Source organism: Beggiatoa alba B18LD (assembly GCF_000245015.1).
Taxonomy (GTDB): domain Bacteria; phylum Pseudomonadota; class Gammaproteobacteria; order Beggiatoales; family Beggiatoaceae; genus Beggiatoa; species Beggiatoa alba.
In genome coordinates this window covers 2,803,750-2,899,410 of record NZ_JH600070.1, presented here as the reverse complement: position 1 = coordinate 2,899,410, position 95,661 = coordinate 2,803,750, and the positions used below count along the sequence as shown (strand labels likewise).

The 95,661-nt window shown below is 40.7% G+C and carries 77 protein-coding genes (1 of these 77 only partly in view); 44 read left to right on the top strand and 33 right to left on the bottom strand.

Going from position 1 to position 95,661, the window contains the following annotated elements; translation table 11 throughout:
* Positions 1-65: 65 nt before the first annotated feature.
* Positions 66-209, bottom strand: coding sequence for a glutathionylspermidine synthase family protein (locus BEGALDRAFT_RS18940; protein WP_081484176.1), 144 nt, complete (start codon positions 207-209; stop codon positions 66-68).
* A gap of 149 nt (positions 210-358) precedes the next feature.
* On the opposite strand from BEGALDRAFT_RS18940, the gene thiM reads away from it, so the two are divergent.
* From thiM to BEGALDRAFT_RS11740, 8 genes are all read left to right on the top strand, one after another.
* Positions 359-1,165 carry a hydroxyethylthiazole kinase gene (gene thiM, locus BEGALDRAFT_RS11775; RefSeq protein WP_002690246.1) on the top strand — a complete coding sequence of 269 codons (807 nt, stop codon included), beginning with the start codon at positions 359-361 and terminating at the stop codon, positions 1,163-1,165.
* A complete protein-coding gene (thiD, locus tag BEGALDRAFT_RS11770; protein WP_002690244.1) occupies positions 1,159-1,986 on the top strand; it encodes a bifunctional hydroxymethylpyrimidine kinase/phosphomethylpyrimidine kinase in 828 nt (275 codons plus the stop codon). Before thiM ends, thiD begins: the two co-directional genes overlap by 7 nt.
* Before the next feature lie 18 nt (positions 1,987-2,004).
* Entirely contained in the window at positions 2,005-3,192 is a 1,188-nt protein-coding gene (locus tag BEGALDRAFT_RS11765) for an amino acid ABC transporter permease (RefSeq protein WP_002690243.1), read from the top strand.
* Positions 3,193-3,225: 33 nt separating this feature from the next.
* Positions 3,226-4,311 carry an amino acid ABC transporter permease gene (locus BEGALDRAFT_RS11760; RefSeq protein WP_002690242.1) on the top strand — a complete coding sequence of 362 codons (1,086 nt, stop codon included), beginning with the start codon at positions 3,226-3,228 and terminating at the stop codon, positions 4,309-4,311.
* Positions 4,312-4,388: 77 nt separating this feature from the next.
* Positions 4,389-5,393 carry a hydrogenase expression/formation protein HypE gene (gene hypE, locus BEGALDRAFT_RS11755; protein ID WP_002690239.1) on the top strand — a complete coding sequence of 335 codons (1,005 nt, stop codon included), beginning with the start codon at positions 4,389-4,391 and terminating at the stop codon, positions 5,391-5,393.
* 57 nt (positions 5,394-5,450) lie between these two features.
* On the top strand, positions 5,451-6,314 hold the full coding sequence (panC, locus tag BEGALDRAFT_RS11750) for a pantoate--beta-alanine ligase (protein WP_002690237.1): 864 nt from the start codon (positions 5,451-5,453) through the stop codon (positions 6,312-6,314).
* A gap of 219 nt (positions 6,315-6,533) precedes the next feature.
* Positions 6,534-7,376 carry a symmetrical bis(5'-nucleosyl)-tetraphosphatase gene (locus BEGALDRAFT_RS11745; RefSeq protein ID WP_002690236.1) on the top strand — a complete coding sequence of 281 codons (843 nt, stop codon included), beginning with the start codon at positions 6,534-6,536 and terminating at the stop codon, positions 7,374-7,376.
* A gap of 98 nt (positions 7,377-7,474) precedes the next feature.
* A complete protein-coding gene (locus tag BEGALDRAFT_RS11740; protein WP_002690235.1) occupies positions 7,475-7,687 on the top strand; it encodes a hypothetical protein in 213 nt (70 codons plus the stop codon).
* A 363-nt stretch (positions 7,688-8,050) separates the two neighbouring features.
* Here the strand turns inward: BEGALDRAFT_RS11740 and BEGALDRAFT_RS11735 are convergent, their stop codons facing one another.
* Positions 8,051-8,785 (bottom strand): tetratricopeptide repeat protein, encoded by a 735-nt coding sequence (locus BEGALDRAFT_RS11735; protein ID WP_002690234.1) that lies wholly within the window; start codon positions 8,783-8,785, stop codon positions 8,051-8,053.
* Between the two features lie 544 nt (positions 8,786-9,329).
* On the opposite strand from BEGALDRAFT_RS11735, the gene BEGALDRAFT_RS18325 reads away from it, so the two are divergent.
* Positions 9,330-9,668 (top strand): hypothetical protein, encoded by a 339-nt coding sequence (locus tag BEGALDRAFT_RS18325; RefSeq protein WP_002690233.1) that lies wholly within the window; start codon positions 9,330-9,332, stop codon positions 9,666-9,668.
* Positions 9,661-10,122: a PIN domain-containing protein gene (locus BEGALDRAFT_RS11725; protein WP_002690232.1), complete on the top strand. Its 462-nt coding sequence runs from the start codon at positions 9,661-9,663 to the stop codon at positions 10,120-10,122. The genes BEGALDRAFT_RS18325 and BEGALDRAFT_RS11725 overlap by 8 nt, the downstream gene beginning before the upstream one ends.
* Before the next feature lie 78 nt (positions 10,123-10,200).
* Here BEGALDRAFT_RS11725 and BEGALDRAFT_RS11720 read toward each other — a convergent pair whose 3' ends face one another.
* Positions 10,201-12,189 (bottom strand): vWA domain-containing protein, encoded by a 1,989-nt coding sequence (locus tag BEGALDRAFT_RS11720; RefSeq protein ID WP_002690231.1) that lies wholly within the window; start codon positions 12,187-12,189, stop codon positions 10,201-10,203.
* Between the two features lie 211 nt (positions 12,190-12,400).
* Here BEGALDRAFT_RS11720 and BEGALDRAFT_RS11715 point away from each other — a divergent pair, with 211 nt between their 5' ends.
* Positions 12,401-13,537, top strand: a complete 1,137-nt coding sequence (locus BEGALDRAFT_RS11715) for a sensor histidine kinase (protein WP_002690230.1) — start codon at positions 12,401-12,403, stop codon at positions 13,535-13,537.
* A 170-nt stretch (positions 13,538-13,707) separates the two neighbouring features.
* Here the strand turns inward: BEGALDRAFT_RS11715 and BEGALDRAFT_RS11710 are convergent, their stop codons facing one another.
* Positions 13,708-14,199 (bottom strand): GIY-YIG nuclease family protein, encoded by a 492-nt coding sequence (locus BEGALDRAFT_RS11710; RefSeq protein WP_002690223.1) that lies wholly within the window; start codon positions 14,197-14,199, stop codon positions 13,708-13,710.
* Between the two features lie 145 nt (positions 14,200-14,344).
* On the opposite strand from BEGALDRAFT_RS11710, the gene bfr reads away from it, so the two are divergent.
* Positions 14,345-14,827, top strand: a complete 483-nt coding sequence (gene bfr, locus BEGALDRAFT_RS11705; protein WP_002690222.1) for a bacterioferritin — start codon at positions 14,345-14,347, stop codon at positions 14,825-14,827.
* A 337-nt stretch (positions 14,828-15,164) separates the two neighbouring features.
* On the opposite strand, the gene BEGALDRAFT_RS11700 is transcribed toward bfr, so the two are convergent.
* The 8 genes from BEGALDRAFT_RS11700 to BEGALDRAFT_RS11665 form a co-directional block, all read right to left on the bottom strand.
* Positions 15,165-15,815 (bottom strand): NapC/NirT family cytochrome c, encoded by a 651-nt coding sequence (locus BEGALDRAFT_RS11700; protein WP_002690215.1) that lies wholly within the window; start codon positions 15,813-15,815, stop codon positions 15,165-15,167.
* A gap of 23 nt (positions 15,816-15,838) precedes the next feature.
* A complete protein-coding gene (locus tag BEGALDRAFT_RS11695) occupies positions 15,839-16,279 on the bottom strand; it encodes a nitrate reductase cytochrome c-type subunit (RefSeq protein ID WP_002690214.1) in 441 nt (146 codons plus the stop codon).
* Positions 16,280-16,291: 12 nt separating this feature from the next.
* Positions 16,292-17,200 carry a quinol dehydrogenase ferredoxin subunit NapH gene (gene napH, locus BEGALDRAFT_RS11690; protein WP_002690213.1) on the bottom strand — a complete coding sequence of 303 codons (909 nt, stop codon included), beginning with the start codon at positions 17,198-17,200 and terminating at the stop codon, positions 16,292-16,294.
* The gene (gene napG / locus BEGALDRAFT_RS11685; protein WP_002690212.1) at positions 17,197-17,940 is read right to left on the bottom strand and encodes a ferredoxin-type protein NapG; all 744 of its coding nucleotides are present in this window, start codon (positions 17,938-17,940) and stop codon (positions 17,197-17,199) included. Before napG ends, napH begins: the two co-directional genes overlap by 4 nt.
* 25 nt (positions 17,941-17,965) lie before the next feature.
* Entirely contained in the window at positions 17,966-20,470 is a 2,505-nt protein-coding gene (gene napA / locus BEGALDRAFT_RS11680) for a nitrate reductase catalytic subunit NapA (protein ID WP_002690211.1), read from the bottom strand.
* Positions 20,467-20,721 (bottom strand): chaperone NapD, encoded by a 255-nt coding sequence (locus BEGALDRAFT_RS11675; RefSeq protein WP_002690210.1) that lies wholly within the window; start codon positions 20,719-20,721, stop codon positions 20,467-20,469. Before BEGALDRAFT_RS11675 ends, napA begins: the two co-directional genes overlap by 4 nt.
* A 24-nt stretch (positions 20,722-20,745) precedes the next feature.
* Positions 20,746-21,240 (bottom strand): ferredoxin-type protein NapF, encoded by a 495-nt coding sequence (gene napF, locus BEGALDRAFT_RS11670; protein WP_002690208.1) that lies wholly within the window; start codon positions 21,238-21,240, stop codon positions 20,746-20,748.
* 516 nt (positions 21,241-21,756) lie between these two features.
* Positions 21,757-23,508 carry a ShlB/FhaC/HecB family hemolysin secretion/activation protein gene (locus BEGALDRAFT_RS11665; protein ID WP_002690206.1) on the bottom strand — a complete coding sequence of 584 codons (1,752 nt, stop codon included), beginning with the start codon at positions 23,506-23,508 and terminating at the stop codon, positions 21,757-21,759.
* Positions 23,509-23,870: 362 nt separating this feature from the next.
* Between BEGALDRAFT_RS11665 and BEGALDRAFT_RS11655 the strand changes: the two genes are divergently transcribed.
* From BEGALDRAFT_RS11655 to BEGALDRAFT_RS11645, 3 genes are read left to right on the top strand one after another with little or no spacing between them, the layout of a single operon-like run.
* Positions 23,871-24,896: a lysozyme inhibitor LprI family protein gene (locus BEGALDRAFT_RS11655; protein WP_002690204.1), complete on the top strand. Its 1,026-nt coding sequence runs from the start codon at positions 23,871-23,873 to the stop codon at positions 24,894-24,896.
* A complete protein-coding gene (locus tag BEGALDRAFT_RS11650) occupies positions 24,893-25,543 on the top strand; it encodes an L-threonylcarbamoyladenylate synthase (RefSeq protein ID WP_002690202.1) in 651 nt (216 codons plus the stop codon). The genes BEGALDRAFT_RS11655 and BEGALDRAFT_RS11650 overlap by 4 nt, the downstream gene beginning before the upstream one ends.
* Positions 25,544-25,548: 5 nt before the next feature.
* Positions 25,549-26,244, top strand: coding sequence for a site-2 protease family protein (locus BEGALDRAFT_RS11645; RefSeq protein ID WP_002690200.1), 696 nt, complete (start codon positions 25,549-25,551; stop codon positions 26,242-26,244).
* Positions 26,245-26,317: 73 nt separating this feature from the next.
* Here the strand turns inward: BEGALDRAFT_RS11645 and BEGALDRAFT_RS11640 are convergent, their stop codons facing one another.
* From BEGALDRAFT_RS11640 to aroQ, 4 genes are all read right to left on the bottom strand, one after another.
* Positions 26,318-27,805 carry a DNA-methyltransferase gene (locus BEGALDRAFT_RS11640; protein WP_002690198.1) on the bottom strand — a complete coding sequence of 496 codons (1,488 nt, stop codon included), beginning with the start codon at positions 27,803-27,805 and terminating at the stop codon, positions 26,318-26,320.
* 132 nt (positions 27,806-27,937) lie between these two features.
* Positions 27,938-29,281: an acetyl-CoA carboxylase biotin carboxylase subunit gene (accC, locus tag BEGALDRAFT_RS11635; RefSeq protein WP_002690197.1), complete on the bottom strand. Its 1,344-nt coding sequence runs from the start codon at positions 29,279-29,281 to the stop codon at positions 27,938-27,940.
* Between the two features lie 20 nt (positions 29,282-29,301).
* Entirely contained in the window at positions 29,302-29,775 is a 474-nt protein-coding gene (gene accB / locus BEGALDRAFT_RS11630; RefSeq protein WP_040295568.1) for an acetyl-CoA carboxylase biotin carboxyl carrier protein, read from the bottom strand.
* 98 nt (positions 29,776-29,873) lie between these two features.
* Positions 29,874-30,329 (bottom strand): type II 3-dehydroquinate dehydratase, encoded by a 456-nt coding sequence (gene aroQ, locus BEGALDRAFT_RS11625; protein ID WP_002690194.1) that lies wholly within the window; start codon positions 30,327-30,329, stop codon positions 29,874-29,876.
* Between the two features lie 387 nt (positions 30,330-30,716).
* On the opposite strand from aroQ, the gene BEGALDRAFT_RS18320 reads away from it, so the two are divergent.
* Positions 30,717-33,212, top strand: a complete 2,496-nt coding sequence (locus tag BEGALDRAFT_RS18320) for a serine/threonine-protein kinase (RefSeq protein WP_002690192.1) — start codon at positions 30,717-30,719, stop codon at positions 33,210-33,212.
* Between the two features lie 815 nt (positions 33,213-34,027).
* Here BEGALDRAFT_RS18320 and BEGALDRAFT_RS11615 read toward each other — a convergent pair.
* On the bottom strand, positions 34,028-34,723 hold the full coding sequence (locus tag BEGALDRAFT_RS11615; RefSeq protein WP_002690190.1) for a hypothetical protein: 696 nt from the start codon (positions 34,721-34,723) through the stop codon (positions 34,028-34,030).
* Positions 34,720-35,400, bottom strand: a complete 681-nt coding sequence (locus BEGALDRAFT_RS11610; protein WP_002690188.1) for a hypothetical protein — start codon at positions 35,398-35,400, stop codon at positions 34,720-34,722. The genes BEGALDRAFT_RS11615 and BEGALDRAFT_RS11610 overlap by 4 nt, the downstream gene beginning before the upstream one ends.
* A 745-nt stretch (positions 35,401-36,145) precedes the next feature.
* Here BEGALDRAFT_RS11610 and BEGALDRAFT_RS11605 point away from each other — a divergent pair.
* From BEGALDRAFT_RS11605 to BEGALDRAFT_RS11565, 9 genes are all read left to right on the top strand, one after another.
* Positions 36,146-37,219 (top strand): efflux RND transporter periplasmic adaptor subunit, encoded by a 1,074-nt coding sequence (locus BEGALDRAFT_RS11605; protein WP_002690187.1) that lies wholly within the window; start codon positions 36,146-36,148, stop codon positions 37,217-37,219.
* 27 nt (positions 37,220-37,246) lie between these two features.
* The gene (locus BEGALDRAFT_RS11600; RefSeq protein WP_002690184.1) at positions 37,247-40,378 is read left to right on the top strand and encodes an efflux RND transporter permease subunit; all 3,132 of its coding nucleotides are present in this window, start codon (positions 37,247-37,249) and stop codon (positions 40,376-40,378) included.
* 135 nt (positions 40,379-40,513) lie between these two features.
* Positions 40,514-41,416, top strand: coding sequence for a hypothetical protein (locus BEGALDRAFT_RS11595; protein WP_002690182.1), 903 nt, complete (start codon positions 40,514-40,516; stop codon positions 41,414-41,416).
* Complete coding sequence (locus BEGALDRAFT_RS11590; protein ID WP_002690180.1) at positions 41,413-42,096, top strand: hypothetical protein; 684 nt, start codon at positions 41,413-41,415, stop codon at positions 42,094-42,096. The genes BEGALDRAFT_RS11595 and BEGALDRAFT_RS11590 overlap by 4 nt, the downstream gene beginning before the upstream one ends.
* A gap of 610 nt (positions 42,097-42,706) precedes the next feature.
* Complete coding sequence (locus tag BEGALDRAFT_RS18315; protein ID WP_002690178.1) at positions 42,707-47,008, top strand: response regulator; 4,302 nt, start codon at positions 42,707-42,709, stop codon at positions 47,006-47,008.
* A 22-nt stretch (positions 47,009-47,030) separates the two neighbouring features.
* Positions 47,031-48,362 carry an AAA family ATPase gene (locus BEGALDRAFT_RS11580; protein ID WP_002690176.1) on the top strand — a complete coding sequence of 444 codons (1,332 nt, stop codon included), beginning with the start codon at positions 47,031-47,033 and terminating at the stop codon, positions 48,360-48,362.
* Complete coding sequence (locus BEGALDRAFT_RS11575; protein WP_002690175.1) at positions 48,359-49,039, top strand: retron system putative HNH endonuclease; 681 nt, start codon at positions 48,359-48,361, stop codon at positions 49,037-49,039. Before BEGALDRAFT_RS11580 ends, BEGALDRAFT_RS11575 begins: the two co-directional genes overlap by 4 nt.
* 408 nt (positions 49,040-49,447) lie before the next feature.
* A complete protein-coding gene (locus BEGALDRAFT_RS11570; RefSeq protein WP_040294949.1) occupies positions 49,448-50,743 on the top strand; it encodes a CHRD domain-containing protein in 1,296 nt (431 codons plus the stop codon).
* 158 nt (positions 50,744-50,901) lie between these two features.
* On the top strand, positions 50,902-53,862 hold the full coding sequence (locus BEGALDRAFT_RS11565; protein WP_002690171.1) for an NACHT domain-containing protein: 2,961 nt from the start codon (positions 50,902-50,904) through the stop codon (positions 53,860-53,862).
* A 114-nt stretch (positions 53,863-53,976) separates the two neighbouring features.
* On the opposite strand, the gene BEGALDRAFT_RS11560 is transcribed toward BEGALDRAFT_RS11565, so the two are convergent.
* Entirely contained in the window at positions 53,977-54,978 is a 1,002-nt protein-coding gene (locus tag BEGALDRAFT_RS11560) for a hypothetical protein (RefSeq protein WP_002690169.1), read from the bottom strand.
* A gap of 115 nt (positions 54,979-55,093) precedes the next feature.
* Positions 55,094-56,263 carry an ABC transporter substrate-binding protein gene (locus BEGALDRAFT_RS11555; RefSeq protein ID WP_002690167.1) on the bottom strand — a complete coding sequence of 390 codons (1,170 nt, stop codon included), beginning with the start codon at positions 56,261-56,263 and terminating at the stop codon, positions 55,094-55,096.
* Positions 56,264-56,431: 168 nt separating this feature from the next.
* On the opposite strand from BEGALDRAFT_RS11555, the gene BEGALDRAFT_RS11550 reads away from it, so the two are divergent.
* Together BEGALDRAFT_RS11550 and BEGALDRAFT_RS11545 are read left to right on the top strand one after the other, a co-directional pair.
* Positions 56,432-56,632 carry a hypothetical protein gene (locus BEGALDRAFT_RS11550; RefSeq protein WP_002690165.1) on the top strand — a complete coding sequence of 67 codons (201 nt, stop codon included), beginning with the start codon at positions 56,432-56,434 and terminating at the stop codon, positions 56,630-56,632.
* Positions 56,632-59,358, top strand: coding sequence for a sensor histidine kinase (locus BEGALDRAFT_RS11545; protein ID WP_002690163.1), 2,727 nt, complete (start codon positions 56,632-56,634; stop codon positions 59,356-59,358). The genes BEGALDRAFT_RS11550 and BEGALDRAFT_RS11545 overlap by 1 nt, the downstream gene beginning before the upstream one ends.
* Before the next feature lie 394 nt (positions 59,359-59,752).
* Here BEGALDRAFT_RS11545 and BEGALDRAFT_RS11540 read toward each other — a convergent pair whose 3' ends face one another.
* Positions 59,753-60,340 (bottom strand): thermonuclease family protein, encoded by a 588-nt coding sequence (locus tag BEGALDRAFT_RS11540; RefSeq protein ID WP_002690162.1) that lies wholly within the window; start codon positions 60,338-60,340, stop codon positions 59,753-59,755.
* A 132-nt stretch (positions 60,341-60,472) separates the two neighbouring features.
* On the opposite strand from BEGALDRAFT_RS11540, the gene BEGALDRAFT_RS18310 reads away from it, so the two are divergent.
* The 5 genes from BEGALDRAFT_RS18310 to BEGALDRAFT_RS11515 all read left to right on the top strand — a co-directional run bounded on the left by BEGALDRAFT_RS18310 (position 60,473) and on the right by BEGALDRAFT_RS11515 (position 67,054).
* Positions 60,473-62,560 (top strand): glycosyltransferase, encoded by a 2,088-nt coding sequence (locus BEGALDRAFT_RS18310; protein ID WP_002690160.1) that lies wholly within the window; start codon positions 60,473-60,475, stop codon positions 62,558-62,560.
* A gap of 649 nt (positions 62,561-63,209) precedes the next feature.
* Positions 63,210-64,724 (top strand): hypothetical protein, encoded by a 1,515-nt coding sequence (locus BEGALDRAFT_RS11530; RefSeq protein WP_157237582.1) that lies wholly within the window; start codon positions 63,210-63,212, stop codon positions 64,722-64,724.
* 125 nt (positions 64,725-64,849) lie between these two features.
* Positions 64,850-65,548: a bifunctional 2-polyprenyl-6-hydroxyphenol methylase/3-demethylubiquinol 3-O-methyltransferase UbiG gene (gene ubiG, locus BEGALDRAFT_RS11525; protein WP_002690156.1), complete on the top strand. Its 699-nt coding sequence runs from the start codon at positions 64,850-64,852 to the stop codon at positions 65,546-65,548.
* Entirely contained in the window at positions 65,529-66,233 is a 705-nt protein-coding gene (gph, locus tag BEGALDRAFT_RS11520; RefSeq protein WP_002690154.1) for a phosphoglycolate phosphatase, read from the top strand. The genes ubiG and gph overlap by 20 nt, the downstream gene beginning before the upstream one ends.
* The gene (locus tag BEGALDRAFT_RS11515) at positions 66,230-67,054 is read left to right on the top strand and encodes a phytoene/squalene synthase family protein (protein WP_002690153.1); all 825 of its coding nucleotides are present in this window, start codon (positions 66,230-66,232) and stop codon (positions 67,052-67,054) included. The genes gph and BEGALDRAFT_RS11515 overlap by 4 nt, the downstream gene beginning before the upstream one ends.
* Before the next feature lie 10 nt (positions 67,055-67,064).
* On the opposite strand, the gene BEGALDRAFT_RS11510 is transcribed toward BEGALDRAFT_RS11515, so the two are convergent.
* The gene (locus tag BEGALDRAFT_RS11510) at positions 67,065-68,498 is read right to left on the bottom strand and encodes a cryptochrome/photolyase family protein (protein WP_002690152.1); all 1,434 of its coding nucleotides are present in this window, start codon (positions 68,496-68,498) and stop codon (positions 67,065-67,067) included.
* A 274-nt stretch (positions 68,499-68,772) separates the two neighbouring features.
* Between BEGALDRAFT_RS11510 and gyrB the strand changes: the two genes are divergently transcribed.
* The 3 genes from gyrB (at position 68,773) to BEGALDRAFT_RS11495 (ending at position 72,824) form a co-directional block, all read left to right on the top strand.
* Positions 68,773-71,190, top strand: coding sequence for a DNA topoisomerase (ATP-hydrolyzing) subunit B (gene gyrB / locus BEGALDRAFT_RS11505; RefSeq protein WP_002690151.1), 2,418 nt, complete (start codon positions 68,773-68,775; stop codon positions 71,188-71,190).
* Between the two features lie 108 nt (positions 71,191-71,298).
* Positions 71,299-72,258 (top strand): DNA-methyltransferase, encoded by a 960-nt coding sequence (locus BEGALDRAFT_RS11500; RefSeq protein ID WP_002690150.1) that lies wholly within the window; start codon positions 71,299-71,301, stop codon positions 72,256-72,258.
* On the top strand, positions 72,255-72,824 hold the full coding sequence (locus tag BEGALDRAFT_RS11495) for a BglII/BstYI family type II restriction endonuclease (protein WP_002690143.1): 570 nt from the start codon (positions 72,255-72,257) through the stop codon (positions 72,822-72,824). The genes BEGALDRAFT_RS11500 and BEGALDRAFT_RS11495 overlap by 4 nt, the downstream gene beginning before the upstream one ends.
* A 134-nt stretch (positions 72,825-72,958) precedes the next feature.
* Here the strand turns inward: BEGALDRAFT_RS11495 and mnmA are convergent, their stop codons facing one another.
* From mnmA to BEGALDRAFT_RS11455, 8 genes are all read right to left on the bottom strand, one after another.
* Positions 72,959-74,038 carry a tRNA 2-thiouridine(34) synthase MnmA gene (gene mnmA / locus BEGALDRAFT_RS11490; RefSeq protein WP_198284696.1) on the bottom strand — a complete coding sequence of 360 codons (1,080 nt, stop codon included), beginning with the start codon at positions 74,036-74,038 and terminating at the stop codon, positions 72,959-72,961.
* Positions 74,035-74,964, bottom strand: a complete 930-nt coding sequence (ribF, locus tag BEGALDRAFT_RS11485; RefSeq protein ID WP_002690140.1) for a bifunctional riboflavin kinase/FAD synthetase — start codon at positions 74,962-74,964, stop codon at positions 74,035-74,037. Before ribF ends, mnmA begins: the two co-directional genes overlap by 4 nt.
* Before the next feature lie 15 nt (positions 74,965-74,979).
* Complete coding sequence (gene murJ, locus BEGALDRAFT_RS11480) at positions 74,980-76,509, bottom strand: murein biosynthesis integral membrane protein MurJ (protein ID WP_269719565.1); 1,530 nt, start codon at positions 76,507-76,509, stop codon at positions 74,980-74,982.
* A gap of 28 nt (positions 76,510-76,537) precedes the next feature.
* The gene (locus BEGALDRAFT_RS11475; protein WP_002690138.1) at positions 76,538-77,167 is read right to left on the bottom strand and encodes a hypothetical protein; all 630 of its coding nucleotides are present in this window, start codon (positions 77,165-77,167) and stop codon (positions 76,538-76,540) included.
* Positions 77,168-77,273: 106 nt separating this feature from the next.
* On the bottom strand, positions 77,274-77,630 hold the full coding sequence (erpA, locus tag BEGALDRAFT_RS11470; protein WP_002690137.1) for an iron-sulfur cluster insertion protein ErpA: 357 nt from the start codon (positions 77,628-77,630) through the stop codon (positions 77,274-77,276).
* 205 nt (positions 77,631-77,835) lie between these two features.
* The gene (locus BEGALDRAFT_RS11465; protein ID WP_002690136.1) at positions 77,836-79,269 is read right to left on the bottom strand and encodes a hypothetical protein; all 1,434 of its coding nucleotides are present in this window, start codon (positions 79,267-79,269) and stop codon (positions 77,836-77,838) included.
* Positions 79,270-79,323: 54 nt separating this feature from the next.
* A complete protein-coding gene (locus BEGALDRAFT_RS11460; protein WP_002690135.1) occupies positions 79,324-80,733 on the bottom strand; it encodes a hypothetical protein in 1,410 nt (469 codons plus the stop codon).
* Between the two features lie 592 nt (positions 80,734-81,325).
* Positions 81,326-83,368, bottom strand: a complete 2,043-nt coding sequence (locus BEGALDRAFT_RS11455; protein ID WP_002690133.1) for a motility associated factor glycosyltransferase family protein — start codon at positions 83,366-83,368, stop codon at positions 81,326-81,328.
* 223 nt (positions 83,369-83,591) lie between these two features.
* On the opposite strand from BEGALDRAFT_RS11455, the gene BEGALDRAFT_RS11450 reads away from it, so the two are divergent.
* The 9 genes from BEGALDRAFT_RS11450 (at position 83,592) to BEGALDRAFT_RS11410 (ending at position 93,717) form a co-directional block, all read left to right on the top strand.
* Positions 83,592-84,818, top strand: coding sequence for a DUF3419 family protein (locus BEGALDRAFT_RS11450; protein ID WP_002690128.1), 1,227 nt, complete (start codon positions 83,592-83,594; stop codon positions 84,816-84,818).
* Positions 84,819-84,878: 60 nt separating this feature from the next.
* Positions 84,879-85,523 (top strand): class I SAM-dependent methyltransferase, encoded by a 645-nt coding sequence (locus BEGALDRAFT_RS11445; RefSeq protein ID WP_002690127.1) that lies wholly within the window; start codon positions 84,879-84,881, stop codon positions 85,521-85,523.
* A 167-nt stretch (positions 85,524-85,690) separates the two neighbouring features.
* Entirely contained in the window at positions 85,691-86,716 is a 1,026-nt protein-coding gene (locus BEGALDRAFT_RS11440) for a DUF2157 domain-containing protein (RefSeq protein ID WP_002690126.1), read from the top strand.
* 3 nt (positions 86,717-86,719) lie between these two features.
* On the top strand, positions 86,720-87,535 hold the full coding sequence (gene mutM, locus BEGALDRAFT_RS11435) for a bifunctional DNA-formamidopyrimidine glycosylase/DNA-(apurinic or apyrimidinic site) lyase (RefSeq protein ID WP_002690125.1): 816 nt from the start codon (positions 86,720-86,722) through the stop codon (positions 87,533-87,535).
* A 40-nt stretch (positions 87,536-87,575) separates the two neighbouring features.
* Complete coding sequence (gene phoB / locus BEGALDRAFT_RS11430; RefSeq protein WP_002690124.1) at positions 87,576-88,271, top strand: phosphate regulon transcriptional regulator PhoB; 696 nt, start codon at positions 87,576-87,578, stop codon at positions 88,269-88,271.
* 171 nt (positions 88,272-88,442) lie between these two features.
* Positions 88,443-91,115: a calcium-translocating P-type ATPase, PMCA-type gene (locus tag BEGALDRAFT_RS11425; RefSeq protein ID WP_002690123.1), complete on the top strand. Its 2,673-nt coding sequence runs from the start codon at positions 88,443-88,445 to the stop codon at positions 91,113-91,115.
* Positions 91,116-91,185: 70 nt separating this feature from the next.
* Entirely contained in the window at positions 91,186-91,860 is a 675-nt protein-coding gene (locus BEGALDRAFT_RS11420) for a ComF family protein (RefSeq protein WP_002690122.1), read from the top strand.
* A gap of 177 nt (positions 91,861-92,037) precedes the next feature.
* Positions 92,038-92,787: an electron transfer flavoprotein subunit beta/FixA family protein gene (locus BEGALDRAFT_RS11415; protein WP_002690121.1), complete on the top strand. Its 750-nt coding sequence runs from the start codon at positions 92,038-92,040 to the stop codon at positions 92,785-92,787.
* Positions 92,788-93,717 (top strand): electron transfer flavoprotein subunit alpha/FixB family protein, encoded by a 930-nt coding sequence (locus BEGALDRAFT_RS11410; RefSeq protein WP_002690120.1) that lies wholly within the window; start codon positions 92,788-92,790, stop codon positions 93,715-93,717.
* A 95-nt stretch (positions 93,718-93,812) separates the two neighbouring features.
* On the opposite strand, the gene soxZ is transcribed toward BEGALDRAFT_RS11410, so the two are convergent.
* From soxZ to BEGALDRAFT_RS11395, 3 genes are all read right to left on the bottom strand, one after another.
* Complete coding sequence (gene soxZ / locus BEGALDRAFT_RS11405) at positions 93,813-94,127, bottom strand: thiosulfate oxidation carrier complex protein SoxZ (RefSeq protein WP_002690119.1); 315 nt, start codon at positions 94,125-94,127, stop codon at positions 93,813-93,815.
* 23 nt (positions 94,128-94,150) lie between these two features.
* Positions 94,151-94,618: a thiosulfate oxidation carrier protein SoxY gene (soxY, locus tag BEGALDRAFT_RS11400; RefSeq protein ID WP_002690118.1), complete on the bottom strand. Its 468-nt coding sequence runs from the start codon at positions 94,616-94,618 to the stop codon at positions 94,151-94,153.
* A 218-nt stretch (positions 94,619-94,836) separates the two neighbouring features.
* Positions 94,837-95,661, bottom strand: partial view of a cytochrome c peroxidase gene (locus tag BEGALDRAFT_RS11395; protein ID WP_002690117.1) — the 3' end only. 969 nt of this gene lie beyond the right edge of the window; 825 of the gene's 1,794 nt are visible here — the last part of the coding sequence; its start codon lies off the right edge, out of view — the gene reads right to left on this strand; the stop codon is at positions 94,837-94,839.

Genomic DNA, 95,661 nt, shown 5'->3' with positions numbered 1-95,661 from the left:
CCTTATACCAACCCTCTAAGTTTTCTTAGAGGGTTTTTTTTGGGTTGCGTTCCCAGTGTTGAAGTTTATTTAAACAGGTGTGGGACAAAACGCGAGGAGTTCTTCGTTATCGGACTCACGTCCTCGCGAACGCCTAAACCACTTGCAATATCTCCTACTATCCATGTCCCTAGTACTGGGTAGTTACCTTCGTAGTTTTTGGTAATCATCAATTTTTTCTCATATCCTCTTCAAGGACATAATGAACAATTCTTATTGTGTCTGCCTTGCATAATCTTCAATTGCAATCCCCATCAACTTTGCGTATAAAAGCAGTTTTTCTTGCCACATAAATCTAAACTTGAATAAGGTACAGATAATGCGGGTTACGCCACAGTCTATTTGGGTTGATATTGTTAAAATTCGTGAACAATTTCCATTAGTTCATAATATTACTAACTATGTTGTGATGAACAACACTGCTAATGCATTGTTAGCATTAGGAGCCTCTCCTGCAATGGCACATGCAGAAGATGAAATGGTTGAAATGGTTAGTATTTCAAATGCCTTAGTTATTAACATTGGTACGTTAAGTCCGCATTGGGTCAAAGGCATGGAAAAGGCTGTTATTCAAGCAAAACAATTAAATAAGCCAATTGTCATTGATCCTGTTGCTTGTGGAGCAACGGCTTTACGTTCTACGACAATGCAAACACTTTTACAATTAGCAAATCCTAGTGTTATTCGGGGAAATGCTTCCGAAATTAAAGCGTTAGTTTCTGCTAATATAAAAACACGTGGTGCAGATAGTAGCGAAAGCTCCGGTATGGCTGTAGCGGAAGCCTTGGAATTAGCAAAAACCTATCAGTGTACGGTCGTTGTCAGTGGTGCGACTGATTATATTGTTGATGATAAAGCAGTTATCAAAATTCGCAATGGTCATCCAATGATGACAAAAGTCACAGGGTTAGGATGTACTGCAACGGCGTTAGTCGGTGCATTTGTTGCCGTCAACGCAGATTTTCATCAAGCGGCTTGTCATGCTATGGCAGTGATGGGGATTGCAGGGGAAATTGCGATACAAAAAACGGCAGGACCAGGCACGTTGCAATTACACTTTTTAGATGCTTTATATCAATTAAATGAGCAACAGTTAATTAACTATCTGCATGTTGAATCATGTTAAAAACTAATACAACAAAACAATATAAACGACTTTTAACAATTGCTGGTTCAGACAGTGGTGGCGGAGCAGGTATTCAGGCTGATTTAAAAACGTTTTCAGCATTAGGATGCTATGGGATGTCTGTAATCACTGCCTTAACTGCACAAAATACCCAAGTTGTCTCTGCTGTGTATCCTGTGCCTGCCTCATTTATTCGCCAACAAATGCTTGCTGTGTTTAGTGATATTGGTGTGGATAGCGTTAAAATTGGTATGTTACACTCAGCGGAAGTCATTGAAATAGTAGCAAATACATTAAAAGAGTTTGCTATAAAGCATGTTGTGCTAGACCCTGTTATGGTTGCAAAAAGTGGCGATCGTTTAATGCAAGAAGAAGCTATTGATGCATTAAAAACTTGTTTAATTCCTTTAGCAACGATGATCACGCCAAATTTACCTGAAGCGGCTGTTTTATTAGGTGAACCGATTAATTCTATCCCTCAAATGCTGACGAGTGCTAAAAAGCTTAGTCAATTAGGAAGTCAGAGCGTTTTATTAAAGGGTGGGCACTTACAAAGTCAGCAGAGTATCGATATCCTCTATGAACATCAATATGATACCTTTACAGAGCTATCACACACTCGCATTCAAACACATAACAGTCATGGGACTGGTTGCACTTTATCATCTGCCATTGCAGCTTATTTAGCGAAAGGTTGTAGTATAAAAGAAGCTGTTTCAGCGGCTAAAACTTATTTAACCTTTGCTTTACAAGCTGGAGCGAGTTATACAATAGGGCAAGGACATGGTCCTGTGCATCACTTTTACCAAGTCTGGGACTGAAACTCTTAGGGGGATTGTATGACACCTAGTCCACAAAAATCATCCGTTCATACAATGCGTTGGTGGCACAATCCCCAAACTAGAGCCAGAATTTTTGAATGGTTGATTTTAAGTATCTTAATTCTTTTTTTTATTTATATTGCTCAGAACACATTACATAATTTAGAGAAACGAGGTATTAGTACAGGTTTTGGGTTTTTATCAAACCCTGCGGGATTTGGCATTTTACAAACCCTTATCCCTTATGATGAAACAGATACGTTCGGGCGCACCTTCATTGTTGGCTTGCTCAATACCTTATTAGTGTCTGCATTAGGATTATGTTTTGCAACAACATTAGGTTTTATTATTGGTATTTCTCGCCTCTCTTCTAATTGGTTAGTTGCCAAACTTTCACTGGTTTATATTGAAACCTTTCGCAATATCCCCTTGCTATTACAACTCTTCTTTTGGTACTTCGCTGTATTACGTGCCTTACCAACACCACGACAAAGTTTAGAATTTGCTGAAACTGCCTATTTAAATGTTCGTGGCTTATATATTCCTAAACCACTACCAGATGAAGACTTTATCTGGGTTTTGCTAGTATTCTTTCTAACATTGATGGGAATGTTCTTTTTTAAACGTTGGGCTTGTCAATATCAAGCAAGGACAGGCACGAATTTACCTGTTTTTTGGACAAATCTTGGATTTTTTCTCATCATTCCCAGCACTGCATTTTTTATACTGGGTTCTCCATTAACGTGGAGTTTTCCAGAATTACAAGGGTTTAATTTTCGCGGTGGGTTGGTGATTATTCCCGAACTCATTGCCCTTGTCGTTGCACTGAGTATTTACACTTCTGCTTTTATTGCAGAAATAATTCGGGCAGGCATTCAAGCTGTCAATCATGGACAAACCGAAGCGGCTTATTCTTTAGGCTTACAACCTCGACAAACACTGCGCCTTGTCATTATTCCCCAAGCCTTACGTGTCATTATCCCACCGTTAACCAGTCAATATTTAAACTTGATTAAAAACTCACCGTTAGCAACGGCTATTGGTTATCCCGATTTAGTTGCTGTTTTTGCAGGAACAACTTTGAATCAAACAGGGCAAGCCGTAGAAATTATCATGATGACCATGGCGGTTTACTTGTTCATTAGCCTTGTTATCTCCGCATTGATGAATTTTTATAATCATCGGATTGCGTTGAAAGAAAGATAAAAATGGGTAAATGCCTGTGCAGGAGTTTTTAAAATGATGCAACAAACAGCCAATGCACCTCATCTTTTTACCCATGTTTTGAAATGGCTACGCGATAATTTATTTTCTTCATGGTTCAACAGCTTTTTAACCCTTGCCTGTTTGTACTTACTCTATGCAACCTTGCCCCCTCTGATTCAATGGGCAATTATTGACGCGGATTGGGTTGGGACAAGTCGAGAAGACTGTGACAGCGGCGGGGCTTGTTGGGTATTTATTTCGGTGCGAGCCTCACAGTTTTTTTACGGATTTTATCCAGATGCAGAAATTTGGCGAGTTAACCTTGTTTTATTTATTTTTATTGGATTAGCCTTGCCCTTATTTTTTAAAAATACACTGCATAAACTTTGGTTAGCAGGATTTTTATTATTTATTTATCCCTTAATTGCTTTTGAAATCCTTTATGGCGAACGCTTTGGCTTACCTGTTGTAGAAACTGCCTTATGGGGCGGTTTAATGTTAACGCTAACACTGGCATTTATTGGGATGGTTGTCTCTTTGCCTTTAGGTATTTTGCTGGCGTTGGGACGACGCTCATCGATGCCAATAGTGCGCACGCTTTGCGTGATATTTATTGAATTTTGGCGAGGAGTACCTTTAATTACTGTTTTATTTATGTCTTCGGTGATGTTGCCCTTGTTTCTACCAGAAGGCATGAACTTCGACAAACTATTTCGGGCAGCAGTTGGCATTGTCCTATTTGAATCGGCTTATATGGCGGAGGTTGTGCGGGGGGGACTGCAAGCAATTCCAAAAGGACAGTATGAAGCAGCCGCATCATTAGGCTTAGGCTATTGGCGCACAATGTTTTTTGTCATATTACCGCAAGCGTTAAAACTCGTTATACCCGGTATTGTAAATACATTGATTGCATTACTAAAAGATACCAGTTTAATTTTAATTATTGGTTTATTTGACTTATTAGGCATGATTAAAGCCGCTTTAAACGACCCTTATTGGCTGGGTTACTCCGTGGAAGGCTTTTTATTTGGTGGTTTTATTTATTGGTTATTATGTTTTAGTATGTCTCGCTACAGTCAACATTTAGAACGCAAGTTGCAAACAAGTCATAAACGTTAAGTTTATAAAGTCTCTGTCTGAAAAGATGCACATTGCATTTTTTCAGTTTCTCGCACACTTCCCGATAACACACTTTTATGCAAGATACTCATATCAGTCTCGCTCATGGTAATGGTGGGCGTTTGATGCGTGAATTGATAACACAATTATTTGCAAAACATTTACAGCATCCAACCTTAAACACCCAATTAGACGCAACGACATTGCCATGGTCTGCCTCTCATCTTGTTATTACAACAGATGGCTTTATTGTTAAACCGTTAGAGTTCGCAGGGGGAAATATTGGCTCATTAGCCGTACATGGAACAGTCAATGATTTAGCCGTTGCGGGTGCAAAACCGCTTTACCTAACTTTAAACGTCTTCATCGAGGAAGGCTTAGAAATCGCTACTTTAGAGCGAGTTATTATCAGCATGGCACAAGCCGCCCAACAAGCAGGCGTTTCAATCGTGGCGGGTGATACAAAAGTGGTACAACGTGGAGAAGGTGGCGGTTTATATCTCGCTACGACAGGCGTTGGGGTTAAAATTGCACCGCAAACACTGGATTTTTCCAGTATTCAAGCAGGCGATATTATTCTTGTCAGTGGTGCAGTGGGTAATCATGGTATTGCCGTCATGCTTGCCCGTGAACAATTTGGACTCCGAGGGGATTTACAATCAGACTCCGCCAACGTGTTCCCACTAACACACGCCTTATTGCCATTAACAGGCTTACGCTTTATGCGTGACCCAACCCGTGGCGGACTCGCAACTGTTGCGCATGAAATCAGCCAAGCTACTGGAAAAACAGTCATACTAGAACAAGGTAATATTCCTATTCATGACGCAGTGCAAGTTGTCTGCGATATGTTGGGCTATGACCCTTTATATTTAGCCTGTGAAGGACGTGTTGTGGCTGTCGTTGCGAAAGAACAAGCAGAACAAGCTCTTGCCAGTTGGCGAGCTTTAGCCCAAGGCGAACAAGCTGCTATCATCGGACAGGTTGCAACAGGTGATGCTCGCGTTATTCTACGCACACCGTTAGGCGGTGAACGTTTATTAGAAGAATTAGAAGACGACCCTTTGCCCCGTATTTGTTAATTGATTTTATCGTCACTGCTATTATTATCTGCCCTCATTTCACCTTATTAAAAATCCATGACACTCAAAAAAGTTACCACTATTACTGAACTTCGTACCCAAGTCGCCCAATGGCATGAAGCCAAACAACGTGTTGCACTCGTTCCAACCATGGGCAACTTACACGCGGGACATTTACAACTGGTTAAAGAAGGGCTAAAAGTCGCTGACCACGTTGTTGTTAGTATTTTTGTCAACCCGACCCAATTCGCCCCAAATGAAGACTACCAAAGTTATCCCCGTACACTGGAACAAGATTGTGAGGCGTTAGAAAAAGTCGGCGCAGAACTGGTTTTTGCCCCCAACGTGGCAGAAATGTATGGACAACAAGATTTAAGCACCGTGACTACGGTCGAAGTTCCTATTTTAAGCCAATTACTCTGCGGTAAATTTCGCCCGATACACTTTGCAGGCGTGACAACCGTCGTCAATCGCCTCTTTAATATCAGTCAAGCCGATGTCGCTCTCTTTGGACAAAAAGACTACCAACAACTGACTATTATCAAGCGTATGGTCAATGACTTATACATGCCTATCACCATTATTGGCGTGCCCACCATCCGCGAAACCAGTGGACTTGCCATGAGCTCCCGCAACGGCTACTTAACCGCAGAAGAAAAACAAATAGCCCCACGTTTATACCAAATTCTCACCCACCTTAAAGAACAACTGCAAGCGGGCGAAAAAGCCTTCACTGCCTTAGAAGCAAATGCCGTTCAACAACTCCAACAAGCAGGTTTTAAACCCGATTACGTGGCTATCCGTGACGCAAATACTTTACAAGACGCTCAAGTACAAACCCGCGAACTGGTTATTTTAGCTGCAGCATGGTTAGGAAAAGCCCGCCTTATCGATAATATCTGCTTAATCCTTAACGAGTAACCCGCTTAACATTGTTAAAAAACCGCCCAGCACTGAAAACCTAAAAGGCACTTTACTTGCACTGAATCGCATAGCCCGCTATAACAAGTTAATGTACTGAGCGGTTTAATCCAACACACTCCCGACCCCAACCAAGCGATAAAAACGACTACTCAAGCCCATTAGCTCTGTGGTAATCTGCTTTTGTTTACAGATTCACTAAGGAATACAGCGTTTAAAATGTCAACTTATGCAATCGGCGATATTCAAGGGTGTTATCAACAATTACAAGCCTTATTAGCCCTCATTCAATTCAACCCCGAGCACGATAAACTTTGGTTTACAGGCGATTTAGTCAATCGTGGTCCCCAATCATTAGAAGTATTACGCTTTGTAAAAGGACTCGGAGATAAGGCGGTTACTGTTTTAGGTAATCACGACATGCACCTACTATTTATCGCTAATGGACACCCTGACCGACTAAAAGCGGAAGACACTTTAGAACCCATTCTACAAGCCCCTGACCGTGACGAACTCCTAGACTGGTTACGCCACTCTCCTATCATGTACCATGATGAAAAACTAGGCTTTTCTCTCGTTCATGCAGGATTAGTCCCACAATGGGACTTAACCCAAGCCCGTGCCTGTGCGCAAGAAGTTGAAGAAATCCTACGTAGTCCCCACTATGGCGAATACTTACATCACATACACGGCAATAAACCTAATCAATGGTCAGATAAATTAAAAGGTTATGACCGTTTACGCTTTATTCTAAGCTGTTTTACCCGTTTGCGTTACTGCAACAAAGACGGCGTATTAAACATGAAAAAGAAAAATGCCCCAGAAACCAACGACCCACACGACCCCGACCAACCATGGTTTTTAATCCCTAACCGTGCTAGCCAAGACATGCGCATCATTTTTGGACACTGGGCAACCCTAGGCTTATACATTAGCGACAATATTTTTGCCCTAGATACAGGCTGTTTATGGGGCGGTTGCTTAACCGCGATGCGTTTAGAAGACAAACAACTGTTTAAATTAAATTGTCCGCAAACTCGTGCTATTACCCCCTTAAGTTAATCTCACTTTTTTGATTTGCATTGACAACAGATTTTCTTTTACACTGAAACGCTTAAAAACAAAGTTGTTCCCCTGAAAAAATCCAAGGAGTCTAACCGATGCAATTCATTAAATACATACTGATTGCCTGCTTTCCTTTTATCATCATGGCTTGTGACGGCAAACCCAGCAACATGTTAAAAGATAGCGATTCTAATCGCCAAGTTGCGCCCATGAGCACCCAATCAGCTCCAAAAGACCCTGATTTAAAACTCGCATTCTGCAAAGACAACCCGCTACATGCTGACTGCCAAACCACGACAAAATACTAAAATTTTTCCATAAAAAAAGCATGATAGAGCGACATTCCTATCATGCTTTTTTACATTTCCCCCGCAATAAATAACGAAGGATTATAAGCTTACTTTAACGCTAGTTCGGCGAGTTTTATAAAACAAAACAGAGACCTGCTAGGTTTTGAAAACCTAGCAGGTCTGTCGGAACGCGCAAAAAGGATTCACCAGACAAGATTAAAACATTGTCTGAATCAGGATTTTCAGGATTAGCAGGATTTAAACCCTCAAACCAAAAAATTAATGCGAATCATGCTTTTTAATTCTGCTAATTCTGAAAATCCTGTGAATTCTGATTCAGACAAGCTGTTGTCTTTTTAAAAGAAACTCGCCGAACTCAGGTTACTTTACATATTCCTTTGCAATATCAATCCACTCTCTTTGTAACTTATACTGCCCTTTCGACAAATTATTCGCTTGTGTCAAAATCTCGGTAAAAATCGCCCGTGATTGCTCAGTACGACCTAAACGACTTAGCAATAAGGCATAACGACATTTAGCCTCATAACCTGAATAATAACTGGCTAACACCTTATATTCCGCAATCGCTGGCTCTGTTTCGCCTAACTGCTCCAAGGTTCGCGCATATAACAAATGTCCATCCTGCGATTTAAAATCAGGATTTGCCGCAATTAATCGGTCTAATTGCTGCTTAGTCTGCGCAAACTCACCCAGAAAAAATAAAACTTGCGCTAATGATAATAAAATCTTTGGGTCATCCTTATAAATGCCAGATAAACAGCTTTGATACAAATCTTTAGCTTCTGCATATGCTTGTTGTACAACGCATTCATCCGCTAAATTTAATTTATTCTGCACATTATCAGAAATAGCCAATTCACGCGCCCGCTGTTTTAAGGTCATGGCTGGGTCTATGGTTTTTAAAATATCTTTCACCACTTTGCGCCCCGTCCGACTATTTCGTAATTCGGGCAACATTTCTAAAAAGAAATAAAAGCCACAGCCAATTAAGGAAAAAACCAAAATAATCCAAATCCAGTCACGTCTTCCAGTGCGATGGGCGTGAATCACACAAACAACTTGGCAAAGAAAAGATAAGGAAAGCAATACAGGCATGTTAACGCTACCTTAATAAGAGAAAAGGGAAAAAACTCACTGTAGAATGAGTAAACATCATCAAGATAACATCCAGTATATTGGAACAATGAGAGAAATTTAATGTGTTTTATTCCTTATCTGCTACTTTAACCTGAGTTCGGCGAGATTTATAAAATAAAACAGAGACCTGCTAGGTTTTGAAAACCTAGCAGGTCTTTTTTTGTCTGAATCAGAATTTTCAGAATTAGCAGAATTAAAAACAATTAAAAACATAATTTTTTTATTCTTTTAATTTTCTTGTCTTTTTAATTCTGTTAATTCTGAAAATTCTGATTCAGACAAACTGTTGTCTTTTTAAAAGAAACTCGCCGAACTCAGGTTACTTTACAACATGGAATTACTTCTATAATTGAAAAATATAGTTGCTGATTTTACTTAAACTTAACAGAATACTTTAACAAAAACATATTGTTATTATCTTGTTTAAGATAGAGTTTTAAAGTATTATCCATAAAGATTGAGTTTAATATCATCACTTATCACCATAGTAGGACGAATTAATATGGAAAACATGCCCTTGCAATCCACAGAAACAGAGGTAAAACCAATTGCCACGACTACACAGCAAATAGATGTGAAGCAAGCTATTGCTATTGCTCGGCAACAAGCAAAAATGATGTTTCCACCTGAATCTATTCACAATCTTGCTTTAGAAGAGGTTGAGTTTAATGAGGATAATCATGAGTGGTTTATTACTTTAGGTTATGACTCACCACATAAAATTATTAAAAAAGACACTTTTGTATATTCTGTGATAGAGGAAACTGTTAAAAGAGAATATAAAATTTTTCGTATTTCATCTGATGGCAAATTTCTTTCTATGCGGATTCGAAATGTCTAAGGGAGTACTTCTCGATACAAATTTATTAATGGTTTATTTAATTAGCGAATTAGGACAAGGAGAGGTTGAGCAATTCAAACGAACACGAGAATTTACCTCAGACGATGCAGATATTCTCAAGCAATTATTAAAGGACTTCAAACATCGCTACACAATTCCTCAGGTACTTGCAGAAGTCTCTAATTTGTTAGATTGGATGCAGAATGAAGATAAACAAATACGCTTAAAAAAATTGCTTGCCGAATATATAGATTTATCAAATGAACTTGTAATAGCCTCTAAACAGCTCATAACCCTTCCAATTTATTTTAAATTAGGTATTACAGATGCTGCATTGTTCTCTCTGGCAAAACAATATGAATTAACACTGATTACTGTTGATTTTGGTTTATATGGTTATGCACAAAAATATAAAATACAAACAATTAACTTTAATCATCTGAGAAAACTATAGTAATTCACTGTTTTACACTAAAAAATCTCAAACCTGCCAGATTTTCAAAACCTAGCAGATTCTTAATCCTACGCTGTCTTACCACTCTTTCCCCGTTCCCATGTCAAAATTTTGTTGTTGACTGTATTGATAACGGAATTTACGTCGTAACAATCCGCTAGGGTCATCGGGAATTCTTCTTAACCACTGTTCTTGTGCGGTTTGTTCCTCGCTCATGGGTTTAGTAGTTTCACTGCTCACGGCATTTGCCGTTTTATCCGTTTCGGGTTTTTCCTCGCTTTGCGCATCTGTTGCGCTTGCCTGCTGTTGCGCTTTGGCTTGTTGTTCTTTTTCTTTATCAGCTAGTGTTTTTTGTTCTGAAGCATTGGCTTGCTTATCTGATTGGGTATTTTGCCCATCCGTTGCCGATTGTTGACTTTCCGAATCGTTGGAGGGTTCATCTTGCTTTTTCTCGCCATTTTCTGCTTGGCTTTGATTTTGTTGTCCTGCATCTTTTGGTGAATTTTGAGCGTTATCCCCTTCTTTATTTCCTTGTTGTTCTGCGTTTTGCTGACCTTGTGACGAATTATCTGGGTCTTTCTTATCGTTATTCTTATCCTGTTTATCGGACGCTTGATTTTTGTCTTGTTTATTTTGTTCGGCTTGTTTCTTCTGCTCTTCTAAGAACTTTTTAACTTGTTCTTTGTTATAACGTGCATCTTCAAGGCTTGGGTCTTGTGCTAAGGCTTGTTCATAAGCGTTGTGTGCTTCCTCATACTTTCCTAGTTTAGTCAAAGTATTACCTTTGTTATAAAGACTAGTTGGTGTATTGAGGGTTTCTAAGTTCTGTAACGCTTGCTCATATTCGCCCGCTTTATAATGCGCGGCAGCTTTCCATTCAGGATTATCGAATAAAGTTGCGGCGGTTTTGGCATCGCCTGTTTGTAGGGCTTGGCTGGCTTGTTGGTCTGGTGTTGCCCAAAGGTTTTGCCATATTGAGGATTTGGCTTGCGCTTCTTCTGCGTAAACGGGGGGGGATAGATGCAGTGAGAGTATGCCAATTGTTAGGGGGATGATGACAAAATAGCCCCGTCTAAAGGCAAACGCGGAGAAGGGCAAGGCAAGCAGAAGTAGATAAGTGCCTAATTCGTACCAACGTTCTACGTGTAATTGTGCTTCTTGCGTCGTAGCGTTTGATTTTTGATGTAAGCCTTGGTCTATCAGGGCAAACAATGCGTTTGTGTCGCTATCGTCAATTGCTAGACGTTGGTAGATGCCGTTGCCTTGTGTTGTGAGCTGCATCAGGTGGGCTTCATCTAGCGTAGGTATTACGATATTACCTTGATTATCTTTTAAAAAACCTTCTTTGGTAATGGGGATAGGTGCGCCTTCAGGTGTACCAACACCAAAAATAGATAATTGGTAACCCAAGTTTGTTAATTTTTGAATTTCGTTAAGCGTGTGGTTGCTTTCGGCTTCGTCGGTTATTAGTAAAACTTGCCCTGTTTTTACGCTGGCTTGTTGTAGTAACTCAACGGCTTTTGTGAGGGCTAAATCTGTGCGTCCGCCTTGGATTGGCATGATATTGGGGGTGAGTGCGGATAGTTGCGACAGAATTGTCTCTTTATCGTCTGTCAGTGGGGTAACGACAAAGGCTGAACCTGCAAAAACGAGTAGTGCAGTTTGTCCTGTTTGGCGACGATTGACGATGTCGGCGATTTTATAACGCGCTCGTTCTAAACGGCTGGGTTTTACATCTGTTGCCAGCATAGAGCGGGATAAATCAAGGGTGATGATTAACGCTGATTGTTCTCTAAATACGGGCTGTGGTAAGCGTTCCATCGTAGGACCTGCCAGTGCGAAAATGGCAAGACTACCCGTGAGTACAATTAATAGTGTGGTGTAATGGGTATTCGCTGAACGGGTTTCAGGCAGGATTAAGTAGGGCAATAGTTGTGGGTCGCACACGCTCGCCCATTGTCCGCTTTGTTGACGACGCTTGAACCAAAAATACAGCAGGATGATAAAGGGTAGAAAGGTAAGGAGCGCGTAAGGACGCAAAAAATGGAAGTCTGTCCAATTCATCATAATGTATTATGCAGTCTATATTTTTAAGAGTTAAAAGAAACTTAATAAACCAAATTATCCAGATAAAATGGGGATAGGAAAGGATTTTGCTAAGTCTTTTTTAAGAAGACAATGTCATTAAAACAGTTGTGAATTAAGATACAACGATTAACTGCAATAGATGATTATATTTTTGTAAGATTAGATTTCATTGTAATGGATCATAAATGCCATGATAGGTCATGAATATAAGGGGACATTATTAATTGTTGATGATGTGCCTGCAAATGTTGCCATGTTATTCGATTTTTTAACGGATGCAGGTTTTAAAGTATTAGTTGCGCAAGAAGGATTGCGTGCTATTCAAAAAGCAGAATATGCAAAACCCGATTTGATTTTATTAGATGTCATGATGCCTGACATGAATGGCTTTGAAGTGTGTCGAATTATTAAAATGCAAGAGTCAACGCGCGATATTCCTATTATATTTATGACCGCATTGACAGAAACCGTCAATAAAGTGAAAGGCTTTGAAGTGGGGGCGGCTGATTACATTACAAAACCCATTCAACAAGAGGAAGTGCTTGCACGGATTAACACGCATTTAAAATTGCACCGTTTGCAAAAACAATTACAGACTTATACCAATGAGTTAGAAAAACGTAATCAAGAGCTTGAAGCATTCGCCCGCACAGTTGCCCATGATTTAAAAAATCCGTTAAGTGGGGTGATACATCTCAGTGAGCGATTAGTCCGCGATTATGATACTGCGCCCGATTTTAAAATAGTGACGGAAAAATCTTTAGGTTATTTAAAGCTCATCAATAATGCGGGTGAGCAAATGTCCGACATTATCGATGCATTATTACTACTTGCAGGGGTTTCAACACGGCAACAAGTTGAAATTAAACCGTTAGATATGCAAATGATTTTGCAGGAAGTGACAGAAAAGCATTTAGCTAATTTAATTGACTGTTATAAAGGCGAGCTATCTTTCCCTAATGTTCCTTATCCAACAGTTATTGGTTACGCACCATGGATAGAACAAGTCTGGGCAAATTATTTAAGTAATGGGCTGAAATATGGTGGAACACCGCCTGAATTAACAATTGGTTTTGAAGAACAAGCAAATAGTGTTTCGTTTTGGGTGCAAGATAATGGAGTCGGTTTGTCGATAGAGGCACAAGAAAAACTATTTACCCCATTTACTCGCTTGCATGAGAATCGCATTGATGGGCATGGGTTAGGCTTATCAATTGTTAGACAAATTATGGATAAATTACAAGGTCATGCAGGGGTTCACAGTGCTTTAGGACAAGGTTCACGTTTTTACTTTACCCTCCCTAAAGCGGTAGCGAGGGTAACTTGAGTTTGGCGAGTTTCTTTTAAAAAGACAACAGCTTGTCTGAATCAGGATTTTCAAAATTAACAGGATTTAAACCTCTTAAACCAAGAAATTAATGCAAATCACGTTTTTTAATTCTGCTAATTCTGTGAATTCTGATTCAGACAAAAAAAGACCTGCTAGATTTTGAAAACCTAGCAGGTCTCTGTTTCTGACTCTATCGATTGCCAAATGGGTGCATGTGTTGGATAAACTTGCATAACGGCTTGTTGAAATGTGCTGAAACTTGGCAGCGTTTCAGAAAAAAATAAATGACTGCAACAGGTACAATCAGAAGCCCCAAAATGTGGCAACCCAATATGCATCGTTTTTGAACCAGACAAAATACTTGCCCATTGATGTTCGCGCCGTTGAGTATCATGGCTATACCAAATTGCGATTAAAGGGAGTTGCAAACGTAAATAATCAATATGCCAATGCGGTCGTGCACTCAAACGGCGATGATGGGAAATCCGTGCGAAAACGCCGCCTTTACCAAAGGCACTACCAACATATAAATAATATCCCTGCGCAATGGCGCATTGCCCCAATTTTCCAACATGACATTGACATGCGCTTGTTGCTTGTAACACTAAAATATAAGTACCAATTTGCGTTTGTATGACGGCTGGATTATTTTCCTTCACTTGTTTTTAAACCTAATTTATAGAAAACTTAAGAAAACTGACAAAACACCGTTTTTTTTCAAGATAATATTAATATAATAAAATGGTCGATTGACAAATGAATCGACAGGATCACGATTGACCTAATAATTCAGGAGAGAAGGGTATGAAAGGCGATAAGAAAATCATTGAACACCTCAATAAAATCCTCAAGAACGAACTGACCGCAATTAATCAATATTTTCTCCATGCCCGCATGTATGAAAATTTTGGGTTGAACGGCTTAGGCAAGTACACCTTTAAAGAGTCCATCGATGAGATGGAACACGCGGATAAACTCATCAAACGTATTCTGTTTTTAGAAGGTCTGCCCAATCTGCAAGACTTGGGTAAACTCATGATTGGGGAAAATCCCAAAGAGATGCTTGAGTGCGACCTCAAACTGGAGCAAAAAGCTCACCCTGATTTAGTCGAAGCAATTGCCTGTTGTGAAGAAAAACAGGATTATGTCACACGCGAATTATTCGAGGACATTCTCGAAAGCGAAGAAGAACATATTGATTGGTTAGAAACCCAACTCGGTTTAATCGAACAAGTGGGTATTCAAAACTACTTGCAAGAGCAGATGGGCGAAGGTAGTTCTTCATAACGTACATTTAGCATGAGCAGATGTAAAAAAGGCGGGTTTTGAACCGCCTTTTTTTACGTCTATGATGAGAACCTTGTATAACGCGAGTTCGGCGAGATTCTTTTAAAAAGACAACAGCTTGTCTGAATCAGGATTTTCAGAATTAAAAAGACAAGAAAATTAAAAGAATAAAAAATTATGTTTTTAATTCTGCTAATTCTGAAAATTCTGTGAATTCTGATTCAGACAAAAAAAGACCTGCTAGGGTTTTAAAACCTAGCAGGTCTCTGTTTTATTTTATAAAAATCGCCAAACTTGGTTTTTTTATTTAAGCCCTTTTTTGCCGTGCTGGGGTTGTTTACTGTCCCGTTCCCGTTGATGGGGTTGTTGTGACTACAGGCGCATTATGTTTTGTCCCCGTTCCTAACACCGCACTGTTATCAATATCTTTTAAGTTAGGTAATGAGTGTGCAATGCCTTTATGACAGGTAATGCAGGTTTTCCCCTCTGTTAACCCCGTCGAGTGTGCGGTCATTGCCCGCTGTTGTTGGCGAGTAAAATCCATAAATTCAAATTTATGGCAATTACGGCATTCACGCGAATCTGTTGCTTCCATCACAGACCAAACATGTTGCGCTAATTGGGCGCGTTTGGCTTCAAATTTCTCAGGCGTATCTACACTACCGAGAATTTTATGATAAACCTCATTACTGGCTTGAATTTTACGAATCATTTTGTGTGTCCAATCTTTAGGTACGTGACAATCTGGGCAGGTCGCACGGACACCGCTACGATTAGAATAATGAATTGTTTGCTGATACTCCTTATAAACGTTATCTTTCATCTCGTGACAAGAAATACAAAATTGTTCGTTATTGGTTGCTTCCATTGCCCAGTTAAATCCACCCCAGAAAATAATCCCGCTGAAAAAACCAAGCACCAGCATGGGGGTCAGTAACCAAGTTAATAGGCGTTTAAACCTACTTTTAGAGGGCGTTGTCGTTGTCATGCGCTAGACTCCCAAGCAATTAATTATTGTAAGGCTTCAACAGGCTTAAACACATTCTCTACTAATGGTTTTGCATCTGTTTGTGGGACATGGCATTGCGTACAAAAGTAACGACGTGGCGCAACATTATCCAACTCTACCCCGTCACGGTCACGAAAATGGGTAATACTAATTTTTGTCGCGCCAGACTGTTTAGAATTTTGAAAACTATGACAGGTCAAACACTTATTAAACTTAAGTGTAATTTGATAACTCTCAATTTGGTGAGGAATTAAAGGCGGTTGTTGTACATAATCCCTTGGTAATGGCGAACTATCAGGTGCCCATTTATAAAGTTGTGGTTGGCTCACACTTTCCTCGATGTTCTGTATCCCTCCCAAATCGTTCAGTGAGAGTGAGGTCGTTGTTTCTACGGCATAAGAATTAATACTCAATAACCAGAGAGTTAATAGAAATACCCTCATGCTCTTTCTCCTTTATGGATTATGTTGTTTTAATTTGTTTTTAAAGGGGGAAAATATGACTTGCTTTGGTTTTAATAACTTAAATTCGAACACTTGTTCATTACACACATCGATACAACGTCCACAGTTACAACATTGACTACTCTGAATCACAGGACTGATATTTTTAGCAGCTCCCCGCAATGCGGGCGTAATCACTTGCGGTTCTGGGCAAACCGTAAAACATTGCAAGCAATTGTTACAATGCTCGCGTTGGTTGGCACTAACACGAACAGGGCTGATATGTCCTAACAGGCTATAGAACGCACCGACAGGGCATAAATGCCCACACCAGCCACGTTTAATTAAGAACGTATCTAACAGGAAAATCGCTAAAATAACGCCCCATCCTGCCCCCATGCCGAAGATTAATCCGCGATGTAATAGCGAAACAGGATTAATCACTTCCCACGCTAACGCCCCCGTTAATGCACTGAGAATAAAGGTCATTCCCAATAACCAAAACCGTAGGGATCGAGAAAGCGTTAACGTGTTTTTAATCTCCAAACGGTTGCGTAACCATGCGGCAACATCGGTGACTATATTCATAGGACAAACCCATGCACAATAAACCCGCCCACCAACAAGGAGATAAGCCAGTAACACCAGTAATGCACCTATCATGGCGGTAATACCGACCATGTGTCCTGTTGCGAAAATTTGTAAAACAAGATATGGGTCAGTTAAAGGCAATAAATTCAGTGTCAAACTACTGCTTAAATTCCCTTTGACGAGCCAAAATCCTGTCCATGTGCCACAAAAAAATAAAGCAAGAATACTGAGCTGGCTCAATCGTCGCAGGAATAGCCAACGCTGACGCGCCCACCATGTCCGTGGCAAATGCTTGAGGGGTTCAGGCGGTGATGTCGGTATCGTGTTCATGGTTTAAACGTGGGTAAACGGTCAGGTAAATCCAACACCTCGGGCAATAGACTGTGTCCCGCTTTTTCCTTCTCTTCCCAACCTAAACGGTAATGATGTCCTAATTCTCCTTTTGCCAATTTGATGGGTAAGACTTTAATCGCGGCTTCTTCTAATACACAGGATTTCTCACACTTACCGCAACCTGTACACGCATCAGAATGTACAACGGGTAAAAACATCGCGTGTTTATCACTGCGTTGATTGTGTAAGGTTTCTAAACGAATGGCTTTATCAATCAATGGACAAACCCGATAGCACACATCACAGCGTAACCCAAGAAAATTTAAACAATTCTCTTGGTCAATCAGAACAGCTAACCCCATACGGGCTTGTTCAATTTTCTCCAATGCAGGATTTAATGCCCCTGTCGGACAGGCTTTGACACAGGGGATATCGGGACACATTTCACAAGGGACTTGTCGCGCGACAAAATAAGGCGTGCCTATTGCGACAGCTTCGCCTAAGGTCGCCAGTTGCAAGGTATTAAATGGACAATCTCGTACACATAAACCGCAACGAATACAAGAGCCTAAAAAATCCGCTTCGGCTAATGCAGCCGGCGGACGTAATGCCGTTGCAGGTAATGCGCTGGATTTTTGGCTATATAACCCAATTCCCAGCCCAATAACGCTGACACTGGCACAAGTCTTTGCGGTATTAAGTAAAAATTGACGGCGACTTTCTCGTTGCGCGTTCATGGTGTGAATACCACTACAAAATGAATTAAGCCTTGAGAATTTTAATAGCACACTTCTTATAGTCTGTTTCTTTCGAAATCGGACACGTTGCATCTAAGGTTAATTTATTGATTAAACGAGACTCATCAAACCATGGCACAAAGACCAAGCCACGCGGTGGTTGATTACGTCCTTTAGTTTCCACCTGTGCCAACATTTCGCCCCGCCGACTCTGTAATTTGGCCGTCATACCCCGCCGTAAACCGCGTGCAGTGGCATCTTCAGGGTGCATAAAAACGAAGGCTTGAGGAACTGCACGATGCAATTCAGGCACACGGCGAGTCATAGAACCTGAATGCCAATGCTCTAATACCCGCCCCGTTACCAGCCATAAATCAAATTCTTGGTCTGGTGTCTCAGGGGGAGCTTCATACGGCAAGGCATAAATCCGCGCTTTCTTATCAGGATTTCCATAAAACTGTAGCTCTGTCCCTTTTTCTACATGCGGATCATAACCTTCACGATATCGCCACAAGGTTTCTTTATTATCTACCACCGGCCAACGCAAGCCACGAGCTTGATGATATTGCTCAAACTCCGCTAACTCATGACCTTTTTTAGGCCCTTGTAATCCAAAGAGGCGATATTCTTCAAATAAGCCTTTTTGCAAATAAAATCCGAAATGCGCCATTTCACTATTCGGATAAACATTTCCCGCGCTATCAGTAACATCTTGCTTAGTAAACTGATTGACTTGCCCATTAGCAAATAAAACATCGAACAGTGTTTTGCCACGATATTCAGGCATCGCGTTCAATAATTCCTCAGTCCAAACCTCTTCCATTTTGAAGCGTTTAGAGAACTCGACTAACTGCCATAAATCTGATTTTGCCTCAGCGGGCGCATTCACCTGTTGCCGCCAGAATTGCGTGCGTCGCTCGGCATTACCATAAGCCCCTTCTTTTTCCGTCCACATAGCAGTAGGAAGAATTAAGTCAGCGGATAATGCCGTGACTGTTGGATAAGGGTCAGAAACCACAATGAAATTAGCAGGATTACGATAACCTGGATAAGTTTCCTCATTCAGATTAGCAGCGGCTTGCATATTGTTATTACACATCACCCAATACGCATTTAATTTGCCGTCTTTTAACATCCGATTTTGTAAAACCGCGTGATAACCGGGTTTTTCAGGAATCGTCCCTGCGGGTAATTTCCAAATTTTTTCGGCAAAAGCGCGATGTTCAGGTTTCGTAACGACTAAGTCGACAGGTAAACGATGTGAGAATGTGCCCACTTCGCGGGCAGTGCCACAGGCTGAAGGTTGTCCTGTTAAGGAAAAAGGACCATTACCAGGTTCAGAAATTTTGCCCGTTAACAAATGGACGTTGTAACATAACTGATTCGCCCACGTACCACGGGTGTGTTGGTTAAATCCCATCGTCCAAAATGAAACAACTTTGATTTTAGGGTCAGCGTATAACTTAGCCAAAGCCACTAATTTATCGACAGAAACACCAGAAATTTTACTCACTTTTTCCGCTGTATATTCACTGACAAAAGCCTTAAATGCTTCAAAGTCAATATCTTCTGCGCCTTCAACCTCTTTCGCATTTTTCGCGGCGACTTCTAAAGGATGTTCAGGACGTAACCCATAACCAATATCAGCATTGCCTTTTTTAAAGGTTGTATGCTTCTTAACAAAATCCTCATTAACAAAGCCATTTTGAATAATGTAATTGGCAATGTAATTTAAAATGGCTAAATCAGTTTGTGGATTAAAGACGATACCAAGATCAGCAAGCTCAAAGCTCCGATGCTCAAAAGTTGATAAAACCGCCACTTGTACATGGGGTTGTGACAAACGACGATCAGTAAGACGCGACCATAAAATAGGGTGCATTTCCGCCATGTTAGACCCCCACAGCACAAATGCATCAGCTTTTTCTAAATCGTCATAACAGCCCATCGGTTCATCTGCACCGAAGGTGCGCATAAACCCAGCAACCGCAGAAGCCATACAATGACGGGCATTCGGATCTATATTGTTAGAACGAAAACCCGCTTTAAACAATTTAGATGCGGCATACCCTTCCCAAATCGTCCATTGTCCCGAGCCAAACATTCCAACCGCACTAGGGCCTTTATCTTTTAACGCGGCTTTCCACTTTTCCGCCATGATATCGAAAGCCTGATCCCATGAAACAGGGGTAAATTCACCGTCTTTATCAAATTTACCGTTTTTCATCCGTAACATCGGCTGTTTTAAACGGTCTTTGCCATACATGATTTTTGATAAAAAATAACCTTTTACACAGTTTAAACCGCGATTAACAGGGGCATCGGGGTCGCCTTGCGTTGCAACGACACGCCCTTCTTGCGTTCCAACTAACACACTGCACCCTGTCCCACAAAAACGACAAGGGGCTTTATCCCAACGAATTTTTTCAGTTGTCGCACTACTCGCTACATTTGGTAGGCTAATCCCTGCAACTGCGGCGGTTGCAACAATTGCATTATTTTTAATAAAGTCGCGTCGTGATAATGTCATTTTTCGTTCTCCACTTCCTCATCTGGCTCACTGTGTTGATAAACCATTGCGGCAGACAACACCCCATCTAATTTATGTAAATTCATTATCGTATCAGCCACAATTGCTTGTTCTTCTTCCTCAATCGTGACAATAAACCGTCCGTCAGGTGTTTCAAAATGTACTTCTACCCCTTGCAGAGTCTGTAAACTTTCACGAACCTGCGTTTTATAACGGGGACTTGCATGAACAATTACGCCAGCAATATTCATTAAATCTTCATCCTTATACGTTTATTATGGTAGGGATACTGTTGATAAGGGTCTAATTTCTATTGCATTTATAGGACAAGGCGCATAGCACGCACCACAGCCCGTACATAAATCGAGATTTAATTGTGGTTGTGCAACGCCTCCTACTCGTAAACGAAAGACAATCGCACGACTATCACAAAATTCTCCACAGCTTCGACATTCCACCCCATGAAAGGCTAAACAGTGTTGATGAATCAGGGCGCGATAAGTCCATGCGGATATTTTTTCTTGTAAAATTAGTGCATTATCAGGACATGCTTGCACACAGGCTTGGCAAAAGGTACAAGCACCTTGTTGAAAATTTACTTGCGGAAAATTGAAGTCGCCCGTCTGTAAAATGTGTTCTGGGCAAGCGGTTATACAACGACTACAACGACTACAACGCTCAAGGAAGTTCGCGACTGCCCAAGGAGGACGCAATATCACTGTTTTAGCAGGATTACCGCGTAAAAAAGCTCGACGAGAAGGAGAATGCATATTTATTTGTACTAAAAGTGTGCATTAAAATTAAAAATAACCTACATAAACTAGGTTTTTTCACCTTGCTATTAATTTTAAATCTAAGATTTAAATTGATATAGCATATCTTTGCACTATTAAATAAAGCACTACGCACAATTATAGTGCTAAATCTCTTTTAATCACAAATTTTTTAAAAAGCGGTTGAGAAGGATTTATAGTAAACGCACTATAAAACGATGCGAAGGACTGCCAGTCCTAGATTTAAATCACTTTATGGTACGTTTACTATAGTGAGGTTTAAGCAATCTGTAGTTTTGCGAGGTTTTTAAGCACGTTTTTATAAAAAAGACAATGGCTTGTCTGAATCAGAATTCACAGAATTTTCAGAATTAGCAGAATTAAAAAGCATGATTCACCTTAAATTTTTGGTTTAAGGGTTTTAAATTCTGCTAATTCTGTGAATTCTGAAAATCCTGATTCAGACAATGTTTTAATCTTGTCTGTCTGGTGAATCCTGAAAAATAAGGGGGGTTAATAATGCATACTCAATTCAAAATGTACGCCATCATCTTGTAAATCATACTCGTCCCCGCCGTCTATATTGCGTAACGCATGACCCCAATACACTTCTGCCCGCACTTTTTGACTGGGTGCCCAACGTAAGCCTAAACCAATACTAGAAATATCTTTCGGTTCAGGCGTAGCAGTACTGCCAGAATTCCAAGAACGACCATAATCAAAGAAAGGCGCAAGTTGGATTAAGCCATCATCAGGTTCTCGACTAATTTTAGGAATTCGTAAACTCGTCAACGGTAAACGCCATTCTATGGAGGCAATAAAGCCATTATCACGGGTTAATTGATTTTCACGATAACCACGCACGGTTGACGCACCACCAATCGAGAATTTTTCTAAAGGCAGTAGTTCTTGATGTGCATATTGCAAATCACTACGGAATAAAATTTGACTGTCTTTTAACATCGTTGTATCAAAGAAATCTAAACGGCGCACATATTGAAATTGACCCAACCACGTAAAAAATTTGCCATCGGGTGAACCGTCCTCATTAATCGTCGCATCGAGTGCATCAATCCCCACATTAAAGCTAGAGCGTGCGGCAATGACGTGGACGCGACTACGGTCTAACCAATCTTGAGAAAAGCGCACAACAGTAATTTTACTCTCGCCATCGTGTACACCCGGTGAGAAGGAAAATCTTTGGTCCAGCAGATAGGTTTGACTACTGCGTTTTTCTAAGCGTAAGCCTAAAGTAAATTCTTGATTAGCAACACGGTAAAAAGGATGGCTTAAGGTGAGGCTGTAAGTATCTGCTTCGCTTTTAACATTTAGCTGTGAAAAAGGCTCTTCAATAACTTGGGAATCACTGCGTTCAATATTGACGCTTAAGCTCGTATCATAACGATTTAAAGGGATTTTATAACTCATTGCCCAGTCGTCTAAGCCTTCAGTTAAGCCATAACGGGCATAAAACTGGTCTCCACGTCCTGTTAAATTAATATGTTGTGCTTCTAACTCCCCCCGATATGAGCCTATGCTTGGGGAACGGTGGTTATTAAAAATCAATCCAAAAGTATAAGGACGGTTTTCCTCAACATTGACGGTTAACACGCCTTCGCCTAAACGCACACCAGGCCCTAATTCGGCATTAACCCGCTTAATTAATGGATTTTGTTGTAATAACTGTAATTTTTTTTGTAATTCATTAATATTCAACACATCGCCGACTTGGTTTTCTAGCCGTTGGCGTAGGTAATTTTCATTTGTGTAGTCGTTTCCATTAATTACTACTTGGCTTAATTGTCCTTCAATCACTTGTAAGGTGATAATTCCCTCTTTAACGGGTTGGTCGGGAATGATAGCTCCAGAGTTGATATAACCCTTTTCGATATAGTATCGAGTCACCTCATTTTTTGCTTCTTGCAACTCTTCCGCGCTGATTTTGCGATTCTGATAGGCTTCGACCACTTTGGATAAGGTTTCTTCACTAAAAACAGTATTGCCCACAAACACAAATTTTTTCACAAACACTTGGGGAACAGCAGACAAGGGCGCGTCGTCAGTAATCGGTGGTAAAGCGGGTAAAGGCGGTAAAACGGGTTTTATTGGTTCATTACTGATTTCAGGGGCAGAAAATTCGGGAAGCTCACGCCGTTCTGGCGCATTTAACGCGCTTTCGGGCTGAATTGCATATACAGGCAGACAGACCCCAACAAGATTTAGGGTTGTAGTAAGTAACCAACATGACCGAAAAAAGGCATTCATGACATTTCTCATGGCTTAAAATGGCGGTACGGTGACAATGAAAACGGTTAAAAATCAGTTTCAATCAACAGTCAGGTGATTTCTTAATTGTTTCTCGTTTTATTGTTATTCAGTGAATGGAAACAAGTAAAAAAACAGGGTTTAAAAGCGAACGACTTTATTTTACAAGTGATAGCAGCAACAACCCAGATTTTTATAAAACTAAGCAATACTGGCTATTGTTGTGCAAAAAAGAAGCCTTATTTATTAAAGTATTTCACCGCTTCACCTAGCAAATAGACAATATGATACATTGAAATACAGTTTTTACCTGTAATGACATGGAATTATCGTTAATATAAGCAATTATTAGGATTTCTCGCATGAAAACAAATTTTTTATCTGCTCTCCGTTATGGTGTTTATGCGTTGAGTTTATTCAGTGTTTCCACGTTTGCAGCAGAGGGTGACATTGTTATTAAAAATGTATGGCGCAATTTAGATAAAACGACGAATCAATGCCCCGAAGTCTTCGATTACTTCCCAAATGGGGGCATTTTAAGCTTTTATTGTCGTGCTAAAACCTTTTTAAGTTACGAAGATTTGCAAAAGTTGTATGGTAAAAATATTTACCGTCAAGGGCCGCACGCAAATGGAGTGCTTAATCTGCACGATAAAGAGAGTTTCGGCTATTACGACCCTGAGTTTGTTAAATGGCTCGGTGATACGTTGATTATTAACACGGATGACAAAATGGCTCAAACCCATTTGCAAGCGATGTATGATAACTATGTCACAACTTTAGCACGAACTTACTATGTTGTTTATAAAGCCTTAGAGGCACAGCCTGAGTTTTTGCAACAAGAAAAAGCCAATTATCAAGCCTTGTTAAACAGCAAAACAGTGCCTGATAACTACGCAGAACAATATTATGATTTTGCTTCTTTAAATACAGATAGTTCTTATGATGGCAATGTGATTAAAGGGGCGGTCTTGTTCTGGCTTCGTCGTCATATCGATGACACACACAAGCCTTTTTTCCAGAATTTACAAAAGCTGTTAACGACATATGATGCGGGATTTTTAAGACATGACGAGTGTATGCAGGCACAAACACCCAGTCAACGGCTTTCCTGTGCGGAGTATGAATATACTGAAGCCGATAAAGCATTGAATACAACTTATCAGCAGTTATATGACCAATTGGGTGCGGATAAGCAAACTCGTTTAAAAGAAGCACAGCGTGCATGGCTCGTCTATCGAGATACCAATGCAAAACTTTTAATTGTCACAGGCGCGTATAAAGGCATTGCTGAGGAAGATATTGCCATGTTAGCCGCGAAAAAAGATTTAACAGAAAGCCGTGTCAATGAATTACAAGCTCTTATTATGGAATTAAATCAGCAATGAGTTTATTTCTAAGTATTCATCCGCAAAACCCACAAGCGCGATTAGTGAGTCAAGTGGCAACCGTTATTCGAAACGGGGGCGTTATTGTCTATCCAACAGATTCCTGTTACGCCTTAGGCTGTCACATTGGCGATAAGGACGCAATGGAACGGATTCGGCGCATTCGTGATGCCGATAAAGACCATAATTTTACCCTTGTTTGTCGGGATTTATCCGAAATTGCGACTTATGCAAAAGTAGAAAATAGTGCGTTTCGTTTGATGAAATCGCTCACACCAGGGGCATACACGTTTTTATTAAAAGCAACGCACGAAGTCCCGCGCCGTTTACAACATCCTAAGCGTAAAACGATAGGCTTGCGTGTGCCTGATAATAAAATCTGTCTAGCCATTTTAGAAGCCTTAGGCGAGCCGATTATGAGCGCGACGCTGATATTGCCTAACGCAGAAATGCCCGAGACTGACCCCGACGAAATTTTACAACGCTTGGATAAGCAAGTTGATTTAATTGTAGATGGTGGCAATTGTGGGTTTGAACCGACGACCATTATCGATTTAATTGAAGACCCACCCGCTATTTTACGGCGTGGTAAAGGGTCTGTTGCCATGTTCGATACAGATGACAGTATCGACAACTATTCCCGATAAAACGAATGACACCATTAACCACGCTACAACAAATTTCTATCTGGCTTGTTCCGATTTTATTTGCCATTACCGTACATGAAGCGGCACATGGTTGGACAGCCTACCGTTTAGGTGATAACACTGCTCAACGCTTAGGACGGGTCACGCTAAACCCAATTAAACATATTGATATCGTTGGTACAATTATTCTGCCAATCGTGATGTTACTACTCAGTGGTTTTATGTTTGGCTGGGCAAAGCCTGTGCCTGTGAATTGGCATCAACTGCACAATCCGCGTAGAGATATGGCACTGGTCGCCATTGCGGGACCTGTTTCTAATTTACTCATGGCATTATTTTGGGCAATGATTGCAAAAATAGGCTGGGTTTTAGCGGATAATGTGCCTTACACCTTGTTTTTATTTTATGTCGGTGGAGCGGGAGTTTTTATCAATATTGTTCTCGCATTGCTCAATTTAATTCCGATATTGCCATTAGATGGCGGGCGAGTTTTACACAGTTTATTGCCATTACGTGTGGCAATTCCCTTCGGACGTTTAGAACCTTTCGGCTTAATTATTCTATTAGCCTTGTTTTTTATTGGGGTTTTAAACTACGTGTTATTTCCTGCAGTGATTTTTGTATATATCCAATTTGCGTATTTAACAGGCATTCCCAGTGAAATGTTTATGTTGTTGCAGATTTTGTTACAACACGGATAAAAAAAGACCTGCTAGGTTTTAAAAACCTAGTAGGTCTATGTACTATTCATAAAATTTCGCTAAATTTGGGTTATTACAATAAGTCAGGTTGTTCTGCATGTTGTTCTGCTTTTTTTAATACTTGATGTACGTTCGGTAATTCCATAAATTGCCCGTCGAACATTTCTTGCGCACAAATAACTTGGATTTTTGGATATTCTTGTCCTGTAAAACCGTTGCGATAAATGCCATATTTTTTGCTTTCTTTCACTAAGTTAGGCATTGGGTACAGCGTTAATAAAATACCGCAAGCCGCTTTTTCTCGTTCTACTGTGCCGAATAAATCGCGAATCACTGTAGGTGAAAGTTTTTCGTTGGATTTTACACTAAACAGGGCTTTGCTGTTTTCTGTAGTGCTTTCAGGAATGTAAGCAACGCCGTCAATGCCACCATCACCGCCTTTTTTCTCGTTAATGATAGCGCGGTTTTTCGAGTAGGTGAGTACAAACCATTTTTCAAATTCTTTGCGGGTGCGGTCGTCTTTTTTATTGGCGAGTGCAACAGCACTTTCAACATCTTTAGGCACGCCTGAAATAACCAGATTTTCTAATGCGCCTGTGTCTTGGTCTTCTAAACGTTTTAGAATCAATGAAATGCTTTGATAAGTAATATCAATGCCAATCCACTGCCGTTTAAGTTTTTGCGCGACGGCTATCGTTGTGCCACAGCCACAATAAGCATCTAGGATAATGTCGCCTTCGTTTGAACTGGCTTTAATAATCCGTTCTAACAAGGCTTCTGGTTTTTGGGTGGGATAACCTAGACGTTCTTTTGCTTCACGATTAAGTGATTCAATATCTATCCAATAATCTTCTGCTATTTTTCCTTCATCTATGTAATAACGGTAAACTTTACCGCTCTTTTTGTCGACTTTCTCCTGATATTCTCGACCATCTTCATCTTTTCCAACTTTCATGTGCGTATTAAGTTTTCTTGGAATTGATGCGCCTATTTCATTGAAAATGTGAGTATCATTTTTACTTTTTGTATAAAAGAAAATGACATCATGTTTTCGTCCAAAATGTCTTTTATTTTTTCCACCAATTGAATAACACCAAATAATTTCATTTTTAAAATCCCCTCCTCTTGAACAAAAAATAGCATCTAATACCAATTTCAAATAATGACTGGCTGTCGGGTCACAATGAAGATAAAAGCTACCTGTCGGTTTTAATACGCGGTGAATCTCAGCAATTCGTAGCGTCATGCTCACCAAATACGCCAGCAACGCGCCTTTTTTCAGAACCTTTTCAAGCCCTGCTATTAAATCAATACTTTGCTCAGTAAAAACGCCGTTGTAATTGCTTTGAATTTCAGCCAGCCCGATATTCGCGTTATCGTCCCACGTCCAAGTATCAATAAATGCTTGCGCTGCGTCTTCTTTGCCAATGTTGTTATAGATTTGATTATAATTACGTTTTGAATTAAAAGGCGGGTCAATATAGCACAAGTCCACCGTTTCATCTTTGATGTAACATCTTAAAACATGTAAATTATCACCGTAATAAATTTGATTTTTCATTGATAAAAAACCTCATGGATAATTCACCCTGAAAATCCCAATTAAAACAAAAACGGATAACACTGTTTTTAACGGTGATATCCGTCTCATTGACGCATCAAATTGTAGGCTAATTATTACTTACTGATTACATTACATTAACCCTAATTTCTTTTCTAAATAATGGATGCTTGTGCCACCTGTTTGGAATGACGCATCTTTTAATAAAGTTTGATGCAAAGGAATATTCGTTTTAATCCCATCAACCACCATTTCATCCAATGCGGTTGCTAAACGCGCAATTGCCGATTCTCGAGTTTCCCCATGGGCAATGAGTTTACCGATGAGCGAATCATAATAAGGCGGAACACGATAGCCACTGTATAAATGCGTATCGACGCGAATACCAGGCCCACCGGGTGCATGATAACGATTCACTAAACCGGGTGATGGCATAAAGTTATTGGGGTCTTCCGCATTAATACGACATTCAATCGCATGACCTGTAAAACGAATATCTTTCTGTTGAAAGCGTAACGGTTCGCCTGCGGCAATATGCAATTGCTCTTTAACAATATCGATACCCGTAATTAATTCTGTTACAGGATGTTCAACCTGTACGCGGGTATTCATTTCGATAAAGTAAAATTCGCCATTTTCGTATAAAAACTCGAAAGTGCCCGCGCCACGGTAGCCGATTTCACGGCAGGCTTGGGCGCAACGTTCACCAATTTTATTGCGTAAATTTTTTGGTAATCCAGTGGCGGGTGCTTCTTCTAAAATCTTTTGATGACGGCGTTGCATGGAACAATCGCGCTCGCCTAAATGTACCGCGTTGCCATGTTCATCGGCTAAGACTTGGAATTCAATATGTCGTGGATTTTCTAGGAATTTCTCCATATACACTTGCGCATTACCAAATGCTGCCGCTGCTTCATTGCAAGTTAAGGTAATTGCATTAGGCAGTGCGGCTTCGCTGTGTACAACGCGCATCCCGCGCCCACCGCCACCGCCTGCGGCTTTAATAATCACAGGGTAGCCAATTTCGCGGGCAATACGGAAATTTTCATCCATATCCTCACCCAGCACGCCATTAGAACCGGGAACGCAGGGCACACCAGTAGCCCGCATTGCGGCAATAGCGGAGACTTTATCCCCCATTAAACGAATGGTATCAGGACGCGGGCCAATGAAAATAAAACCGCTTTTCTCCACTTGCTCGGCAAAATCGGCATTTTCTGACAAAAAGCCATAACCAGGGTGAATAGCAACCGCATCTGTTACTTCTGCAGCACTGATAACAGCAGGAATATTTAAATAACTTTGTCCAGAAGGGGGCGGGCCAATGCATACAGACTCATCCGCTAAACGCACATGTTTTAACTCACGGTCAACGGTGGAATGTATCGCTACGGTACGAATCCCTAATTCTCGACAAGCGCGTAAAATACGGAGTGCGATTTCACCCCGATTAGCGATAACAACTTTTGACAGCATGTAATAATCCCCTGAATAAATTAATCAATGATAAACAAGGGTTCGCCGTATTCTACAGGAGAGCCATTTTCTACTAATACTTTACGTACCACGCCTGCATAATCAGACGTAATTTGATTCAGAATCTTCATCGCTTCAATGATAGCGATAGTATCACCCACTGAAACACGTTGACCTTCTTCAATAAATGGTTTAGTTGTTGGGGATGCTGCACGGTAGAACGTACCAACCATCGGCGAAGTAACCACATGACCTGTTATCGGCGGTGTGCTGGCGGATGCCTCTGTACTTGGGGCGGCAGTAGCAGGCATCGGGGCTGCGGCTTGCTGTGGGACTGGGTACGGTTGCGGATAGCCATAAATGGGCATAGGCGCGGGGGCGTGAGAGCTTTGACGGCTAATCCTCACGGATTCCTCCCCTTCCCGAATTTCAATTTCGGCAATATTGGAGGCTTCCAACAACTCAATTAATTTTTTTACTTTACGGATGTCCATTGGCATAAATATTCTCTAAACATTTGTTTGCAGAGGCGCGGGCGGGTTTTACCATGCCGTCGCATAATGGCAGAACGAGGATAGTAACAGTGAGAATGTTAAACAGTCTCCTGTGCATTTTTATCGCGCAACATAGCAAGTGCTGCTTGTAAAGCAAGCAGATAGCCTTGTGCGCCAAGTCCTGAAATAACCCCGACCGCTAAATCAGAAAAATAGGAATGTTGGCGAAAAGGTTCGCGGGCATGTACATTGGATAAATGCACTTCTATAAACGGGATTGTAACAGCCGATAAGGCATCGCGTAATGCAACACTTGTATGCGTAAACGCAGCGGGGTTAATGATAATAAAATCGACATGCTCTTCGCGTGCGGCATGAATGCGCTCAATTAATTGATACTCAGCATTACTTTGAAAAGTGGTCAACTGATGCGCTTGCGCTAGGTCTTTTAAGGCTTGATTAATATCAGCAAGCGTCGCACGTCCGTAATGTTTAGGCTCACGAGTGCCTAGCAGGTTTAAATTAGGTCCATGTAAAACCAAGATATTAAACATAATGTTTTTTATTGTTGGAGAAATGGGAAAAACTCAATTGACTATCAATCTTGTTGACACTGCACAGAATTCCACTCTGCGAACCTTAGATTAAAAGGAATTTTGGTAGTGCTAAACAAGTAAGACCTGATTCAGACAATAGCGTTAAGATTAACGAGAAAAACCCAACTTGTTTAGCACTACCAAATTTTTAATTCATACGACAAATTTTACAAATACAATAAAAACGTTACTCTAAAATAGTTAATAACAACCCGTGAACACATTTCCCCGACAAACAAGCCCAATTTATCTGAATAACCCAACTGCATCGCACCATTTTTTTATTTATACTGCACAATAATCTATTGCAATAGCCTAATAATTTGACACGATTCTGCCGATTTTATGACAAGCTCATTCTCAATAACGCTCCCTGAAATTACAACAGCCATGTTAGATGCGTTATGTAGCCATTGCATGCAAGAAAATGGTAGCGTAGAGACTTGTCCGCATTGTGGATACAATGCTTTAACACATAAAGATCATCCATTATACCTGAAACCAAAGACACTGTTAAAAAATCAGTACATAGTCGGCAAGCCCTTAGGACAAGGCGGTTTTGGCGTTACCTATATCGGGTTAGATTGCTGGTTACAAAAGCGAGTCGCTATTAAAGAATATTTACCTTCATCCCTTGCCAGTCGTGACTCCGCCGACACCACGGTTGTTCCTTTCAAAAATCAAGCCGATGCCTTTCAACAAGGCTTAAACCTCTTTATTGATGAAGCCCGCAATTTAGCCAAATTTGACCATCCGCATATCGTCCGCGTTAGTAACTTCTTTGAAGAAAATCGAACAGGCTACATGGTGATGGACTTCCTCGACGGCGACAATTTAGCAGTTTTTTTAGACAAAAATGGCGGAAAAGTATCAGTTGAACAAGCTCTAGATATCATCCTCCCCATTCTTGATGCCCTCAGTGCGGTTCATGCAAAACATATTTACCACCGCGACATCTCTTTGCACAACGTCCTACTGCTAAAAACAGGCGTGCCGATTCTCATAGACTTCGGCGCGGCAAGGCACATCATGGGCGAACACAGCCGTAGCCTAGACCTTGTTCTCAAACACGGCTACTCCCCCCTAGAACAATATTCAGGACGGGGAAAAATTGGTGCTTGGACAGATATTTATGCCAGTGGCGCGCTACTCTATCACCTACTCAGTGGCATGTTACCGCCTGCTGCAACCGACCGATTTTGCGAAGAATCCCTGCAACCCCTGACCCAAATTGCAGGACTACAAATCCCCGACTACCTCAACTTAGCCATAGAAAAAGCCCTTGCTGTCCGTTTAGAAGACCGCTTTCAATCCGTTGACGAATTTGAAGCCGCACTGCTAGGCAAACCCTTTATCCCCTTAACGCCCCCCCAAGATACCTTAGAAAGTAGCGAAGAACTGGGAAAAACCCAAGAAGACACCCCCACCAGCAAACGACAACGCCTTATCTGGTCTAGCGTGCTACTCCTTCTCATCCTCCTCATTGCCAGTATCAGCTACTATCGCCCCTTTACCGCGCCTATCGATAAATTACTCAACACAGCTCAAGCACAATGGCAAGCACAAAAACTGACAACGCCAACAGGCGATAATGTTTATGAAACCTATCAACAAATTCTTCGCCTAGACCCTAGCAACCAACCTGCACAACAAGGACTGAGCAAACTTGCTGACTACTACCAACAACAAGCTATCATCCTAAAAAACAAAGGAAATTTAACCGACAGTTTACAACTGGTACAACAAACGCTCGCCCTATTGCCACAATACCCCGCACTGCTTGCCCTTGCGCAAGACCTCAATCAACAACTTGCTAACCAACAAAAACAAAAACACCTTGCCGAACTGCTCATCAAAGCCAATCACGAACGCGAACTAGGACAACTTGCCCAAGCCTATCAAACCTATCAACAAATTCTCCAACAAGAAGCAAACAACCTGCCCGCACAAGCAGGACTTGCACAAACTGCCGATGCCTATATCACCCTGATTAAACAACAAACCAATAGCATAGACAGCACGCGCCTACTACAAGAAGCCCTACAATACTACCCAAACCACCTAGAGCTATTAGCCTTACAAAAAAAAATCATCAATAACCAACGCTTACAAACCCTATTAACGCAAGCAGAACAACAAATTAATGCACTACAACTCACAGAACCACTAGACGACAACGCTTACAACACCTATCAACAAGTCTTAAACCTAGACCCCGACAACCCCAACGCCAAAGCAGGACTATTACGCATTGCCGAACAATACGAACGCATGGCACGTGCAGAACGTCAAGCAGAAAAACGTAGCCACTTCATCGAGAAAGGGCTAAAAGTGCTCCCTAATCACACAGGTTTATTAGCACTGGCACAACTCTACACCTTACCCGCAAAACCAACGCCACCCCAACCCACGCCTCCTGTCGTAGAAACACCTCCCCCCGTCGATACCAAACCCGAACCACCGATTAAAGCGTTATTACTGACGGCAGAACAACAACGTAAAACAGGACAATGGGAAACAGCCATTAATACCTATCGCAATGTTCTTGCATTAGACAACAAAAATACACAAGCCCAAGCGGGATTAGTCCAAATTGCTAGCCATTACTTACAACTTGCCCGTGAACAAATGGCTAAAAATGAGTTACAACAAGGCTTAATTAGCATTGAAAAAGGCTTAACTGCCCAAGCCGACCACGCCGACTTGCTCGCATTACAAAGCGAAATACGACAAAAACTCACTAAACAACAAGCAGATAAAGCCAACACACCGCCAACATCCGAAGATAATAAACCCACAGACAAACCCAACCGCCCGCTGATATTTACGCCTTCGTTTTAAACTATTCGGACTGGCAAACTTTTCCGCATCTTCCAACAGACCTGCTAGGTTTTCGAAACCTAGCAACCTGAGTACGGCGAGTGGCGAAAACCGTTTAGAATTTTTCAGCTAAAAAATGTAGGGTGGAATAACGCGAGTACGGCGAGATTCTTTTAAAAAGACAACAGCTTGAATGTTGTAGGGTGGAATAGCGAAGCGTATTCCACCTTGAAATTCTGCAAAAACTGAGCAAAAACAGATTATAAATCGTATGGTGGAATACGCTTTGCTATTCCACACCTGAGTTCGGCGAGTTTCTTATAAAAAGACAACAATTTGTCTGAATCAGGATTTTCAGGATTAACAGGATTTAAAATCCTCAAACCAAAAAGTCAGGTGAATCACACTTTTTAATTCTGCTAATTCTGAAAATTCTGTGAATTCTGTGAATTCTGATTCAGACAAAAAAAGACCTGCTAGGTTTTTAAAACCTAGCAGGTCTCTGTTTTATTTTATAAAACTCGCCGAACTCGGGTTATTAAAAGTGAAACAAGAAGAAAATCTGACCATAGCAGAGGTAGCAAAACGCTTTCAAATAGCCATGCCATAGCAAGCGTCGTCAGATGGAGCAAGGGATTGGAAGCCAAACGGACACGTAACAGACCTTGTAAAATTGATATGGAAGCCTTACGGAAAGATATAGTAAACGTACCATAAAGTGATTTGAATTTAGGACTGCCAGTCCTTCGTATCGTTTTATAGTGCGTTCACTATATATTCAGTTCTCAGTCGCTGAACTTGCGCTGTGAGCTCGACTAAATATCCTGCTAAATATGTTATTTTAATCGAATCACAGCGTCTAAACGGTCAAAAATCAAATTTTCACGCTTTATGTTATTTTTGGTGGCACTTTGTATGACATATTCAAAATCACGATGTTTTAATAATGATGTTAGTTGCGTTGCAATATAACAACGCAGTTCGGGAGATGCAGCGGTAATTTCATTGCATAATTCTTCGCGACCATCAAAAAGATTAATAATATCTTCAAGGTCAGTGCTGGTTAATGGATCGTTATTACCGCGTCCGAGATAAGCTTCCAACTTCGTGGCAATAAAATAAACAGATTGCACCAAGGGAATTTTTAAATCTGCATTAATAGGATAAAGTTGTGCATTTTTTAAAGCATCAGCATACCAACGATTGGTAAACCCCAAAATATTTACATTATCAGGCATAAAGTCAACCCGAAGATTGTCTAAGTACATTGCACAAATAACTTCTTCTTGAGAACGCGCTTGAAAACCTTTAGACCGCAATGTTTCTTGTAAACCACACCAGTCCCCAAACCCTAAAACATGCACAATAATATCGACGTCGTTCGTATTGCGTATTTGTTCTCGCGTGAAATCATCAGTAATAAAAAAACCTGTAGTGCATCCGCCAACAAAAGCAATCTGTTTTAATAATTCTTCTCCCAGTGCTTCTGCAACTTGAATCAGCATCTGTCGATGACAATTAAACTCACTCACAACAGCTCTCTCAGCATTTTTGATAATTTGTCCGTCGCAAAGGCGCGTTCTCTAGGTTGCCCGATACGAATCGCATCTGTCAGTGCTAAAAAAGCATACAGACGTTCATCACGCCGAATAGCCTGAGAGACTGTTTTATATAAAGGTTCTATACATTGCCCCTTTGTTTTGCCATGGGCATCTTCCCAAACAGGTATAGACAACTCACCTGCTGTCATTATTTCCCCTTTTAACACAGGAGCAGCCAAACCTGTTGCAACACCTCGTGTGAGTTCTTTTAATTCAGCGGGAAATACATAGCGTATCCCATAAACAAGAAACTCTGTTAATGCCTTGATATTGACACGTGGTACATTGGTAATACGATCAATCTTTGCTAGTGTTACCGCATAACAACGTTGTAAGCTGAGCGAGATTTGAGATTTACTCATTCCCGTTTCTGTAGAAAGGGTACGAACCGTATAACGCGCTGCAAAAGAGGTTTCGGGTATAAAGGGTTCAATTTCTGCTGAGTCATTCCAATCTTGGCACGGCGATATTATCGAGTTATCTTTTCTAATACGATGTATTTGCTCTAATTCTTTTTCTTTGTCGGCGATGTACAGCACATGATTTTTTTGTTCTTGCTGTTGTAAACTCACCAGTTTTAATAGTAAAAAAATATCTTGACTTTTCATTTTTAATTACCAGTGCTTGTCCTTTGTTTTAAAACTTAGGACAATACTATGTTGGTATAAATTAGTTTGTCAAGCATATAGTGATTGCTATTGCTAAAATTCTCTGATTTCTGGGACGGTTTTTCGCCCAAATGCCTGTGAACATGTTGTATTGCATCTGTCACCGATTTCATCTTTCATCAGAATAGCCTAAAGATAGTAACTGCCTCTAAGAAGAGAATAAAAAATGATCTATTCACCAGACTTACATTTCTACGGCTTTTTACCCGCTACGCGGGTAAAAAAAAGAAGCAATAGCTGAAGCGATTGCACTCCTGAAACAGAAAAAATTAACGCGAATGAATCTTTTAAATCCTGCTAATCCTGATTCAGACAAACGCTTGTCTTTTTAAAAGAAACTCGTAGAACTCCAGTTAATTTATTTCTTAACTCGCTGCATCCTCCTTCCCCTTTCCCCACAATTGAAAAATTTTGTGCGAATCGATATTTTTAGAATTATCAAATTAAACCCAGTTTAAAAAATACGGGTATTCCCCCATAGTAAACTGCACAGTGTTAGTAAGTCAGACGCTAGTTTTTGATTTTAAAAATTAAGCAGTAAAACTATAACTCCCTCACTAAGTTGCATCGCAACAAAGTGCTTATTTGACAAAAGACAGACTGCAAGCGATAGTTTTTGCCTATCCTTGACGTTTCGTCATTTTTTATTTTTACGCCAAATTTATACGATAGGAAACTGTTTGTTATGTCTAATTATCGTTATTTCTTTATCGGTTTAATGGGAATGAGCGTGTTTATAACGCCATTGTCTCAAGCTGCGCAACAGTCGCCACCTGCAATGCCTGTTGAGGCAGCTCCCGTTAAATTAGATACGGTCATTATTGATGCGACGGCTGTCGGTACGTTAAAAGCGGAGGAAAGTGTGATTATTCGCTCTGAAATTGATGGCAGAGTGCAGGCTATTCATGTCGCAGAAGGTCAAGCGGTTGAAAAAGGTAAACCTTTAATCGTTTTGGATGATTCAGAATATCGGGCACAGTTAGCGGAAAGTAGTGCAACTGTTAATTTGAATGTTTTAAATTTTGAACGTGCAAAAGATATGTTAAATAAGAATTTAGGCAGTCGACAAACTTATGACGAAGCCAAAGCGAAATTGGATGAGTCGCGGGCGCGTCAGTCTATCTATCAAGTTTCTTTAGATAAAACACGAATTCTTGCACCATTTACAGGTATTTTAAGCCTAAAAGACATCAGTGAAGGGGCTTATATTAAAGCGGGTGATGATTTAGTCACATTAGTAGATATTCGTACAGTTAAACTCGATTTTCGCGTCTCTGAACGTTATTTGACACAATTAAAAATCGGGCAAGCGGTTAATTTGCGGGTTGATGCTTATCCGAATGAAACATTTAGCGGACAGTTGTATGCGATAGACCCGCGTGTCGATGAGGAAACACGCACAATTTTATTACGCGCACGGGTTAAAAATGAGGCTCAGAAATTATTGCCTGGTATGTTTGCGCGGGTGAGTTTGTTATTAGCCGTGCGTGAACAGGCGATAACTGTCCCTGAGGAGGCAATTGTGCCTCAAGGCAATGATAGTTTTGTTTTTAAAATCGTTGATAACAAAGCTGTTTTAACAAAAGTGACAATTGGCAAACGACGGACAGGGGACGTGGAAGTTTTAGAGGGATTAAACGCGAGTGATATTGTTGTGACGGATGGACAAATTAAGCTCCGTAATGGGGTTGGGGTGAATATTGTCAATCAGCCCTCATCCAAGCAAGCAACAACGCCTGCAACGCCGTCGGCTAAGTAAGTGCCTTGCTCAGGAGGGCAGTAGTATATGGTTTTATCTGAAATGTCGATTCGTCGCCCTGTGTTGGCGACCGTGATGAGTTTGATGATTATTTTAGTCGGCGCACTCTCTTTTACGCGCTTGTCGGTGCGCGAATATCCCAATATCGACGCGCCTGTGGTTTCCGTGCGGACTGTTTACACGGGGGCAAGTGCGGAGATTATGGAAAGCCAAGTGACGCAGCCGATTGAGGATGCCTTAGCAGGGATTGAAGGGATTAAAAAAATTAAATCCATCAGTCGCGAGCAAGTCAGCGAAATTACCATTGAATTTGTGTTAACCCGTGATGCAGATAACGCGGCTAATGATGTGCGTGACCGTGTTGCACGAGCGCGTTCTGAATTGCCTGATGAATCGGATGAGCCTGTGGTCTCTAAAGTAGAGGCGGACGCGCAAGCGGTGGTCTGGATTGCATTTTCAAGTGATAAACACAGCTCTTTAGAACTCAGTGATTATGCTGACCGCTTTATTATTCCGCGTTTACAAGTGTTGGAAGGGGTTGCAAGTGTCATTATTGGGGGAGAAAGGCGTTACGCCATGCGGATTTGGCTAGACCGTGACCGCCTCGCCGCGTATAAACTGACTCCACAAGATGTGGAATCCGCGTTGCGCTTGCAAAATATCGAAATTCCGTCGGGACGCATTGAAAGCACTCAGCGGGAATTTACGGTTTTAACCCAAACGGATTTAAAAACCCCACAAGAATTTAATGATTTAATCATTAAAGAAGTCAATGGCTATCCAATTCGTTTAAGTGATGTAGGTAAAGCAGAAGTCGGTCCTGAAGATGAACGGCGGATTGTGCGGGTGAATGGACAATCAGCGGTCGGTTTAGGTGTAGTTAAACAATCAACCGCGAATACATTATCCGTTGCGCAAGCGGTACGTGCTGAATTGCCACGTGTTTCTGTCTTGGATGGCATGAAATTAGAAGTTGTCTTTGATACCTCTATCTTTATCGAAGCCTCCATCGATGCAGTTTACCGCACGATGACTGAAGCCTTTATCCTCGTTGTCTTAGTGATTTTTGCCTTTTTGCGTTCATTCCGCGTCACCTTTATTCCCTTTGTGACGATTCCCGTCTCATTGATTGGCGCGTTTATTTTCCTAGATGTTTTAGGATTCTCTATTAACATCCTAACCTTACTGGGCTTAGTGCTGGCAATTGGGATTGTGGTTGACGACGCAATTGTTATGCTGGAAAACATACACCGCCACGTTGAACTAGGAAAACCGCCACTACAAGCAGCCGTTGCAGGCAGTCGAGAAATTGGTTTCGCGGTCATTTCCATGACCGTGACTCTTGCCGCAGTCTTTGTCCCGCTTACGTTCATGACAGGCAATACAGGGCGATTGTTTACCGAATTCGCCTTAACTGTTTCGGCGGCGGTTGTCGTTTCAGGCTTTGTCGCGCTGACTTTAACGCCGATGATGTGCTCAAAAATGTTTAAAAGTCATGAACATCATGGCTTTTTATTCAACATCACCGAAAAATTTTTCGTTGCCATGAATGATGGCTACCGCTTTGTCCTTAAAGGCGTGTTAAAAGTTTGGTGGCTGATGTTAGTTGTCTTTGCCGTAACCATTTACGGCGCAATTTGGATATATCCACAGATTAAACAAGAGCTAGCCCCCACAGAAGACCGTAGCATTTTAATTGGTGTACTCAGCGCGCCTGAAGGAGCAACCTTAGAATACACCGATAAATACGCCCGCCAAATCGAGAAAATTTACGAAAAAGTGCCAGAAATTCGTAAATTCTTCGTTGTTGTCGCTCCGGGCTTACAAAATCCTAACCCTGTAAATAATGCCTTATCTTTCGTCAGTCTGATTCCTTGGGGAGAACGCACACGTAGCCAACAAGCCATTGCTGCCGAAGTCATGCCGAAAATGTTAAGCCTACCAGGTGTTTTAGCCTTCGCGCTCAACCCGCCATCACTGGGGCAAAGTTTTCGCAATCCGCCCGTACAATTCATTATTCAAGGCGATTCCTACGAACAGCTACAAACCATGTCAGACAATATGCTGGCTAAAATTCGGGCTTATCCGGGAATGACCAACGTCGACACCGATTTAAAACTGAATAAGCCACAATTAGTTGTGAGCATAGACCGTGACAAAGTCGCAGCGGTAGGCGTAGAAGTGGAAGAAGTCGGACGTACTTTAGAAACCCTGCTTGGTGGTCGCCAAGTCACCCGCTTCAAACGTGAAGGCAAACAATATGATGTGATTGTTCAACTGAGCCAAGAAGACCGCACCAAACCTGCCGATTTAAGCTCGATTTTTGTGCGTAATAAAAACGGGCAATTAATTCAACTCTCTAACTTAGTCACAGTGACTGAAGCGGTTGCCCCCAAAGAGTTAAACCGTTTTGACCGTTTAAGAGCCGTTTTAATCAGTGCCAACGTTGCACCAGGTTATAGCTTAAAACAAGCCCTAGATTTCTTAGACCAAACCGCAAAAGAAACCTTAGACGCAACGGCAAAAACAGGACTAGATGGACAATCCCGCGAGTTTAAAGAATCAGGCGAAACATTAGTAATGACCTTTATTCTTGCCTTAATTTTCATCTACCTTGTACTGGCTGCACAATTTGAGAGCTTCATCAGTCCTTTTATTATCATGCTCACCGTACCGTTAGCAATGACAGGAGCATTATTTGCCCTGTTTTACACCAATGGCACGCTCAACGTGTACAGCCAAATTGGTCTTGTGATGCTAATCGGTTTAATTACTCGACATGGGATTTTAATTGTTGAATTTGCGAACCAATTACAAGAACAAGGCAAACTCTTAAAAGAAGCGGTGGTAGAAGCAGCAGTCTTACGCCTACGCCCGATTCTAATGACCTCATTATCCATGATTTTAGGAACGTTACCGCTAGCAATTTCAGTCGGCGCGGGGGCAGAAAGTCGCCAACAAATCGGCTGGGTTATTCTTGGCGGTTTGATATTAGGGACATTCTTAACCCTGTTTATCATCCCTGTGGCTTACACCTTATTAGCAAAACGTTACAACCCTGATAAGGAATACTCCCACAAACATGGACATAAAAACGCAACCTATGCCCCACATTCCATTGTAGAAACTGGTGGCTATGGCAATGTGGAACGTCATTAATTAAATATTTGCTTCACGCATGACAAAAAAAGGTGCTAAATGCACCTTTTTTTATATTTAAATATAACAGGTTAATAACGAAAATAAGATATGATACTCACTGGGTAAAAATAATAATCTGGGAATAAAACTGGAATGACCATTGAAAAAATTTTGCTAGGGTTATTTGATAAGTCTGTTTTAGATTACTTTAAACATAAACAACGTGGTGGGCAAAGCAATCAAGATGGAAACCGATACGAAAATTTTTTTGCAGTATCACAACTTATCGAATTATTCTATATTTTACTGAATAACACTAATGCAACAGATATTCAAATCTATATCCAAGCTGACGCTTTTGTAGATGATTTACTCATTGTTGATGAACAACATAGTAGCTATAGACATTTTCAGTTAAAAAATGCCCAACAACTTTCATGGGGAAACGGACTAAAAAGTCTTGCTGATGATTTTTATAAGCAAAAACAAATTAATGTGCATCAAAATATTCAATATACAGCCTTAACGCTTGTTTGTTCACAACCAAAAGCTTTTGAAAAATTAGTAAATAATATACCAACAGAGATTATGAGTTTTTCAAAAGTTATTTACTTTCCTGTTGCCGATACCCTGAATCAACTTATTTTAAGCCATGTCGATTTTAAAGAATCACTCGAAAAAATCTGTTTTTCTAATGAATCTGACAAATTAGAAGCATTAGCTATCCTGATCCTAGGACATTGGCAAGACAAACAAACAACGGTAAATTCTGTGCATGAATTATTAAGAGAATTACAAGCCAAATTTCCTAATTATTTAATAAAAAACAATCTCACAATAGATTCATTATTACCCCAAGTGCGGGCGATTTTTGCCGAAATTACTGATTTTAGTTACAACATTCAACATGGATATTTTCATTGGAACTATATGAATTTAGAATCGGGCGTTGTTTTATATCCTATTGATAGTAATGAATTTAACAATATTCAGCGTACTGTTATTGCACAATATCCTCGTCATTTTGATGATTTAGTAGGTATTTTATTATTATGAGTCGACAATTTTCAAATGACACAAATGACACCGTAAAAGCCCATTTAGACACATTAATTGATCAAGGGACTGATGCAACATGTTATGCAAATGCACTCTATTTATTGGGTAAAGATTTAGGTGAAGTACTTATCAAACAAATTAAAAATCAAGAAAAAGTTTGTCTTGCTTGTACTGTTGAAGATGCGGATTATCTAGCACAAGGTGTCATTGAGATTTTAACAAATCATGTTGCTTCCGTTGCGCTTGCCTGTTTTTGGAATCAACGAGATGAACAACAATCGATTGCCCCTATTTTAAGGAAATATATAGAACCTGATACAGCTCAAGCAACTACGCTGATTATTATTAAATCTGTCATTTCTGGTGCATGTGTAGTAAAAACGAACTTAACCAATTTAATTCAACAACAAACAAAGCTCGAAACAATTATTGTTGCTTCTCCCGTCATGCACATACAAGCGAAAGAAAAATTAGCAAATGAATTTCCAAAAGATTTATCAGATAGATTTCACTATGTTTATTTCGCAACGGATAAAGATAAAGAAACTAATGGAACGTTAATACCTGGTGTTGGTGGCAATGTTTATACCCGTTTAGGGTTTAAAGACCAAACGGATAAAAATCGCTCTACGCCAGAACTTATTAAAAATCGTAGAAAACTATTTATTTCTGCCTAAGTTATTCAGCTTTTTAATAAAAAAGGCGCATTTTGCGCCTTTTTTTATGGCTAACTATAGCAAACGTATTATAAAACGACATGAAGGACTGGCAGTCCTCACAGGACTGCCAATCCTAGATTTAAATCACTTTATGGTACGTTTAACGCTAGTTCGGCGAGTGGCGAAAACCTTTTAGAATTGTTCAACTAAAAAATGTAGGGTGGAATAGCAAAGCGTATTCCACCATACGATTTATAATCTGTTTTTGCTCAGTTTTTGCAGAATTTCAAGGTGGAATACGCTTCGCTATTCCACCCTACAACATTCAAGCTGTTGTCTTTTTAAAAGAATCTCGCCGTACTCGCGTTACGGTTACTATATTCATTATCAAATCTTATATAGCTAATGCACTATAAACTAATTAATAATATGAATTTACTATAAATATTAACGATTAAACTAGTCGTTTTTTATAGTTTTCAAACTTAGATTAATGCTACTTTATTACGTAGAATTTATTCAGCATCTGTCACCCATTTTTTAGGACAGTCCACCTATAATGTTTACCTCCTTAAGGCACATTCTTTGCCTTGCCTTTATACAACGCGGTTTTAAGGGTTGCTCCATAATGCATTATTTTAAAATTTCCACCAAATTGCTATTTCTTGCAATTTTATCGTGTTGTGTTGTTTTTGGGATTGGAATTTATAGCCTTTTACAAGCACGGTCTATTTTTCAAGATATTAATGCGGTTTATCAAACAGCTAATATTGTTTCGCAAATAGAACGAGATATTATTAATCCGAGTTATCAAATACATCATGATTTTCTCTATTTAATTCAAGAGCAAAACCTTCAGGCGCAATCAAGCCGTTATGCGCGTTTAGTGACAACATCGCAATTAGTTGATAATGCATTATTAGCTTGGAAAGCACAATTTGTGAGCATTTCGCAAGAAAATACTGTTTTTCAAGAAACATTTATTGCTTGGTTGTCTTATAAAGATTTCTTAAATGAATTGATAAGTAAAAGTAATGAATTACAAAGTAATACTTATCAGATTAATTTAAAAGAGAAAGCTGATAGCGTTTTTCAGTTATTTGCATTAAAAATGAATGATTGGCTAAATCAACAGTCATTAATAACAACACGCACGGAGCAAGATGCAAAACAGCATTATTATGCTTTCTTTCTTGTTACTTTAGCTGTTGTTTTTATAGGGGTTTGTATTGTTGCTGTTGTTAGTTGGTCTGTAACACGACAGGTGATTTATCCATTGCGTTTAATTCATCAATATTTAACGCAGCTTAAACAAGGCAAAGTACCTGAGCGAGATATTCCTTATACAGGCACTGATGAGATTGCAGAAATTGCAGTAGCGTTACAGCAATTAAAACAAGCCATTCAATGTGCGATTCAACAAGCACAGTTTATTGCCGCTGGTGAGTGTGACCGCGAAATTAGCTTGTTGTCGAATGATGATGAAATGGGGAAAGCCTTACAGAATATGACGTTAACCTTGCGGGAAATGGTGGAGTTTGTGCAGACCATTACGTCAGGGAATTATGAGCATAAAATTGTGGCAGTTTCTGAGCGTGACCAGTTACGCACTGCTTTGGCGCGTATGCGCCGCACGTTGCGCCAAGTGACCGATGAAAATGCCATTCAAAACTGGTTAAAAACAGGGCAAACAGGATTTGCAAGTATTGTTCGTGGTGAGCAGGATTTATTAACCTTGACGCAAAATATCATTAATTATGTAACGGGTTATGTAGAAATTCCTGTTGCAGTGTTTTATGTCTTTGAACAGGAAGAATTACATTTATATAGCAGTTATGGCTATAAAGTGCGTCATCATAATTATACAACGTTTAAAATGGGTGAGGGGTTGATTGGACAAGCTGCGTTAGAACGAAAAAATATTGTTTTTAGTCAATTACCTAAAGAGCATATTTCATTAGCCATTGTGTCAGGGTTGGGCGAGTCTTTACCGATTCATGTGTTTGCTGTGCCGTTACTGCATGAAGATAACTTATTAGGGGCGTTAGAGTTTGCAACCGCTCGTCCATTTACGACGACAGAAATTCAATTTATTGAGTTAATCGCGCCCGATGTGGCAATTGCGTTGAATTCGGCAAAGGCGCGGTTGCGGATGAAAGAGTTATTAGATGAATCGCAACAATTAACGTTAACCTTGCAAACCCAACAAGAGGCGGTGATTGCACGAGAGGCGCGGATTCGCACCATTGTCGATACGGTGGTAGATGCCATTATTACCATTGATGAACGTGGGATTGTGGATTCTTTTAATAAAGCGGCTGAAATTATTTTCGGATATGCGGCAACTGAAGTAATTGGTCATAACATCAGTATGTTAATGCCGAATCCTTATCATGATGAACATGACCGTTATTTACATAGTTATGTCACAACGCAGAAATCGCGGATTATTGGCAGTATTCGTGAAGTACGTGGTCTGCGTAAAGATGGCTCGACCTTCCCTGCTGAATTGTCTGTCAGTGAAATGTGGGTGAATAAGCAACGTTTATTTACAGGCGTTATTCGTGATATTACCGAGCGTAAACAGGCAGAAGAAGCGATTAAATTACAACAAGAAGAGTTACAAACCAGTAATGAAGAATTACAGACGCAACAGGAAGAATTACGCCAAACCAATGAGGAATTAGAAAATCGCTCCCGCGAGTTAGAGCGACAAAAAGAAGTGATGCAGGAGCAAAATGCGCGTTTAGCCGAGAGTCAGCAAGATTTAGAACGCCAAGCCCGCGAATTAAAACAGGCGAGTCAGTATAAATCAGAATTTTTAGCAAATATGTCGCATGAGTTGCGCACACCTTTAAATAGTTTGCTGATTCTTGCGGGATTATTGATTGAGAACAAAGACGCAAATCTGACAGAAAAACAAGTGAGTTATGCAAAAACGATTGAAAGCGCAGGGCAAGATTTATTGAATTTAATCAATGAAATCTTAGACCTTGCCAAAGTAGAAGCGGGCAAGTTAGAAGTACATGTCGAAGAAGTGATTCTGATAGACTTTATGCAAACCACACAACGGAAATTTAGCCATGTTGCGGAACAAAAAGGTTTAAATTTCAATTTACAAGTAACAGAAAGATTACCAACCCTTATCTATACGGATGTCCAACGGTTAAAACAGATTTTTAATAACTTACTGTCTAATGCGTTTAAATTTACCGCGCAAGGCGGTATTAGCATTCAAGTCACTCGTCCTACCGCAGAAGTGTTACAACAAGCTGGCTTAACTACATTAAAAGCAGAACAAAGTCTTGCCTTTAGCATTATAGATACAGGCATCGGCGTTGCGCCCGAAAAGCAAGCCTTAATCTTTGAAGCCTTCCAACAAGCTGATGGCACAACCAGCCGACGCTTTGGCGGAACAGGATTAGGCTTATCTATTTCTCGCCAACTTTCACATTTATTAGGCGGTGAACTGCTTTTACAAAGTGAAGAAAATAAAGGCAGTACGTTTACACTGTATTTACCTGAAAAGTTAATCATTCAGCCAACCCCTCCCAGCACGCCCCCCTTACCGCATTTACCCTTAAGAATACAAGCGAAATACCAAGCCCCAACACCTGCACCTATTCCTGCCCCGAAAACTGTTCAATCTAAATCAGAGACAACAACAGGTATTCTCAACACGGATGAGTTTTCTAACTTAGAGGCATTACAACGTCCGCCACAATTTCAGGATGACCGCCAGAAAATTCTACCGGGTGATCGTGTTTTGCTTATCGTAGAAGATGACAGAAAGTTTTCCACAATTTTAAAAGAGTTAGCCACAGAAAAAGGCTTTAAATGCTTATTGGCTGAAGATGGGAAAGAAGCCCTACAACTGGCAGAAATGTATTTACCCTGCGCCATCATTCTTGATGTAGGGCTACCACTGTTAGATGGCTGGACAGTCATGGAACGCTTAAAAGATAGCCCGTTAACCCGCCATATCCCGATTCATGTCATGTCTGCCAGTGAACAAAGTCGAGATGCACGCAAACTAGGTGCAATCGGTTATTTGCTCAAACCCGTCAGTATGAATGAATTAAGCGACTCTTTCAGAAAAATAGAAACTTTTATCGATAAAGAAATAAAAATTCTTTTATTACTAGAAGATAATAAAGAGCATCAGGTTAAAATTCTCAATTTAGTAGAAGAAAATAACTTGAATATTATTCTCAGTAAAACGGTAGAGGAAGCCTATCAATTACTCCATGAACATCAGCCCGACTGTATGATTATCGACGTAGATACGGATGCAGGAAAAAGTTTAAATCTGTTAGAAAAACTAGACAGAAATGATATTGTCACGCAAGTGCCATTAATCGTTTATTCTGAGCGTGAACTCACAGAATCAGAAGAACTTTTAATGCAAGAAGCAGCAGAATATCTAACGATTAAAGAAGTACATTCTCCCGAACGATTACTAGATGAAGCGACACTCTTTTTACATCAAATAGAAACACATTTAGCCCCTGAAAAACAAAAAATGTTGCGCCTTGTACACAATAAAGAAGCGATTTTAATTGGCAAAAAAGTGCTATTAGTTGATGATGATGTTCGTAATAGCTTTGCACTAACAACGTTTTTAGAAAGCAAAGATATGGATGTGGTTGTGGCTGAAAATGGTAAAGAGGCATTAGATGCCTTAACCAAACACCCCAATATATCCCTTGTTCTCATGGATATCATGATGCCCGAAATGGATGGTTATGAAGCTATGAAACACATCCGCGAGCAAACCAAATTCCGCAAATTACCGATTATTGCTTTAACAGCTAAAGCGATGAAAGGCGATAAAGCAAAGTGTATCGCCGCAGGTGCAAATGATTATTTAACCAAACCTGTGGATATGAACCGTTTATTATCTTTATTACGAGTATGGTTATATCAGTAGTTTGTGCTGATAAGGGGGATGTGTGTTTATAAAAACATTGAGATTAAAAAATTTTCGGCAATTTCAGAATTTTGAAATCACTTTTAATCAACAACTGACTGTTATAACAGCCCGTAATGGGCAGGGAAAAACCAGCATATTAGATGCGGTTACGATTGCATTAGGGACTTTTGTCGGGGCTTTCGATTTTGGCAAAGCCTGCCATCTTGCGCAAAGTGATGCTCGTTATACAAAAAATGGGTTTTCTTCGGATTTTTCATCTGATTTTTATGCTGAACGAACCCAGCAGTATCCTGTACACGTCTATGCAGAATTCGATGAGCCTTTATTAAAAGGATTTAGAGAGTTAACAGGGAAAAAAAATAAAACAACGATTAAAGATGCAAGTGAAATAAGTTCTTATGGTAAGGAGTTGCAACAAAAAGTGAGAGAAGGACAAACTGAACCTTTGCCTGTCATTGCTTATTATGGTTCTGGACGTTTGTGGAAAACTCACAAAAATATGGCGCGTGAACATGTATTAAGTGAAAGTAGAACCATTGGTTATGAAGATTGTTTATCACCTGTTTCAAATTTTGTCCAAGTTCAGCAGTGGATGGCTAAAGCAACTTATGCCGAATTACAACAGCAAGCGCGTGCTGAAAAAGAAACCAGTATTGCAATCCGATTAAAAACCGTTGAAAACGCTGTTAATCAGGTGTTAAAAAAAGAGGGATGGGATAATTTTCATTATGATTTAGAACTAGAAGAGCTAGCAATGACTGGCTTGCATTCTGAAACAGGCGATTTACCGATTAGTTTATTGAGCGATGGTTTACGCGCCATGATTGCACTCGTTGCTGATTTGGCGTTTCGTTGTGTCCGTTTAAATGGTTTTTGGGGGGAGGAGGCAACGCTTAAAACACAGGGGATTGTGTTGGTTGATGAGATTGACTTGCATTTGCATCCTGAATGGCAACAATATGTCATTGATAACTTACGCAAGGTTTTTCCGTTGATTCAATTTATTGTTACAACCCATAGCCCGCAGGTTTTAAGCACAGTTAAACAGGAGCAAATTCGCGTGATTGGCGAAAATGTGAACAGAGAGCTTATTGCAAGCATTCCGCTGGGGATGACTTATGGTGAACCTAGTCAAAGCGTTTTGCAGGGAGTGATGTTTGTTGATCCACAACCGCCTGTTAAAGAAAAAGTAGATTTGCAACGCTTAACAGAATTGGTCGACCAAGGGTGTTATGAAACGTCAGAGGCAAAAGAGTTACAGCAAAAATTAGAAACATTACTGGGTAAAACACATCCTCAATTACAACGTTTACAACGTAGTATTGAAAGACAACAACGCTTAAAAAAATGAGATATATTTTAAAAAGGCAATTTGGAGAATATCATCTGAACGAAGCAAATAAAAATCCTCCTAGTGATAAAGATTCAGCAACAAGTCGTTGGAGTAGTTTTGGATATAAAGATGTAGTTTGTCAGTGTTTATTAGACGAACAAAATTTTTTGTGTTGTTATTCTGAAGTTAAATTAGAACATTGTAGCTCAGATGCGTATGATTATCATATTGAACATGTTCAGCCTAAAAGTTTATATCCAACCCGTACATTTGATTATCAAAATTTAGCAGTCAGTGCATTCAGTGCTGAGGATTTAAAATCTTATCAAAGAGAGGAATTATTTGGCGGGCATTATAAATTAGGTCATTATGACCCTGATTTATTTATCTCTTGTCATCAAGTGGATTGTGCGAATTATTTTTGTTATACATCTGATGGTCGTGTTGTTCCTGCTTTGCAATTAAGCGATGTGGAAAAAGCGAAAGCAATTTATACTATTGATATACTTAATTTAAACTCTCATCTCTTAGTCAATTTAAGGCAACAATATTGGGATGAATTAGAGAAAATATGGAAAGAGCATGAGCAAAAAAATTGGTCTATCGAAGACCTTAAAAAGATTCAATTAGAACCCATAAGTAACAGACTTTATCCTTTTTTCAGTTTGTCACGCCAATTTTTTGGTGATTCTTGAATACAATAAACTAACCAGAATACCTTAATAAAACATGCTATTAGCGGTAAAATCTAAATATCTATGACCGCTTCCTAAAGGTATAATACTTCAAAAGATTTTATACACACTATGTTCCACAGATACTCGGGCTACCTACTCTTGGAAGGTTAATAAGCCCTCTTTGATGTCTTATCCTCATCCTAAATGAGTTAACAACTCAAATTTTCAAGATATTTTTCAACCCTTTTTTATTTAACCTCTTTTTCGTAATACTGAGGTTAATTAATTTCTCACGATTAATCATGACTTTTTTTTAATCTTTGGGCTAGTATAGAACTTGGCGGGCAAGACGCTTGATAAACAAACCCGCTTGATAATCCCTTATTAATAAAAGTAAGTTTGTAGGAGCTTTCTTTAATGAACAGAATGACTCGATTAATATTTTTACTACTGACTGGGCTAACGGCTGGGCTACACTCGTTTTATGCACAAGCCACCGTTTTTGGAGTAAATACCGTTACTGAATACGAAGCATTTTTAAGTCCAGCGCAAGAATTAGGCGAGGCGAACAATTCGCAAGCGCAAGGATACGGACGTTTAAGTTTTGCCGATGATTTAAGTAACGCGAAATTAGAAATTTTCTTAAAAAATGTTGATATGAATCAAGTTACAGCATTTCACATTCATTGTGGTTCACCGAATGTGTTAGGCCCCATCGTGACCAATTTGGCGGATTTTGGCGCGTTTACAGACACTTTTGTCGATGGACATTTTTCCGCGACAATTACCAATAGCAATATTGTTTTTGTCACCATGCCCCCGCCTACTCCCCCTATTGGTCAAAGTTTTACGCTCCCTTTGCCTGAAGGATGCCCCAATGATTATGGACAACTAGGGCAAGTTTATACCGTCGCAGGTTTAGCATGGTTAGCGGAAAAAGGGTTGTTATATTTCAATTTGCACACAGCGGAACATGCTTTTTATGGCGAAATTCGCGGGCAACTTTACCCCTTAACCCAATATAAAGCCACACCAACGGCAGAAAATGTTACTTATGGCACAGATAGTTATAATGAATACACCGCGAATTTAAGCCCAGAACAAGAATTAGGCGAAGCGAGTGGCTCTGTTGCCAGCGGTACGGGTACACTTCGTTTTAAACAAGATATGAGTTCGGCACAAGTTGAATTGACGATTCGTGATTTTGACACCAGCCAAATTACTGCCATTCATTTGCATTGTGGAACGCCGAATGTTTTAGGCCCTTACATCATTCATTTTGGCGATGTAGCCAGTAAATTTGTCGACGGTAAATTATCGGTGACATTGACCAATGACGATATTGTTTTTGTGAAACAAGCCCCACCACCGCCCGATTTAGCCGCGTCTTTTACCTTGCCCTTGCCTGAAGGATGTCCGAATGATTATGGACAAGTTGGACAGGTTTATACCATTGCAGGATTAGAAGCCTTAGCCCGTAAAAATGCGTTATATTTCAATGTTCATTCAGTTGAAAATGCGTTTTATGGAGAAATTCGCGGGGTATTGAAAGCACCCCTGCCACGGGTTGACCGTGCGAGTTATGAAAATGCACAGTTGACTGTTCCAGCAATTGATGTATTAGATTCAGACGGGAAAACCGCAACGTATAAAGCAGATTTAATCCGCACTGATTCAATGAGTTGGTTATTTGAGTTAAAAACCATTGAGGAAGTGAAATAGTATTCAATGAGATTTTATAGATAACACATAAACCTGCTAGGTTTTGAAAACCTAGCAGGTTTTTTGTTGTCTTTTTAAAAGAAATATTGCCTGTATCCCTTTCTTTTTTTGGGATTGATGCGCAGAATAAACAAAAATTTATATAAGGAGTCAAAATAATGAACAAAGAAAACAAGGCATTAATACTGGAAAAAATTAACGAGTTAGAAAAAGCATTGACTTTAGCAATTGATGCTAATGAAAAATTTAAGTTAAAACATGAAATTGAAGAGCTAAAACAACAATTAAAGCTTGTTAATGATGATTCGTACTCAAATGACTTTCTCACCCGTGTTGCACAGGCTTGTAAAATGCGGGAAGGCGAGCAGGTAAAAATTAAGCAGATTAATAAAGATTTTTCTTATCTTGATGTTGTAACTGAAAAAGAAGGCTTGTTATATCGCTATCCTATTGGGGTTTGTGAACAATCAATAACGGCTGCAGTCGTAAAAGCTTTTGAAACGCAGGTATTAGCAGACTATCGTGCCGAAAATCCTTATATCGATTCTTATTTAATTTATCGGGGTGACTTTGCAGAGAGTCATTTAGTAGAAGACGCTAAAAAACAACGTATTCGTTTGTGGCATTTTGCGGAATATCAAAATTTACTCCTCAACCTTGTGCCATATGTACAACAGCAAACTTTAGAATTAGCAAATAGTCGTATTTATCCCCCTGCTTTATATATAGAACAATGTTTTACACAGGAAAAAAGCGGACAACAAAATAAATTAGATGCTTTATCTACTTTGCAACAATGGATAGCTGAACCTAATCCACGCTTTATTGTGATATTGGGCGAGTTTGGCGCAGGAAAAACGTTTTTATTGCGTGAATTAGCGCGACGGATGGGGGAAGCTTTAAATACAGAAAATACACATACCACGTTATTGCCTTTATTGCTGGAAATGCGTCAATTAGAGAAAACCAACGATTTAGATAAATTAGTCGCGCAACAGTTGGCAAAAGAAGCGGGCTATGATGCAAAAAAATTCCGCTATATGTTGGCACAAGGCAAAATTGTGCTGTTGTTTGATGGCTTTGATGAGTTAGCTTTGCGGGTTTCTTATGACCGTGTGTTAGAACATTTTGAGACCTTATTAGACGCTGCGCGGGGAGATTATGCAAAAGTAATTGTTAGCTCGCGCAAAGAGCATTTTATCAATGAAAAGCAAATAAAATTGAAATTGTTAGAAGCCGTTGAACGGGTGAGAGGACAGGAAATTTTATATTTGCAGAAGTTTGATAATGCGCAAATTGATAAATTTTTACATAGAAAATTTGAAGATGTACAAAAAGCCCGCAGTTTTTACAGATTATTAAATGATATAAAAGATTTAATGGGCTTATCCAAAAATCCTCGAATGTTAAGTTTTATTGTGGAATTGCCTGAAGCTGATTTGCGTCAAGCTCAACAACAAGATGGCGAAATTACCGCCGCAAAAGTGTATGAAATGATATTAACCCGTTGGCTAGAAGGAGAACAAAAACGGGTTAAAACAGGTTATCACGATGATTTAAAGCTTGAGCAACGTTGGCAAGCGGTAGAAAAATTAGCCCTGCATTTGTGGGAACGTACTGCTAAAACCGTAGATATCCATGAGCTTGATGGTGTTACGCAACAAATCCATAAGGAACTGGGTTTGTTGTTAGAGTTTGGGATTGCTAAACAACAATTGTGTTCAGGCACGTTGTTAATTCGGGATAATGAAGGGCAATTCGGTTTTATTCATCAGTCAGTCATGGAGTGGCTGGTGGCTAAAATGGCAGTGAGACAATTAAGCGAGCAAACACAAGAAACAGTTTCTCTATGGCAAAAAATTTTAACTTTAGGGAATCCCACTGTTAAAGCAATTCCTTTGTTAGAAAAACGACAGATGTCGGCATTGATGAGCCAGTTTTTTGTAGATTTAGCTGGGCGTGAGCAGGCTACAAAATGGGCTAGCAGAATCATTAAACAGCGCGGAGTTGCATCAATAATACAAAACAATGCCGATAGCATTCTAAAGCAATTAAAGAATAATCAACGTAATAGCCTTGACCGTCGCGGGCAAAATTTACGCGGACAAGATTTTTCAGGGCAAGATTTACGTTATGCTGATTTTAGTGGCGCGGATTTAACTGATGCTTTATTTAAAAATGCAATTTTGTATCATGTTAATTTCAGCAATGCCACGCTAAAAAATGCCGATTTCACTAAAACCGATTTAAGCAACGCCAATTTTAGTGATGCGGATTTAACCGATGCCTTGTTTAAAAATGCCATTCTTCAACATGCTAATTTTAGCGATGCTACGTTAAAAAACGCCGATTTCACCAAAACCGATTTAAGCAACGCCAATTTTACCGATGCAATATGCGACGAGGTCAGCCTATTAGGTGCGACGGTGCATCAGGTCAATTTCTCCGCCCGCTCATGGCGATGGGCAAAACTGCTATTTATTAACCCGCCAGAATTACCTCTCTTAAATTCTTCCTTTGGTATTGCGCTACCGTCGCTTAATCCCTATGAGCTAAACCCCGAACCCATGTTCGCAATGGGTGGTATGTATCAATCTGTTTGCTTTAGTCCTGATGATTCCCTCATTGCCGTTGCTGTCAACAATGTGATTCAAATCTGGGCGGCAGATAGTGGGCAGTGTCTGCGCATCCTTGCGGGGCATGAGAATTGGGTAACGAGTGTGGCGTGGCGAGGAGACGGAGCGCAGGTGCTCAGTGGCTCTTTGGACAACAGCGTGCGGGTGTGGGACGTGGGCAGTGGGCAATGTCTGCGCATCCTTAAGGGACATGAAAATGTTGTAACGAGTGTCGCGTGGCGTAATGATGATAAGCAAATTATCAGCGGTTCAGCCGATGGCACGATTCGCTTGTGGGATGCGGAAACAGGGGAATGTTTAGCGGTGTTTATTGGCTTGCTTGATGGGTGGGTAAGTTATTCTCCAAAAACAGGGCGGTATAACTATGGGGGGAATATACAGGGTAACTTTTGGTATGCCGTGGGTTTATGTCGTCTTGAATTAAGCGAATTAGACGAGTTTATGCCTGAGTTGCGACTTAAAGCGGGGGAAACCTTGTTTTAATGCACAGGTTTGGATTTTAGGACTGGCAGTCCTCAAAGGACTGCCAGTCCTGCGGTGGGGAAAAGGACTGATAGAAATAACTATCAGTCCTTTTTTTATGGGTGTTAGGTGGGTTTATTTAGTTTTAGCGACGGTTTTGGTTTTATTTTTATTTATTCTTGCTTGAGGTTTGGTAGTCGCTTTGGCGGTGGCTTTTACGGGGTTGGTGGTTTTTGCGGGTTTTTTCGCGATGGTTTTGGTTGTGGGTTTTTTGGTGGTGTTGGTTTTTGTGGTTGTTTTTGCAGGTTTGGCGGTGCTTTTGGCTTTGGTTGTTACTGTGTTGTTGCGTGTTGTTGTGGGTTTTTTCGCGCTGGTGCTGGTTTTCGCGTTGGCTTTGGTGTTTGCTTTAGCTGGTTTTGTAGCAACGGTTTTTTTGGTGCTGGCGGGTTTGGTCGCAACTTTGTCGGTTTTTGGGTCTTCATCGCCATCATCTTCAGCAATCGCTTTTTCTGTGTTTGTATCGGCGGTTGCTTTCATTTTGTCTGCGTCATTGTCCGTCTTGTCTTCTTTTGTGTCAGCAACGGGTTTTTCAGCTTTTTCTATAGGTTTATCGGCTGGGGCTTCGGTTGGTTTTGCATCAGCGGTGTCTGGTTTTGGGGGTTCGCTGGGGGTTTTGTCTGTGTTGGGTTGTGTTGATTTTTCCGCAACGGGGGTTGTGTCTTCTGGTTTGGCAGTGAGTTTGTTGCTAATTTCTGGCGTGGGGGCGGATTCTTTGACGGTGGTTTTTTCTGCTTCTGGGGCAGATTTTTCAGCCGTTGTGGGGGCGGTTGTTTCTGTTGTTTTAGGTTCTGTGGTGGCTTCGGCAGTTTCGGTAGCGGGTTTTTTGTTTTCGTTTTTAATCCGTTTGACTCGTTTGCTTTCTTTGTTGTCGGGGGCGAGTTGGGTTTCTGGTGCTTCTTGGGCACTGGGTTCGGTAACGGGAATGTTTGTGTTGCCAGTTGTGCTGTGTAGGCTGGCTTTGGGGGTTGTTTCTTCAGGGCTAGCAGGGGCAGGCTCTGGGGTGTCTGCTGCGTAGCTGGTGCTGGCAAGGCTTATGAGGGCAGTTGTTAGGTAGATAATGATGTGTCTTTTTGTCATTTTAATGCTCTGTTAGTGTGTTGTAGCGGTTTGTATTGTGAGGTCGGGGGTAGTTTAAGATTATCTTACCGTTTGTTAAAGGGTTTGTTCGGTTATCGGTGTTGTGTTTTTTGGGTTATTTTGGGTAGGCAATATCTTGGTAGATTTCGTCAGCAATGCCGAAGATAACAATGGGGGGTTCGTAGTCTATGCGGTTGGCAGTTGCCATGTTGATGGCGATGCGGATGGGGTCTTCAAAGATTTGGTTGAGTTCGCGGGGTTTTGCGCCGTTGAATATTTTGGCGATGGTGGCGGCGTAGAAGCGTCCAACGTCTTGGAATCCAGTGGATGCCATGCTCATGAGTATGCCTGCTTGTACTTGGCTAGAGCCTTGTTGGGCAAAGGATAAAATTTTGTGTTCTATTAGCGTTTGGGCGATGATAGGTAGGGTTTTGTTGGTAATTCCACGGTGTATGGTGACGTAGATGGCTTCTACGTTGGGGGCGATGTCTTTGTAGCAACGGAGTACGTTGTTTTCTGCTTCGCTGGTGGTTACGCCTGAGAATGTGGCGTAGCAGGGAATAATTTTAAATTGTTGTTCTTCTGCAACTTTTTGAGTTGTGGGAATGGCGGCAAAGCTTCTGCCTTCTTCGGTGTCTTCATAGACAACGCCGAGTTTTTTGAAGTTGGTCACGTCGTGAAATAGGCGTATTTGGCGTTCAAAGCGGGTGACATCGATTTTTGCGTGGAGGTGGTCAAAGCCTGAATCGGTGGCACTTTTAATGATTTTGGAGGCGAGCGCGTCGGAGGTGGAGGCAACGATGGTGGGTATGTGGTGTTCGTCGTTGGCGAGGTCTTGTCCTGCCCATGTGCCTAAGGCAAGCATGAGGTCTATGTCTTTTTTTTCATTGAGGTAGTTGATAGTAAGGCGTTTGGTTGTTGGGCGTTGTTTTTCGTCCCAGTTGGATGACCAGTAGGCGGTGGGAATAAATTCGATGTAGTCGCTTTTGACGTTGTCAGCGAGCCAGAGCCAGAGGGCTTTGGTGTCTTTGGGGTCGGCAAATTTGGGGATTTCGGGCAGGGTGAGCCATTCGAGTTCTTCGAGTCCTTTAACGATGGCGATGACGTTGAGTGGGTAGGTGTTGAGGGGACCACTTTCTAGGTAGCCAATCCGCCATTTTTTGCCGTGGTTGAGGGTGGGGGAGGTGTGGTAGTTGTTTGGGCTTGCACTGTAGCTGTTGCTGTAGAGACAGGTGAGACTAAATAGCGTGAGCCATAAGCAGCAAAGATAGGTGATGCGTTTCATTGTGGTAACTCTGGAACTGGGAAAACAGATGGTTGTGTATTTTAGTGGCTTGGTTTCATTTTAGCATTTACGGGTTGTCACGCGGGTTAGTGTTGTTCTGAGTTGTTGTTATTTTTAATGGGGTTGGTTGTTTATAAAAATAAATGGGTATGGTGAGGAGGTGTTATTGTGCAGACGAGTTTGTCTTATTTGGTGAGTTTTGTTGGGTTAGGGTGCATGTTGTTTGTTTATCCGTTGTTGTCTGTATTTAGCCATGCGGTATTAGTATGGGGTATTCCGTTGTTGTATTTGTATTTGTTTTTGCTTTGGTTGGGTTTTATCGTTGTGATTGCTTGGGTGATGTATAAAATGCCTGCGGGGGATGCGTGATGTTGCAGCATTGGGTAATTGTGTTGGTATCATTTGCGTATTTAGGGGTGTTGTTTGCAATTGCGTATTATGCGGATAAGCGGGCGGATAGTGGGCGGTCGTTAATCAGTAATCCGTATGTTTATACGTTATCCATCGCTATTTATTGCACAGCGTGGAGTTTTTATGGCAGCGTGGGGCGGGCTACCAGTAGCGGCATGGGGTTTTTGCCGATTTATCTGGGGGCAACGTTGATGATGGCGTTGTCGTGGGTGGTGTTGCGAAAGATTATTCGGATTGCGCATCAGCATCGGATTACGTCTATTGCCGATTTTATCGGCTCTCGTTATGGTAAAAGTGCGCTTTTGGGTGGTTTTGTCACCATTATCGCGGTCGTTGGGATTTTGCCGTATATCGCTTTGCAGTTAAAAGCGATTGCGATGAGTTTGGAGTTGGTGAGTCAATATCCTGCATTACAGATGCCAAGTGAGGCGGGATTGCGTCCAATTTGGTCGGATACGGCGTTTTATATTTCTTTAATTTTAATTGTTTTTACGATTTTGTTTGGCACTCGGCATTTAGATGCTACAGAACGTCATGAGGGGATGGTAGCGGCAATTGCGTTTGAGTCGTTGGTGAAGTTGGTGGCGTTTCTGGCGGTGGGTGTTTTTGTGGTGTGGGGGTTGTTTGCGAGTCCTGCGGATTTGTTTACACAGGCGTTTGCAGTGCCTGAGTTGCAGCGGTTGATGGCGTTGGAAGGGGTAAACGGGGAGTATGTTAATTGGTTTACATTGGTTTTATTGTCGGTGTTTTCGGTGTTGTTTTTGCCACGTCAGTTTCAGGTAGGCGTGGTGGAGAATGTGAACGAACAGCATTTAAAAACAGCAAGTTGGCTTTTTCCGTTGTATTTGTTAGTGATTAATATTTTTGTTTTTCCGATTGCTTTGGCGGGGCAGTTGATTTTTGCAGGTCAAGCCATTGACCCTGATACGTATGTTTTAACTTTGCCGATGTTTGCGCAGGCGGAAAGTTTAACATTATTGGTGTTTATTGGGGGATTGTCTGCGGCGGCAAGTATGGTAATCGTGGAAACTATCGCATTAGCAACGATGGTGAGTAATGATTTATTAATGCCGATTCTTTTACGAATTAAAGTATTAGATATTAGTCATCATCCGCATTTAGGGCGGTTGTTGTTGTTGATACGGCGGGGGGTGATTGCGTGTATTTTGTTGTTAGGGTATGGGTATTTTCGTGTATTGGGTGAGTCTTATGCGTTGGTCACGATTGGTTTAATTTCTTTTGTGGCAGCAGCACAGTTTGCGCCTTCTATTTTATTGGGAATTTATTGGCAGGGTGCAAATCGTTTTGGGGCGTTAGTCGGTTTAGGCGCGGGGTTTGTGGTTTGGGCTTATACCTTGTTATTGCCTGCGTTTGCAAAATCGGGTTGGTTGGGGATGAATTTTGTCGAGCAGGGTTTGTGGGGAATTGGGTTGTTAAAACCTTATGCGTTGTTTGGTTTAACGGGGTTAGATAGTTTAACCCATGCGGTTTTTTGGAGTTTATTTTTTAATATAGGTTGCTTGGTGTTTGTTTCTTTGTTTTCTCGACAACGGACCATTGAGCGGTTACAGGCAAGTTTATTTGTGAATGTGTTTCAAGCGGGACAGGAAGCGCAGTCGTATTATCGTACAGGACAGGGCAGTTTTAGTGAGTTGCAGGCGTTGACTTGTCGCTTTTTGGGTGAGCAGAAAACGCAACGGGCATTTCAGTCTTATAGTCAGCAGCAGGGAGTTGTTTTAAATGAGCAGATGACAACTAGCCCGCATTTCATCATGTTTGTCGAGCGTTTATTAACGGGGGCAATTGGTTCCGCATCAGCGCATATTATGGTGGCTTCGGTGGTAAAGGGTGAGCCGTTAAGCGTGCAGGATGTGTTACAAATTTTAGAAGAGACTTCGCAAGTACGGGCGTATAGTCGGCAGTTGGAGCAGAAATCGCAGGCGTTAGAAAGTGCAACGCATGAGTTACGCATGGCTAATGCGCGGTTGCAGGAGTTAGACCATTTAAAAGATGAGTTTGTTGCAACGGTTAGTCATGAATTACGCACGCCTTTAACGTCAATTCGCGCATTTTCGGAAATTTTGTTGAGTAATCCCGCTTTAGAGTTGGCGCAACGTCAGCAATTTTTAGACATTATTGTGAAAGAGGCGGAGCGTTTAACCCGTTTAATCAATGATGTCTTGGATTTGGCAAAAATTGAATCGGGGCGGATGGAGTGGCATAAATCTGTGCATGATTTGCGGGAGTTGGTAACAACGGCGTGTGCATCGGTAAGTCAGTTATTTCATGAACGGCGGATTCAGTTAAATTCTATATTGCCTGAACAGGCATTAATGGCAGAGGTTGACCGCGACCGATTTATTCAGGTGCTCATTAATTTACTGTCGAATGCGAGCAAGTTTACTGAGCCTGATAGCGGTCAAGTGGTGATGCAGTTATTGGTAGAAAATCAGGAAATTCATTTGATTGTGCAAGATAATGGCATGGGAATTCCTGAGGCACATTTACAGAAGATTTTTGATAAATTCCATCAAGTCGATGACCAACAGGCGGGGAAACCGAAAGGAACAGGATTAGGCTTGACTATTTGTCAACGGATTGTTGAGGAACATGATGGGCGAATTTGGGCGGAAAATGTTGCTAGTGGTGGCGTGCGTTTTGTGATTAGTTTGCCGTTGAAATAGGTCATTGGATTGTCTGAATCGTGATTGACAGGATTTAAGCATTTAAAACTTTGTCAGAATCAGGATTTTCAGGATTAAACCCTTAAATAATCTGAGTTCTGCAAGTTTTATAAAATAAAATAGAGACCTGCTATAGTAACCGTACCATAAGGTGATTTAAATCTAGGACTGCCAGTCCTTCATGTCGTTTTATAATACGTTTGCTATAAATTTTTAAAACCTAGCAGGTCTTTTTTTGTCTGAATCAGAATTCACAGAATTTTCAGAATTAGCAGAATTAAAAAGCGTGATTCGCATTAATTTCTTGGTTTAAGGGGGTTAAATTCTGTTAATTCTGAAAATCCTGATTCAGACAAGCTATTGTCTTTTTTAAAAATTCGCCGTACTCAGGTTATTAATCTGCTTCGCGTTGTTGTTTACGCCATTCCCAAGGGGTTTGATGTAATCCGCTGGATTTCCAAATTCCTTCTTTTGCATGTTGGGCTTGTTCTTCGGCGGCTTCATAAGGCTCACGTTTTTTACAATATTGCCGATAAACAGCCGCTTTTCCTGCTTTGACCATGGCGAGATTTAAATTAGCATTACCACTGTAAACCTCACCGACAATGCGTTGATAACGGTCTGTATCTATTTTAACAACGCGCACGTTATCTCCTGCAATGGAACGTAGATATTCTTTAGAAGTTGTTCCCCATGGCGTTTGTTTAGATTCTGGCGCGTCTATGCAATATAAACGTACACGAATATCTTCATCAGCCCCTGCACAACGTAAACGCATGGTGTCACCATCGCTAATATTGACAATATTGCATTGATTTAAATCAGCAATATTACCATTTTTTGTCGTTGTCGTGGTGTTGTTATCAGTGGGCTGTGTGGGTTGTTTATTGTCTGAATTTATCCATTTTTCACCCATAAAAATGGATAAAATCAGCGTAATAATGACAATTATCAGCGGTGGTGCAGTCTTTTTACCAGCCATTGTATTCTCCTATAAAGTTATTGATAAATAATAGATTTGTGTAATATTGCTTGTCAGGCTTATAATGTCGCACTTTAAAAAACGATTCATCAATTTGATGGATATACCACTATAAAATATCTTTTGCGTTTTATGGATAGCCAATCCGTTATGCTCGCTTCCTTGCCCATTCATTCTCCTTCATGGCAGTTAGATACATTAAATGTTCCGTCTCCGACACAAGCAATTGATGTTATTGTTTGTGTGCATAATGCCTTAGCAGATGTACAACGCTGTTTAGCTTCAATTAAAGCTTATAGCACAACCCCTTATCGTTTAATTCTGGTTGATGATGGCAGTGCTACAGAAACACGGGATTTTCTCGCACAATACGCACAAACGGAATCCGTGACGCTGTTACGCAATGAGCAGGCACGCGGTTATACCTGTGCAGCAAATCAAGGCTTGCAAGCCAGTCAAAATCCTTACTGTTTACTATTAAACAGTGACACCATTGTTTCTCATTATTGGTTAGAACGCTTAATAGCATGTGCGAATTCTGCGCCTGAAATTGGTTTAGCTGGTCCTTTAAGCAATACCGCGTCATGGCAATCTATTCCTGCCATTGAATGTAAAGGCGATTGGGCAGAAAATCCATTACCTGTCGATATGAATGTGCAACAATTTGCCCATCGGGTTGCATCTTTGTCCCCACGTTTATATCCCCGCATTGCCTTTTTAAATGGCTTTTGTCTCTTGATTAAACGCGCTGTACTTGAACAAATTGGCTATTTTGATGAGGCAACTTTTGGACAAGGTTATGGGGAAGAGAATGATTATTGTATCCGTGCCAGACAAGCAGGCTGGGAATTAGCCATTGCCGACGATGTTTATATCTATCATGCTCAATCGAAAAGCTATTCGCATGAACGCCGTAAACAATTGGCTGACCGTGCAGGGCAAGCACTGGCTGAAAAACACGGGCAAGCAGTGATTGATGCAGGGGTGACTATTTGTCGACAGGACAAAGTTATCGAAGGGATTCGCATTCGGGCGAAACAGTTAATAGCGCGTTGGAATTTAGTCGCAGAAGGGCAATATCGTTGGCGGGGTAAGCGGGTTATTTTTATGCTCCCCGTGCAAGAAGCTGGAGGTGGCAGTAACGTCGTTATCAGTGAAGTCCGTGCCATGCGACGCATGGGGGTAGATGCGGTTATTTTAAATTTTCTACACCATCAAAAGACCTTTGAAAAAAGTTACCCGCAACTAGATGTTCCCGTCATTTATACGCCAACAGACTTTGAGATTCCGCGTTATTGTGAGGGATACGATGCAGTCATTGCGACGGCTAGCTACTCGATTCAATGGATTGCTCCTGTTGCAAATCTGCCGAATCCGCCGATAATTGGATACTATGTTCAAGATTTTGAACCCTATTTTTGGGCGGAAAAACCGACGTATTATCGTTGGTTCTGGCGTTCTCCATGGGTGCGCCGTCGACTTGCGTCTTACTACTTCCGTCGTTATCCCGAATTTCGTCGTGCATGGCTCTCTTATTTAGAGATACCAAACGCTAAACTATTTACAAAAACGCCTTGGAATCAAGACGAGCTACACTATCAAGTTGGTAAAACCAGCCATGTTGTAGGCGCAAGCTATCACGCAGATTTATTTATCCCCCGTGTCAGCCGTCCTGAAAATCCGCAACGCTTGCGAATTAGTGCGATGATACGTCCCTCTAGCGGTCGGCGTGGCGCGTTGCGCACGATGCAAGTGTTACAAAAGATTCAACAAGCATATTCCCAACAGGTAGAGATTCTTTTATTTGGCGTTGCCAATGACGACCCACATTTTCAAGCCTTGCCGAGAAATTTCGACCATCAAAATCTGGGCTTACAAACCCCTGAACAATTAGCGACGCTTTTTGCACAAATTGATATTTTTGTCGACTTTTCCAATTTCCAAGCGATGGGCTTAACCGCGATGGAGGCGATGGCATCGGGTGTGGCAGTGATAGTGCCACAAATTGGCGGGAGCAATAGCTTTGCTGTCCATCAACGTAATGCATTAGTGATTGATACTATGGATATGACAAATTGTTACAACACCTTGCAACAGTTAATCATTGATAATGCCCTACGTGTTTCGTTAATGAAACAGGCGATGCAAGATATTGCACGGTTCTATCCTGAAAAATCGGCGTATCAAATCCTTGAGGTACTTTTTAATAAGTCGAGTTAAAATTATTCATCTATTGTACAAATATAAATAATGTGGGTTTAATAGCGTGTCTTAACTACCGTATTCGTGCGGGATGTATAACAGTATGAGTCGTTATAACTGAATATTTGACTTAATATGTTATACAGAAAATAAATAAGAAAAGGCATATTTCATGCTAATAGGCTTACTCAAGAATCACTTTATAATTAGTTTTTGCAACACAAACAACAGAAGATTTACACAAAGATAAGATGTGACATGTTAAAATGTTTGAACAAATTAGACTGTTTTGCATTTAATTATGCTTATGTGTAATTAAAATACAAATTATCTCTTTTTTGCACATCTATATTTTAGTGCTACATGAAAAGCTTGAAGCTATTTGTTGTAGAGATACAACATTGATTGAAATTTGTTGTATTTAAGAAAAAAGTGTTGCAGTTATATAGCAACCTTTGTATAGTTGCTATTGGTAACTATAAAGTGTATTAGACGGTTGGATTGTGGATGCCCCTTCAGTCTTGTACATAAGAAGCGAATTCTGTATTCTTATGCAGTAAGTAATAGTGAAATCCATTTGTTGTATCCAATGTTAAACAGTGTGTTGTTTAAGGAGTGTAAATTAATGAAGAGTTTTTCCTTAAGAAAAAAACTTCTGCCTTCCGTAATGACTGCCGCCCTTGTTACAGGTGCCGCTTTCAGTGGTAGCGCAAGTGCCGTTCACTTGGCAGAAGATGGTATTGGGCAAGTTTTATTAGGACCTATCTATTTGGGCTTGGCTAATAGCTACACAACCCACGTTGCTATCGTCAATACCCGTGACGACGTAGCTGTCAAAGCCAAGGTTGTTCTGCGTTCTCAATACACCTCTGCTGAGGTGCTCGACTTTATTTGTTATCTGACACCCAGTGACGTTTGCCGTTTTGACATCATCAATGTCAACGGTCAAGCAACATTCTATTCTGACGATGATTCCGTCAGAGGTAATGATCCTTTGACTGGTTCAGAAGGAACAAGTTTTGCGTCTATCAATCCTATTCAAGCGCAATTGTTTGATCAAAACTTAGGGGCTGGTGACAATAACGAAATTGGTCACATTGAAGTCATTGGCGCATATGCTGTTAATGGTGTTATCAATACCCCTAGTGGTAATGTAACCATTGCTAAAGGCATGTCCAAATTTGCTTTAGCTGCCGTTTTTGATGTTGCTCGTACAGACTTAGATGCCAGAAATGGTGCTGAAACAGTAGCATTAACCCGTGATGCAAATGGTAACTTAAGCCCTACTCCTGCTGGTAGAATCCGTTCTGCTGACCCTACTTGGGTACAGTTAACCGGTCAATTAACATTACGTGCACCTAATGGTGACCGTATGGGTTATCGTTTCCCCGCTTTAGCTGGTGAAGTTGAAGACAACGTGCCTCCTGCTGGCGAAATTGTTTATGCTTCTACTTTAGCTAACGTTCCTTTTGATGGTCGCGTTATCTCTAACCCTTTATATGATGTTCAAGGGGGAGCAGGCGCTGCTGAATCTGCTGTTGGCTTTAACTTTGGTGGTGCTGCTTACGGTGTTCGTACTGCAACCTATGATAATATCATGGAGTTAGAGTATGCAATGTCAACCACTCGCATCCAAGGTACTTATGAAGACGACGGTTTCACCTCTCCTGTTGCTGGTGTAAACAGAACTCAATTAGTAATTACCTTCCCTACCAAATATCGTCACTTAAGAGACGTTTGCGGTACAGGTGTCACTGTGAGCTCATCTGCTCCTTGGTATCCTCCGTTTGAAGCAGCGGGTCCTATCACCTATACATTGACCCAATATGACAACCAAGAACATTCTGTTGCTATTTCTGGCAGTATCTTCTCTGGTGGCTCTGCACCTAAGTCCAAACAATTACCCTTTGAAGTTAACTACTTCATTCCTGACTGGAATGCTACCGTCAGAGATGCAAACGGTAATATTCGTACAGGTTCATACAACTATGAATCAGGCTGGTTTGATATGTTAATCAGCCCACGTGTTGGTTGTCCTTATCCTGGCGCGCCTATTTTATCCTTCGCCCACAAATACCAAATCAACAGCACTGGTATTGTGAACTCTTGGTTAGTGCCTAATGCACACAAACCTGAGTGGGAAAATAGCCGTTTCCCAGCCTATGGCACAGCTAACCAATAATGTAATAGTTAGTTAAGCCTTAGTTAGTAGATTAGTGAAGCACTTATCCGCAAGGATAAGTGCTTTTTACATTTATATATGCCAAACTGGTGAGTAATTTAGAGACTAACTTGTGAGGTACTTGCATGAACGTAGATCAACAAGAACTTGCTAAATTCAGCACATTAGCCGCCCGTTGGTGGGATGCTAACAGCGAGTTTAAGCCTTTGCATGATATCAACCCATTACGACTCCAATTTATTGAAACACATAGCGATGGACTTGCTGGTAAGCAAGTGTTAGATATTGGATGTGGTGGGGGAATTTTAAGCGAAAGCATGGCAAAAAAAGGCGCGGAAGTGACTGCCATTGATATGAGCGAGGCTGCATTAAGTGTGGCAAGATTGCATTTATATGAGTCGCAAGTACAAGTTAATTATCGTGCAATGACGGCTGAAGCCTTAGCCCTAGAACAACCTGCACAATACGATGTCGTGACGTGTATGGAAATGTTAGAACATGTTCCCGACCCTGCGTCGATTATCCAAGCCTGTCATACTTTAGTTAAACCCAACGGTTATGTATTCTTTTCAACCATTAATCGCAATCCTAAAGCCTACCTATTTGCAATTTTAGGCGCGGAATATATTTTACAATTATTGCCAAAAGGGACACATGATTATGCAAAATTCATTCGTCCTTCAGAATTAGCAACATGGATACGAGAAGCTGATTTGAATATACAAGGCTTTACAGGCATGAGTTATAACCCATTGACTAAACATTATTGGTTAAATAACGACATTTCGGTGAATTATCTTGCTTATGCCCAACGCCCTGCATAACCCCTCAGGATTAATGCCCAGCGTGTTATTTGACCTTGATGGCACACTGGTTGATACCGCGCCCGATTTAGTCTTTGCATTAAATACCGTTCTGCAAGAACAAGGGCAGAATCCTTTGCCTTATGAATCTGTGCGTCCTTTAGTTTCTCGCGGAGCACGTGCACTGATTCATTATGGGTTTCAATTATCCCCAGAAGACCCTACTTTTGAGCCATTGCGACAACGGTTTTTACAGATTTATGCCAATAATTTAGACACACATAGCCGTTTATTTGCGGGGGTTGCTGAGGTACTAGATACTTTGGAACGCTGGGGAATTTTATGGGGAATTGTGACCAATAAACCGCATTTTCTCACCGTGCCGTTATTAGAACGTCTAAAACTCTATCACCGTGCGCAAGCTGTTGTCAGTGGTGACACCTTGGCAGTAAAAAAACCCCATCCCGCCCCCTTGCTACATGCCTGTCAACAGATGGATATGCCGCCCCAAACCTGTATTTATGTGGGCGATGCAGAAACCGATATACAAGCAGGACAACAGGCAAAGATGCGCACACTCGTTGCCGCGTATGGTTATATCCAAGCAGATGAAAATCCGCATACTTGGGGGGCAACAGCAATACTGGATGAACCTTTAGATTTATTAGCTTGGATGACTTATCAAACGGTTGAGCAGCCTTTATGAATCCACAAGCGTATTGTAACGAGAAAGTATTACGTGCAGGCTCAAGCCTTTATTATAGTTTGCGGGTTGTGCCCTCGCCGCAACGAGAGGTATTGATTGCGTTACACACGCTATTTCATGAATTAGCAGAAATTGTCGAAGAATGTCACGACCCTAAAGTAGCAAATATAAAATTAGACTGGTGGCGCAACGAGTTAATTGCCTTAGCACAAAATACAGCGCGTCATCCCGCTGCCCAAGCACTAAGCCAAGCCATACAAGACTATCGTTTACCCCTGCATTATTTTGAAGAATTACTAGAAGGGATTATTGATAATACACAACGGGCGCGTTATACCAGCTTTTCCCAATTAGAAACCAACTGCAAACGGACTTCAGGCATTTTACAACTGCTCTGTACGGCAACCTTAGGTTATCAGCAAGAAAGCACACTTAAATATGCGGAACAACTGGGCATTGCCCTGCAACTCACCTATTTATTGCGCCATTTTCGCCAACATTTACATCAAGGGCGCATTTATATTCCACAAGAAGAACTTGCCCAATTTTTCGTAACGGAACAAACCTTGTTTGATGAAAATTGCTCAGAAAAAGTACAAGCCTTATTTGCCTTTCAAACAACCCGCATCCGCGCCTATTTTCACAATGCCTTAAAATATCTCGCTAAAGATGATTGTGCTACGCAACGCTTTGGACGTGTGCGGGCAAAACTGGCATTAAGCACCTTGCAAGAAATTGAAGCCGATGGCTATCAACTGTTTAAACATCAAATTCATTTAACCCCATTGCGTAAACTCTGGTTAGCATGGCGGGTTCGTTAACTCCATAACTTTATTCTTTTATATCCATTGATTGATGCTTTTTAATCGTTTCGTACAGCGATAATGCCTGTGCTTTCGTCGTTTTATAATCCACGATAGGACATGGATAACCCTGAATCCGTTGCCCGTTGTCTGTGGGTGCATGAATCTGTTGATTATCCAAATATTTTAAAACAGGCAACCACCGTCGAATATACTGCCCGTCTGGGTCAAATTTCACACTCTGCAAAGTTGGGTTAAAAATTCGATAATAAGGCGCAGCATCCGCGCCACACCCTGCAACCCATTGCCAACCTAGCGTATTATTCGCTAAATCCGCATCCACTAACGTATCCCAAAACCAACGCGCCCCAGTTTGCCAAGGCAATAACAAGTTTTTAGTCAAAAACGAGGCAACCAACATGCGCACGCGATTATGCATCCAACCTGTTGTCCACAGCTCCCGCATTCCTGCATCAATAATCGGGTAGCCCGTTTCCCCTCGTTGCCAAGCCATTAATAGCTCCGTATTTTCCTGATAAGGGAAGTTATCAAACTGACTATAAAGGGCTTTTTCTGGCGTATGTGGAAAGTGATATAACAAATAATGGGCAAATTCACGCCAATATAACTGGCGTAAATACGCATTACCGCCTGTTGTTATCGCTGGATTCAAGGCTTGTGCCTTTAAAATGGCATGAAACACTTGACGCGGCGATAACTCACCAAAATGCAAATAAGGCGAGAGATGCGAAACACTCACAGGATTTGCAGGGAAATCGCGTTGCGTTGCGTACTCCATCATGGCTTGCTCACACCATTGATTTAATAAATGTTGTGCGTGCACCTCTCCGACTTGCCATGTTTGATAAAACCCACTATCCCATGTAATTTTTGGCAATAATTGTAATTTATTAATAGAAATTGTTTCTAATTTAAAGTTATTAGGAACACAAATTGTTTCTAATTGTGATAAAGGCAAAGAAATTGCTAATTGCTGGCTAGTTTTCCAAAATGGTGTAAAAACACGATAAGGGCTTTCTTGTTTATTCAAGACTTGGGCAGGCTCATGTAATAACGAAGCATTAAAACTCTTAACCATTAAACCTTGAGCCTTTAAGCATTGTTTTATTTGACTATCTCGTTGAATCATTGCAGGTTCATAAAGACGATTCCAATACACCGCAACCGCCTGTGTTTGCACAATCACTTGTTGCAAGGTTGAGAGACTTTCACCTTGAAAACAAAATAATTGCCCTTGTTTCTCCTGCCATTGTTGCGCGAATGCCGTTAAACTGTGATGTAACCACCAACGGCTTGCACTACCTACTTGCCACTGTCCTTCTTCAGTAGGTGCATGAATATAAATCGGTATTATTTGATGTCCATCCGCAACTGCTTGCATCAAGGCGGGATTATCTTGCAAGCGCAAATCACGGCGAAACCATACCAATGCAATAGACATAATTAATAATCTCCTTTTTTGTGATTAAGCAGTTAAAAATTACTTATTAAATAATGAATTATTGATTTTAAAAATATCAATAAAGTAATTCTTATCTATAAGAATAAGCCGATATTTATCAAGAGACTCAACTGCTTTAATTTCATCACTAAAATTTAATTTTTTTAAAAAGTTAAAGATATCTAACTGTTAAATAAACATCAGAAATGAAAAATATTCAAAATATGACAAAAATGCTAAAATAATACTATTGATAGCATATTAGGATAAGCATATGAATGACATTATGACTGAACCGACTTACGATGCACATAATATTAAAGTTTTAAAGGGCTTGGATGCCGTTAGAAAACGACCCGGTATGTACATTGGGGACACAGATGATGGGACAGGCTTACATCATTTAGTCTTTGAAGTCGTAGATAACTCTATCGATGAAGCGTTAGCAGGATACTGCACAGAAATCAGTGTTGAAATTCATAGTGACCAATCTATTACCGTGATTGATAACGGGCGCGGTATTCCTGTGGATTTACACGAAGAAGAAGGTTGTTCAGCGGCGCAAGTGATTATGACCGTCTTGCACGCGGGCGGTAAATTTGACGATAACACTTACAAAGTCTCAGGCGGTTTGCATGGGGTGGGGGTGTCGGTCGTTAATGCCTTATCTGAAATTTTAGAATTAACGATTTATCGTAATCAAAAGATTTATTATCAAATCTATCGTCATGGCGTTCCCGATAAAGATTTGGTAGAAATTGGTGAAACCCAGAAAACGGGGACGAAAGTGCATTTTAAACCCAGTGCGCAAACGTTTAACAATATCGAGTTTCACTATGATATTTTGGCAAAACGCCTGCGCGAACTGTCGTTTTTAAACTCAGGCGTTAAAATTCGTTTATCTGAAGAAGCGACAGGACGCGAAGACTTGTTCGAATATGCGGGCGGTATTCGGTCCTTTGTTGAACATTTAAACCAAGCCAAAACCCCGTTGCACAGCAATATCGTCTATATCAATACAGAACGCGATAATGTCAATGTAGAAATCGCTTTACAGTGGAATGAGTCTTACCAAGAAAACATTTTTTGTTTTACCAACAATATTCCACAACGTGATGGCGGAACACATTTAGCAGGTTTAAAAGCGGGATTAACCCGTACATTTAACAACTACTTAGAAGAAAGTGGCTTGTTGAAAAAAGATAAAATTGTCCCAACAGGCGACGATGTTCGTGAAGGGTTAATGGCGGTTTTATCTGTCAAAGTGCATGACCCGAAATTTTCTTCACAAACAAAAGACAAATTAGTCTCTAGCGAAGTGAAAGCCGTCGTTGAATCCGTTACTGCGGAAAAATTAGCCGAGTTTTTACTCGAAAATCCAAACGAAGCGAAAATTATTTGCGGTAAAACCATTGATGCTGCCCGTGCGCGAGAAGCTGCCCGTAAAGCGCGAGAAATGACACGGCGTAAAAGTGCGCTAGATATCGCAGGCTTACCCGGAAAACTCGCCGATTGTCAGGAAAAAGACCCCGCAAAGTCTGAATTATTCATCGTTGAGGGTGATTCCGCAGGCGGTTCTGCCAAACAAGGGCGCGATAGACGTTTTCAGGCCATTTTACCGCTCAAAGGTAAGATTCTGAACGTTGAAAAAGCCCGTTTTGACAAAATGTTATCTTCTGCTGAAGTTGGCACACTGATTACTGCGCTTGGCTGTGGAATTGGTAAAGACGAATACGACCCCGCAAAATTACGCTATCACCGTATTATCATCATGAGTGATGCTGACGTGGACGGTGCACATATTCGCACGTTATTACTCACCTTCTTCTATCGACAAATGCCTGAATTGATTGAGCGTGGACATATTTATATCGCCCAACCGCCGTTGTACAAAGTCAGCAAAGGCAAGCAAGAGCAGTATGTCAAAGATGATAGTGTCCTCAATGATTACTTAATCCGTTTAGCCCTACAAAATGCGCAGTTATATCCGCAAGCAACAGGCGATGCATTAACGGATAATGCCCTAGAAGATTTATGTAAACACTATTTACGGGTCATGGACATGATAAAACGCATTTCGCGTCGTATTCCCGCAGATGTGTTAGAAGCTATGCTCGATTTACCCATTATCACAGCGGAAAAACTCACTGATGCACTTGTTATAACAGCATGGTTTGAACAGTTAAATCAACTGTTAAGCGCGGCAACACATCAATATCAAGTGTTATTGCAAGCTCAAACCGATGAACAATCTTTCAGTGCGCAAATTATCATGACAGCGCACGGCGTTGAAACAATGAGTTTGTTAAACAAACATTTCTTTTTATCTAGCGAATATCAAGCAATTGCCAGTTTACAAGCGAAGTTAGAAGGGTTGTTGCAAGCAGGTGCATTTGTACAACGGGGTGATAAAAAGCAAGAAGTCACACACTTTAAACAAGTGATTGACTGGCTGATGAGTGAAGCGCGTCGTGGTTTGCATATTCAACGCTATAAAGGCTTAGGGGAAATGAACCCTGAACAATTGAGCGAAACAACGATGAGTGTAGAAACCCGTCATTTGTTACAAGTTGGTATTGAGGATGCGGTGAAATGTGATGAAATCTTTAGTATTTTGATGGGTGAGCAAGTTGAACCCCGTCGGGATTTTATCGAGAAAAACGCCTTGCATGTGATGAATTTGGATGCTTAATTAAAACTGCTTATGAACGATAGTTAGCGTAAGAAATGCTCGCTGTATCATCAGTGTTTTTTGATAACAGCGAGCATTTTAACGACCTGTTTAAAAACTGAATCAAAAATGTTACCCAAATTAAATACCTTAAATCTTATAGAGAGCAATTTCTATACGCCTATTTTTGATGTACTGCTTGCTAATACAGATTCGTTAGAACTGTTAAAAACAATACCAACTCATTCCGTCGAGTTAATTGTAAGTTCGCCACCGTACAATTTAGGAAAGTCTTATGAGAGTAGAAAGGTATTCCAAGATTATTTAAGTTTTCAAAAACAAGTTATTGCTGAATGTTACAGAATCTTAAAGCCTGAAGGAAATTTTTGTTGGCAAGTTGGTAATTACGTTGAGAAAGGTGAAGTATTTCCTTTAGATATTTATTATTATGATATTTTTAAGTTTGATTTAGGGATGAAACTCAGAAATAGAATTATTTGGTATTTTGGGCACGGATTACATGCACAAAAAAGATTTTCAGGACGTTATGAAACCATATTATGGTTTTCTAAAAGTGATAATTATATTTTCAATTTAGATAATGTACGTGTTCCTTCTAAATATCCAGGAAAGAAACATTTTAAAGGGGAAAAAAAGGGACAATTGTCAGGTAATCCTAATGGCAAAAATCCGTCTGATATTTGGGAAATTATCATTCAAGACTTTGAAAGTTGTTTATGGGATATTCCTAACGTTAAATCAAATCATCCTGAAAAAACACTACATCCTTGCCAGTATCCCATTGAGTTAGTGGAAAGACTTGTTCTAGCACTGAGTATTGAAAATGGTATCGTACTTGATCCCTTTATGGGGGTTGGTTCAACTTTACTTGCTGCTTTATTGCATAATCGTCGAGCAATCGGTGTTGATAAAGAAAAACAATATGTTGATATAATTAAAACAAGAATAAGTGACTTAGAGAATGGCTGTTTAAAAAAGCGCGAGTTAGGCAAACCTGTTTATATACCCACAGGAAAAATTGCACAACTGCCTGAGTCGCTAAAAAAAGAACAAGGGAAACTCTTATGATAATTGCCGCAGAATATTCTTTTAATCAAGGTAAAGAGAAGATTGAACGTGAGTATTCTAGCTTACTTATTGAAATTAAAGATGTTATTTTACAAGTTGATGCGGTAGCATGTAAAAATAAGATAAGTGAAGAACAAACTAAATTAGATGAACTTTTATTTAGTCCAAAAGCATTAAACACACAATTTAAAAATTTTTTTGCTTTAAAAAAGTGGTCTAATCATAAAATAGAATGTAACTATTCAAACGATTATTATATTAATGGTTATGTCCCTAAATCAATGGGAAAAGCTCCCTATCGAGATATGGATTTTTTAAAGGAAAAAGTGGGCGTTGAGGTTCAATTTGGTAAATATGCTTTTATGGTTTATAACGTTTGCGCCAAAATGACTATTTTTTCCAAATTAGCAGGTATAACTGTTGGCGTTGAAATTGTGCCTATTAAAGATTTAGCAGATGAAATGTCCACAGGTGTAAGCTATTTTGAGCAATTTGTTTGGGATTTAGAAAATAGAGGCGTTTCTAATATTGATTTGCCTGTTTTAATATTAGGAATCGCGCCTTAACTATAGTAAACGTATCATAAAGTGATTCGCATTAATTTCTTAGTTTAAGGGGTTTAAATTCTGCTAATTCTGAAAATCCTGATTCAGACAAGTTGTTGTCTTTTTTAAAAAATCTCGCCGAACTCAGGTTTATCTTATCCAACAATAATCCCCCCGCCTAAACAAACTTCCCCTTGATAGAAAACAACGGATTGACCCGCAGTAATCGCGCGTTGTGGTTGGTCGAAGTGTACTTCGCAACGGTCATTTTCCAGCGTAGTAATCCTGCAAGCCTGATCAGGTTGACGGTAACGGGTTTTTGCATAGCAACGATAAGGGATTGTCGGCGCGTGTCCACTAATCCAATGTAATTGTTCCGCTTGTAAGGTTTGGCGGAATAATAAGGGGTGATTATGCCCTTGAGCGACGATTAAACGATTATTAGGAATATCTTTAGCAACAACATACCATGCTTCGCCCGAACCTGTAGCGCGTCCCCCAATGTTTAAGCCTTGCCGTTGTCCGATGGTGTAATACATTACGCCGTCATGGTCGCCGACATAATCCCCATCAGGGGTTTCCATACGACCCCGTTGAGCAGGTAAATAACGTTCTAAAAAGCTTTTAAACGGACGCTCACCAATAAAGCAAATCCCTGTGCTGTCTTTTTTATCGTGGGTGATTAAGCCCGCTTGTTCTGCGTAAGCCCGCACTTGATTTTTATGAATTTCACCGATAGGGAATAAGCTTTGCGCCAGTTGTGATTGACCTAATAAATATAAAAAATAGCTTTGGTCTTTGCTGGGGTCTAAGCCTTTGAGCAGTTGATATTCTCCATCGACACAGCGTTGACGGGTGTAGTGTCCCGTTGCAATACGTTGTCCGCCTAAGCGCATGGCGTGTTCTAAAAAGACTTTAAATTTAACTTCACGATTGCATAAAACATCTGGGTTAGGCGTGCGCCCTGCTTGGAATTCTTGTAAACAATGTTCAAAAACGTTATCCCAGTATTCCGTTGCAAAGTTGACGGTATGTAAGGGAATGTCTAAACGCTCACAGACGGCTTTTGCGTCGCGCAAATCTTCTGCCGCGCTACAATACGTCGCAGTGTCGTCTTCTTCCCAATTTTTCATGAACAGACCACTGACATCATAGCCTTGTTGTTTCAATAACAGTGCCGTGACGGAGGAGTCGACCCCGCCAGATATGCCAACAATAATTTTTTCAGCCATTATGAATGTGTTTCTAAATAAGTTCGTGCTGTGGCAGCATCGATTTGAATTTGTTGTTTGAGGGCTTCAAAAGAAGCAAAGCGTTGTTCTTCACGAATTTTTTTAACGAATTCCACGTCGACATAGTGTCCGTAAATCATGCGTTGAAAGTCGAATAGGTGTGTTTCTAGTAATAAATCTTGTCCATCTACTGTCGGGCGTGTGCCTAAATTAGCAACACCATTAATGGGATAGGTTTCTAACCCATGAACGCGCACGGCAAAAACACCATTGACAGGTGAGGCATGACGGTGAAGAAAAATATTCGCGGTAGGAAAACCAATAGTACGCCCGCGCTGGAAACCATGGCGAACACGTCCTGAGAGTGTGTAAGGATGTCCTAGTAATTGTTGCGCGAGTTGCATATCTCCTTGACGTAAGGCTTGACGAATACGGGTACTGCTGACTCTGTCGCCGTCGACAATGAATGTATGTTGACTTTCAACTTGAAATCCTGCTTGCATCCCAGCTTGTTGTAATAATTTAAAATCTCCTGTCCGTCCTTTACCAAAGCGGAAATCATCGCCCACGACTAAGTATTGAATGCCTAAGCCTTCTATAAGAATCGTTTGAATAAATGTATCGGCTGTTAACAATGCGGTTTTTGCAAAACGTAAACATAAAACACGGTCTATGCCGTAACGTTGAAACGCAATGAGTTTTTCACGTAAACGGGTTAGACGAGGCGGGGCGCGGTCGGGCGCGAAAAATTCTTGGGGTTGTGGTTCAAAAATAATAACCGTTGTTGGGAGTTGTAAAGCCTGCGCATGTTGTTGTAATTGTTTTAAAATTACCTGATGCCCACGGTGTACGCCGTCAAAATTACCAATGGTTGCAACACAGCCCCGATGTTGGGGGCGAAGTTGAGCAAGACTTCGAATTAGTTCCATATCACAGTGCTTTTATTAATCATCAATATGCAAGCTAAGATGGTGAAAACGTAAACCAGTCGCGAACAGTATCAAGGCATAAACGAGCATACCAAGACTTATCCAAGTTAATAGATGCAACAACCGCATATAACTGGGCAAGACGAGCCAATCTGCCATTTGTCCACTATTAAACCAGAGCATAAAGCCCATCACTCCATTTGCAACAATAATTCGCCATAAAAAGGCTTTTGTGCCTGCTTGTAACTGTAAAATTCCTTGTTGTTTTAGATAATAATACAGTAAATAAGCATTGACTAATGCCGCGATTGCGGTTGAAAGAGCCAGCCCTGCATGTTGTAACGGGATAATAAAAAGTATGTTTAAACTGATATTGGTCAACATGGCAATAACCCCAATACGGACAGGGGTGCGTGTGTCTTGGCGGGCATAAAAACCAGAAGCCAATACTTTCACCATAACAAAGCCTAATAAACCAATGGAATATGTCATTAAGCTGTAACTGGTCATCAAGACATCATGCTCGCTAAATTGCCCATAACGGAATAAGGTCGTTAACATGGGTTGAGCAAGGATGATTAAGCCAACCGTTGCAGGCGTTGCAATTAAAAAAACCCAGCGCATAGACCAATTTAACATGGCATTGTAATGATGCAAGTCACCTTTAGCGATGGTTTTAGACAGGTTTGGCAACATGACTGTTGCAAGCGCAAGCCCAAATACGCCTACAGGAAATTCCATTAAACGGTCAGCATAATATAACCATGAAACGCTACCAGAGGCTAAAAAGGATGCCATTAAGGTATCAACCAGCAAATTGATTTGTGTCACTGATACGCCGAATAAGGCAGGCAACATCAATTTTAAAATGCGTTGTACGCCCTCATCATGCCATGCAATTTGTGGGGTTGGAAGCATGTCAATTTGCCGTAAAAACGGTAGTTGAAAGATAAATTGTGCAATACCTGCAAATAAAACCCCCCATGCTAATGCCATAATGGGCTGTTCAAATAATCCCGTAAATAATAGCGTGGCGATAATCATGCAGAGGTTGAGTAAAACAGGTGTGAAGGCAGGAATGGCAAAACGCCCATAAGTATTTAAGACACTCCCAGCAAAGGCGGTGAGGGCGATAAAAAATAGATAAGGAAAGGTAATTTGCAACATTTCAACGGTGAGGGAAAACTTTTCCGTTTCATCCCAAAAACCAGGGGCAAATAATGCGACTAAAGCAGGCGCACCTATTATGCTAACAACCGTCACCAGAAATAAGACTAGCCCCAATGTGCCCGCAACACGATTGACTAATTGTTGAACACTCAGCATATCGCGTTGTGTTTTATACTCGCTCAGAATCGGTACAAAGGCTTGAGAAAATGCACCTTCTGCAAATAAACGTCGCATAAAATTAGGAATTTTAAAAGCGACTAAAAAAGCATCGGTACTTGCACCTGCGCCAAATGCATGAGCGATGACCATATCGCGGACAAAGCCTAAAAGGCGGGATACTAAAGTTAATCCCCCCACCATTGCGGTTGATTTCAGCAGTTTTTTACTCAGAATAATCTTCCTTTTACCATGCTTTTGCTTGAAATTGAGCGTCGTTTAAAATAACTGCGGTATCACTTTTTTGGGTGATGACAAAAAAACCTTTGCGATATGCATATTTTGCAACATTGTCAGAAATCACAATGCCAGCAACCGCACCCAGAACTTTATGCGTTTTATATTGTGGAAAAAGCGGCTTAAATTTTTCCATTCGTTCCATATGTTCATCAACATCATCTTGACTTAAATGACTTTTTACTTCAATTAAAATGCAACAATCACCATTAATTACTAATAAATCAATTTGAGTTGCTAAACCTAATTTAGGATTATTAGCCTCTACATCACGAGTGACAACATGAACATCAATCCCACGTTCTTGAAAAAGCTGTACCACACTGGGTTTAATTAAGCCTTCCACAAATTCGCCTAACCGATTGCTCAAAGCACCAATTTTTTTATCTAATTCTTTTGAACGTTGTTCTGCTGCGCGTGTATATTCTTGAAGCTGTTCTCTTGTTGCTTGACGTTCTTCGGCTAAAGATTTTCTTAATTCCTGAATCTTACGGTCGGTTTCTTTAAATTGTCGGTCGGTTTCTTGGAATTTCAGGGTTGTTTCTCGAAACAGTTCCCATATTTCTTGTGCGTTTGACATTTTATGACCTCATAAATACGAAAGGCGGAACAATGTCCGCCTCTCTAAAATACCGTTTTAAAATCCGTTTAGTTTTAAAAACTAATAGATTTGTTAGCGCAAATTATTATACAGAAAAGGAAGAACCACAACCACAGCTTGTCGTTGCGTTAGGATTACGAATCACAAATTGTGAACCTTCTAAACTTTCTGTGTAGTCAATTTCCGCACCGATTAAATATTGAAAACTCATCGGGTCAATTAATAATTTAACCCCTTGGTTTTCTACAACAGTATCACCGTCTTGAATGTTTTCATCAAAGGTGAAACCATATTGGAAACCAGAACAACCGCCCCCTTGCACGAACACACGTAACATTAAATCTCCACTGTTCTCTTCTTCAATCAATTGCTTGACTTTAACAGCTGCGTTGTCAGTAAACAGTAAAGGGGAGGGTGTTAATTCTTCAGCAACAGCATTCATTCAGTAAACCTCGCTCGTAATTAGGAATATTCCTGCTCTATTATAGTAAGTTTCAATCGTAGAAAATTCAATAGTTGAGAATTTTGCTAGGTAATCAGGAAGATTTTATCGCTTTTTTCTTCAATTACAATAAAAAAGGGTAGCGATTTGATTCGCTACCCTTATTTTTATCTTAAGGAACTATCCGCAGATAAGATACTAACGATTAGTTAGAACCTACAGCAGCAGCACCATCGGACATGTTGGTTAATGTACCGTCGGAGGTACGGATTAAACCTTGTACTGCAACATTAGAAACTTCAGCATCGATTTGTAACCATGCTCTGCCTGTCCATGTTGTAACACCAAATAAGGTCTTAATGGCAGTGACATCTAAAACAGTTGCTTGGTAAGCAGTTAAGTTAGCAAGTTCAACACCTGCAGTTCCTAATTGAACCCCATCTTGTCCGTACAGTGTGCCTAAAATGCGACCTGCTTGAGCACTCATGTTATTGATACGAATAAAGGCTTGGTCAACAACATTAGGATTAGGAACGTTTAACACTTTAACCGTTGCACCATTCTTCACGATATTTGCTAAGAAAGAAGCAACACCGAAAGAAGGTCTATAGTTTTTGCCAAAACCAGGTTGTGCGCTAGCTACAAAAGAAGCACCAACAGTCCCTTTACTGATAGCTGTGTTGCCGTCAACCTTGAGGCAGACATGAACGCCAGCTAGGACTTCCGCCGCTGTAATGCTTGAGAAAGTAACGGTTGTACCTGTTGCTTTAGTCAATGAACCTATAGCACTATCAGCACAAGTATTGGTAGAAGCTAAGTAAACCCCACCAGAACCAGAATTCACTGCACCAAAAGCGGGGCTAACTAAGGTTAATTTACCATCATCAGCGATGACACTACCAACAGTTAACGCACCTTGGGATTCATTTGTTGCAGGTGCTGGCATAATATTGGCGTATGAAACAGAGCCTAAATAGGCTGTGTTTTTATTGGTGTTACCAACAATAAACTGGGTAGATGATTGGGTTACATCCACAGTAGCATCAGTGGCTGGGGTGTAGGTCATCTTCAGGGCATTTTTATAGGAGATAAAAGTGCCAACATAGGAAGTTGTAATGGTGGTGAAACCATCAATGTAAGAAATAACGGCAGAAATTGAGATGTCTTTTAAACCAGAAGTCATTTTGATATCTGGAATATAAAGTTCACATCCACTTGCTTGAGCGACGATTGTACGAGTATTACCAGCAGTCGCTTGCAATTGGAAGGTTGCGTTATTTGTGCTAGCACCACCACCCACTTGTAAGCTCAAGTCATATGAACTGCTTGTTGCTTCTCCAGCAGAGCGTGCCATACATGAAATTGAACCCGTGCTGTTTAATGCCGTATTAAACTGAGCCCCATTATTTAATGCAATGCTGATAAAGAAAGGGTTGTTGGTATCAACTGCATAATTAGGAACGGGCAGGGAAAATGTGAACCCACCACTTAAAATGACTGACGTTGAATCAGGTAATTCACTGGCAAAGTAAGCTGGGGTAATGCTAGAAGCCCCTAAATCGATGTTTGCCGCCATCACGGAAGAGGCGCCACTCAAAGTCAGGGCAACCGCTGTTGCTAAAATAGAACGCTTTTTCATTTTACTCATCTCCATAAACTAACAGATACGTATAGTTCAATATTGAATGAAAGATTAGTCAGATGCTTCAGAACTCATGTTCATTAACACACCACTACGAGTACGCAGGGTGGCTTGCACTTTGAACTCTGAGGCTTCAACATCGAGGACTAAACGCGCTCTAGCTGCCCACGTGCCAAACATGCCTTCTAATCCAGCTGCATCAAGCACGGTCACTTGATTGGGGGTTAAGGTTGCAATGACTTGAGATGAACCAATGGTTGCACCTGTTTGATCGTACATTGTGCCACGCACTGTTACGTTAAATGCGTTGGTATTGTATAAACGAATATACGCTTTATCCGCTAAGGTGGTGTTAGGAATATTTAAAACACGGAAAGACGCACCATTTTTGGTGAGTTTGTGAATATTTTGGTTAGGATCCCCAAAGACAGGTTCCCAATCAGTCACTTCAACACCACCAACCGTTGCGGTTAATTGACCAGCATCGATTGCAGTTGTGCCATTAACAATCATACAAATATTGAGACCATCTTCTAAATCTAATGGGTCAATATCAGTAAAGCTGACGCTAGTTCCAGAAGGTACAGCACTGCCTGCCGTATTGGTACAATCACTTGCAGTGCTTAAGCTAAATGAAGCGGCGGCTGCAACACCAGGACCATTAATTGTGAGGGTTGCTGTACTCAGTATGGCTGTGACAGACACAGAACCACTGGTTGATGCAACACCAACACTTGGGGTTGCGGAATATTTAGCATAACCAACTAATGCAGTGGTGGTGCTAAAAATGGTCGCAGTGGTGAATTTTTGGGAAGTTTCTTTAACATCAATGACTGCATTAGCAGCGGTATTTGCATCTGTTACCGCAGAAATCAGAACAGTCGCACCTTGTTTGAAGGAGATAAAATCACCAATATAAGCAGTAGTCGCATTAGCTAAGGCTTTTTTGTATTCAATTAATGCGGAAACAGCTTTAGTGGTTTTTGTGGTTAAGCCAGCATAAGTTGCTGTATCTGTTGCGGTACTTTGTGGATAGACCACGCAAGAACTTACCATTTTGTAACCTGTTTTAATACTAAAGGTTACTTGTGTTCTCGCTACGTTGACTTGAGTAGAATAAGCAGCAGAGGTAGAGGCGTATGAACCGCCAGATTCAATACCACAAAGCAATAAGGGAGTACCTGATGTAGGAAACTTTAACCCATCTTTCAGTGCTAATTTGATAAACAGCGGGTTAGCGGAGCTAACAGTGTAATTAGGAACAGTCTCGAATCCTAATAATAAACGGTCAGAAGCAGTGTTTACAATTGTGCCACCTGAGGCTAGGGGGGCTTCTTCTGCTAAGTAAACTGTACCTGTTGTGTTTGTACCATTGATAAACACACTCGCAAACGCATTAGTGGATGCCATTCCTAATGCGGCTGCAATAGCTACCGTAAGGGTAGTATTTTTCATTTTCATTGTGTTAACTCCTGAATCAAGTTAGTCAATACCGATTTACGCAGACTAATAAAACACGCAGTAATCACGTATATCCCTAGCATAAACTATATTAACAGTGATTTCAATTGATGTTAGAAATAGATAAAAAACGCGAGCTTATTCTACCTGATCTAACCATTCATGTAGTATCAAATTAGCAAAAGAATCTGCTTAAAACAGTTTTGATAATGACTAAACGGTATTGTTAAGTAGATATGTGGTGCTGTAATTCCCTATGAATAGTAACTATATCTTATTGATAACTTAAAATTATAGTTAAGTGGAGAACTTCACAGCATAGGTTAAAAAATGTTGGTAGCTGTATAAGTGGCAAACCTTATCTTTCAGGAATTATTTGTTAATAGTTAAGAAAGATAGAGAATATATGCACTAATATTTTATTTATAAAAGTATTTTTTATTTATGACATTTCAATTAAATAAATTGAGAGTGTGTAGTATTAAAAACCTTATCAGGTATGCTTAATCCGCATAACAAGGCACTTAATGCAGTTAAGTGGCTAATAATACTACACTGTTGCATTTTTATCACAACAAACTAAAATGTCTGTTTATTCTGTCACTGATAAATTTTCAGGCGATTCGGTAGAAAACTCCATTTCAAACGTTTTCAGTTCAGTTGGCCATTCTAACTCGTTTAAAACGGCTAATAAGACTTCTAAACCTTGGCGATAGACTTGCTCAGTTTCTTTTGGCGTTTCTGTGAAGATGATAATGCGATACCACGCAACCAGTAAGTCAGTAATTAATTTGCTATAAGCCTCTACACGCAAATCACCAAACTCTTTTTGTAAACAACTGGTTAACGCGGATGTCCACGCACTATCAAGGGATTGGGCAAATTTTAGCCAATCAAATTTTTTAGCATTCATTGCTTGATACAACGATTCGCGTAAAGTAACTAAAACTTGTTCTCCCGCAGTTTTATATAATTCCCAAACATCTGCTTTTTCACCTGTAAAAGCCGCCTGAAACAGTGCTAAATCCTTATTTTTTTCTGGATAGTTAGATAGTTCAAGGGTTTCACTATGACAAGGTTCTGTTCCCGCAATTTTTACCCCATCAGATAAGTTAAAAATCTTAATGCTTGAGTTTAAAAGACTAATTTGCCCCTCTACTGAACGACGAGCAATGTTGTGATAGGCTTGCGTATAAATTTTTCCTTCACTTTCAGGAAAGTTTGCTGCGGCGGGCAATATCCCCTCTTTCTGCGTTAAATCTGGTTTTTCTGCTGGGTTTTCAGTGTTTTCTTCAGATTGATATGCCCAATAGTCTTTAACGTGGTCTTGCTCAGATGTTTGGTGAAACCCTAAGTCTAAACCGACTAAATAGAGTGTTTTGGGTTTAGCAAAAGCAGCCGTTGCAACCATTAGATTCCCTGTTGTGGGGTGGGTATAAATTAATGGTCGTTTAAAATGAACAGGATTCGCTTTGCCTGATTCGTTGACTAATAAAACGGTTTTAAAGCGTTTTAAAGAATCAGGATTCGCTTTGTAATAGGAAATAAAAGGAATATCAGGGTCTAGCTCTAATTTATCTAATAATTCAGGGTCTAACTCAGTATCTAAACTGCATTGAAAATCAGGGCGGATACCATTGCGTTTTAAGGCGCGAACAGCGGAGTGCGCCGCAAAAATAATGAGTTTATCTTGATTTGCCTTAAGCCACGGCATTTCTTTATCGAGTGAGGGTCCGCTCGCAACGATAGCAATACGGCTGTTATCCGATAAAGTTGGCGATTGGTTATTAATCGGTGTTTTATTCTTTAAATTACGCGCCCCATAACACAAGTTACGCACTTCACGGTCATAAGGGACGAAAACCTCAGAAAGTCCCCGCCAATGTAGCTCAAAACGTTGAATTAAATTATTAAAATCATCGGAGGGATAAGCGGGGAGTAAACGTAGCCAAACTGTTGATGTAATCGGTGAATGGTCAATTAATAAAGACTGCGGATTTTCAGGCATATCTGCGCCAACGTGTAGCACTAACCGCCCGAAACGCTTTTCTATCTCGGCATAATCCACGAAGAAGCAAGATAAAGAAAAACGGGTAATATCAGGTTCTACAATGACAATATCTCGAATTTCTGTTGTTTGTAGATACTGTAAAATATGTAATCCGATGAATGTTCCAAGAAAAACCGTTGAGCCAGAAAAGCGTCGCCCATCGGCTAAACGGGGCAAACTAATCGTACCCGCTAACATTCGTTGATGAATAGCAGGAAACATTGCGTGCAGTTTCTCCGCCAAACTCATCACCCGTTGTCCATGTTCTATACCAATAGGGATTTCATGTAAAACCTTGAGTTTATCCACCCAACCTGTATGATGCCAATAGCCTAATTCGCTGATATATTTATAAAGTCCGTCATCAGGATGGCATAACGCTTTTGACGGTATATGCGAAATTTCCAAAAAGTCAGGGGTAATACTCACGCGAAAATCGCCCGTACCGACATGCTTAATCGTATTCGCAAGGTCGATATTGCGGGGTTTTAAATAGTTAAAATTTTTCTCCTGCATTTCAAACAACATTTTCATGCGTTTTTTAGCAGTGGCGCGTTTTAATTCGTGAATAAATCGTAAGCTCATCGTTATTTTCTAATGGTTTGTTTAAGCAATATTTGAATTGCACATAAGCCTAATGTGCATAGGTAGAGATAGCAAGTCGTTTTAGAAATCTGGAGACGAATAGAATACGGGTAAATCCTATTTTTTCGTCAAAAAACTGCAAAATAGATGTCATCAAACCGTCATTTGTATTGATTAGTATCTCTTAGATCATACAAACACCATGACAAACGGGAAATGAAACATGAGTGCAGTGTCTGCTGAGTTACTAAAAACGGCGGTTCATCAGAATGAATTAATGAGTCGTCAGGGTCTGTTAGAGCGGTTATTTAGCTTCTGGTTTAACGGCTTTGTGTATAACCAAATTTGGGAAGACCCTCAAGTTGATTTACAAGCCTTACAATTAACCCCTGAAAGTCGAATTTTAACCATTGCCTCTGGTGGTTGTAATATTCTGAATTATCTGATTGAAAAACCCGCTGCGATTGTTGCTGTCGATTTAAACCAGTATCACATGCACTTAACCCGTTTTAAATTAGCGGCTTTAGCGCACTTACCCCATTATGATGATTTTTATGATTTCTTTGGGTATGGTGATCGCCCGCAAAACTTTGAGAAGTATCAAACTTATATTAAACCGCATTTAGACGCTGAATCGGTTAATTTTTGGGAAAAACCGACTTCTTTTACAAAATCCTCTGCACGAGTTCACTTTTTTACTAAAGGCTTATATCGTCAAGCCCGTTTTGGCTATTTCATGCGCTTTTTGCATAAATTATCAAAAGTTGCAGGCTATGATTTAAGCAAAATTCTGCAAGCAAATTCTATCAGCGATCAAGAAAAGATTTTCGCGGAAGAAATCGCGCCCTTATTTGACCATTGGTTTGTTAAATTAATCGGCAATTTCTCTTTTGCTGTTTTCAGCTTAGGCATTCCACCACAACAGTATGATTACATGAAAGAAGAGTCCGACGGTAATTTAGTTAAATTATACCGCGAACGGGTCAAACGCCTTTCATGTCAATTCCCCATCGACAATAATTATTTTGCATGGCAAGCCTTTAGTTCAAGCTATGACCATGAAAAACGCATTGCAATTCCTGACTATTTAAAACCCGAACATTTTGGTGTTTTAAAAGACAATGTGCACCGCGTAGAAACACATGTGACTTCATTAATGGGCTGTTTACGCAAACAACCTAATGCGAGCCTAGACCGCTTTGTCTTTTTAGATTCACAAGATTGGATGACCCCTGAAGCCTTAACAGAACTCTGGCAAGAAATTGCCCGCGTTGGTAAAGCAGGCACACGGATTATTTTCCGCACTGCGTCCCCAGAATCCCCCATCGAAACCGCATTGCCCACAGCATTACGGGCGCGTTTTGTTTATGAAGAACAACGTTCACAAGAATTGTTTAAACAAGACCGTTCAGCGATTTATGGCGGTTTCCATATTTATTCCTTAGCTTAACCCATCTTGCGGGAGCGAATCGCTTCCGCTTACTCCTAAATTCTGAGGAAGGATAAATCGATGGATCAAGTACAAGCAATGGATCATATGTATCGTTATCAGCGATATATTTATGATATTACTCGCAAATACTATTTATTTGGACGTGATACGCTTATTCGTGAAATGCCCGTACAGGCAGGCGAAACCGTGTTAGAAATGGGCTGCGGTACAGCACGGAATTTATTGCTACTTGCTAATCGTTATCCTAAAGCCCAATTCTACGGTTTAGATGCCTCAAACGAGATGCTTATCACCGCCCAGCAAAAAGTGGCAAAAAGCCCTTATGCAAATCATATTCATTTAACCCAAGCCCTAGCAGAAGAATTAAATTACAACCAGTTATTTCATTTAAATAAACCGTTTGACAAAATCTTTTTTTCTTATGCGTTATCTATGATTCCACCGTGGCAACAAGCCCTACAAGCTGCTTTGCAAAATTTAAAAGTCGGGGGCGAATTACATATCGTCGATTTTTCTGATCAGCGTGACCTCCCGCGTTGGTTTCAATATGTATTAACCCGTTGGTTAGATTTATTCGGGGTACATTATCCCCCTGATTTATTGCCCTATTTAGAAAACATGGAGAAACAAGGGCAAGGAACACTGACTACGCGCGGGCTGGGCGGACATTATGCGTTTTTAGCCTGCTTTAAGAAAAAGTAAATTTTTTAAAATAGTTACAATACTATAAACAAGGACGACATAGAAAAAAACGCTATGTTGTCCTTTGTGCTGAAAAACGGAAGGAAATAAGGATAAATTGTGGTTCTGATAGTTCCTTGTTACGCTTAGACCTAACCATTTTTAACAACAAATTTAGGTCTTTAATAATGCAAATTTCTCAACAAGATATTACAGAAGCAGTTCGACAAGGCATTATTGATGCGCGACAAGCGGATAATTTATGGCAATTTTTAACTAGCCGACCGCAATTACAACCACAATTTACTTTTGCAAACATCGCCTATTATCTCGGCGCGTTTTTAGTGCTCTGTGCAATGGCGTGGTTTCTCTCACAAGCATGGGCATTATTTGGCAGTATAGGCATTATTGGCATTGCGGTTTTATACGCTCTACTCTTTATCTTATTTGGGCGAGTTTGCTGGCGTAATCCACAACAACAAGTCGCAGGCGGGTTACTCTTTACCCTTGCGGTTTGCATGACACCACTGGCAATTTTTGGCTTATACCAATTCTTAACACAGCACGGATACGATACTTTTTTACTCAATGAAGTTGATATTTGGATGGCAGTAGGAACAATTATTGTCGGCGTAATTATGCTGAAATTTGTTGCCTTTCCCTTCTTAACAGCCCCGATAGCCGTTGCCTGTTGGTTTCTATCTATAGACCTTATTCCGACCTTACTGGCAGGAGATAATGCCTTAAGCTGGCAAATAGAACGGATGATAACGCTTTATTTTGGCATCATGATGTTACTCGGTAGCTATCTGGTTGACCGACGCACCCGCGCTGATTATGCCTTTTGGGGCTATCTCTTTGGCATGTTAGCCTTTTGGGTCAGCTTAACCCTGATTTTAATGGATAGTTCGCAAGAACAGCGTGTTATATACCTGATTGTTAATCTTAGCTTGCTAATCCTATCCGTATTATTACAACGAAAAGTATTTGTGATTTTTGGCGCGTTAGGTGTATTGATTTATGTGGGACATTTATCTTACAAAGTATTTGCCGACTCTATTCTATTTCCCTTTGTGCTCACCTTTATTGGTCTTGGCGTGATTTATTTAGGCGTGCAATACCAACGCTACGCCAGCGTCATCGGGCATAAAATACAAGAAAATCTCCCTATTTCGTTAAAATCATTACTCCCATCACAACGCACAACCATATAAATCATGCCTGAATTACCAGAAGTAGAAACCACGCGCCGAGGGATTGCGCAACACCTAGAAGGGCACAGCGTTACCACCGTCGACGTGCGTGAACCGCGCTTGCGTTGGGCTGTTCCTGCCGACCTTGCCGAACAACTCCAAGGGCAAACTCTGCAACAAATTCAACGGCGTGGTAAATACCTACTCTTTACCTACCCAACAGGACATTTAATTATTCATTTAGGCATGTCAGGCAGTTTACGCATTGTCAGCCCTGATACCGCATTAAAAAAACATGACCACGTATTAATTCAATTTGATAATCAACAATGTTTGCGCTACCACGACCCGCGCCGTTTTGGCTGTGTTCTCTGGACAAACGAACCAGCACAACAACACCCATTATTAAGCGTGTTAGGCGTTGAACCCTTAGAAAACGAATTTACAGGCGAATATTTACATCAACAAGCTCAAAAAAAACAACAAGCTGTTAAAACCTTCATCATGAATAGTCATATAGTGGTAGGGGTAGGCAATATTTATGCGAGTGAATCCCTGTTTTTAGCAGGCATACACCCAAACCGTGCAGCAGGTGACATTGACTTAACCCATTATCAAACACTCGCAAACACCATCCGCGACGTGCTGACCGCTGCCATTGCGATGGGCGGGACAACCCTACGCGACTTCGTCAACACCCAAGGCGAACCAGGCTATTTTAGCCAAACCTTGCGCGTTTATGACCGTGCAGGCTTACCCTGCCTAAACTGTGGAACACCGATTGAACGCATGGTATTAGGACAACGGGCGACCTACTACTGTCCTCAATGTCAATCCTAAACGAACACTTTTTTATTTACTTACCTGTGTAATCACCAAAATGTCAGAGCAACCCATACTAATTGTTGAAGATGAAGCCCCGATTCGGGAAATGTTAAACCTTGCCTTGAGTAAAGCGGGGTTTACGGTTACAGAGGCTGCTGATGTCCGTCAAGCACAGACCCTAATTTTTAACCAACTCCCCAAACTGATTTTATTAGACTGGATGTTACCCAATAAAGTCAGTGGAATAGAATTTGCGCGTCAACTAAAAAAAGAGCCTCAAACCCAAGAAATCCCTATCATCATGCTGACCGCACGCGGTGAAGAAAGCGACAAAATTCGTGGCTTAGAAGTTGGCGCAGATGACTATGTGACAAAACCCTTTTCCCCCCGTGAACTCGTTGCCCGTATTAAAGCGGTTCTTCGTCGTGCCTCGACCCATTCTGAAGGTGAACAACTCGCGGTTAATGAATTACGCCTAGACCCCAATGAACACCGCGTGATGATTGCAGGGCAAGAGGTTCAAATGGGTCCGACAGAATTTCGCTTACTTTATTTCTTCATGCGTCACCCTGAACGGGTTTACAGCCGTAGCCAAGTATTAGACCAAGTTTGGGGGGGAAATGTTTACATTGAAGAAAGAACAGTTGATGTTCATATTCGCCGTTTACGCAAAGCCTTAGCTGACCATAACTATGATTATTTAATTCAAACTGTACGCGGTGTGGGCTATCGGTTTTCGACGAAGGAGTAATTGTAATACCTATTTTTTAGAACATACCTTTAATACTTAACACTTATAATACTTAACTCTCATAAAAAGCGCAGATTCGTATTAATACGTCTGCGCTTTTTTTATGCTAATTTATCCATAAAGTACAAACGCTTTCTAAAATATTCCCATTGAAAACTTTAAAGGTGCTGTATGCAATTTAATGTTGAAGGATTGAATGAACAAGCGGTGATTGAGTCACGTCAATTACATGGTTCTAATGCCGTCGCAACACAAGCGAGTGAAACATTCTGGGAAAAACTCTTCGCTAATTTTCAAGACCCTATCATTATTATTTTATTGATAGCGTTAAGCATTACCTTGATTTTAGCGGGCTTGGGGTACGCTGAATGGTATGAGGGCGTTGGAATTGCGATTGCGGTGATTTTAGCGACGTTTATTGCGACATGGTCTGAGCATAGTAATGAGGGGCGGTTTCGGCAGTTATTAGAAGAATCTTCCCGAATTCAAGTGAAAGTCTTTCGTCAAAAACGGTTAATGCACTTACCAATTGATGAGTTAGTCGTTGGGGATTATGTCTTTTTGCAATCTGGCGATACGATTCCCGCTGATGGTGTGTTAGTGGCTGGTCATCTCGATGTCGATGAGGCAGCTTTAACAGGTGAGTCGGAAACCTTGCAAAAACGCGCAACAGCGTTGGACGATGCAGAAAAGCAAGTATTTAGAGCAGGTTTAATTGTCGATGGGGAAGCGGTGATGCATGTTTTAGCTGTTGGGGCGCAAACGCTTTATGGTAAAACAATGCATGAGTTGGGAACAGCCGTCGATAGGTTGTCGCCGTTACAGGAAAAATTGGGTTTATTAGGTAAGCAAATCGCGCATGTTGCCTATTTTGGTGCGGGGTTTATTTTTCTGGCTTTTATGTTAAATCAGATTTTTTTAACGCATGAAGCTGGGATTAGTGCTTATTTTCAACAGCCGTTAGGCATTATTTTTCATGATATTTTTACCGCATTAATTTTATCTATCATTGTGATTGTCGTTGCTGTGCCTGAGGGGTTGCCGATGATGATTGCGATGGTTTTAGCGATTAATATGAAAAAATTGTTATCAGTTAAGGTGTTAGTGCGTAAATTGTTGGGGATTGAAACTGCTGGCAGTTTAACGGTGTTGTTTACGGATAAAACGGGAACATTGACACAAGGGCGTTTAGTGGTTGAAACGGTGTTGTTAGGGCAAGGCGAGGCTTTTCAGCAGTTTGCAGAGATGCCTAGCCGTTTGGGTAAGATGTTAGGGTTTGCCTTGCGGAATAATACGAGTGCGGTGATTGATATGCATGACCCCGCACATCCTGCTTTTGTCGGGGCTGACCGTACCGAACAGGCGTTATTGCGTTTTGTGCAAACTGAGTTAGTTCAGCAGGATGAATTAACGGTTGTGGAGCGTGTGCCGTTTAATAGTGGGCGTAAGTTTTCAGCGGTGCAGGTTGAAAGTCCGTCGATGTCGTTGACTTTGGTGAAAGGTGCGCCTGATATTTTGCTGGCACATTGTACGGATTGTTTAGATAAAGAGGGGAATCCTTTAACGTGGAAGGATAAAGTCGCGTTGCAAACGGCGATGCAAGCGTTATCAGCGCGGGCAATGCGGTTGTTAGCGGTTGCTGTGACGACTGAGCCGATTCCTGCGGATAAAAGTTTGCCGAAGCGTTTAACTTTGTTAGGCGTTTTTGGTTTGCGTGATGCATTGCGCGAAACGTCTTATCATGCGGTGAAAGAAGCGAAAAAAGCAGGTATTCAGGTGGTGATGATTACGGGGGATGCTAAGGAAACCGCGCAGGCAATCGCTCGTGATGTGGGTTTATTGGAGGATGATGTGCAGGCATTAGTATTAAGTTCTAGTGAATTACAAACGTTATCAGATGCTGAATTAGCCGAGCGGTTGCCTCATTTGCGTGTTGTGTCGCGGGCATTTCCCACGGATAAAAGTCGGTTAGTGCGTATTGCGAAGTCGTTAAATTGGGTTGTGGGGATGACAGGCGATGGGGTGAACGATGCGCCAGCGGTGAAAAATGCCGATGTGGGTTTTGCGATGGGTAGCGGAACGGAGATGACGAAGGAATCTAGCGATATTGTGATACTTGATGATAATTTCGTGTCGTTGACGAAAGCGGTGTTGTATGGGCGGACATTGTTTAAATCGATTCGAAAATTTTTAGTTTTTCAATTAACCGTGAGTTTATCCGCCGTTTTGGTTGCGTTTTTCGCGCCGTTTGTGGGGTTTGAATTGCCTTTAACCATGACGCAGTTATTGTGGTTAAACATTATTATGGATACGTTGGCAGGCTTGGCATTAGCGGGTGAAGCGGCTTTAAGTCGTTATATGTTAGAGCCACCGATTCCAAAAAATGAGCCGATTATTAATCGTGATATGGCGATGGCGGTTTTAGTGAATGGTTTTATTGCGACGATGGCAAGCATTTGGTTTTTAACCAGTCCTATCACAAAATCTTTATTTACAGGAGGATATGAAGTAGGGAGTGAAGAAGCGCGAGCGGTCTTTTTAAGTGCATTTTTTGCGTTTTTTGTATTTTTGCAGGTGTTTAATACGTTTAATGCGCGGACGCAGGGATTAAATTTGTTTGAAAATATTCTGCAAAATACTTTCTTTTTACCGATTATTGCCTTTATTTTCACCATTCAAATGCTCATGGTACATTTTGGCGGTGATATTATGCGCACGGTGGGTTTAAGTATGACAGAATGGCTTTATGTTATTGCCTTTTCTGCTATTTTGATTCCCGTCGATTTGTGCCGTAAGTTTATCCGTAATCGATTAGGCGGAAATCCTGTGATTTATGCAGGATAATTAAACAAGCTCGACGGATATCCTTGCTTAAAGCGGTGGTATCCGTTGTTAATTTAAGAGATAAGCAAGGATGTATCAGGCTTTTCTTAACTGGTTTCTACCGCAAAGTTGTTTTCTCTGTGGCACAGAGAACGAGCAAGCGATTTGTGCAAGTTGTTTACAGGCTTTAGCCCGTACAGAACAGGCTTGTTTACGTTGCGGGGCACATCTTACAACACCGCATCAAGTCTGCGGTCACTGTTTACGCCATCCGCCGCCCTATCAACGCTTACAAGCAGCGTTTGCTTATACTTATCCAACTACGAAATTAATTCAAGCAGCGAAATTTCACAATAATTTAGCGGTGTTACATTTTTTAGGACAATGGATGGCTCGCTGTATGTTGTTGAATAATCCGCCTGATGTCTTAATTCCAATCCCTTTACATCCGCAACGTTTAAGAACACGAGGCTATAATCAAGCGGTTGAATTAGCTAAACAAGTGAGCTTTTTAACAAAAATTCCTTATGACGATGTCGCTTGCATTCGGCATAAAAATACGTCTCCACAAACTCGCTTATCGGCTCATTTACGTCGTGAAAATTTAAAAGATGCATTTAGCGTGCTATATACCCGCCCGCAGTGGCAACGGGTGTGCCTTATCGACGATGTCGTTACAACAGGTTCAACTGTAAAAGAATTAGCGCACGAATTACGCCGAGCAGGCATAAAACAAGTTGATGTCTGGTGTTGTGCAAAAGCTTAAATCGTTTAACCATAAATCGTAAAAAATAAACTTGCATTGCTCTTAACGTAAACGTAAACTTATGTGCAGAAATTTTAGAGCTAACATCTTACAAATGATAGTAAAATTAATAGAAAACTGCTTTTTCTTATTTTTCAAAGTTCTGTTTAACCCGTCAAACTACAAGGTTATCCACCAATGAAAGTATTAGTAGCTGTTAAACGTGTCGTTGATTACAACGTAAAAATACGCGCAAAAGCGGACGGTTCTGATGTTGATATTGCCAACGTCAAAATGTCGATGAATCCATTTGATGAAATCGCCGTTGAGGAAGCGGTTCGCTTACAAGAGGCTGGCATTGCTAAAGAAGTCGTTTTTGTCTCTTTGGGCGTTTCTCAATGCCAAGAGGTTTTACGGACTGCCTTAGCTATGGGGGGAGACCGTGCGGTTTTAGTTGAAAGTAATACCGAATTGCAACCCCTAGCCGTTGCAAAACTTTTAAAAGCCGTTGTTGAAAAAGAACAACCGCAATTAGTGATTTTAGGCAAACAAGCGATTGATGATGATGCGAATCAAACAGGGCAAATGCTCGCGGCATTATTAGGCTGGGCACAAGGGACTTTTGCCTCTAAAGTGACGGTACAAGGTGATAATCTCGAAGTTGTGCGTGAAGTCGATGGCGGTTTAGAAACCTTAAAGTTAACCTTACCCGCCATTGTTACGACGGATTTACGCTTAAATGAACCGCGCTATGTAAAATTGCCTAATATTATGAAGGCAAAGAAAAAACCATTAGATATATCAACCCCTGAACAATTAGGCGTAGATGTCACCCCGCGTTTAGTGACATTAAAAGTCCAAGAACCCGCAGGGCGTAAAGCGGGAATTAAAGTCGCGGATGTGCAAGAACTGGTTAATAAACTCAAAAACGAAGCAAAGGTTATCTAAATGTCTATTCTCGTTATTGCCGAACATGATAATAATAGCTTAAAACCCAGCACCTTAAACACGGTAAAAGCCGCTAGTTTAGTCGGTAACGATATTCACGTTTTAGTCGCTGGACATAATGCCCAAGCGGTTGCTCAAACCGTCGCAGGTGTTGCAGGCGTTAGCAAAGTCTTACACGTCGACGCGCCACAATATGCGCATTCTCTAGCGGAAAATGTGGCAGATTTAATTTTAAGTATTGCAAAGAATTACAGCCATTTATTCGCGGCAGCGACAACGTTCGGGAAAAATGTCATGCCTCGCGTTGCGGCTTTATTAGACGTTGCACAACTCTCTGAAATCAGTGCTGTTGTTAGTGCTGATACCTTTGTTCGTCCGATTTATGCGGGTAACGTTTTAGCAACCGTACAATCTAAAGATGCGATTAAAGTCATTACGGTTCGTATTACCAACTTTGAAGCTGCTAGCACAGGCAGTGCTCTTGCACCGATTGAAAACATGAGCGCGGTCGCAGACAGTGGCAAGTCACAATTTGTGACACAAACTTTAAGCAAATCTGAACGCCCCGAATTAACCAGTGCACGTGTGGTCATTTCTGGTGGGCGAGGCATGGCAAGCGGGGATAATTTCCAATTACTAGAAAAAATTGCGGATAAATTAAACGCGGCAATTGGGGCATCACGTGCTGCTGTCGACGCGGGTTTTGTGCCGAATGATTATCAAGTCGGACAAACAGGGAAAGTCGTCGCCCCTGATTTATATATTGCCGTTGGTATTTCTGGCGCGATTCAACACTTAGCGGGAATGAAAGACAGTAAGGTGATTGTGGCGATTAATAAAGATGAAGAAGCCCCGATTTTTCAAATTGCGGATTATGGTTTAGTCGGCGATTTATTTACGGTATTACCTGAATTGGAGAAAGCGTTATAACAATCGTAAAAGATTTTTAGCTTGCTTTAGAATCCAATAAAATTAAACGGATATCACAAATTTAACTGTGGTATCCGTTTTTGTTGTGCAAGTGATTACGCTTTTACTTGCGTTTCAGAACTATCGGTATTGCCCAGATTATCCTTCCACGTCAACTTAATCGTATCGCCTTCTTTGGCATTTTTCAGATTGAATGCGCAATAAGGATTTTGAGAAATTCCCGCGCTCCAAATAGCATCCATCACCACTTTGCCATTGTGTTCACACACCAATGAATCGATAAAATGTGCGGGGACTAATTGCCCTGTTTCTTTATCTTTACGTGAACCTGTTTCCATTGGATGGCTAATCAAAGCCTTAATTTCGGTGATACCATCTTTTAATTTCGCTTGAATGCGTATGCTAGACATCTTAACAAATTCCCCTTGTGTAATTAGCCACCACATCCGCCGATAGTCACTTTGACTTCTTTCTTCGCAGAAAAAAGTTTGCCATCTGCTTCTACGATTGCAATAACGTCGCTTGTTCCACCCATTTTAATCCGTGTAGAAATAAAGCCATCTAAATCGGCATTTAACATGAACTTAGCGACTAAAGGCACGGGATTTTTTGGCACAATTAGTGTTAATGATTGCGGATTAGGCAGTTTAATGGTCACTTGTACAGGTACAACGGCACCGTTTTCAGCAATTTCGGGGGCTTTTACCTCAATATCAGCACTTTCTGTGACGTCAGAACTTTTATATAAAGTCTTAATCACTTCATCAGGGTCTTTACTCGCAAACGCGGGTTTTATCTCCGCAGACCATTCCGCCATACTAGATTGCGGGAGGACGCTTGCACCGACGAGCGCGACACCGCTTGCTAACGAGCCTTGTAAAAAGGTTCTACGATTTGCCATAAGGCTATCCTCCAAATAAGTTGGTCAATAACAGGCTTACCATTCAGGGTAATAGACTGACCAAATGGTTATTAATTGTCTATCCGTAACAATGTCTATGCTCAGGAAACGAATTTGTTAAGGTATATCATAGTTACTTTGAATTTCAAACCGTCTGTTTTTTTCTAAGCTAAGAATAACTGATTATAGCCAGTCAGAATGTTGGTAAATTCATTCTGTTAGCGTGGCACGTTCATCCCATCTGCTGCCAATTCTGCCACATTATCCCCTGTCAAACTTTCTAAAAAATGGACTAAGGCTTGTTGCTCTATCATATTTAATTGTAAAGGGCGAATCAGGGGGCTGCTAAATTCATGTGGATAACCGCCTTGATTATAAAACGCAACCACTTCTGTCAATGTGCTAAAAGACCCATCATGCATATACGGTGCGGTTAATGCGACATTACGTAAGGATGGCGTGCGATAGTGCCAGCGGTCAGCAGGATTCTGGGTAACTTCATAACGTCCTAAATCATTTGGTACTTTTTCGCTCACTTGTTGTAAAACAGATTGTTCTACTTCAATAAAAACCATTGGCGCAACCTGAATTTTTTGTTTTTCTAATGGTTTTCGCATACTGTTAAACCAGCCTAAACCCGTATCGTGTAATTGCTGGTCAGTAAATAATGCATAATCTTTTGCAATAACATGACATTGGCTACAACCCGCTTTTCCTGTAAACAATTGAAATCCTTGTTGTGCCTCTGCCGACAATGCATCTTGTTGTTTAGCAAAATACCAACGGTCAAAGGGAGAATTGGCAGATAACAGCGTGCGTTGATAACTGGCAAGGGCTTGTCCTAAGGTTTCTATTGTTGCGGGACGACCTGCAAAGGCTTGAGTGAATAATTTTTTATAATCAGGTAACTGATTTATTTTATTTAATAAAAAACCAATAGCAGGGTTTGCCATTTCATTCTGTGCCAATAAGGGCGAAAACGCCTGCGTTTCTAATTGGGTTTCGCGCCCATCATGGAAAAGGCTTTGTAAATAAGCAACATT

What these genes read in the sequence shown, in the direction of transcription:
- BEGALDRAFT_RS18940 (WP_081484176.1), bottom strand. Translation starts at nt 209, where the DNA reads ATGATTACCAAAAACTACGAAGGTAACTACCCAGTACTAGGGACATGG.
- thiM (WP_002690246.1), top strand. Translation starts at nt 359, where the DNA reads ATGCGGGTTACGCCACAGTCTATTTGGGTTGATATTGTTAAAATTCGT.
- thiD (WP_002690244.1), top strand. Translation starts at nt 1,159, where the DNA reads ATGTTAAAAACTAATACAACAAAACAATATAAACGACTTTTAACAATT.
- BEGALDRAFT_RS11765 (WP_002690243.1), top strand. Translation starts at nt 2,005, where the DNA reads ATGACACCTAGTCCACAAAAATCATCCGTTCATACAATGCGTTGGTGG.
- BEGALDRAFT_RS11760 (WP_002690242.1), top strand. Translation starts at nt 3,226, where the DNA reads ATGATGCAACAAACAGCCAATGCACCTCATCTTTTTACCCATGTTTTG.
- hypE (WP_002690239.1), top strand. Translation starts at nt 4,389, where the DNA reads ATGCAAGATACTCATATCAGTCTCGCTCATGGTAATGGTGGGCGTTTG.
- panC (WP_002690237.1), top strand. Translation starts at nt 5,451, where the DNA reads ATGACACTCAAAAAAGTTACCACTATTACTGAACTTCGTACCCAAGTC.
- BEGALDRAFT_RS11745 (WP_002690236.1), top strand. Translation starts at nt 6,534, where the DNA reads ATGTCAACTTATGCAATCGGCGATATTCAAGGGTGTTATCAACAATTA.
- BEGALDRAFT_RS11740 (WP_002690235.1), top strand. Translation starts at nt 7,475, where the DNA reads ATGCAATTCATTAAATACATACTGATTGCCTGCTTTCCTTTTATCATC.
- BEGALDRAFT_RS11735 (WP_002690234.1), bottom strand. Translation starts at nt 8,785, where the DNA reads ATGCCTGTATTGCTTTCCTTATCTTTTCTTTGCCAAGTTGTTTGTGTG.
- BEGALDRAFT_RS18325 (WP_002690233.1), top strand. Translation starts at nt 9,330, where the DNA reads ATGGAAAACATGCCCTTGCAATCCACAGAAACAGAGGTAAAACCAATT.
- BEGALDRAFT_RS11725 (WP_002690232.1), top strand. Translation starts at nt 9,661, where the DNA reads ATGTCTAAGGGAGTACTTCTCGATACAAATTTATTAATGGTTTATTTA.
- BEGALDRAFT_RS11720 (WP_002690231.1), bottom strand. Translation starts at nt 12,189, where the DNA reads ATGATGAATTGGACAGACTTCCATTTTTTGCGTCCTTACGCGCTCCTT.
- BEGALDRAFT_RS11715 (WP_002690230.1), top strand. Translation starts at nt 12,401, where the DNA reads ATGATAGGTCATGAATATAAGGGGACATTATTAATTGTTGATGATGTG.
- bfr (WP_002690222.1), top strand. Translation starts at nt 14,345, where the DNA reads ATGAAAGGCGATAAGAAAATCATTGAACACCTCAATAAAATCCTCAAG.
- BEGALDRAFT_RS11700 (WP_002690215.1), bottom strand. Translation starts at nt 15,815, where the DNA reads ATGACAACGACAACGCCCTCTAAAAGTAGGTTTAAACGCCTATTAACT.
- BEGALDRAFT_RS11695 (WP_002690214.1), bottom strand. Translation starts at nt 16,279, where the DNA reads ATGAGGGTATTTCTATTAACTCTCTGGTTATTGAGTATTAATTCTTAT.
- napH (WP_002690213.1), bottom strand. Translation starts at nt 17,200, where the DNA reads ATGAACACGATACCGACATCACCGCCTGAACCCCTCAAGCATTTGCCA.
- napG (WP_002690212.1), bottom strand. Translation starts at nt 17,940, where the DNA reads ATGAACGCGCAACGAGAAAGTCGCCGTCAATTTTTACTTAATACCGCA.
- napA (WP_002690211.1), bottom strand. Translation starts at nt 20,470, where the DNA reads ATGACATTATCACGACGCGACTTTATTAAAAATAATGCAATTGTTGCA.
- BEGALDRAFT_RS11675 (WP_002690210.1), bottom strand. Translation starts at nt 20,721, where the DNA reads ATGAATATTGCTGGCGTAATTGTTCATGCAAGTCCCCGTTATAAAACG.
- napF (WP_002690208.1), bottom strand. Translation starts at nt 21,240, where the DNA reads ATGCATTCTCCTTCTCGTCGAGCTTTTTTACGCGGTAATCCTGCTAAA.
- BEGALDRAFT_RS11665 (WP_002690206.1), bottom strand. Translation starts at nt 23,508, where the DNA reads ATGAATGCCTTTTTTCGGTCATGTTGGTTACTTACTACAACCCTAAAT.
- BEGALDRAFT_RS11655 (WP_002690204.1), top strand. Translation starts at nt 23,871, where the DNA reads ATGAAAACAAATTTTTTATCTGCTCTCCGTTATGGTGTTTATGCGTTG.
- BEGALDRAFT_RS11650 (WP_002690202.1), top strand. Translation starts at nt 24,893, where the DNA reads ATGAGTTTATTTCTAAGTATTCATCCGCAAAACCCACAAGCGCGATTA.
- BEGALDRAFT_RS11645 (WP_002690200.1), top strand. Translation starts at nt 25,549, where the DNA reads ATGACACCATTAACCACGCTACAACAAATTTCTATCTGGCTTGTTCCG.
- BEGALDRAFT_RS11640 (WP_002690198.1), bottom strand. Translation starts at nt 27,805, where the DNA reads ATGAAAAATCAAATTTATTACGGTGATAATTTACATGTTTTAAGATGT.
- accC (WP_002690197.1), bottom strand. Translation starts at nt 29,281, where the DNA reads ATGCTGTCAAAAGTTGTTATCGCTAATCGGGGTGAAATCGCACTCCGT.
- accB (WP_040295568.1), bottom strand. Translation starts at nt 29,775, where the DNA reads ATGGACATCCGTAAAGTAAAAAAATTAATTGAGTTGTTGGAAGCCTCC.
- aroQ (WP_002690194.1), bottom strand. Translation starts at nt 30,329, where the DNA reads ATGTTTAATATCTTGGTTTTACATGGACCTAATTTAAACCTGCTAGGC.
- BEGALDRAFT_RS18320 (WP_002690192.1), top strand. Translation starts at nt 30,717, where the DNA reads ATGACAAGCTCATTCTCAATAACGCTCCCTGAAATTACAACAGCCATG.
- BEGALDRAFT_RS11610 (WP_002690188.1), bottom strand. Translation starts at nt 35,400, where the DNA reads ATGAAAAGTCAAGATATTTTTTTACTATTAAAACTGGTGAGTTTACAA.
- BEGALDRAFT_RS11605 (WP_002690187.1), top strand. Translation starts at nt 36,146, where the DNA reads ATGTCTAATTATCGTTATTTCTTTATCGGTTTAATGGGAATGAGCGTG.
- BEGALDRAFT_RS11600 (WP_002690184.1), top strand. Translation starts at nt 37,247, where the DNA reads ATGGTTTTATCTGAAATGTCGATTCGTCGCCCTGTGTTGGCGACCGTG.
- BEGALDRAFT_RS11595 (WP_002690182.1), top strand. Translation starts at nt 40,514, where the DNA reads ATGACCATTGAAAAAATTTTGCTAGGGTTATTTGATAAGTCTGTTTTA.
- BEGALDRAFT_RS11590 (WP_002690180.1), top strand. Translation starts at nt 41,413, where the DNA reads ATGAGTCGACAATTTTCAAATGACACAAATGACACCGTAAAAGCCCAT.
- BEGALDRAFT_RS18315 (WP_002690178.1), top strand. Translation starts at nt 42,707, where the DNA reads ATGCATTATTTTAAAATTTCCACCAAATTGCTATTTCTTGCAATTTTA.
- BEGALDRAFT_RS11575 (WP_002690175.1), top strand. Translation starts at nt 48,359, where the DNA reads ATGAGATATATTTTAAAAAGGCAATTTGGAGAATATCATCTGAACGAA.
- BEGALDRAFT_RS11570 (WP_040294949.1), top strand. Translation starts at nt 49,448, where the DNA reads ATGACTCGATTAATATTTTTACTACTGACTGGGCTAACGGCTGGGCTA.
- BEGALDRAFT_RS11565 (WP_002690171.1), top strand. Translation starts at nt 50,902, where the DNA reads ATGAACAAAGAAAACAAGGCATTAATACTGGAAAAAATTAACGAGTTA.
- BEGALDRAFT_RS11560 (WP_002690169.1), bottom strand. Translation starts at nt 54,978, where the DNA reads ATGACAAAAAGACACATCATTATCTACCTAACAACTGCCCTCATAAGC.
- BEGALDRAFT_RS11555 (WP_002690167.1), bottom strand. Translation starts at nt 56,263, where the DNA reads ATGAAACGCATCACCTATCTTTGCTGCTTATGGCTCACGCTATTTAGT.
- BEGALDRAFT_RS11545 (WP_002690163.1), top strand. Translation starts at nt 56,632, where the DNA reads ATGTTGCAGCATTGGGTAATTGTGTTGGTATCATTTGCGTATTTAGGG.
- BEGALDRAFT_RS11540 (WP_002690162.1), bottom strand. Translation starts at nt 60,340, where the DNA reads ATGGCTGGTAAAAAGACTGCACCACCGCTGATAATTGTCATTATTACG.
- BEGALDRAFT_RS18310 (WP_002690160.1), top strand. Translation starts at nt 60,473, where the DNA reads ATGGATAGCCAATCCGTTATGCTCGCTTCCTTGCCCATTCATTCTCCT.
- BEGALDRAFT_RS11530 (WP_157237582.1), top strand. Translation starts at nt 63,210, where the DNA reads ATGACTGCCGCCCTTGTTACAGGTGCCGCTTTCAGTGGTAGCGCAAGT.
- ubiG (WP_002690156.1), top strand. Translation starts at nt 64,850, where the DNA reads ATGAACGTAGATCAACAAGAACTTGCTAAATTCAGCACATTAGCCGCC.
- gph (WP_002690154.1), top strand. Translation starts at nt 65,529, where the DNA reads ATGCCCAACGCCCTGCATAACCCCTCAGGATTAATGCCCAGCGTGTTA.
- BEGALDRAFT_RS11515 (WP_002690153.1), top strand. Translation starts at nt 66,230, where the DNA reads ATGAATCCACAAGCGTATTGTAACGAGAAAGTATTACGTGCAGGCTCA.
- BEGALDRAFT_RS11510 (WP_002690152.1), bottom strand. Translation starts at nt 68,498, where the DNA reads ATGTCTATTGCATTGGTATGGTTTCGCCGTGATTTGCGCTTGCAAGAT.
- gyrB (WP_002690151.1), top strand. Translation starts at nt 68,773, where the DNA reads ATGAATGACATTATGACTGAACCGACTTACGATGCACATAATATTAAA.
- BEGALDRAFT_RS11500 (WP_002690150.1), top strand. Translation starts at nt 71,299, where the DNA reads ATGTTACCCAAATTAAATACCTTAAATCTTATAGAGAGCAATTTCTAT.
- BEGALDRAFT_RS11495 (WP_002690143.1), top strand. Translation starts at nt 72,255, where the DNA reads ATGATAATTGCCGCAGAATATTCTTTTAATCAAGGTAAAGAGAAGATT.
- ribF (WP_002690140.1), bottom strand. Translation starts at nt 74,964, where the DNA reads ATGGAACTAATTCGAAGTCTTGCTCAACTTCGCCCCCAACATCGGGGC.
- BEGALDRAFT_RS11475 (WP_002690138.1), bottom strand. Translation starts at nt 77,167, where the DNA reads ATGTCAAACGCACAAGAAATATGGGAACTGTTTCGAGAAACAACCCTG.
- erpA (WP_002690137.1), bottom strand. Translation starts at nt 77,630, where the DNA reads ATGAATGCTGTTGCTGAAGAATTAACACCCTCCCCTTTACTGTTTACT.
- BEGALDRAFT_RS11465 (WP_002690136.1), bottom strand. Translation starts at nt 79,269, where the DNA reads ATGAAAAAGCGTTCTATTTTAGCAACAGCGGTTGCCCTGACTTTGAGT.
- BEGALDRAFT_RS11460 (WP_002690135.1), bottom strand. Translation starts at nt 80,733, where the DNA reads ATGAAAATGAAAAATACTACCCTTACGGTAGCTATTGCAGCCGCATTA.
- BEGALDRAFT_RS11455 (WP_002690133.1), bottom strand. Translation starts at nt 83,368, where the DNA reads ATGAGCTTACGATTTATTCACGAATTAAAACGCGCCACTGCTAAAAAA.
- BEGALDRAFT_RS11450 (WP_002690128.1), top strand. Translation starts at nt 83,592, where the DNA reads ATGAGTGCAGTGTCTGCTGAGTTACTAAAAACGGCGGTTCATCAGAAT.
- BEGALDRAFT_RS11445 (WP_002690127.1), top strand. Translation starts at nt 84,879, where the DNA reads ATGGATCAAGTACAAGCAATGGATCATATGTATCGTTATCAGCGATAT.
- BEGALDRAFT_RS11440 (WP_002690126.1), top strand. Translation starts at nt 85,691, where the DNA reads ATGCAAATTTCTCAACAAGATATTACAGAAGCAGTTCGACAAGGCATT.
- mutM (WP_002690125.1), top strand. Translation starts at nt 86,720, where the DNA reads ATGCCTGAATTACCAGAAGTAGAAACCACGCGCCGAGGGATTGCGCAA.
- phoB (WP_002690124.1), top strand. Translation starts at nt 87,576, where the DNA reads ATGTCAGAGCAACCCATACTAATTGTTGAAGATGAAGCCCCGATTCGG.
- BEGALDRAFT_RS11425 (WP_002690123.1), top strand. Translation starts at nt 88,443, where the DNA reads ATGCAATTTAATGTTGAAGGATTGAATGAACAAGCGGTGATTGAGTCA.
- BEGALDRAFT_RS11420 (WP_002690122.1), top strand. Translation starts at nt 91,186, where the DNA reads ATGTATCAGGCTTTTCTTAACTGGTTTCTACCGCAAAGTTGTTTTCTC.
- BEGALDRAFT_RS11415 (WP_002690121.1), top strand. Translation starts at nt 92,038, where the DNA reads ATGAAAGTATTAGTAGCTGTTAAACGTGTCGTTGATTACAACGTAAAA.
- BEGALDRAFT_RS11410 (WP_002690120.1), top strand. Translation starts at nt 92,788, where the DNA reads ATGTCTATTCTCGTTATTGCCGAACATGATAATAATAGCTTAAAACCC.
- soxZ (WP_002690119.1), bottom strand. Translation starts at nt 94,127, where the DNA reads ATGTCTAGCATACGCATTCAAGCGAAATTAAAAGATGGTATCACCGAA.
- soxY (WP_002690118.1), bottom strand. Translation starts at nt 94,618, where the DNA reads ATGGCAAATCGTAGAACCTTTTTACAAGGCTCGTTAGCAAGCGGTGTC.